The sequence below is a fragment of the Halobacillus sp. Marseille-Q1614 genome (assembly GCF_902809865.1).
Lineage (GTDB): Bacteria > Bacillota > Bacilli > Bacillales > Halobacillaceae > Halobacillus_A.
Genome location: NZ_CADDWH010000001.1, coordinates 1,378,963 through 1,494,305, shown reverse-complemented (window position 1 = coordinate 1,494,305; position 115,343 = coordinate 1,378,963). Strand labels below are relative to the sequence as shown.

Genomic DNA, 115,343 nt, shown 5'->3' with positions numbered 1-115,343 from the left:
ATCTTCGGGCTAAGTCCCTATTGTTCGCTCAGTTAGGAAATGGTTATAATATGGAGCGGGAGAAATTCGCAATTATTAATAAGGACTCACCGGTTGCTTCCACAATGATTCGTTCTACAGCAATGCCCGCTTTAACTTACGGCATCGAACAGCAGTCGGATATTATGGCAAAAGACATTTCCCTTCATGAAAAAGGCAGTTCCTTTACGTTGGTGACACCTGAAGGAGAAGTAAAGATTGACAGTCCATTAATGGGAATGTTCAGTGTTTATAACATGCTGGCTTCTGCTGGTGCTGCGATTGCTTCAGGTATTGAATTGTCCGTGATTCAAAAAGCCTTCAGCGAAACGAAAGGTGTCAAAGGCCGGTTCGAGCCGGTTAGTGAAGGACAGCCGTTCGGCGTAGTTGTGGATTATGCTCATACTCCCGACTCGCTGGAAAATGTTCTTAAAACGATGAAGGAATTCTGCAAAGGAAAAGTAAGGATCGTGGTTGGCTGCGGCGGTGACAGGGACCGCACGAAACGCCCGCTGATGGCAGATGTGGCCATGAAGTATTCGGACCATGTGGTATTTACATCTGACAATCCGAGAACGGAGGATCCAAATCTCATCCTTGAAGATATGACATCCCATCTAAACGGCGCATTTGATGTAGAAGCAGACAGGAAAAAAGCGATTGAAATAGCCTTATCCGCGGCACAAGCTGGAGATATGGTTCTCATCGCCGGAAAAGGCCATGAAACTTATCAGGAAATTCACGGAGTCCGTTACGACTTCGACGATTATGAAGTAGCGAAAGACATTTTACTGAAGGTTAAGGGGAGTCATTTATAATGTTTACAGTTCAAGAATTAGCGGCAATTTTCACCGATCATAGAGGAGCGGCGGATGCTGATATTCCTCTTCGTCAAGTGATGACAGATACGCGGAAAGAAAAAAAGCAGAGCTTATTCATTCCCCTGGCTGGTGAAAATTTTGATGCTCATTTGTTCTTAATGGATGCTATAAAAAACGGAGCGGTGGCAGCCCTGTGGCAGAAGGGCCGGGAGCTTCCTAAAGCTGTGCCGACCGAGTTCCCGGTTTTCTTTGTTGAGGATACTCTCCAGGCGTTACAGGAGACGTCCTCCTTTTATTTGAAAAAAGTAAACCCGGCGGTTATAGGGGTTACGGGGTCCAACGGGAAGACGACAACAAAAGATCTCGTTGCTTCGGTCCTACAAGTGAAATACCGCACACATAAAACAGCCGGCAATTTTAACAATCATATCGGACTGCCGTTAACAATTCTGGCTATGCCCGAGGATACCGAAGTCGCTGTATTGGAAATGGGAATGAGCCAGGCAGGAGAAATATCCCTGCTGTCCAACTTGGCTCGCCCTTCTTATGCGATCATTACGAATATTGGGGAATCCCATATTGAATACTTAGGCTCACGCGAAGGTATTGCGAAAGCAAAGCTTGAGATTCTCGACGGCTGGCAGGAAGGTGCTTTTATTTTTGATGGAGATGAAGAGCTTCTTAAAGAGTATCATCAAAAAACGAATGCCATCAGCTCAGGATTTAATTCAAGCTGCAGACAAGTGATTGAGAAAATCGATGAGCAGGATGATGACTGTTATTTCACAATTAACCAGATTCGTTATCATTTGCCGCTGTCTGGGAAGCATAACGTTAAGAATGCTTCTTATGCGATTGCTCTCGCTCTTAAGCTCGGCCTCACCACTGAAGAAATTCAGAAAGGCCTTAAGCAGCTTGAGCTCTCAGGCATGAGGTATGAAAAGCTTGAGGGAATGCATGGATCCCTTATTATTAATGACGCCTATAATGCATCACCTACCTCAATGAAAGCAGTTATTGAAGTGATTTTAAGGCTGAAGTCCAAGCAGCATAAAGTATTAGTCCTTGGAGATATGTTTGAGCTCGGCAGTTTTTCTGACCGGCTGCATGCCGGCGTAGCTTCTGCGATTACAGAGGATATTGATGCTGTCTATACGATAGGCGAACATGCCGCCAAAATTTCCGAAGCTGTACAAAAGTCACAGCCGGGAATTCAAAGCCGTCATTTTACCGATAAACAATCTTTAAGTGCTCAGGTGCAGTCTGATTTAACACCTGATACTGTCGTCTTAATTAAAGCTTCAAGAGGAATGAAGCTTGAAGAACTAATAAAAGATCTAATAGCTGATGATTAGGCGCTGACGACACATCGAAGGAGGAAGTTTCATTGAACGACTATATACTATTACTAACTATGGCGCTATCATTCGTACTAACCGTCATTCTCTCACCGATCATCATCCCTTTCTTGAGGAGGCTTAAATTTGGCCAAAGCATTAGAGATGAAGGTCCAAAATCACACCAGAAAAAATCAGGAACTCCTACAATGGGCGGTGTCATGATTTTAATCGCCATTACGGTCACCACTCTTGTCTCCAGTTTCTGGTTTATTCCAGAACCGAGCCAAGTACATATATTTTTAGTGTTATTTGTACTGATTGGATACGGTCTGCTCGGATTTTTAGATGATTACATTAAAGTAGCTTTAAAGCGGAACCTTGGCTTGACTTCGAAGCAGAAAATGCTCGGTCAGATTGTTATTGCCATTGTGGTGTATTTCATTCTCCGCCAAAACGGGTTCCCGACTTATATTGCAGTACCAGGGACTGACCTGCAGCTTGAGCTTGGCATTCTTTACCCGCTGTTAATCTTATTCATGCTCGTTGGTGGATCTAACGCGGTCAACTTAACAGATGGTCTCGATGGATTACTTGCGGGAACTGCAGCTATCGCTTTTGGAGCATTTGGTATATTGGCCTGGATTACAGGCGGACAAATCGAAGTGGCTGTCTTCTCACTAGCCGTTGTCGGGGCCCTGCTTGGTTTCCTCGTATTCAACGCCCACCCTGCCAAAGTCTTTATGGGAGATACCGGATCGCTTGCGCTCGGCGGAGCCATTGCTATTATAGCTATTCTTACAAAACTGGAACTTCTCCTGGTCATTATCGGCGGAGTGTTTGTTATTGAAACACTGTCTGTGATTATTCAGGTAATTTCCTTTAAGACAACAGGAAAAAGAGTTTTCAAAATGAGCCCGCTGCACCATCACTACGAATTAATAGGGTGGTCTGAGTGGCGTGTTGTAACAACCTTCTGGGCCGTTGGAATCGTATTTGCCATTTTAGGCATGTATATTGAGGTGATGTTCGGATGAAAAAGCTGACGACATTTCCTTACCATCGTGCATTAGTTCTAGGATTAGCAAAAAGCGGAAAAGCGGCTGCCGAACTTTTACTGGACAGCCAGATTGAGACAATCGTAAACGACTATAAAGCTGATGAAAATAGTCCGGAAGTTCAAGAACTGAAGCAAAAAGGCGCCAAAGTAGTAACAGGAAGCCATCCGCTGTCGCTTTTAGATGAAGCTGATGTGGTTGTGAAAAACCCAGGGATTCCTTATCACAATGCAATTGTTGATGAAGCAGTCAAGCGGGGCATTCCTGTGATCACAGAAGTTGAATTAGCCGGCTTTCTTCATGAAGGAAATCTGATTGGAATAACTGGATCTAATGGAAAAACGACGACTACAACGCTTCTGCATGCATTTATTGAAGCGGATCAGCAGCCTGTGTCCATTGCCGGAAATATTGGTGAAGTCGCTTCAGAAGTGGCCCGTACAACGGCTGAAGACGAAACGATGGTTGTTGAGCTGTCCTCTTTTCAGCTGATGGGCATTGAAACTTTCCGTCCTCATATTGCGGTATGGCTCAATTTATTTGAAGCCCACCTGGACTATCACGGAACGGCTCAAGAGTACTTTTCTGCTAAAGCCAACATTGCTAAAAACCAGACGAGTGATGATTATCTTGTCTATAACGCTGACGATAATGATATTACATCTTTCTTATCTGCATTTAAGTGTCAGCTCGTACCTTTTTCATCCAAGAAGCAGGTTGACGGCAGCTGGGCAGATGAAGAATGGATTTATTTTAAAGATGAAAAAGTAATGGCCAAAAAAGATATTGTCTTAGTTGGTGAGCACAACCTTTCAAATATTTTGGCTGCCTTGGCCGCAGCTAAGCTTTCCGGCGTATCTAATCAGGCCGTATACGATGTTTTGACAACCTTTGGAGGTGTCGAGCATCGTCTGGAATTTGTGACGAAGAAAGACGACATTTATTTTTATAATGATTCAAAAGCGACGAACATTTTAGCGACATCTTACGCTTTAAAAGCTTTTGATCAGCCTGTTGTTTTATTAGCTGGCGGTCTCGATCGTGGAAATGACTTTGACGGGCTTATCGAATATTTAAGCGGCGTTAAGTCGATGGTTGTTTTCGGCGAAACAGCTGACAAATTGACCGACGCCGGTGAAAAAGCCGGTGTAGAAAGTATCTACCAGGTTGAAACGATGGATGAGGCGGTCCGAAAAGCCCGTCAATCAGCAGTGAGCGGTGATGTAATCCTGCTGTCACCAGCGTGTGCAAGCTGGGATCAATACCGCACTTTTGAAGAAAGAGGTAATAAGTTTAAAGAGGCTGTGCATAAGCTGTAGTAAGGGCTTATGTACAAGCTTCAAGCCCTGTTTTCCAATTGGGAGGTAGGGTTTTTTTATGGGTGAAAATGAACAAAAACCTGATGTATGGCTTACCATATCGATCCTCTGTCTTCTAACGATCGGTGTGGTTATGGTCTATAGTTCTTCAAGTATCTGGTCGGAATACAAGTTTGATGATGGCTGGTATTTTGCCAAAAGGCAGACCTTATTTGCCGTCTTAGGCTTAATTGCGATGACCGTGCTGTCGAGGATCCCTTATTATGTGTGGTATAAGCATGCTCATATAATTGTCGCTGTCTGTCTGCTGTTTTTAATTTTAGTTTTAATCCCCGGTGTAGGGATGGTCAGGGGCGGAGCGAGAAGCTGGATTGGGATCGGCATGTTCAGTATCCAGCCTTCAGAATTTATGAAGCTCGGCCTGATCATTTTTCTGGCTAAATTTTTGTCCCAGCGGCAAAAAAGAATTGTTTCGTTTCAGGAAGGTTTTTTACCTGGACTTGCGATTATTCTCGTCCCATTTGCTTTGATCATGCTCCAGCCGGATTTAGGGACGGGTGTCGTAATGGTCGGTACTTGTTTAGTCATGATGTTTGTGGCCGGTGCGAGAATTGCTCACTTTATGTTAATTGTCGCCGGCGGAATCGGTGGACTGGTTGCATTAATTGCGTCAGCGCCGTATCGGATTAAAAGAATCACGGCCTTTCTGCATCCGTGGGAAGACCCTCTTGGCAGCGGCTTTCAAATTATCCAGTCACTTTATGCCATCGGTCCCGGAGGTCTGCTGGGCCTGGGCCTTGGGAAGAGCATGCAGAAGTTCTTTTATCTGCCGGAACCGCAGACGGATTTTATTTATTCCGTCCTCGCTGAAGAGCTCGGGTTTATCGGCGGTGTTATTGTACTGCTTCTATTTTTTATCCTGTTATGGCGCGGCGTGCGAACAAGCCTGCTTGCGTCCGATTTATTCGGTAGCCTCCTGGCGCTTGGAATTGTCGGGATGGTGTCGATACAGGTTATGATCAATGTTAGTGTTGTGACTGGCCTTATTCCCGTAACTGGCATTACCCTTCCGCTTATCAGCTATGGAGGTTCATCACTTACACTCACATTAGGGGCTCTCGGGCTGTTACTGAGCGTCAGCCGCTATTCGAAATAGTTTTTTTAGACAGGGATGAGATTTTTTATCCGATTTAATAGACTCAAACAGAACTGGCTGTCGAGATTGTCTCGACAGCTATTTTATTTGTCTTGTTTAGTTTCATTGCAAGAAATGGGGGGAGGTAAACTCGCTCGCTTTTGCGCGGGGAGCCGCCAAGCCTCCTCGCTTAGCTGCGGAAGCTTAAGTGCTTTGTTTTTATCCACTGCCGCCCATATATAAAAAAGATTGCAGGCTGTTTCTGAGAGTATTTCATGTTTAAGAGAAACTCATACAGGGGAACAATAATTTGGACGTTTCGAGTAAATTTCCTAGTTCGAAAGTCCTTTTGTGAAATAGTAATAAAAATTGAAAACAAATAAAATCTCGTACATTAAAGCGGCGTCAGATATGATATAATATGGGATATATAAAATGACAGACATTTTATAAGATTAAGTGGGAATGGCAACGAGGAGAAATGTCCATCATGGAAGAAAAAAAAGTTGTTTCCATAGAAGAACGAATTCCAAAGCTTAAACAAATCCGAAAGAAAAAAGCGAATAGGAGACTTGTTCAGTATTTATCGATACTGTTTGTCCTGATTGCTATTGTCGTATACTTACAGTCACCTTTAAGCCACGTCAATCACGTGGAAATTACAGGGAACAGATTTGTAGACGAAAGGGAAATTAGAGACTTGGCAGCGGTCGGGGACAATTCAAACATTTGGCAGCTCGATCCTGCAGCTATTTCCGAAGAAGTTTCCAAGCACGACCAGGTGCTTGAAGCTAAGGTTTCCAGAAGCCTGCCGAGCACGATTGTGATTGAAGTGACAGAAGCCGACCGGATTGGCTATCGGCAGACGGATGGCAATTTTCAGCCGATTCTTGAGAACGGAGCCTTCTTAGATTCAACGTCCGAGTTTCCAAGCGGAGATGCTCCAATACTTAAAGGGTTTTCAAAAGAGACCTATTTAGAAGAAATGGCTCAAGCTTTAAAAAAGGTACCGGACAGCATTACCGGCCTAATTTCTGAAATACATTACTCGCCAACCGATGACAATCCTTATTTAATTAAATTATATATGAATGACGGATATGAGGTTCAAGCTTCGATACGAACGTTTTCTGAGAAAATATTGGCTTACCCATCCATCGCTTCACAGATTGAAGAAGGACAGAAAGGGATCATCCATATTGATGTGGGAGCGTATTTCGAAGCTTATGAGGACGAAGATAGTGAATCAGAAGAAGACAGTGAAAATGTAGAGGATCCTACACAGGATCAAGCGGATGTGCTTGATGATAATGCTGTTGAATCCCCTGAGGAGGAGTAGGGGAGGGATACGGTTAACGTGGTTGATAAAAAATGAATCTATTGATCTAATTGAAGTTTTTTCAGCAAAAAATTTCAATTAATTAAGGATTAATAGAAGGTTTTTTTAGAAATTCATGGAATTCAATTAGTGAGATAGGCGTAAACGCAGGCACTTGCCAGGTTACGTCTATATCATTTCATTTACATTAACATTGCAAAGATTGTTTTTTAATCGTAAAAACGATATGATTTTAAGTACTTATATGGCTTGTAACAGGAGGTGCGTCACTGGTGAATGAAAATGAAATTTTAGTGAGTTTAGATATAGGAACGAGTAGGATAAAAGTAATAATTGGAGAGATTATGAATGACTCTCTTAATATAATCGGTGTCGGCTCTGCCAAATCAAATGGTATGAAAAAAGGAGCGATTATCGATATCGACCAAACCGTACAATCCATCAAATCTGCCGTAGAACAGGCGGAGCGAATGGTTGATATGAAAATTGAACGCGTCGTTGTCGGCGTCAATGGAAACCACATTCAGCTGCAGCCGTGTCATGGTGTCGTGGCTGTTTCTAGTGATACGAGAGAAATAGGCAATGAAGACATCGCCCGGGTGATCGATGCAGCTCAAGTAGTATCTGTCCCGCCGGAACGTGAAATCGTCGATGTTATTCCGCAGCAGTTTGTTGTAGATGGACAAGATGAAATTACCGATCCACGCGGTATGATCGGTGTCCGTTTAGAAATGGAAGGCACAATTATTACTTGCGCCAAAACCGTTTTACATAACACATTAAAATGTGTAGAGAGAGCCGGACTTGAAGTTCTTGATGTGTGTTTGCAGCCTTTAGCAGCGGGTACTGTATCGCTGTCCCATGATGAAACAAACTTGGGAGTAGCTTTAATCGATATTGGAGGCGGATCAACAACCGTATCTGTGTTCGAAGATGGACACTTAACGGGTACGAGCCTTCTTCCTTATGGCGGAGACAACATTACGAAAGATCTATCCATAGGGTTGAGAACTTCTACAGAAGAGGCAGAGAACATTAAAGTAGAATATGGCTATGCCTTTTTTGATGATGCGGACGAAAATGAAACATTTGAAGTGAAGATTATTGGAAGTAATCGAGAACAAACATTCAATCAGCTGCAAATCTCTGATATGATTGAAGCAAGACTAGAAGAAATCTTTGTTTTTGCGGCCAAAGAACTACAGCGAATGGGTGTTCGTGAGCTTCCAGGCGGGTTCGTATTAACAGGCGGAGCTATGAATATGCCTGGAGTCTTGGAGCTCGCACAGGATATTTTCCATTCGAATGTACGTATTGCTATACCTGACTATATCGGTGTTCGTGAGCCACAATTTACGAGCGGTGTTGGAATATTGCAATTTGCTTATCGTAATGCGAAAATACAAGGAAAAGAACTATTTCCTTCCGTCAAATATCAGACGGAACAACCAGCTCAGCCTAAGCAAAAACGGGTGAATAAGCAAAAGAATGAAACCGAAAGTAAATCGAAAGAGAAAAAGGAATCTGGTTTTTCCAATTTATTAAAGTATTTCTTTGATTAATACGTAAAAAAGACCGGAATAAAACCTATGAATCTTGTAATTTTGTAATTAGGAGGAACGGATGATGTTAGATTTTGATACAAGCATGGATCAGCTAGCAACAATTAAAGTAATAGGTGTCGGTGGCGGCGGAAGCAACGCAGTCAACCGTATGATTGAGCATGGAGTGCAAGGTGTGGAATTTATTGCTGTAAACACAGATGCTCAAGCACTAAACCTTTCAAAAGCAGAAGTGAAAATGCAAATCGGCGGTAAGCTTACACGCGGTTTAGGAGCCGGTGCTAATCCTGAAGTAGGACGTAAGGCTGCTGAAGAAAGTAAGGAACAAATCGAAGAAGCCCTGCAGGGAGCCGACATGGTCTTCGTTACAGCAGGAATGGGCGGAGGTACCGGAACTGGTGCCGCACCTGTTATCGCTAATGTAGCTAAAGAACTAGGTGCCTTAACTGTCGGTGTTGTGACACGACCATTCACTTTTGAAGGTAGAAAACGTGCAACACAGGCTGCTTCAGGTACAGACAGCTTAAAAGGCAGTGTCGATACATTAATCGTAATCCCGAACGACCGTCTATTAGAAATCGTTGATAAAAATACTCCAATGCTTGAAGCTTTCCGTGAAGCGGATAACGTGCTTCGTCAGGGTGTACAAGGTATCTCTGATTTAATTGCCGTACCTGGTCTTATCAACGTAGACTTCGCTGACGTGAAGACAATCATGGTGGATAAAGGTTCAGCCCTGATGGGTATTGGTATTGCTACAGGAGAAAACCGTGCAGCCGAAGCTGCGAAGAAAGCCATTTCTTCTCCACTGCTTGAAACCTCTATTGATGGAGCGCATGGTGTTCTTATGAACATCAGCGGTGGTACAAACTTAAGCCTGTATGAAGTACAGGAGGCAGCGGATATAGTGACATCAGCTGCTGACCAGGAAGTTAACGTAATCTTTGGTTCCGTAATTAACGAGAACTTAAAAGATGAAATTGTAGTAACTGTAATTGCTACTGGCTTTGATGAAGCCCAGCTAGCAGAAGGTAAAGCGAAGCCTCGTGTCAATAACGTCAATCAAATGAAAACGACGCATACCGAGCGTCCGCGTGAAGAACAGCCGGCCACACGCCGTGAAAGTCAGCCAGCTCCTTCGTCCAAAACTACTGGACAGCAGGAAGAAGATACGCTGGATATCCCGACTTTCCTTCGCAACAGAAATCGCCGCCGCTAATTTGCGGTTTCCATAAAAACCACTGCCTTTTTGAGGGCAGTGGTTTTTTGTATGGAAAGATAAGCCGCCTCAGAAGACATCTTGTAACAAAATATGCTCTGTCCACCATTCATGTTTTGACAGACTTTTCACCAGCTAAGACTTATACTTTCTTGTAAATACGAAGGAGAGGTGGGGGAAGGAGGATTTACTTAGACGCCGTATGGCTGCTTAATTTATTAATGGATGGAATGATTCTTTACTTAACTCAAGGCCTAACGAGAGCCAAAACGACGAATTTACGGATTCTTGCTGCGGCTTTTGTGGCCTCATGTATTGTTCCTATTAGCGTTCTCATGCCTGGGACCTGGCTGACGACCAGCTTAGGAAAGATCGCATTTTCACTATTAATTGTTACCGTTGCATTTGCTTATGTTTCATTCCGTACCGCATTTATCCAGTGGCTGACTTTTTATTTTGTAACCTTTGCGATTGGAGGAACTATGGTCGGCGTCCACTACTTCTTTAACAGCCAGGTTATGGTTCAAGGAGGCGAATGGATTACTTTTTCCACGGGTTATGGGCATCCCGTCAGTTGGTTGTTTGTCTGTATCGGATTTCCGGTTTCATGGATTTTTACAAAATGGAGGATGGAACAAATTCAAGCCCACCGGCTGAAGTCGGAAGATTTATATCAGGTTCGGGTGAATTTTATGGAAAGAAGCGCTCTATGTACAGGCCTGGTAGACAGCGGCAATCATTTAGTAGATCCTATAAGTAAAAAAATGGTTTTCTTAGCTGACTTGCATGTTTGGAAGCATTTCTTTTCACAGGAAGAATTAGAAAAGCTTCAAACAGACACGGTTCTTGATCAAATAGATGAAGTAACCGAAAAATATCATAAGTCTCTTCACTTAATTCCCTATCAGGGAGCTGGTTCTTCAGGAAATTTAATGGTGACGTTCATGGTGGATTCAATTACAGTTTATACGCCAGAAGGTAAATTAACAATTGACCAGCCGCTGCTTGGCATTCAGCATCATGATTTAGCACATGATCAAATGTATCAAATTATTATTCATCCCCACGCGGCGATTAAGGGGATATCGGCATAATAGGGGGCATTGATGGATGAAATGGAAGTTTAAACTTAAATTTTACTTATACAAATTAGCGCTTAAGCTCGGCATTAAGCAAAAAGAAATTTACTACATTGGAGGTAGTGAAGCACTTCCGCCGCCGCTCAGCCGGGAAGAGGAAAGAGATCTGCTTGAAAGGCTGCCTAAAGGTGATAAAGCAGCAAGAGCGATGCTTATTGAGCGGAACTTACGCCTCGTCGTCTATATTGCCCGCAAATTTGAGAACACAGGGTTAAATATTGAAGATTTAATCAGCATCGGAACGATTGGCTTAATTAAAGCGGTAAACACGTTTGATCCGGAGAAAAAGATTAAGCTGGCGACTTATGCATCACGCTGTATTGAGAACGAAATTCTTATGCACCTGCGAAAAAGCAATAAACTCAAGACTGAAGTTTCTTTCGATGAACCTCTTAACGTCGATTGGGATGGCAATGAGCTGCTGCTTTCGGATATTTTAGGCACAGAGGAGGATTTAATTACGAAGGGTATTGAAAAGAAGGTCGACAAAAAACTTCTAATATCAGCACTTGAGCAGCTCAGTGACCGTGAAAAAGAAATTATGGAACTGCGTTTCGGATTGATTGGCAAAAAAGAAAAGACACAAAAAGACGTGGCGGATATGCTTGGTATATCCCAGTCATATATCTCCAGGCTAGAAAAGAAAATCATTCGACGCTTGCAAAGAGAATTCGATAAGATGGTCTAAATTTCTCAAATAGACGATGCATAATTTTCCCTCCCAAGGAGATACTGAAAATGGAAATCAGCTTCTTGGGAGGGTCTTACTTTTGACACGACATAAAGTAGAAATATGCGGTGTAGACACATCTAAGCTTCCAGTACTTAAAAACAAAGAGATGAGGGCCCTGTTTGAGCGGTTGCAATCAGGAGATACAGAAGCAAGAGAGATTCTAGTGAATGGGAATTTGCGTCTCGTCTTATCGGTGATCCAGCGGTTTAATAACCGTGGAGAGTATGGTGACGACTTATTTCAAGTGGGCTGTATCGGCCTTATGAAATCCATTGATAATTTCGACTTAAGTCATAATGTGAAATTTTCCACCTATGCTGTCCCAATGATCATTGGTGAAATCCGAAGATATTTAAGGGATAATAATCCGATTCGTGTCTCCCGATCGCTAAGGGACACAGCTTACAAAGCCCTTCAAATGCGTGAAAAAATGATTAGTGAAACATCGAAAGACCCCGCTCCACATGAAATTGCCGAGAAAATGGGCATTCCGCATGAAGATGTTGTTTTCGCAATGGATGCGATTCAAGATCCTGTTTCTTTATTTGAACCCATTTACAATGATGGGGGAGATCCAATTTACGTCGTCGACCAGTTAAAAGATGACCGTGAAAAAGATTCGATCTGGCTAGATGAATTATCCTTGCGCGAAGGCATGAAAAAACTCAATGAGCGCGAAAAAATGATATTAACGAAGCGATTTTTCCAAGGAAAAACCCAAATGGAAGTGGCCGAAGAAATCGGCATTTCCCAAGCTCAGGTATCCCGTTTAGAGAAAGCAGCCATCAAAGAAATGAATTCATCTATGTTTCAATAATATGATGAGACACCACTGACTATTCAGTGGTGTTTTTTTGTGTAGAAATCGTTCGCGAACTCTTGCATATAATCTTATATGAGGGAGGAATAGCTATGAAAATCTCTGAGTTACAAGTAAAAGACGTCATCGCCATGGAAACAGGGGAAAGGCTTGGTTATATAACCGATTTGGATATTGATAGTCAGCGCGGCCAGCTGAAAGGACTCGTTTTGAAATTAAAGGGAAAAGCGATGGGGATGTTCGGAAAAGATGAAGAACTAGTGATTCCTTGGAGCCAGATCGTAAATATCGGAGCTGATGTGATCCTTGTTAAGAAATCAGGCTATAGCTCTAGGTCAGGGGACCAAAAGATCGAATAACGGGATTTAGTTAGGAAAAAGGATGAATAATGTGGTAAAATGAAGGGAAATTGAGGTGGTATTATGACCGAACCCTTCCAGCTAAAAACAGCCAGGCAGCTCACGTGTTTTACGAAGTACAAGGTGACAGCCGGGATAACAACAAGACAAGGCGGATACAGTGAAGTTCCGTACGACAGTTTAAATATGGGACTTCACGTATCAGATTTATCAGAGACAGTTATTAAAAACCGTCAGGCCTTAGCAGAGGAACTCAATCAGCCTCTGAGCCATTGGGTGATGGGCGAACAAGTTCACGGCACGGAAGTTAAAGTAGCAGACAATTCTCATAAAGGACAAGGAGCATTTGTCCACGATGAAGCGATCGCCGGGGTAGATGGACTTATTACAAATCAGAAGGACATTTTGCTGACGGCATTTTATGCTGATTGTGTACCCTTGCTGTTTATTGATTCAACCACAGGTTGGATTGGCATCGCTCATGCGGGATGGAAAGGCACCGTTGGAGGCATTTCGCGTGCCATGATTTCTAAGATGGCGGAGCAGGGAGCTGACCTAAACTCATTGTCTATGGTGATAGGACCATGCATCAGCCAGAAAAACTATGAAGTAGATCAGCGTGTAGTTGACCATATTCCTGAATCCTTTCGAGGTGAAGTTTTAAAACAAGGATCACAGGGTAAATTCAATCTTGACCTGAAAGAATTAAATCGAAGCCTAGCCATAGAAAGCGGCCTTGCGCCGAAAAATATTGCGATAAGCAGTTATTGCACCTATGAAGAGGAAAGTTTGTTTTTCTCCCACCGACGCGACCAGGGGCAGACGGGAAGAATGCTTGCTTTTATAGGCTGGACGAGTTGAGTAAGGAGGGTACATATGACCGTAGCAGACAACTTAGCAGAAATGAAGCAGATTATACAGCACGCTTGCAAAAACTGTGAGCGCAATCCTGATGATATTACAATTATTGGGGTTACTAAATATGTTTCGATCGAGCGGGCAAGAGAGGCTCTAAAAGCAGGTGTTAAGAACCTTGGAGAGAACCGCCGCGAAGGCTTCTTAGAAAAGTATGAAGCAATAGGCAGTGATGCCGCCTGGCACTTTATCGGCTCACTGCAGTCGCGAAAAGTAAAAGATATCATCAATGAAGTAGACTATATCCATTCTCTTGACAGGAAGTCACTGGCGAAGGAAATTCAAAAGAGGGCAGACAAGACTGTCCCGTGCTTCGTTCAGGTGAATGTCAGCGGAGAAGACTCAAAGCATGGACTGGACCCTGCAGAAGTTGAAGATTTCATCCACTCTCTTAAAGGCTACGATAAAATAAAAATCGTCGGTTTAATGACGATGGCGCCTCACATCGATAAGGAAGAAGAGCTTCGCGCCGTCTTCAGAAAACTGAGGGCTTTAAGGGATATTATCCGCGATCAGAAGTTAGACCATGCACCTTGTGAATGGCTGTCGATGGGAATGAGCAATGACTATAAGCTGGCTATTGAAGAAGGAGCCACTCATATTCGAGTGGGATCGAGCTTGGTTGGATAATCAAACTGAAGAGGTGAGGGAATTGAGTATGAAAAACAAATTAAAATCATTTTTTACGCTTGAAGATGAATACGAATACGTTGAAGAAGAAACAATGGAAGATACCAAACAACAGGAAGAAGTAACACCAATGCAGCGTAACAGGCAGCAGCAGCCATCTGAAACTCAAAATATCGTAAGCTTAAAAAGCGCCAAAAGCTCTTCCAAAATGGTGCTAAGTGAACCGAAAACCTATAATGAAGCTCAGGAAATAGCTGATCAGCTGGTAAACCGCAGAGCTGTCGTTATTAATCTGCAGCGTGTAGATCATACACAGGCAAAGAGAATTGTAGATTTTTTAAGCGGTACCGTTTATGCTATAGGTGGAGATATTCAGAAATTAGGCACACAGACATTTCTGTGTACACCTGATAACGTCGAAATTTCAGGATCAATTACTGAAATGATCGCGGCCGAAGAAGAAGATAGAAACAGAAGGTGGTAAAAGATGGGGGTATTGTTTCAACTACTATTCACAGCAATTAATATTTACAGCTGGATATTAATCATTTACATTTTATTGTCCTGGTTCCCAGGAGCGAGAGAGTCCAGTTTTGGCGAAGTTTTAGCTAAGCTTGCCGAGCCGTTTCTTGAGCCGTTCCGCAAGATTATTCCACCGCTTGGAATGATTGATATCTCACCAATCGTTGCTATTTTAGTGCTTCGATTTGCAGGTTCTGGCTTACAGGAACTCTATCGTATGATTGTTACGATGTAGATTTTGAAGAACAGATAAGTAGCGACAACAGCTCCTGTCTGTTCTTTTTTGTCATAGAGGAAGGATGAAAGGATGGAAATTTATCAGCATTTCAGGGAGGAGGAGCGTCCGTTTATCGATCAGATGTTATCTCTGCAGAGCGATGTAGAGATGAGGTTTGAGCGGAAAGAAACTGATTTTCTAAACCCCAGGGAACAGCAGATTTTAAAAAGCGTGATGGGCACGCATCCCGATCTAAAGTGGAGTTTATCAGGCGGTCCGCACAACGCTGAGAGAAAGAGGGCAATCATCGCTCCTGAATACGAAATGATTGAAGAAGAGGACTTTTCCTTAACATTGCTTGAAGCAGAATATGCTGAGAAATTTTTAACGATTGAGCACCGCGATGTGCTTGGGTCATTTATGGCACTCGGCATTAAGCGTGAAAAGCTTGGAGACCTTGTCGTTAAGGAAGGAAAGATACATATCGTTACAGCATCGGAAATCAGCGACTATATTCGAATGAATTTTACGTCGATCAAAAATGCGAATGTTCAGTTCTCAGAGAAGCCGCTTGATGAAATAATGGAAAGTGATGAGACATGGAAGTTTAAAGACAGTACGATTTCTTCGTTAAGGCTTGATGTCGTTGTAAAAGAGATCTACGGCGTTTCGAGAAAGAAAGCAGCGATGTTTATTGAAGCCCAGCATGTGAAGGTCAATTTCCGCACCGTGGACAACCCTGCATTTATCGTGGAAGAAGGGGACCTGATATCGGTAAGAGGAAAGGGACGGAGCCAGCTTTCGGTGATCCATGGCAGAACAAAGAAGGATAAATACAAGGTAACCACAGGACAATTAAATTAGTTGGAATCAAGCAGCAGGATTCTATTCTTTTATGTCGAAATTAGTTACATCAAGGACACGTATAAGATTTTAGGAGGTGGCCGGTGTGCCTTTAACACCATTAGATATCCATAATAAAGAGTTTACCCGCGGATTTAGAGGTTATGACGAAGATGAAGTCAACGAATTTCTTGATCAGGTAATCAAAGACTATGAAATTGTCATCCGTAAAAAGAAAGAGTTAGAGAGAGAAGTGGAGCAATTAAATGAGCGTGTAGGCCACTTTAATACTATTGAAACCACATTAAATAAGTCTATTCTCGTTGCCCAGGAGACAGCAGAAGAAGTAAAAACGAATGCTGCCAAGGAATCTAAGTTAATCATTAAAGAAGCTGAAAAGAACGCTGATCGAATTATAAATGAAGCACTGGCGAAATCGCGCCGGATTTCTCACGAAGTAGAAGAAATGAAGAAACAGGCCAAAGTTTTTAAAATGAGACTGCGTATGCTTGTAGAAGCACAGGTGCAGATGATTGAAAACGACGACTGGGACCATCTGCTGGATACTCAGTTTCCTCACGGTGAAGCAGCTGAGCCAAAAATATCCGAGGAACAAGAAGCTGAAAAAGAGTACGCAGAAAAATAATTCTTGACTTAAAGACAAAAATTACATATAATTCATTAACACATATGAATATTTGTATGCGAAGATAGGGCAAGTACGTAAAGTGCTTCTGCAGTTATAGCGATTCGGTGATGGTGAAAGTCCGAAGCGGGTCTTTGACGGAAAATCTCCCTTGAGCAGCTGTGCTGAATGTTTTAGTAAGTGCAGCCGGGTCATTCACGATACGAATAAGATAAGTGATTAGTTTATTATACTAATTAATTAGGGTGGTAACGCGAGGCTTTCTCGTCCCTTTTGGGGATGGGAAGGCCTTTTTTGATTGATTTTTAAAGGAGGAGCAGCAATGAATTATAAAGACACCTTATTAATGCCAAAAACAGATTTCCCCATGCGTGGAAATTTACCAAACCGCGAGCCTGAAATGCAAAAGGCATGGGAAGAAGCGGATATTTACAATCAGGTACAAGAGCGTACAGAGGGGCGTCCTTTGTTTGTTCTTCACGATGGGCCTCCTTATGCGAACGGCAGTCTTCACATGGGGCATGCTTTAAATAAAACATTAAAAGATTTTATTGTTCGTTATAAGTCTATGTCCGGCTATCACGCACCGTATGTGCCAGGCTGGGATACACACGGCCTTCCGATCGAGTCAGCTTTGGCGAAGAAGAAAGTGGACCGTAAAAAAATGCCGCTTGCGGAGTTTCGCCAGAAGTGTGCGGAATATGCACTTGGGCAGATCGATAACCAGCGTAATGAATTTAAACGCATGGGTGTCCGCGGGGATTGGGATAATCCTTATATTACATTGAACAAAGATTTTGAAGCCGAGCAGATCAAAGTGTTTGGCGAAATGGCGAAAAAAGGATACATTTATAAAGGGTTAAAACCTGTTTTTTGGTCTCCTTCCTCAGAATCTGCATTAGCGGAAGCAGAAATCGAGTATCAGGATAAGCGTTCACCGTCTATTTATGTGAGCTTTGAAGTAAAAGACGGAAAGGATTTACTTGAAGGCGGAGAGAAATTTATTATCTGGACGACAACTCCTTGGACGATTCCAGCCAACCTGGCTGTTGCGTTAAATCCTGGTACAGATTATGCCGTCGTTAAGGTAGATCAGGATAAATTTATTGTCGCAAACGACTTACTAGAAGAAGTAGCAGCTAAGCTTGAGTGGGAAAATCATGAAGTGGCTCAAGTTTTCAAAGGGAAAGAAGCTGACCGTATTACGGCACAGCACCCGATCTATGACCGTGAGTCCCTTGTCGTACTTGGAGACCACGTAACAACAGATGGGGGTACAGGATGTGTACACACCGCTCCCGGCCACGGGGAAGATGACTTCTGGGTAGGACAGCAGTACGGACTTGATGTACTTTGCCCTGTCGATAATAAAGGTGTATTTACCGAAGAGGCCCCAGGATATGAAGGGTTATTCTATGATAAAGCCAATAAGCCGATTACAGATAAGTTAAAAGAAGCAGGAGCTCTGCTTCAACTTGAGTTCATCACTCACTCTTATCCGCACGACTGGCGTACGAAGAAGCCGACGATTTTCCGTGCTACTGATCAGTGGTTTGCTTCCATTAAAGATTTCCGTAAAGAGCTGCTTGATGAAATTAATCAAGTGGAGTGGACGCCGAAATGGGGAGAGACCCGTCTTTATAATATGGTAAGAGACCGTCAAGACTGGTGTATTTCCCGTCAGCGTACATGGGGTGTGCCAATTCCAGTCTTTTATGGAGAAAATGGCGAGCCTGTTATCACGGATGAAACGATCGAGCATGTATCTGAGCTGTTCCGTGAGCACGGTTCAAACGTCTGGTTCGAACGCGAAGCAAAAGACCTTCTTCCTAAAGGATTTACTTCCGAGCACAGTCCAAACGGCGAATTCACAAAAGAAATGGACATTATGGACGTTTGGTTTGATTCCGGCTCTACTCACCAGGGCGTATTAGAGCATCGCGAAGACCTACAGCGTCCGGCCGATCTATATTTAGAAGGTTCTGACCAATATCGCGGCTGGTTTAACTCATCACTTTCTACAGCTGTTGCTGTTACTGGAAAAGCCCCATTCAAAGGCATTTTAAGCCACGGATTTGTTCTGGATGGCAAAGGTCATAAAATGAGTAAATCCCTCGGAAATGTTATCGTTCCGGACAAAGTGATGAAACAGCTTGGAGCAGACATTATCCGCTTGTGGGTATCGTCTTCTGATTATCAGGCCGATGTAAGAATTTCTGATGAAATCTTAAAGCAGGTGGCAGAAGTTTATCGTAAGATTCGCAACACGTTCCGTTTCTTACTCGGTAACCTTCATGACTTTGATCCGAAGACAGATGCTGTTTCAAAAGAGAACATGCAGGAAGTGGATCAATACATGCTTCACCGTTTAAATCAGCTTGTGGAGGACTCCCGTAAAGCGTATGAGGCGTATGAATTCTCTACTGTTTACAATAAAATTCATAACTTCTGTACGATCGATTTAAGCTCTTTCTATCTCGATTTTGCAAAAGATGTATTGTATATCGAAGCAGCAGATCATCTACACCGCCGCAGCATTCAAACGGTTTACTATGAAACGCTAACGGCGCTTGTTAAGCTGATGGCACCGATTATTCCGCATACGACCGATGAGGTTTGGAAGTACCTTCCTGGCGTTGAGGAACAGAGTGTCCAGCTGACAGATATGCCTAACGCCGGAAGCCCTGCCAATCAAGACTTAGTGGATAAGTGGGATCACTTCATGGAAATCCGTGATGATGTTCTTAAAGCGCTTGAGGAAGCTCGTAATGAAAAAGTAATTGGTAAGTCTCTCGAAGCTCACGTAACGATTGAGCCAAAAGATGACAAAACGAAACAGGTGCTAGCATCTATTGAAGATCTTCATCAGCTGCTGATTGTATCTGAAGCAGAAGTAAGCAGTGAAGCTTCTGATGCGAAAGAATATGACTGGGTGAAAGTAACTGTTACGAAGCATACAGGAGAGAAATGTGAACGCTGCTGGGTTTCTTCCCACGAAATCGGCAAGGATTCAAATCATCCGGAACTTTGTCCGCGTTGTGCAGCTGTTGTTGAAAAACATTATGTATCTTAATTTTGGAAGTCCCTCGGAGAAAAAAATTTCTTCGAGGGACTTTTTTCTCGTCGTTTTATGGCAGTCCCTATAAAAAGATACGGATTGGGGGAAACATAATGGGGCAGCGTTTGTTGGAGTAGGTTAAGTTTGAACGGCTTTACACCCTTTCCCAGCGAAAGGGGGCAGGGAGCTCGCTTTTTCGTGGGGAGCCGCCGAGCGTATGGAAGTGCCTTTTTAACAGGAACATTTTCAAAGCTTTAAAATAAAGCGGCTTTTAAAGAGATATGGTACAATAGCAAAGGAAACTAAAAGTTGGAGGCTTAGCCTATGTTCATCTATTACTTATTGGCTGGAGCTGTTATCCTGATTGATCAGCTGACAAAGTGGATCATCGTACAGCAAATGGAGTTAAGGGAATCCATTCCCATTATAGAAGGTTTCTTCTACATAACATCTCATCGCAATACAGGAGCGGCCTGGGGCATACTCGCAGGCCAAATGTGGTTCTTTTACATTATTACTGTAGTGGTAATTGGATTCCTTATTTATTATATGAAGCAATATGCGAAAGCCAGCAGGTTCGTCGGCGTTGCTCTTGCATTGATACTGGCAGGGGCTGTAGGAAATTTTATCGACCGGCTGTTTCGTAAAGAGGTCGTAGACTTTCTCGATTTTTATATTGGAAGTTACAATTATCCAATCTTTAATGTGGCAGATTCCTCGTTAGTCGTTGGAGTGATCTGTGTAATGATTGCCACATTTGTAGATGAGCGTCAAAAGAAAAGGGGAACATCGAAGTGAAGGAAATATATGAAGTAACTGAGGCTGATGAGTCGAAACGGATTGATAAATTATTAAGCGAAGTGATTGAAGACGCATCTCGTTCACAAATTCAGTCCTGGTTAAAAGACAAGCATGTCCAGGTGGATGAAGAGTTCGTAAAAAGCAACTATAAAGTACAGGCGGGCCAGACGATTACATGGCAGGTGCCAAAAGTCAAGCCGCTTGACCTGAAACCTGAAAATATCGATCTTGAAATCGTTTATGAAGATCAGGATGTGGTCGTCGTTAATAAACCGGCAGGCATGGTCGTTCATCCAGCGGCCGGACATGAGACAGGCACGCTTGTTCATGCACTTTTATACCACTGCTCGGATCTTTCGGGCATTAATGGTGTCGAGAGACCGGGAATCGTACACCGTATTGATAAAGACACTAGTGGTCTGCTGATGGTAGCGAAAAATGATAAAGCTCATGAATCACTCGTCCAGCAACTAATGGACAAAACTGTTGAGCGCAGATACGTGGCTATCGTTCATGGGATGATTACCCATGAATATGGTACGATTGAAGCTCCGATTGGACGCGATCTAAAAGACCGGCAGAGAATGGCTGTTGTCGATAACGGGAAAGAAGCGGTCACTCATTTTCAAGTGCTCGAGCATTTTAAAGACTTCTCCTATATTGAGTGTAAATTAGAAACGGGAAGAACCCATCAAATTCGCGTTCATATGCGTTATATTAATCATCCATTAGCAGGAGATCCAAAGTATGGCCCGAGAAAAACGCCTGATCTGCCGAAAGGACAGGCGCTCCATGCGAAATCAATCGGATTTACCCATCCGCGCACTGAAGAGTGGATGAAGTTTGAATGTGAGCCTCCAGAAGAATTTAATCAGACTCTGGAGGCTCTTCGCAGCAGAAGTTGACAAAAATCAATACGTCTGTCATACTCCTAATAAGAATAAAGCAAGTCCTTTAATAACAGTCCCGTGAGGCTGAAAAGGTAACGGAGCACACGATAAGTGTAATCAAAGCCCTTTTCTGCCTTCATGCGCGGAAAAGGGCTTTTTGGATGGAGGCCTTGATTATGGATAAAAAAGCTACAGTATTAGATGAAGCAGCTATCCGAAGAGCACTGACTCGAATCTCTCATGAAATCATCGAGAAAAACAAAGGCGTCGAAGATGTAGTCTTAGTGGGGATCAGAACCCGCGGGGTGCCGATCGCCGATCGCTTAAAGGAAAAAATCGAAAGCATTGAAAGCCAAAGCATTGCCGGCGGTGAGCTGGATATTACGCTTTACCGCGATGATTTGGAAAACAAAAGCTATGAAATCGACCCGGATGTAAAGGAAGCCAATATCTCTGTAGATATTACCCACAAGAAAGTGATTCTGGTTGATGATGTGTTATATACAGGACGAACGGTGCGTGCCGCAATGGACGCCCTTATGGATCATGGCCGTCCTTCCCAGATTCAGCTGGCTGTCCTCGTAGACAGGGGACACCGCGAGCTGCCGATTACAGCAAATTACGTCGGGAAAAATATTCCTACCTCCCAGAGTGAAGTGGTTACAGTCGGTTTGAAGGAAACAGATGGTGAGGATGAAGTCATCATTTATGAAAAATAAATAAGGTTACACCTTTAAAAGAAGTCCCGTGAGGCTTAAAAGGTCGTAAAAATGATAACGTATGGTGCCATACGTCTACCTCTTTGCGAGCTTTTAAGCAGCAAAGAGTTTTTTTATGGAAAAAAGGAGGAATACAACAATGAATCAAGCAGCTTTAGGAATCCATGAACGTCCAAATGCCAGTAAGTGGCTAATGCTTAGTATGCAGCATTTATTCGCGATGTTTGGTGCCACCATTTTAGTACCCTTTTTAACAGGACTGCCGCCAGCAGTCGCCCTTGTCTCAAGTGGGTTCGGTACACTCGCTTATATACTAATTACAAGAGGAAGAGTTCCGGCTTATCTCGGTTCAAGCTTTGCATTTATCTATCCCATTATGGAAGTATCGAATACTCACGGTATTGCCGGCGCAATGATCGGAAGTTTTCTTGCCGGACTTGTTTACGGAATCGTCGCTTTACTGATTACCATGTTCGGTTTCAACTGGCTGATCAACTTACTTCCGCCAGTTGTCGTAGGTCCGGTCATCATCGTCATCGGTCTTGGACTTGCTTCAACGGCAATTGATATGGCGATGTATCTTCCTGGGGAAGAACAGGTTTACAGTGCAACACACTTCACGGTAGCGCTCGTAACACTTGGAGTAACCATTTTAGCAACAGTATTCTTGAGAGGTTTCTTAAGTCTCCTGCCGATCTTGATCGGGATTGTATCAGGCTACGTGTTTGCTCTAACGCAAGGTATTGTGGATACGAGTGAAATAGCTGCCGAGTGGGCGGCGATCACTTCTGCCGAATCCATCGGAGGTTTTTTTCAGGCCGTGTTTACGATGCCTGAATTCCTGATTCCTTTTGTAGACTTTTCCCCTGCGAGTGTCTTCAGCTGGCAGATCGTCTTCTTAATGGTGCCTTTTGCCTTAGTAACGATGACTGAGCACATCGGTGACCAGATGGTACTGTCAAAAGTAGTAGGACGTAATTTCCTTAAAGACCCTGGGCTGAACCGCTCGATTCTCGGAGACGGTGTAGCAACAATGATCGCCTCAATGCTTGGCGGACCTCCTAACACAACGTATGGAGAAAACATTGGAGTACTCGCGATCACAAGAGTATTCAGCGTGTTCGTTATTGGGGGAGCGGCTATATTCGCCATTTTCTTTGGCTTCATCGGCATGAGTACAGCGGTCATTGGGTCGATTCCTTCAGCTGTCATGGGCGGAGTTTCCATCTTGCTCTTTGGTACAATCGCTTCAAGCGGACTGCGCATGCTGATCGATAACCAGGTGGACTTTGGAGAAAAAAGAAATCTTATCATCGCTTCTGTTATCTTAGTCATCGGATTAGGAGGAGCCTTTGTACAAGTGAGTGAAGGCCTGCAAATCCAAGGAATGGCTCTTGCAGCGATTATCGGTGTGATATTAAACTTAATCCTTCCTGGAAAAGAAAAAAGCCATGGCAATGGAAAAATGTTTAAAGAACCCGCTACTCAAGATCAATCAAATAGTGGAGCAGCATAACTAAACCAGCACACGTTTTAAACAAGTCCAGTGAGGCTTAAAAGGGTGTACTAGGGATTAGCTTCTTCGTTATACAACGAAAGCAGCACCCCCGGTACTTCCAGGGGTGTTTTTTTATATAGAAAGGGGAGCGCTAAGAATGCAGCACTTATTATCAATGAAAGATGTGACACCGCTGATGATCACGGAGCTTTTTCATAAAGCCGCCCAATTCAAAGAAGGCCGTAATGATTGGAAAGCTGACCGCACGTTTGCAGCAAATATTTTCTTAGAGCCGAGCACGCGGACAAAGAACAGCTTTTACATTGCCGAGAGAAGGCTGGGGATGGATGTTGTGGATGTTAACGGTGCTGATTCCAGTCTGACGAAAGGAGAAACTTTAAGAGATACGTTAAAGACCCTCGAATCGATCGGTGTTCAGCTTGTTGTATTGAGACAGTCCGAGGAAGGGATTTTGGAGGAACTGTCTAAGGGCCTGTCCATATCGATCATTAACGCCGGGGACGGAGCAGGAGAACATCCAACTCAGTGTCTGCTTGATTTATTTACAATCTCTGAAGAGTTTCCAAGCTTTGAAGGACTGAAGGTCACAATTGCCGGTGATATCAAGCATAGCCGGGTCGCCCGTTCAAATGCTGCCGCACTGCAAATGTTAGGAGCCGATGTATCATTTTCTGCTCCATCGGTCTGGCAGGATCCTGCGCTCTCCTGTGAGTACATATCCATGGATGAGGCTGCAGCAAAAAGCGACGTGCTCATGCTTCTTAGAGTCCAGCACGAACGTCATGACGAAAAGGCTTCGGCTGATAATTACCTGCAGAAATACGGATTAACGAAAGAAAGAGAAGCTTTGATGAAGAAGGGAAGTATCATTTTACACCCAGCGCCTGTTAATCGAGGTGTAGAAATAGATTCAACCTTAGTTGAATGTTCAAAATCACGTATTTTTAACCAAATGTCCAACGGTGTCAACATTCGAATGGCTATTATCCAAACATTACTAGAGGAGGCGGTTTTACATGTCCATTAAAATTAAAGGTGCCAAGCGATTATTAAGTGGTGAGTTAACACCGTGTGAAGTACTGATTCGTGAAGGGAAAATTGCAGAAATCGGGGAAAGTGTCCAGGCAGAAGCGGATGAAACGATAAACGCCGAAGGGCTGCTATTATCTCCAGGTCTCGTAGATGTTCATATCCACTTAAGAGAACCAGGCGGAGAAGCGAAGGAGACGATCGCTACCGGGACGAAGGCCGCAGCCAGAGGCGGATTTACGACAGTATGTGCGATGCCAAATACAAGACCGGTTCCAGATAAAGCAGAAACTCTGAATCAACTAAATGAAAAAATTAATTCTGACGCGTCAGTAAGAGTTCTCCCTTATGCGTCGATTACAACCCGCCAGCTCGGAGAAGAAATGGTTGATTTAGAAGCTTTAACAGAAGCGGGTGCCTTCGCTTTTACTGATGACGGGGTGGGCGTGCAAAGTGCCGGTATGATGTATGAAGCCATGCTTGAAGCCTCACGTTTAAATAAAGCGGTCGTGGCCCACTGTGAAGATAATACTCTCATCTATAACGGTGTTGTTCACGAAGGAGACGTAAGCCGGAGACTGAAAGTGCCGGGAATCCCGAATATCGCAGAATCTGTTCACATTGCTAGAGACGTTCTGTTAGCGGAAGCAGCCGACTGTCATTACCACGTCTGCCACGTATCAACGAAGGAATCTGTTCGTGTGATCCGTGATGCTAAAAAGGCAGGAATTAAAGTAACAGCTGAAGTGACTCCTCACCATCTGCTCTTGTGTGAAGACGACCTTGTGGAGGATGATGCCTTCTTTAAAATGAATCCCCCGCTTCGTTCTAAAGAAGATCGGGATGCACTCATTGAGGGGCTGCTCGATGGAACTATCGACTGCATAGCAACAGATCATGCGCCGCATACAGAAGAGGAAAAGCAGTCAGGTTTAATTAATTCTCCATTTGGAATCACAGGTCTTGAGATTGCCTTTCCACTGCTCTACACCCACTTTATAGAAAAAGGAGATTGGGAACTGGATCAGTTAGTCTACTGGCTGAGTGAAGCACCATGCCGTGTGTTCAACTTGCCGTATGGAACACTGGAAGTCGGAGCACCTGCGGATCTTACACTGATAGATTTAGAGAAAGAAAAACAAATTGACCGTTTTACGTTCGCGTCAAAAGGGAAAAATACGCCGTTTCACGGAGACAGCGTTAAAGGATGGCCAGAGGTTACAATCGTCGATGGAAAAATAGTCTGGGAGGGAAGCCATAATGAAACAACTCGTGCTTGAGGATGGAACAACATTTATTGGAAAAGGTTTTGGCAGTGAAAGAGACAGCTTCGGAGAAGTTGTTTTCAATACAGGAATGACTGGATATCAGGAGGTCATCTCGGACCCGTCTTACTGCGGGCAGATCGTAACTTTCACATATCCTTTGATTGGAAATTACGGCGTAAACCGCGATGACTTTGAAACCGTCAATCCAGCCATCTTAGGAGTGGTCGTAAAAGAACACTGTGAAGCACCTTCTAACTTTCGCAGTGAAGAAACCCTGGATGAATTTTTAAAAGCGAAAAATATCCCAGGAATCAGCGGGATTGATACGAGAAAACTAACGAAAATTATCCGGCAGCATGGAGCGATGAAAGCAGTGATCACTTCAGCTGACCGTCCTGTTCAGCAAGTGCTTGATATGATGCACGACACTCCGCTGCCGCGAGATCAAGTCAGACAGGTATCAACGATTAAGCCGTATGTTGTGCCTGGACGTGGATACCGAATTGTGCTCGTTGATTTCGGGATGAAACACGGGATCCTGAGAGAATTTACGAAGCGTAACTGTCACGTAACAGTAGTTCCTTACCATACCTCGGCCGAAGAGATTCTTCGCTTAAAGCCAGACGGGGTCATGCTCTCAAACGGTCCGGGAGATCCAAAAGACGTACCGGAAGCGATTCAGACGATTCGAAACCTGATGGGACAGGTTCCGATTTTCGGTATCTGCTTAGGACACCAGTTAATCGCTTTAGCCGGGGGTGCGGATACCCATAAGATGAAGTTCGGCCACCGCGGGGCTAATCAGCCGGTTAAAGACTTAAGAACGAACCGTACGAAAATTACGTCTCAGAACCATGGCTATGCGGTTGACGGTACTTCCGTTCAAGCGACGAAGCTGAGACTTACTCAAATTTCTCTAAATGACGGGACGGTAGAAGGCCTTGAGCACTCCACATGCAATGTCTTCAGCGTACAGTATCACCCGGAAAGCTCACCAGGCCCGGACGATACATCCTATCTATTTGATGAATTTTTAGAAAGAATTAAACAGGGGCAGACAAAGAAAAAGGAGGCTCATTATGTCTAAGCGAACAGATATTAAAAGAATTTTAGTCATCGGATCAGGTCCAATTGTTATCGGACAGGCGGCGGAGTTCGATTACTCCGGAACGCAGGCTTGTCAGGCATTAAAAGAAGAAGGGTATGAAGTCATACTGGCGAACTCTAACCCTGCGACAATAATGACCGACCATACGGTAGCTGATAAAGTCTATATGGAGCCTCTAACTGCTGAGTTTTTAATGAAAATCGTCCGTAAAGAGCGTCCGGATGCTATCCTTCCCACACTAGGGGGGCAGACGGGATTGAACTTAGCGGTTGAACTTAGTGAATCTGGTATTCTCGAACGCTATCAAGTTGATCTTTTAGGTACACCACTTGAGGCGATTCAAAAAGCAGAAGACCGTGAGAAGTTTCGTGCTCTCATGCATAAAATGGGCCAGCCGGTACCTGACAGTGAAATCGTAAGCACGGTTGAGCAAGCCGTGGAATTTGCAAATCGAATCGGCTATCCCGTTATCGTCCGCCCGGCATATACGATGGGCGGTGCCGGCGGGGGAATGTGCGACGATGAACAGCAGCTGCGGGAAATCGCACGAAGCGGAATATCTTTATCTCCAGTGAGCCAATGCCTCATCGAAAAAAATATCGCCGGATTTAAAGAAGTTGAATATGAAGTAATGCGTGATAGCAATGACCAGGCGATCGTTGTTTGTAACATGGAAAACTTTGACCCTGTAGGCATACACACGGGGGATTCAATCGTCTTTGCTCCATCCCAGACGCTTAGTGACCGCGAGTACCAAATGCTGAGAAACGCGTCCCTGGATATTATTAGAGCGCTTGAAATTGAAGGTGGATGTAATGTTCAGCTGGCTTTAGATCCACACAGCTTTCAGTACTATGTAATCGAAGTTAACCCTCGTGTCAGTCGTTCTTCTGCACTGGCTTCAAAAGCAACGGGTTATCCGATTGCGAAAATGGCAGCTAAGATTGCTGTAGGAATGACGCTGGATGAAATTCAAAACCCGATTACAGGAACGACTTATGCCTGCTTTGAACCAGCTCTCGACTATGTTGTAGCCAAGATTCCACGCTGGCCTTTTGATAAGTTTGCCAAAGGGAACCGAAAGCTTGGTACACAAATGAAGGCTACCGGTGAAGTAATGTCGATCGGCCGTACGATTGAAGAGGCGCTGTTAAAAGGTGTTCGCTCGCTTGAAGGGGAAAGAGAAGATTTATACGTAGACTCCGTTGCTCAGCTGGAAAATGAAGAATTGTTTACACGGATGAAGCAGGCGGATGATGAGCGTATTTATGTGATTGCGGAAGCGTTAAGAAGAAAAATCACTATGGAAGAGATTCACGAGGTAACTGGGATTGACCGCTTCTTTTTAACAAAGCTAGAGCAAATCATTGACTTAGAACGTGCACTTATAGAAAAGCCATGGGACGTTGAACTCCTTAAACAAGCGAAAGAAAAAGGGTTCTCCGACAGCCAGCTTGCAAGAATTCTTGCCACTGATGAGTTTGAAGTCATGGAATACCGCCGCCTTCATAATGTGCGGCCGGTTTATAAAATGGTAGATACATGTGCAGGCGAATTTGCATCAGAAACGCCTTATTTCTACAGCACTTATGAAGACGAAAATGAGTCCGAAGCCTCCGCAAATAAAAAAGTACTTGTTATCGGTTCAGGCCCGATTCGAATTGGACAGGGCGTCGAGTTTGATTACGCAACCGTTCACTCTGTACTCGCACTGAAAGAGATGGGCTATGACGCGATCATTATGAACAATAACCCGGAAACCGTATCCACCGACTTTAGTGTATCTGATAAGCTTTACTTCGAGCCATTAACTCTTGAAGACGTCATGCATGTGATTGATTTAGAACAGCCAGAAGGAGTCATCGTCCAGTTTGGCGGCCAGACGGCGATTAACTTAGTCGAAGGACTTGATCGCTGCGGAGTGCCAATCTTAGGAACAACGATGGACGCGATTAACACGACGGAAGACCGTGACCTTTTCGAAAAACTATTAAACCAGCTTGAAATTGCCAAGCCTGGCGGCGAAAGTGTAACAAGTGAAGAAGAAGCGATAGAAGCTGCCCGCTCAATTGGCTATCCCGTCGTCGTCCGTCCATCTTACGTACTCGGCGGAAGAGCAATGGAGATCGTGTATTCAGAGGAAGAACTGAATATCTACATGAAGGAAAATGTGAGGGTGCACAACGGTCACCCAATCTTAGTTGACAAGTACCTGACAGGAATGGAAATTGAAGTAGATGCCATATCTGATGGGGAAGACGTGTTAATTCCTGGAATTATGGAACATATCGAACGAGCAGGGGTCCACTCTGGAGACTCAATGGCGGTTTATCCGACCCAGCGGTTAACGGAAGAACTAGAGCAGCAGTGCATCGACGCAACGATAAAAATCGCCCGTTCATTAAAAATGAAAGGCTTAATTAATATTCAGTTTGTCATCCTAGATGGTACAGCCTACGTTCTTGAAGTAAATCCACGAGCCAGCCGTACCGTGCCATTCTTAAGTAAAATTACTGGAATTACGATGGCCCAGCTCGCAACAAAGGTTCTCATGGGTGCAACATTACAAGACTTAGGCTATAGCACTCAGGTAGCCGATAAGCCGGACGGCGTTTATGTGAAAGTGCCAGTTTTCTCTTTTGAAAAACTTCGCAGTGTTGACACAACATTAGGACCTGAAATGAAATCTACAGGAGAAGTCATCGGCTATGATCAGAGTCTTGAGAAGGCTCTATATAAAGGAATGACAGCGGCCGGCTTGAAGATCCCGACGGAAGGTTCTGTCCTCTTGACGGTCGCCAATAAAGATAAACAGGAAATGGTTCAAATCGCCGAAACGTTCCACCAGCTAGGTTTCCACCTGTTTGCGACAGAAGGAACTGCCAAAGTCATCCAGGAAGCAGATCTGCCGGTAGAAGCTGTAGGAAAACTGGGGTCTGAACAAAAAGATACGATCGATTTAATTAGGAATGGTGAAGTTCAGTTTGTCGTCAACACGATTAATAAAGGCCGCCGCTCCCGTTCTGATGGATTTCTCATCCGAAGAGAAGCAGTGGAGCACGGAATTGCATGCCTCACAAGCTTAGATACGGCGAAGACGATCGTTGAAGTCATCGATGCGATGACGTTTACTGCACGTACAATTGATAAAAAAGAGGCGGTGTTTGCTCCATGATTCGCGAATGGATGACGATTGTCAATCATCAGAACATCGCCCATAAAACCTACTTGATGGAACTGCAGGGCGATATTGCCGGCATGGTAAAAACTCCTGGCCAGTTTGTCCACATTCAAATTAGTGACAGTTTCTTTTTGCGCCGTCCAGTATCGATAGCCGATGTTAGTCACGTGAAAGGCACGATCACGCTTTTATATAAAGTAATGGGTGAAGGTACGGACGCTTTAACAAAAAAGTCACCAGGAGAGAAGATTGATATCGTCGGTCCTGGCGGGAAAGGGTTCCCTGTCGATGAGGTGGAAGCGGGTCACGCTCTCCTCATCGGTGGAGGAATCGGCATTCCGCCCCTCTACTATTTAGCGAAGCAGCTGACAGCGAAAGGAATCGATGTCACAAGTGTGCTTGGCTACAGGTCAAAAGAAGATCTCTTTTATGTGGAGGAATTTGAGGAACTTGGGTCTGTTCAAATCACAACGAACGATGGAAGTGTCGGTCAACAGGGGTTTGTAACCGATGCTCTGCCTGATCTAAATACGATTGACACGTATTTTACATGCGGTCCGACAGTGATGCTAAAAAGTGTAAAAGAAAAGCTTGCTGGCATACCTGGCTATATTTCTATTGAAGAACGAATGGGATGCGGTATTGGCGCCTGCTTCGCCTGTGTGATGGAAACTCCGTGTAATTCTGATAAAGGCTATGTAAAAGTATGCAGCGATGGGCCGGTTTTTCGCCCAGAGGAGGTCGTTTTATAATGGATGTACAAGTCAATTTACCTGGCCTTGCCTTGAAAAATCCTATCATGCCGGCTTCCGGCTGCTTCGGTTTTGGAAAAGAATTTGCTCAGTTTTACGACCTTTCTGTATTAGGAGCGGTCATTATTAAAGCAGCCACCGAAGAAAGCAGATTTGGTAATCCGACGCCGAGAGTAGCCGAAACCGCAAGTGGTATGCTCAACGCGATTGGACTTCAAAACCCGGGCGTCGATGGAATTATAGAGAAAGAGCTTCCATTTTTAGAACAGTTTGATACGCCTGTCGTTGCCAATGTTGCCGGAAAAACCGTGGAAGAATACGTAGCCGTTACGAAAAGGCTGTCTGAAAGCAGTGTTGACGCTCTTGAACTGAACATCTCCTGCCCGAATGTAAAAGAAGGCGGTGTTCAGTTTGGAACAGACCCCGGCCTTGCTTATGAAGTTACGAAACAAGTTAAAGAAGCAAGCAGCCTTCCGGTTTACGTGAAGCTATCACCGAACGTCACCGACATCGTCGCTTTAGCAAAAGCAGCTGAACGTGCAGGAGCTGATGGTCTGTCGATGATCAATACGCTGACAGGCATGAGAATTGATCCGAAGACGAGAAAGCCGATTATCAGCAATCAGACTGGAGGGTTATCAGGTCCGGCAATTAAACCTGTAACGATAAGAATGATTCATCAGGTCTACCAGGAAGTAAAAATTCCGATCATTGGAATGGGCGGTATCGAAACAACCGATGATATCGTGGAATTCCTGCTGGCCGGTGCGAGTGCTGTTGCAGTGGGAAGTGCCAATTTTAAGAACCCGAACATTTGTAAAGAGTTAATTCAGCAGTTCCCCGAAACACTTGAGAAGTATGGATTTTCCTCTGTAAAAGAAGCTATCGGAGGTGCTCACCTTGTCCATCAATAATCCGCTCTATGTAGCCCTTGATTTTCCAGGAAAACAGCAGGCGCTGGAATTTATAGAAGCCAATGATTTAAATGGAGTTCCCGTTAAAGTGGGAATGGAACTGTTTTACCGGGAAGGCCCAGCTATAATCGAAGAGTTAAAGAAACGCAATCACCCCGTGTTCGTCGATTTAAAACTGCACGATATCCCGGCTACCGTTAGACGGGCGATGACAAGCTTAGCTTCCCTTGAAGTAGATATCGTTAATCTTCACGCCCAGGGGGGAAGTGAAATGATGCAGGCTGCCGCGGAGGGGCTGGAGGTCGGGTCTGCCCATAAGAAGCCCTTGCTGCTTGCGGTGACACAGTTAACGTCTACGGATGACCATATGCTTGAAAATGAACTCCTCGTTAAAGATAAATCGATGGGAGAGGCCGTCGTCCACTATGCTAAGCTCGCGAAGAATAATCGTGTAGATGGTGTCGTCTGTTCGGTGAAAGAAGTGCCGGCCATACGCGCAGCCTGCGGGCCTGAGTTTGTCACATTAACCCCAGGCATCCGACAGGATGAATCCAACCGTCACGACCAAAAACGTGTAGCTACACCAAGAGCAGCAGGAGAGGCGGGAAGCGATTATATTGTAGTCGGCCGTAACATTACTCAGTCCTCAAATCCTTTAGCAGCCTATCAAAATATGAAGGAGGAATTTATTGATGGAGTCAAACAGCGTCGCACGCCAACTCCTTAATATCGGTGCTGTACAAATCAGGCCGAATGATTTATTTACTTGGACTTCAGGCATTCGCTCACCTATATACTGTGACAACCGTCTTGTCATGTCCTATCCTAAAGTACGCGAACAAATCATTGATGCTTTTGTCACACATATTAAGAGCTTAGAAGAGCGGGTTGATATGATCGCAGGCTGTGCAACTGCAGGAATCCCACACGCCGCCTGGGTTGCTGACCGCCTTGGACTTCCGATGGTATATGTAAGAGGAGAAGCCAAGAAGCACGGAAAAGGAAATCAAATTGAAGGTGATCTCACTCAGGGTGAATATATCGTTGTGATTGAAGATTTGATTTCAACAGGAAAGTCTTCCATTGCAGCAAGTGACGCCGTGATCAACAGCGGAAAGAGCGTCGTTGAAGTTTTATCCATATTTACTTATAACCTGGCAGAAGCGTCAGAAGCTTTTGCAGCAAAAGGTCTGCGCACTCATTCGTTAGCAGCGTATAATGAGTTGATTTCTATTATGAAACAGGCCGGTGAAATCAGTGATGAAGAATACAGCAAATTGCAGCAGTGGAGAGAAGAGCCGAAAATATTTACTGAAGCATAACTTAATAACATTAACAAAAAGGGACACATCATTGTGTTCCTTTCTTATTTGGCTCTGTTAAATGCTGTAGTTGAGTGGAAAGGACTTTGTAGTGCCAAGAGAAAGCATGACCATCAGTTACGATGACCGTGCTGGAACCTATAGAAGTTAAAATGTAACCTTCTGTTTAAAGAGAAAAGCACATTCTTTTTTTGTCACAGTTTAGAATCTTATATGAACCAAATGAACTTGTACTAGTTTGATTCATCTCGTCTAACAATTCGATAGCTTGTTCAACAAAAGGATAGGTGATTAGCGGGATATTTATTTTTATTTAATTTACATTTCTTAATAATTCATAACACCATGTAACTCCGAGGAAAGCGAGCAGGCTCCCCAATTTTTATAAAAAAAATATAAAATTAACATAACCTTCAATCAATAAACCAATGCTTATATACCTGGACTGTTTTTTTACATACTTTAGTGTGCTACATTATAAATAAAGTTCAGAATTTATGAATAGGTTAGTAACATTCATTAGTAAAAAGGGGGAGCGGATAGACCTCTTCTTTTCTATTAAACGTAAGGTGTTGGACTATGAACTCTAGAAAACATTCATTTTTTATCTTACTTAATGCCTCACTCGGGTTAGCTACTTGTGTCGTTTATTTGTATACATGGATGTCAATGACGTTCACCCCGACTTTTGGGTATCTGCAGCCTCTTATAAGCGTTATTATTTGTTTCGTTTTATTTTTTCTACTTAATTGTCTGTTCCTGCGAAGAGAAAAAAGAAGGTATTGGGCACAGGCGTCATTTTCGTATATCGCAGCTATGATTGTCTTTGCATATTTTTTAAGCCGTTAAAAGTTTCATCCTCTGGTGTCTTAGTTAGTGAATCGCTGTTTTCCTTTGTTCAGCAAGCTTTTTATGTAGCTTAGCTTTAATGACTTTTTCAAAACAAAAACCATCCGCTGACTCCAAGCGGATGGTTTTATTATTTAGTCTTTAACTTACGGACTTCTTCTTGATCCGGCGTGACATAGACCGTCTGCTGCTGATCATAAGTGACAAACCCCGGTTTGGCTCCAGAAGGCTTTTTCACATGACGAATCAGCGTATAGTCTACGGGTACCGAAGAAGACTGGCTGTACTTGCTATAGTAGGCTGCCAGGCGGGCGGCTTCAAAGATTGTCTCTTCAGAAGGATCATGATCTTTAATCACTACGTGTGATCCTGGAATATCCTTGGCGTGAAGCCACGTATCTCCTTTATGGGCAAGGCGGTTCGTTAAATATTCGTTCTGCTTGTTGTTTCTTCCCACATAAATCGTCGTGCCGTCACTGGCGGTGAAGCTTTCCGGAGAAGGAGTATCAGGCTTTTTCTTTTTCTTCTTCACGGAAGATTTTTTCTTTAAGTAGCCTTGTTCTCTTAATTCTTCTCGGATTTCTTCAATATCTTCTTCTCTCGCACTTTCCACCTGCTGCAGGAGCTGCGCAAAGTACTCGATCTCTTGTTCGGCTTTTCTTATTTCCGTACGGACCGCTTCTTTAGATTTTTTCAGCTTCTGATAAGTTTGAAAATAGCTTTGTGCATTTTCACTCGGAGTTTTGTTGGGGTTCAGCTCAATTTCGATTTCCGACTGCTCCGGGTCATAGTAATCCACGACCGTAACGGAAGCATCCCCAAGGCTCACGAGATGCAGATGGGCCGTCAAGAGTTCACCCATCTTTTGATGTTCTTCCGCTGCTTCTGATTTTTTTAAGGTGGTTTCGTGTTTTTTGATTTTACGCTTGTTTTTATCTCTTTCATTTTTTAAAAAGCGGTGGAGGTCTAAAGCCTGCTGTTTCACTCGATCACGTTCTGCCTTCCCGGAATAAAAACGGTCAAGCATTTCACTGACCGTGGAGAAAGTTTTCGTTTCCCCTTTCAAATGAGTCAGCGGCAATACATAAAACTGTTCACGTTCCCCTAGGAATAGAGAAGGAACGTAATTATTGTTCCTAACAGCGCTTTGTATTTCTTCATAGGCTTCCTGGTAATCTTTCCTGCTGCCCAGATTCGCCCGGTGAACAATTTCTCTCGTAGTCATCGGTGAGAAGCCCATGACTTTACTTAAGATCTGCTTATCAATTTTGCCTGAGTTAAAGTCGAGTTTTTTTACTAAATCCTCTCCGGACAACTGAAGCGGATTTGATTTGCCCTGCTCAGGCGGAAGCTTATAGGGCTGCCCCGGCATGACCGTTCTGTACGTATTTTGTGAAGGAGGCAAATGCTTGATACTGTCAAATATATGGCCTTCCTCCGGGTTAATTAAAATGATGTTCGAGTGTTTACCCATTACTTCAATAATTAACGTCTTGATTGTTTCATCCCCTATTTCGTTTCGTGAACGGATATGAAATTTGACGACCCTTTCCATTTCTACTTGTTCAATATCTTCTATAAAACCGCCGGCTAAGTGCTTTCGAAGCAGCATACACAGCATCGGAGGCTCTTTCGGGTTATGGTATCCATCTTTAGTTAAATGAAAGCGGGCATAACTTGGATGAGCAGAAAATAACAGAGTATGATTCTGCCGCTGCTTTCTTATTGTGAAAATTAATTCTGTTTCTGTTGGCTGATAAATTTTCAGTATGCGTCCGGTCTTAAGTTTCTCCTTGAGTTCCTGAGTAATTGCGCGGGTGACAATTCCGTCAAAAGACATAGTTACAACACCTCTCTAGTCTTGTAAGTATAGCAATGATTCGCATGGTTGTGAACTTATTTGATACACTGTAAGAGTAATGGAAAAATGAAAAAACGGACGTGATACTCTTGGTTAAAAGTATGACTGGATACGGTCGATATACCACTCAAATTGATCAGTCGAAATGGACAGTCGAAATTAAAAGCGTGAATCATCGCTTTTTGGACTTCTCTCCAAAAATCCCCCGGTCGCTCTTGTTTATGGAAGACGCTCTAAAGAAGACGTTAATGAAATATATGAAGCGGGGAAGAGTCGACTTATTTATATATCAGGAAAATGAGTCTCCGCAGGAAAAAAAGCTGCAGGTGGATCATCATTTAGTGAAGCAGTACATTGGCCAGCTGGAGGAACTGAAGGAAGAGCACCAGTTGACGGGAGATATCACTATTGATATGGTTACTAGGTTAGAAAATGTATTTACCGTAACTGAAACGAGCCAGGTAGACAGTGAACTGGAAGAGAAACTGCTCGATGCCGTCGACCGCGCCGCAGAAGAACTCGCATCTATGCGGAAGACAGAAGGCCGTCATCTAAAGAATGACGTTCTCAATCGATTGACCCGAGTGAAAACAATGGTAGACAAAATCGACGCTGCTAAAGAAGAACTGATCACCCTTCACCGCGAAAAAATCCTCACAAGGCTGAAAGACCATTTAAAAGACTATGTGCAGGAAGAAGACTCCCGTCTCATTCAAGAGGCGGCGATACTCGCTGAAAAGGGAAATATAACAGAGGAAGTTATCAGGCTTTACTCGCACATTGAGCAATTTAAGGCAGGCCTTTCAAAAGAAGATTCGATCGGCCGTCATTTAGATTTTATCGTTCAGGAATTTCACCGAGAGATTAATACGATCGGATCGAAATCAAATGATGCAGTTTTATCGAATCATGTCGTACAATTAAAGAGTGAAGTGGAGAAAATCAAAGAACAAGTACAAAATATTGAATAACGATTGAGATTTAGTCTATTTTTTTCATATAATAGTAATAGATTAGGGTTCCTAGAAGGAGGAAGTGTCGTTGAGTCTTAAGTTAATTAACATCGGATTTGGCAATGTTGTATCAGCCAACCGGATCATATCCATTGTTTCACCAGAATCTGCACCGATTAAACGTATTATTACGGTAGCAAGAGATAATAATAAATTAGTAGATGCTACATATGGTAGAAGAACCCGGGCCGTCATCATTACCGACAGTGATCATGTAGTATTGTCTGCCGTCCAGCCGGAGACAGTCGGCCAGCGGGTCTTAAGTCAAGATGAAATTTCTGATGATAATTAGGAGGCACCATTTGTGATAGAAGAGAAAGGTATTTTATTTATATTATCCGGCCCCTCAGGAGTGGGTAAAGGAACAGTCAGGAAGGCTTTGTTTGAGCAGTCTACTGATTTGAAGTACTCTATTTCCATGACGACTCGTAAGCCGCGTGAAGGGGAACAGGATGGAATCGATTATTTCTTTAAAACTAGAGAAGAATTTGAGAAATTAATTGAAGAAGGCCAGCTTATCGAGCATGCCGAATATGTCGGGAATTATTATGGCACACCAAAACAGTATGTGCAGCAGACTCTCGACGAAGGGAAAGACGTTTTCCTGGAAATTGAAGTACAGGGGGCATTAAAGGTGAGAGAAAACTTCCCGGAAGGAGTATTCATTTTTCTCATACCTCCTTCTTTAGAAGAATTAAAAGACCGTATCGTAAACCGCGGCACGGAAACTGAAGAGAAAGTAAAAAACCGTTTGTTAGCGGCAAAAGAAGAAATCGAAATGATGGATGCCTACGATTATGTAGTTGTTAACGATCAGGTAGATTCCGCCGTCAGCAAGGTACAGTCCATCGTATTAAGTGAGCATTGCAAGCGTGAGCGTGTCGCTCATCAGTATAAAAAAGCATTGGAGGCTGATCAATCATGATGTTAGAACCATCTATTGATTCACTGCAGGAAAAGATTAAATCAAAGTATACACTAGTTACTCTTTCAGCTAGACGCGCGAGAGAATTAAAGCAAGGAAGCGCTCCGATGGTCGACAATCCAACTTCCGCCCAGCAAGTGGGAGTAGCTTTGGAAGAGATTGATCAAGGGAAGCTGAAATACTCCCAGTCCGACGTCATTCAATCTAGAACAGAAACGCTATAATACTTTAGTAAAGCCGCGCTACCTGAATTTATAGGCGCGGCTTTTCCTTATCAACTGCTGATGAAAGGATATGGTCGCATGCTTACAAACAAAAAAATCGTCCTTGCGGTCTCAGGAGGCATCGCCGCTTACAAAGCAGCGGCTTTAACGAGCAAACTTGTACAGGCAGGAGCAGAAGTCAGAGTAATCATGACTGAAAGTGCGCTCCAATTCGTCGGTTCTACAACGTTTCAGGCACTGTCCCGCCAGCCTGTTTACACCGATACGTTTAAAGAGCAGGATCCACGATATATCCAGCATATAGATATAGCCGACTGGGCAGATATGTTTTTAATCGCCCCGGCCACAGCTAACAGTATTGGCAAACTGGCAAACGGCATAGCAGATGATATGCTGTCCACGACTTTATTGGCTACAGAAGCCCCTGTTTATATTGCCCCGGCTATGAACGTACATATGTACAGCCACCCGGCGGTCGTAGAGAATATGCAGAAACTTGATAAGTGGGGATTCCGCTTTATTGAGCCGGGAGAAGGATATTTGGCGTGCGGCTATGTTGGAAAAGGCCGTCTTGAAGATCCTGAAACCATCGTCGCCCTTTTAGATAAAGAGGCCGCACAGTCCCAAGTATTAAAAGGAAAAAAGGTGCTGATTACCGCAGGCCCGACCCGTGAAAAAATTGATCCTGTCAGATTTTTTACCAATCCATCGACAGGTAAGATGGGCTATGCGCTGGCACGTCAGGCACGTGCACTTGGAGCAGAGGTCACTTTAGTGAGCGGCCCTGTTTCTTTGGCTGCGCCTTCGGACGTAGAAAAAGTTGAGGTCGAAACGGCAGAAGATATGTATAAGGCCGTAACCGAAAGATATGCTGAGAGCAATATCGTTATCAAATCAGCAGCAGTGGCCGATTACCGTCCAAAACAGGTATTTGACCAAAAAATGAAAAAATCTCCGGGGGATTATTTTGTAGAGATGGAACGGACCAAAGATATTCTGCAGCACCTCGGTGATCATAAAACCGGCCAGTATTTAGTTGGATTTGCTGCTGAAACCAATGACGTCGAAGAGTATGGAAGGGAAAAGCTCCGCAAAAAAAATCTCGATGCGATCGTGATTAATAACGTCTCTGAAGAAGGTTCCGGATTTGGACACGATACGAACCAGTCGATTTATTTAACGAAAACAGGCAGACGGCTTGAGCTTCCGATGATGTCGAAGGATGAAATGGCGAGAAAAGTACTGCTGGAAATAGCGAGTGCGGTCGCTGGTGATTTTGTGTGAACATCGCGCGTGTAATCGTTGATGTCCCTTCACAGAACACCAACCGCCTGTTTGATTATGAAATCCCGGAAAAATTTAAAGAGATTGTTCAGCCGGGGGTCCGCGTTATAGTTCCTTTTGGTCCACGAAAGATTTTAGGGTATGTCATTACGCTGACCGATCAAAGCAGTTTTACGAAAATGAAAGAGATCCAGGATGTACTTGATATTACCCCGGCACTGACTCCTGAGCTTTTAAAACTTGGAAAGTGGCTGTCCAATCAGACGCTCAGCTTTTATGTATCCTGTCTGCAGGTGATGCTTCCGCAGGTGTTAAAAGCGAGATACCGTAAAGAGCTGTTGCGTTTATCAGAGGAAGAGGGACCGGAAGAGCTTGAAGACTTATTTCAAGGGAGGGGAGTCATTGAATACAGTGAATTTGAAGGCTCTTCTCTTACTTACCAGCAGCTTCGGCGCTTTGTCGATGAAGGCTTAATCGATATTCACTATGAAGTCAAAAGCCGTGAAACAAAAAAGACGACCACGGTGATCGAGCCGGCGGTCGAGGAATGGAAGCTTGAAGAAGCTTTTGTTGATTTGCCCAAACAGGCGATTAAGCAAAGGCTCTTAATGGAGCATTTTATTGAAACGAAAGAACCGATCCCGAAAAAACAGCTGCTTGAAGTGACGAATACATCGGCATCTTCGCTTAAGCCGCTGATTAAGCAGGGGCTTCTTAAAGAATATAAGCAGGAAGTGCTGCGCGATCCTTATGGACACCGTAACTTCGAGCGGACTCTTCCTTTTTCGTTAACAGAAGAGCAGCAGACCGCTATTACACCCGTCTTGGAAGCGATCCGCAGCAGAGTCCATGAAGTGTTTTTGCTGCACGGCGTTACTGGCAGCGGAAAAACGGAGATTTATCTTCAATCGATTCAAAAAGTGCTGGACAATGGGAAGGAAGCCATTATGCTCGTTCCTGAAATCGCACTGACACCGCAAATGGTGGAACGCTTTAAAGGAAGGTTTGGTTCAAAAGTTGCTGTGCTCCATAGTGGTTTATCAGCTGGTGAAAAATATGACGAGTGGCGAAAGATCCAGCGAAATGAAGTACAGGTAGTCGTCGGCGCCCGATCAGCCATTTTTGCACCGTTTACAAATGTCGGCATCATTATAATTGATGAAGAGCACGAATCGAGCTACAAGCAGGAAGACCGGACGAGATACCATGCCCGGGATGTAGCGATTGAGCGGGGAAAGACCCACGATTGTCCTGTGGTACTCGGCAGTGCCACTCCTGCTCTAGAAACATATGCACGTGCCGCTAAAGGGAACTATAAAATGCTGACACTGACGAAGCGGATGAATGATGCGATGATGCCTCAGGCAGAGCTTGTTGATATGCGTGATGAGCTGCACCAGGGGAATCGTTCGATGTTTTCACGGGTATTAATTGAAAAATTAAAAGATCGAATTGAAAAAGGCGAACAGGCCGTGCTTTTCCTAAACCGAAGAGGTTATGCCACGTTTGTTATGTGCCGGGACTGCGGCCATGTGAAAGAATGTCCCCACTGTGATATCGCGCTTACTTATCATAGAAGGCAGGAAAGGCTCAAGTGCCATTACTGTTCCTATGAAGAGCCGATGCCGAATCAGTGCCCTGAATGTGAAAGCAAAACGATCCGTTATTTTGGGACAGGAACACAGAAGGTAGAAGAAGCGATTTTAGAGTTAATTCCTGAAGCGCGGGTCATTCGAATGGACGTCGACACCACAAGACGTAAAGGGGCTCATGAACGTCTGCTTAATGATTTTGGTGATAAAAAGGCTGATATTCTGCTTGGAACCCAGATGATTGCAAAAGGGCTGGACTTTGGCAATGTCACTCTCGTTGGAATATTAGCTGCAGACTCGCTGTTAAATCTTCCGGATTTCCGCGCTGCTGAAAAAACATTTCAGCTTCTGACGCAGGTAAGCGGCAGGGCAGGAAGACACGAGCTTGCTGGAGAAGTTATCGTACAAACGTATTCCCCGGAACATTACAGCATCCGTCTGGCGAGTGAATATAACTATGAGAGCTTTTTCCATGAAGAAATGAGACTAAGAAAGGCGTTTCATTACCCACCTTATTACTATTTAACGTTGTTTACGGTCTCTCATCCAAACCAGCTGAAAGTGCAGGAAGTGACCCAGAAAATCGTCCAGTTTATGAGGCAGAAACTGTCAGATCATACGGATGTGCTGGGCCCGACACCATCAGCCTTAACCCGAATCAATAATAGATATCGCTATCAATGCATGATAAAATATAAAGAAGAACCTGAGCAGCGGAAACTGGTGCAGCGCATACTGCACTATTATGAAGATGAAATGAAAGAAGAGAACGGATTGCAGATTACGGTTGATTTCCAGCCGTATCAGCTCATGTAGGAAGGAGTCACACCATGACACGGATCGTATTTATGGGGACACCCGATTTTGCTGTCCCCGTTTTAGAACAATTAGTCGAAAACAACTATGAAGTCGTACTGGCCGTTACACAGCCCGATCGTCCCAAAGGGCGTAAGAAAACCTTAACACCGCCTCCGGTAAAGGAAGCTGCTGAGCGGCTGGGGATTCCAGCTTTTCAACCTGAAAAAATTAAAGATGAATATGAAAAGGTGCTGTCTTTTGAGCCTGACTTAATTGTTACAGCTGCATTTGGGCAGATTCTTCCCGAGCCGCTCCTTGAAAGCCCTAAGCACGGATGTATTAATGTTCATGCCTCTCTGCTGCCTGAGCTGCGCGGGGGAGCTCCTATTCATTATTCCATCATTCAAGGGAAAAAAGAAACAGGGGTTACCATCATGTATATGGTGAAGAAGCTTGACGCAGGAGATATTCTCACACAGGTTACCGTGCCAATTACGGATGAAGACCATGTTGGGACACTGCATGATAAGCTTTCCGAGGCAGGTTCCAAGCTGCTTCTTGATACATTGCCGAAGCTGCTAAACGGCGAAATAAAGCCTGTGAAGCAAAACGATGAGGAAGCAACCTTTGCTTCCAACATTAAGAGAGAGCAGGAGAAGATCAATTGGAACCGAAGCCAGCAGGAGATTTATGACCACATTCGCGGACTGCACCCATGGCCGGTTGCTTTTACATACTGGAAAGGTAAGCCGCTGAAAGTATGGTGGGGTGAAAAGCTGGATAAGACGTATAGTCAGCCGGCTGGGACCGTTGTTGATATAGAAAATGACGGCATCATCGTCGCAGCCGGAGACCAAAAAGCGATGAAGATTACTGATCTTCAGCCTTCAGGGAAAAAGCGGATGACCGGACAGGCCTTTGTCAATGGCGCCGGACAGGCGATGGAAAAAGGTGAAGTGCTGGGTGAGCAGAATGACTAAGTATGCACTTAGAGAAACAGCGCTGGATCTCTTAACACGAGTAGGAGAACAAGGCGGCTACAGCCACGTGCTTTTAGACCAGGCAATGAAAAGCACAAACCTGTCGTATAAAGATGGTGCATTATTAACGGAAATTGTTTATGGCACGCTTCAAAACAAGCTGAAAATCAATTATCAAATCCATCCTTATATCAGCAGACAGAAAAAGCTGAAGCCCTGGGTCAAGTGGCTGCTATACATGTCCGTCTATCAAATGCTTTATTTGGAAAGAGTTCCCGATCACGCAGTCATTCACGAAGCTGTTGAAATTTCAAAGAAGAAAGGCCATAAAGGCATTTCCGGTTTCGTCAACGGCGTTCTGAGAAACGTTCAGCGCCAGGGGGTAGAAGACCCGGATCAGATCAAAGATGAAGTTGAAAGACTTGCCGTAACCACGAGCCACCCCGAGTGGCTGGTTAAGCGGTGGATCTCTCAATACGGAATGGAAACCACAGAAGCGATGTGCCGTCAGAACTTAAAAACACTGCCGATGTCGATTCGCATCCAGCCGCTCCGTATAACAATGGAAGAAGCAGAAGCTGAGCTCACAGAGAGAGGCTTTGAAACGAAGCGGAGTATTTTTTCATCACAGGGCCTGCTGATTTTAAAAGGAAACATTTTAAAGGATCCTTTATTTAATGAAGGCAAAGTGACTGTGCAGGATCAGAGTTCCATGCTTGTCGCAGAGATGATGGATCTTAAGCCTGAGCAAGAAGTGTTAGATGCGTGCAGTGCACCAGGCGGAAAAACGACCCACATCGCTGAAAAGATGAACGATCAAGGAAAGGTTTACGCCTACGATCTTCACAAAAAGAAAGCCTTTCAAGTCAGTGAAAAAGCTCTTCACTTACAGCTGACGAGCATCGATGCAAACCAGGCAGATTCAAGAAATCTTCAGGAATTTCATGAACCAGGAACGTTTAACAGGATATTACTGGATGCTCCTTGTTCCGGACTTGGAGTCATGCGTGGTAAGCCGGACATTAAGTATCAGAAGAAAGAAGAAGATATTTTTGCGTTAAGGAAAATACAAACTGATTTACTACAAAGCGTGGCTCCCCTTTTAAAAAATGGCGGCAAGCTCGTTTACAGCACATGTACGGTTGATACACACGAAAACGAAAAGGCTGTTGAGCAGTTTTTAAAAGAGCATGAGGATTTTACGATTGACCCGGACTTTATTAAAGGACTGCCAGAGCAATTAAAAGAATCCTTTGGTGTAAGTGAATATGGACTGCAGATTTTTCCCCACCAGTGGGATACAGACGGTTTTTTCCTTGCGCGTCTGGTTAAGAAATAAACGTAAGAACTTGTATTATTTTTTAAAGAATATGGTTACTCTGTATAAGTAGCCATATTCTTGTATAATGATGGATCATCATATAGAACCGTTATATTCGTGAGCGGCAAAAGGTTTACGGACAGCTTCACGCGAAAAATCGCGTAAGGAAAAACGAGGTGAAGACCATGATAGGAAGATTTTTTACAGATACGGGGCAGGTTAGAAGCCATAATGAAGATGCAGGCGGCGCATATAAAAATGATAAGGGGCAGATTCTGGCGGTGGTCGCTGATGGAATGGGAGGTCACCGGGCAGGGGATGTGGCCAGCCAATTAGCTGTCACTATCTTACATAATCGTTGGAAAGAAACACTATCCGTTGAATCTCCGGATCAAGCGGAAACCTGGCTGAAAGAAGCGATTCATGAAGTCAATCAGAAAATTTTAGAGCACTCCCATGAAAATGAAGAATGCCGCGGCATGGGCACAACTGTCGTCGTCTCCATCTGCAGCGAATCTTTTGTTTCCGTCGGGCATATTGGGGACAGCCGTGTTTATTTAGCGGACAGCGATGGTTTCAGGCAGATTACTGAAGATCATTCCCTCGTGAATGAACTGGTACGTTCCGGCCAGATCTCAGAAGATGAAGCAGAACATCATCCGAGGAAAAATGTGCTGTTAAAGGCCTTAGGTACAGATGAACAAGTAACTGCTGACATCTTAACTGTGGAGTTTGAAGAGGATAACCGGCTATTGTTATGCTCAGATGGCCTTACCAATAAAGTATCCGGCGATGAATTAGCTGAAATTGCTGATTATGAAGGCGATTGGGAGAACTTTGGGCACAACCTGATTGATTTGGCGAATGACCGGGGCGGAGAAGATAATATCACTTTAGTCATTGTTCATAACACGCAGGCACCCGAGAAAGAGGGTGTTGAAGAATGTTAACCAATCGTCTCCTCAACGATCGTTATAAAGTAAAGGAAGCGGTCGGCGGAGGGGGAATGGCTAATGTTTACCTCGCCTACGATTTAATATTAAAACGTGAAGTCGCAATAAAAGTGCTGCGGCTTGAATATGGAAATGATGAAGAATTTATCGCAAGATTTCACCGGGAAGCTCAATCAGCCACAAGCCTTGCTCATTCAAATATTGTTAATATTTATGATGTAGGGGAAGAGGAAGACCTCTACTATATGGTCATGGAATATGTGGACGGCATGACACTGAAGCAGTATATTCAGCAGAACAGTCCGATCGATCCTGCAGAGGCGATCGATATTATGAAACAGGTGACTTCTGCTATAACCCATGCCCATGATAATGATATTGTCCACCGCGACATTAAGCCCCAGAATATTTTAATTGATCATTACGGACATGTAAAAGTGACTGACTTCGGAATTGCAATGGCCCTTAGTGCGACTGCCCTCACTCAGACGAATTCTGTGTTAGGCTCGGTTCACTACTTATCTCCCGAACAGGCACGAGGGGGAACGGCAACGAAGAAATCAGATATCTATTCACTTGGAATCGTATTCTTTGAATTATTAACAGGGAGACTCCCATTTTCTGGTCAATCTCCTGTGTCGATAGCCCTAAAACATCTTCAGCACGATACACCTTCTTTAAAGCGGTGGATCCCTGACTTGCCGCAAAGCGTAGAAAATGTCGTCTTTAAATCTACGGCGAAGGATCCTTTTCACCGCTATGATTCTGTAATGGAAATGGAACAGGATTTAGAAACATCTCTGAACCCTGAGAGGCTGAACGAACCGGCTTTTGTTCCTCCTGATGAGGAAGACGAAGAAAAAACAAAAGCTATCCCTGTCATAACAGATAATGACTTTGGGGATCAGGAGGAAGGGGAAACTATTGTTCATGAAGCCGGAGTTCCCGATGCGGTACCTGAAGAACCAACTAAAAAAGCTGCAGGTAAAAGTAAAAAGGGTAAAAAGAAAAAGTCAGAGAAACCAAAAAAGAAGCGAAGATGGTGGGTATGGCTTTTAACGATTTTCCTTGTTTTAATATTAGCCGGCGCGGCTATATTATTTGCCCTCCCAAACCTCTTGGAGCCTGATGATGTGGAGATGATTGACGTCACAGGAATGGAGTATGAGGAAGCCTATAGTCAATTAAGAGAGCTGAACCTTGATGTCCAGAGAGAGACGGTCTTTTCAGATGATGTGGAAGAAGGGAGCGTCGTCCGGACCGATCCGGAGGCTGGAACGATGATTAAAGAACAGTCACGAGTGACCGTTTATTCATCTAAAGGAAAAGAACGGATCACTTTTGAAGACTACGTCGGTCAAAGTTATGAACGTATTAAGGAAGAACTCGATGAACAAGGCTTTGCCAATGTTCTGGCAATCGAAGAGAATTCTGACCGGCCGCGAGGGGAAATTATTGAACAGATTCAGCCTCAAGCCGGAGACGAAGTAGTAGCGGAAGATACACGAGTCATCTTTCGTGTCAGTTTAGGTCCGCCGCTCATTACACTGCAGCCGCTTGAAGGCCAGACAGAAGATGAAGCGAGGCAATATTTATCGGATAATGGGCTCGAAGTTTCCGTGTCAGAAGAATATTCTAGCGACGTGCCTGAAGGAGAAATCATTAGACAGGAACCTGCTGCTTTAACAGAAGTTGAACGAGGTTCTACCGTCAGCATAGTCGTCTCTTTAGGTCCGGAACCAGTTGAGGAGGAAGAAACGGAAGAACCGCCGCCGGAAGAGGAATCTCCTGAAGAAGAAGCTCCGGAAGAAGCTCCGGAAGAAGAACCCGAAGAAGAAGAATCGGAAGAAGCCGTAAATGAAGAAGAACCTCGCGAGGAAACGGTGTCTGTCGAAGTTCCATTTAATGAAGAATTGGACAAGGAAGAGCAGACCGTGCTCATTTATGTAGAAGATGCCAATAATCAAATTTCTGAAGTTTATCAGGAAGAAACCATTACAGAAGATACGACCATTGAGTTTGAGATTACGATAGAACCAGGAGAAGAAGCATCTTATAAAGTCCAGCTGGAAGATGAAGTAATCGAACAAGCCAATGTATCATATTAAGTAGGTGAATGAATGGCAACAGGCAAGATTATAAAAGCACTGAGCGGCTTTTATTACGTATATCACGAAGGAACCGTCTACCAATGCCGGGGAAGAGGGGTATTTAGAAAAAGGAAAGTCACCCCTTTAGTTGGTGATATCGTCGAGTTTCAGGCTGAAACACAGACCGAAGGCTATATTCTGTCTATTGAAGGACGCAAAAATGAGTTCGTCCGTCCACCGATTGCTAATGTGGATCAGGCACTGGTAGTCACTTCCGCCGCAAATCCTGATTTTAATTCTGTTTTATTGGACCGCTTTTTAGTGCTTGTAGAAGCGAAAAGGCTCGAGCCGATTATCGTCATTTCCAAGATGGATCAAACTAGTGAAGCAGTTGCAGCAGAAATTGAGGAATATCAAAAAGTATATGAAAGGATCGGCTACACAGTCATCCTCTCATCCTTCCGCGACGCGGGGGGAATAGATCGAATCCAGTCCTATCTGGCTAAGAAAACGACAGTGATTGCCGGCCAGTCTGGAGTCGGGAAATCCTCACTGCTCAATACGATTGATCCAAGGCTGAATATTGATACAGATGAAATCTCCGAGAGTCTGGGCCGAGGCAAGCATACAACAAGGCATGTGGAATTATACGAAGTAGCCGGAGGATTGGTCGCCGATACACCGGGATTCAGTTCGCTGGAATTCGGAGATTTGGAAACCGACCAGCTGAGTGAATGCTTCCCTGAATTTGTAGAAGTCCAGGATCAGTGTAAGTTTCGCGGCTGCCTGCACGCAAAAGAGCCGAAATGCGCCGTGAAAGCTGAAGTCCTGGAAGGGAACATTTCAGAGAAAAGGTATGACCACTACCTGCAATTCTTAAATGAAATCCAAAATCGAAAGCCGAGGTATTAAGGTATGACAAAAATAGCTCCATCGATCCTTTCCGCTGATTTTTCCAAACTTGGAGAGGAGATTAAAGAAGTTGAAAACGGAGGGGCCGATTATATTCACGTGGATGTGATGGACGGTCATTTCGTTCCAAATATAACAATTGGTCCATTAATAGTAGAAAGCATCCGTCCCAAAACGGATCTTCCATTAGATGTCCATTTAATGATTGAACAGCCTGATCTGTATATTGAGCAGTTTGCCGAAGCCGGCGCTGATATTCTTACCGTTCATCAAGAGGCTTCTCCTCATTTACATCGTACGGTTCAGCTGATTAAATCACTCGGTGTGAAAGCAGGCGTAGTCATTAATCCTGCCACACCGGCGGAAGCCATTAAACCGATTCTAAGAGATGTTGATCTCGTCCTGCTTATGACGGTGAATCCTGGGTTTGGCGGTCAGTCTTTTATACCATCCGTACTTGATAAAATTCAGCAGATCAATGAGTGGCGTAGAGAAGAGGGCTATTCGTTTGAAATAGAAGTGGATGGCGGTGTAAATAAAGACACGGCAAAAATGTGCACAGAGGCTGGGGCTGATGTCCTCGTCGCTGGAAGCGCCGTTTTCAATGAAAAAGACCGTAAAGCGGCAATTGAAGCGATCAAACAATCAGTGTAGTACAAGGAAAGGGCTCAACTTCTCGTGAGCTCTTTTTCTATAGGGTTTAATAGTTCTGAAGCGGGAAGGAATCGACAAAAAAAGAAGGAAAGGAAACTTAACCTTTCTATAAAGAAGAGGTGAAAAGTATGAGCGGCATTTGTGCCATTGTCGGCGGAAGCCCGAAAAATTATATCCCCCGCCTTGCTGAGTACCATGAGGACTCCGTGTACTGGATCGGAGCAGATCAGGGCGCAGAATTCATAGTAGAAAATGGGCTTCCTCTGGATGCAGCCATTGGAGATTTTGATTCCGTAACAAATGAAGCAATGAAAGAGATTAAAAAGAAGGCGCGTACTCTTGAAACTTATCCTGCTGAGAAAGATGAAACGGATCTTGAACTTGCGATTCAACATGCATTAAAGAGGAATCCTGAAGAAATTATCCTATTCGGTGTTACGGGAGGAAGGTTTGACCATACGTTAATCAACATTCAAATGCTTCATCCACTATATGAAAAAAACGTTAAAGCGAAAGTGATTGACCACCAGAACCAGGTGGAATTATTTGCCGAAGGTGAGCATACAATGAAAAAGGACGAGAATTATCCCTATGTTTCTTTTATACCGGTGACACTCGAAGTCACTGATATAAATCTGCGAGGGTTTTACTATCCTTTAGTAGATAAGCGGCTGACCTACGGGTCCACTCTATGTATTTCCAATCACCTGATTGAAGATCAAGGTACTTTTTCATTTACGAGCGGCATACTGTTAGTAATAAGAAGTAAAGATAGTATTTAATAGAGGGATTCCAGCACTTATAGCTTTATATGTTGAGGAGGAAGCTCATGAAATTTTATACGATTAAACTTCCGCGCTTTCTTGGAGGAATGGTACGGGCTCTCATTAGCACATTTAAAAAGGACTAACAAAAAAAGCACCCATCAAAGGTGCTTTTTTTGTATGGTAATTATACGCGTTGTACTTTACCAGATTTTAGCTCGCGAGCCGATACATAAACTTTTTTAGGCTTGCCATCGACTAGAATACGTACTTTTTGTACGTTAGCTTTAAATTTTCGTTTATTAGCGTTCATCGCGTGAGAACGGTTGTTACCAGTGCTTGTACGACGACCTGATACTACACATTTACGTGACATATGAATCCCTCCTGTAACATACGTAAATCTTGAAATACTTATTTAATGTACCATATCAACATATCAAATGCAATAATCCATTAGTAATTATATCAAGAATTTTCTCTTGACAGATAAAACGAAATGTTACAAAGTATAATAGGAGTTGTCTGGATCTGTATCCGTTTGCATAGACGGCGCGAGTTGTGTGTTATAATATTCTCACGAAGATGATGTTTATAAGAGGAGGATTTTTTTATGTCCGTAGACCTTCAGACTGAATATGGTTTAATTACAATTAGCAATGATGTGATTTCCACTATTGCAGGAGGCGCTGCTGTAGAGTGTTATGGTATAGTAGGCATGGCGTCCAAAAATCAGCTTCGTGACGGCTTAGCTGAGATGCTTAGAAAAGATAACTTCTCTAAGGGTGTCGTCGTTCGTCAGGAAGATGAGCAGATTCATATTGATATGTATATAATAGTAAGTTATGGAACGAAAATATCCGAAGTAGCCCATAACGTACAATCACAAGTGAAATATGCATTAAATAAAAACGTTGGACTATCGGTCAACTCTGTTAACATCTTTATTCAAGGTGTTCGGGTGGCTAATGGATAGTTTTTTAGTGGGGTAAAAGGAGGAAAAGTTTGTGACTTTACGACAGTTAGACGGTAAAACTTTGGCAGGGATGGTACTTCAGGGGGCTCATCATTTGAAAGTGAACTCTCAAATGATTGATGCTTTGAACGTCTTTCCTGTGCCAGATGGAGATACCGGCACAAACATGAATTTATCGATGACTTCAGGTGCTGAAGAAGTTAAAAAAATAGATGAAAACCATGCAGGTGTAGTCGCTCAAGGGCTGGCTAAAGGTTTGCTTATGGGAGCCCGGGGAAATTCCGGGGTTATTCTATCCCAGCTTTTTCGTGGGTTTTCAAAAGCGGTTGAACATAAAGAAACGCTCACTACACAGGATTTAGCAGACGGCTTTAAAGGCGGAGTGGATACAGCCTATAAAGCAGTTATGAAGCCTGTGGAGGGAACGATCCTGACCGTTGCGCGTGAATCAGCAGAAGCAGCTGTGGAAATCGCTAAAAATGAAGAAGACATTACCGCTTTTATGGATCAAGTGACTAAAGCAGCTCATGAGTCGCTGCAAAGAACGCCTGACTTACTCCCTGTGCTTAAAGAAGTAGGAGTCGTGGACAGCGGCGGCCAAGGCCTGCTTACCATTTATGAAGGGTTCCTTGCTAACTTAAAAGGCGAAGAGTTTATTGAGCCAAGTTCCAATGTATCTATGGATGAGATGGTGAACGCAGAACACCATAAATCGGCTCAGGATTTTATGAATACCGAAGATATCGAATTTGGCTACTGTACGGAATTCATGGTCAAATTTGAACAGGATAAATTGGACAAACATCCATATGATGAAGAAGCTTTCCGTGAAGATTTAAGCAATCACGGGGATTCTCTGCTCGTCGTATCTGATGAAGAGCTGATTAAAGTGCATATTCACGCGGAACACCCTGGAGAAGCTTTAAACTTAGGCCAGCGTTACGGAAGCCTTATTAATATGAAGATTGAGAATATGCGTGAGCAGCATACTTCCATTGTCGGTGATAAAAAGAAACCAAAAGCTAAAGATAAAGCGGATTATGGCATCGTAACCGTTGCAATGGGGGATGGCCTTAAGAAATTATTTGAGAGCTTGGGCGCGAGTGTCGTCATTCAGGGCGGCCAGACAATGAACCCGAGTACTAAAGATATTTCAGATGCGATCGAACAAGCTCATGCGAAACGTGTCTTAATCCTTCCAAATAATAAAAACATTGTGATGGCTGCAGAGCAGGCTGCAGAGCTTGCGGAAATTGATGTGGAAGTCGTTGCCTCAAAAACAATTCCTCAAGGCATGAGCGCACTGCTTGGGTTCAACCCGGACGCAGATCTTGAAACAAATAAGCAGGAAATGACTAGTTCCATGCAGGAAGTCAAAAGCGGCCAAGTTACCTATGCAGTTCGTGATACGACGATTGATGGGATGACGATTGAAAAAGGCCACTTTATGGGACTTTTTGAAGGAGATATCATTTCTTCTGAAAACGATCAGCTGGAAACAGCTAAAGCCTTATTAAGTGAGATGATTGATGAAGACGAAGATGAAATTATTACCATTATCTATGGTGAAGAAGCAGATACTGAGGAAATCGAAGCTTTAGAAAGCTTTTTAGAAGAAGAGTTTGAGGACTTAGAAGTAGAAGTTCACGAAGGCGGTCAGCCTATTTACTCTTATCTGTTTGCTGTAGAATAAAAGGAACCCGCACGGACAATGGTCTGTGCGGGTTTTTAGTCTGCTGAAAAAAATTTCGGCTTCGGCGGAGAAAATCGTTTCGTTTTTTCGCGGACGAACGCCTTAGCCTTCCTCGAGCGAATACCGCTCTATGGGGTCTCGGATCGCCCGTTTTTTCCGCAGGGGTATTTTCTATCTTCTCTCCCTCTGCCTTGCCTGTAGATTCTTCTCCATTATAATTGCCCAAAATCATAATAATAAATAAGACTGTCGAGGTTTTCCTCGACAGCTTTTTACTAATGACCAATGGATCGGATGATAAGTTCAACGAGAAAGACCATAGCGATTAGTACAACGGGTGTTGTAAGTTCTCTTTGTTTCCCTAACGCGAATTTAACGACCGGGTAGGCGATAAAGCCAAAGGCCATTCCATCTGCAATCGAATAAGTGAATGGAATCATCACAATAATAAGGAAAGCGGGCATGGCTTCTGAAAGCTGATCGAGCGGGATTTCCTTAATGTTCTGCACCATCAGGGCGCCCACAATAATAAGGATCGGGCTGATAGCAGTGGAAGGAACCATGGAAATCCATGGAGTGAGGAAAATGGTCCCCAGGAATAAGACAGCCATTAGCAGGCTGGCTCTTCCGGTTTTTCCTTCAGACGCAATCACCGCTGCACTTTCAGCAGAAGAAACCGTAGGAGAGGTCCCGAAAAATCCACAGGATAGTGCTGAGAAAGCAGAAGCCTGGTAGGATTTCTTGTACTTGCTTTCTTGTTTAAGCATATCCAGCTGGCCGTGAATTAAGCCCATATTTTCAAAAATGAGCACGATAGCTAGTGGAAAAACAGCCATCCAGAAACCCAGCTCGCCGATTCCTGAAAATGATGGAACAAATACCCATTCCTGCTCGCTCAAAGTAATTCCCTTGCCTGGTCCTTCAAGAAGACCGGTAAAGTGAGCGATGATTGTTCCGATGATCATTGTGATCAGGAAGTTTCCAGGCACATTTTTCGCAAAAAGAAAAACGGCGGCAAATAAAGTGAGCAAGCTCGTAATGACGATCGCTGAGGATGGATTCCCTAACGTAATTAGAGAATGCTCTCCTCTGACAACAAGCCCGCCTTTTTCAAGCCCGATCAGTGTCAGAAACATCCCGAGACCTACGGTAATGGCATGTTTAAGCGAATCTGGAATAGCATGTTTCAGCCAGTCGCCAAGCTTCGTAAATGCTGTAATAAGAAAAAGAACAGCAGCGATTGTAACGACTCCTAAGCCTTCCTGAAAATCCATTCCTTTGCCTTCCACGATGGAGTAGGCAAAAAGCGCGTTAACCCCCATTCCTGGTATAAGTACCATAGGGGCGTTTGCATAAAGAGCCATGATCAAACAACCGACAGCACTGGCAAGGATCGTAGCAACCATCCCGTTCTCTAAGGGAAGCCCTGCATCCTTCAAGATCTGGCTGTTTACAGCGACGATATAAACGGTTGTAAAATAACCTATCAGTCCAGCAAGCAGATCCTTACTCAGGCTGTGTTGAGAATTGTGCTTAGTAAGCATCGTCTTCTCCTCTATGAAATTATCCCTCTCCCACCCGGTTAGACGTTCTAACCCACAAAGGTTTATTTTACTCGTAAAATCCCTTAGAATCAATATGGCTATAATAATTGAGGTATTTTTTGCGAAATGTGTTAGAATATATGAGGGAAATAACTAAGTGAAGAAAGCGTTTACTTTGCGATGACTACAAGCTTTCCTAGGATGGTGCAAAATATGAAATACAGATCAGTCTTCGATATAATAGGCCCGGTTATGATCGGACCTTCAAGTTCACATACGGCAGGAGCTGCCCGAATTGGACGAGCCGCACGCCACTTGTTTGGCAGGGAGCCTAAATATGCTCATATCCATTTATATGGTTCTTTTGCCCAGACCTATAAAGGACATGGCACTGACGTTGCAATTGTCGGCGGCTTATTGGATTATGATACAGATGATACGAGAATCAGTACTTCTTTAGAGCAGGCGAAAGCCAATGGCATGGAAATTTCTTTTTACGAAGAAGAGGCACAAACCGATCATCCGAACACAGCGCGAATCGTCATTGGCGATGATAAAGATAAATTAGAGCTTGTCGGTATTTCAATCGGCGGAGGAAAAGCGGAAATAACCGAGCTGAATGGTTTTGAGTTAAGACTTTCAGGAAGTCACCCGGCTATTTTATTAATTCATAACGACCGCTATGGCGCGATTGCTTCAGCCACAGCGATATTAGCCCGTCATCAAATTAATATCGGCCGTATGGAAGTGTCGAGAAAAGCACAGGGGGAACAGGCCTTAATGGTTATTGAAGTGGATCAAAATATAGATGACTCCGTATTGAATGAATTAGAGCTTGCTGATCATATCACCCAGGTAGCTCGAATTTCTGATTAACCAGCAGGAGGGAATTATATGTTTAAAAATGTTGCCGAATTAGTTGGCATTGCTGAAAAAGAAAATATTCCCATTTCAGAAGTGATGATACGTCAGGAAATGGAAGTTAAACAAGTAACTAGAGAACAAATATTTAAACAGATGGAACGTAACCTCGAGGTTATGGAAAGAGCCGTAGAGGATGGCTTAAAAGGTGTGAAATCGCACAGTGGATTAACAGGCGGTGATGCGGTATTAATCCAGCAGTATATGAAGGATCATGAACCGTTATCCGGCCAGCTTTTAATGGATGCGGTAAGTAAAGCTGTTGCCACAAATGAAGTGAACGCTGCGATGGGCACAATTTGTGCTACACCAACAGCGGGAAGTGCAGGCTGTGTACCCGGCACGTTATTTGCTGTCAAAAATCGCTTGAATCCTACACGTGAGCAGATGGTTCGCTATTTATTTACATCCGGTGCTTTTGGATTCGTAGTGGCGAACAATGCTTCGATTTCCGGAGCAGCAGGTGGCTGTCAGGCAGAGGTGGGATCCGCAGCAGGAATGGCTGCAGCAGCGATCGTAGAAATGGCAGGAGGTACCCCTGCTCAATCAGCGGAAGCGATGGCAATTACGCTTAAAAATATGCTCGGTCTTATCTGCGACCCGGTTGCTGGTTTAGTTGAAGTTCCTTGCGTAAAAAGAAATGCGATGGGAGCGTCCAACGCCGTAGTTGCTGCTGATATGGCGTTAGCAGGTGTAACAAGCCGTATTCCATGTGATGAAGTCATCGATGCGATGTTTAAAGTGGGGCAGCGAATGCCTTCAGCGTTTAGGGAGACTGCTCAAGGAGGGCTGGCGGCCACTCCTACAGGGAAAAAGCTTGAAGAGAAAATTTACGGAATTGCCGTGAAGAAATAATGGACAGCCGGTTACAACTCCCTATTACAGAAGTAAAAGGAATCGGCGAGAAACTGGCGGCCCACCTCAATGAGCTGGGCCTGTTCACGGTTGAAGACCTCTTGTTCTATTTTCCATATCGCTATGATTCTTATGAAGTAAAACCATTGACAGAGCTCGCTCATGATGAGAAAGCGACAATTGAAGGGCAGCTGATTGCCGATCCGGTCGTTCAGTTTTATGGGAAAAAGAAATCACGGTTAACGATGAACCTGCAGGTCGAAAATTTTGCCGTAAAAGCCGTTATGTTCAACCGTGCATTTGCGAAGAAGCAGCTGAACGCAGGCGAAACGGTAACGGTTACTGGGAAATGGGATCAGCACCGCCTGCAGATTACCGTCAGTCAATTTAAAAAAGGCTCGGCAAAAAGCCAGGAGCCGATCCAGCCGGTTTACACATTAAAGGAAAGTGTTACTCTAGTTACACTGAGAAAGGTCATTAAAGCAGCGATTGATGAATATTTAGAGGATATTAATGAAATTCTACCGGAGGATTATGTGCTTAGCTACAAGTTACCAGCCCGCAGGCAGGCACTACGTCAAATGCACTACCCGGAAAGCCGGGTGATGCTTAAGCATGCAAAACGCCGCTTTATCTACGAAGAGTTTCTTCTTTTCCAGCTGAAAATGCAGCTTTTGAGAAAGCTGCAAAGGGAAGCGACTTCAGGCAATGCGCAGCAATATAATAATGACACGCTGACAGACTTTGTCCAGTCGTTTCCGTTTGAGCTGACAGGCGCGCAGAAGCGCTCGCTTGCCGGAATTTTAAAAGATATGAAAAGCCCATACCGGATGAATCGTTTACTTCAAGGGGATGTAGGGTCTGGTAAAACGGCTGTCGCTGCGATCTCCCTATACGCTTCAATCACAGCTGGAAAGCAGGGTGCCTTAATGGTTCCGACTGAAATTTTAGCCGAACAGCATTATGAGTCATTGACCAGTTTATTTAAAGACAGGGCAAAAATTGTGCTATTAACAGGCTCGGTTAAAGGTAAAAAACGGAAAGAAATACTTGAGCAGATTAAGAATCATCACGTAGATATTATAATCGGTACACACGCTTTAATCCAGGATGACGTAGAGTTCAGTGACCTTGGCTTTGTCATCGTTGATGAGCAGCACCGATTTGGTGTGAATCAGCGCCGGTCTTTACGGGATAAAGGCCTTCATCCGGATGTATTATTTATGACAGCTACACCTATACCTAGGACACTAGCGATTACGGCTTTTGGCGACATGGATGTTTCGGTTATTGACGAGATGCCGGCAGGAAGAAAACCTGTGGAAACCTACTGGGTAAAAGGTGAATTGACAGATCGTGTCTTGTCTTTTATTCAGAAAGAAATACAAAAAGGTCACCAGGCTTATGTGATCTGCCCGCTGATCGAAGAATCCGAACAGCTGGAAGTCCAGGATGCGATTGACTTATATCATAAGCTGGCAGAAATCTATGAACCTCACATAACTGTCGGCCTCATGCATGGCAGGCTGGGAAACGAAGAAAAAGAAGAAGTGATGAAGCAGTTTGCTGCAAATGAAATTCAAATTCTCGTATCGACCACAGTTGTAGAAGTAGGGGTTAATGTTCCGAATGCTACGCTGATGGTTGTTCATGATGCAGAACGCTTCGGGCTCTCCCAGCTTCACCAGCTTCGGGGGCGGGTCGGACGTGGAGCTGAACAGAGCTACTGTGTTTTACTTGCTGATCCAAAAAATGAAGTAGGAAAAGAAAGAATGAGGATTATGACAGAGACGACAGATGGTTTTGAGCTTTCCGAACAGGACTTAAAACTTCGCGGTCCGGGAGACTTTTTTGGAAGAAAACAGAGCGGGATGCCTGAGTTTAAGGTTGGAGATATGGTGCATGACTACCGGGCACTTGAAACAGCGAGGCAGGATGCTGCTGAGATTATTTCAAATGATCTCCTCTACCAGGACGAAAGGTTCCGTGAAATTCTTCATCTTATTGAAGAAGATGAGAATATAGCAGGAAAAGTACTCGACTAGTCAGCCTGTAGAGAAACTTCATGTATTTTGCAGGCTGTGAACGATAAAGATAATTCTTTGGACGACCCGAGCATGGTTTTTCGCGCGGATGCTCGGACGTTCATCCGCTTATAAAAGCGAGTGGTCATCGCTCCTGGAGCCTTAGAAAGGTTACTGGCAGATTAAAAATAGCAGGTTATCCTGCTATTTTTTATTGAATAACAAGGCTGTCTGCCAGCGAGGTGTTCAACCGCAGATAAACAGAGAACCATACAAATACTATCGGTTATGCCTTCCTCTCTAAAAGTCATCTCTTGCGTTATAGAAAAAGGTATTATATATTACTATTAGTACCTAGTCATAATCCTTTAGGAATGACGGATGAACGGTGGGAAAATCATGAAGCTCACAAAGAAGCAGCGGCAAAGTGAATTGAAGGAAACGATTGAGTCTACTCCTTTTATTACAGATGAGGAGCTGGCGAAGCAGTTTGGGGTTAGTATTCAGACGATCCGTCTAGATCGAATGGAGCTGGCGATTCCTGAGCTGCGCGAACGAATTAAGTCAGTAGCGACTCACGAGTGGAATGAAACCGTGAAAGCTTTGCCTATTGAAGAAGTTATTGGAGAAGTCGTCGATTTAGAGCTCGATAAAAGAGCCATTTCCATTCTCGATATTAAGGCCGAGCATGTATTTTCGAGAAACAACATTGCGAGAGGCCATCATCTTTTTGCACAGGCGAATTCATTGGCAGTGGCCGTAATTGATGAAGATCTTGCATTGACTGCAGGATCAACGATTAAATTCACCCGCCCAGTTAAACGAGGAGAGCGGGTGGTTGCTAAAGCTGCTGTTAAAGGTGAAGATGATAAAGGGCGGACAATCGTGGACGTCCATAGTTATGTTGATAATGAAGAAGTATTTGCTGGATCATTTAAAATGTACCGTGAAAATGATCCAAAGGAGAGGAATAACTCATGAGAATAGCTATTGATGCTATGGGAGGAGATCATGCTCCTGAAGCTATTGTTAAGGGAGCAGTTCAGGCTGTTTCGTCGATAAATAAACTGGAAATTACGCTGATTGGTGATGAAAGTAAAATCACCCCCTTTTTACAGGGGCAGAACAATATTTCCGTCATACATACAACTGAAATGATCACGTCTGAAGACGAGCCGGTCAGAGCTGTACGCCGCAAGAAACAGGCTTCGATGGTTTTAATGGCGAAAGAAGTTAAGGAAGGCCGGGCTGATGGCTGTATTTCTGCAGGGAATACAGGTGCATTAATGAGTGTCGGGCTGTTTGGGGTCGGCCGATTAGAAGGTGTAGAACGTCCGGCGTTAAGTCCGACACTGCCAACGGAAGACGGCAGAGGCTTTTTAATGCTCGATGTTGGAGCTAATGTAGATGCGAAACCGCAGCACCTTCTTCAGTATGGGATCATCGGATCTATTTACTCTGAAAAAGTGCGAGACGTGAAAAATCCCCGCGTCGGGTTATTAAATGTTGGGACAGAGGATGGAAAGGGAAGTGAGCTAACGAAAAAAGCTTTCTCCTTATTATCTGATGCACCAATCAATTTCGTCGGCAATGTGGAGGCGCGCGATCTGCTTCAAGGTGTTGCTGATGTTGTAGTGACCGATGGATTTACAGGCAATGTCGCGTTGAAAACGCTCGAAGGCACAGCTTTGACGATGTTTTCCATGATCAAGCAGACGTTTTTGTCCAGCTTTAAGACAAAATTGGCTGCCGGCTTAGTAAAGAATGATCTAAGAGGCCTAAAGGATAAACTCGATTATTCTGAATACGGCGGCGCCGGCCTGTTTGGATTAGCCGCCCCTGTTATTAAAGCTCACGGGTCATCGAATGACCGTGCAGTATATAATGCCATCCGCCAGGCGTGCCACATGATTGAAAAAGATGTGACTCCAACTATAAAAACAGCTTTACAAGAGTTCGAACGTACAGGAGGAGAAGTATGAAAAAAGTAGCTTTTATCTATCCGGGTCAGGGTTCCCAGGAAGTAGGAATGGGACAGAAAATGCACGAGCATTATCCTGAAGTGCAGGAACTTTTTACAGAAGCAGACGAAGCGTTAGGTTATTCTTTAACCTCGCTTATGTTTGAAGGACCTTCGGAAAAATTAACAAAAACCGAAAATGCACAGCCAGCCCTGCTTTTAAACAGTGCTGCGATAACAGAAGTGCTTAATAAAGAAGGCATTGAGCCGCAAATGACTGCAGGCCACAGCCTTGGTGAGTACAGTGCTCTTGTAGCCGCTGGTTCTCTAAGTACTATTGACGCTGTTAAGCTTGTCCATGAACGTGGGAAATTAATGGAAGAAGCTTACCCGACAGGAAAAGGCGCAATGGCTGCCGTCTTAGGTATGAAGCAGGAAGACATTCAAGCCGTTTTAAACGATATAGGAGATGAAGAGCCGGTAGACTTGGCAAATATCAACTGCCCAGGGCAGATTGTCATCTCAGGAACAGCCCCTGGAGTTGAGAAAGCTTCTGAGCAGTTAAAAGAAGCTGGAGCCAAACGCGTGCTTCCCTTAAACGTCAGCGGTCCTTTTCACTCTCGTTTAATGGCTCCGGCAAGTGAGCAGTTCTCCTTTAAACTGGACAGTGTAGATATTGAGGATGCTTCTATTCCCGTTTACGCGAACGTAACAGCTGAACCAGTTCAGCAGGCAGAGAAAATTGAGAAACTGCTTGTGGAGCAGCTTTATTCCCCAGTAAGGTTCCACGAGATTCTTGATCGGTTTGCGGAAGCGGATTTAGATGCAATCGTCGAAGTGGGACAGGGAAAAGTCTTAAGCGGACTGGTTAAAAAGGTGAACCGCCGCTTAAAAACATTCTCGGTTCAAGACCCTGAATCTCTGCAAAGCTTTATAGAATGGTATAAGGAGGAAAAATAATGCTGAATGATCAAGTAGCTCTTGTTACAGGTGCTTCCCGCGGAATCGGACGGGCAATTGCGGTTGAGCTTGGAGCAAAAGGTGCAAAAGTCGCTGTCAATTACGCAGGAAGTGAAGATAAAGCAGAAGCTGTCGTGCAGGAAATTAAAGAAAACGGCGGCGAAGCGATTAAAATCCAGGCCAATGTTTCTAATGCCGATGACGTTAAGCGCATGGTAAAAGAAGTCGTTGACCAATTTGGCCGTCTCGACATTTTAGTAAATAATGCGGGGATTACGAGAGATAACCTCTTAATGAGAATGAAAGAAGAAGAATTTGATGATGTTATCGATACGAATCTAAAAGGGGTTTTCGTCTGCACAAAAGGCGTCACCCGCCAGATGATGAAACAGAAATATGGCCGCATTATCAACATTTCTTCTATCGTAGGCGTATCTGGAAATCCAGGACAGGCGAACTATGTCGCTGCTAAAGCGGGCGTCATCGGGCTGACCAAATCCAATGCGAAAGAATTGGCTTCCAGAAATATTACGGTTAATGCCGTCGCACCTGGGTATATTACGACAGACATGACCGATCAGCTTACCGATGAGCAGCGCGAGCAGATGCTTTCCATGATTCCGCTTGGAAGATTAGGAGAAGGAAAAGACATCGCCCGTGTTGTCCGTTTCTTGGCATCTGAGGATGCAGAATATATTACAGGGCAGACCATTCATGTCGATGGCGGCATGGTGATGTAAAAATAGTCTAGTTTTCCCTGTGGAAATTTACTATAATTATTGAAGGGAGGTGAAGTTCCTATGGCAGATACATTTGATCGCGTTAAACAAATCATTGTGGACCGTCTAGATGCAGACGAGTCTAAAGTAACAATGGAAGCTTCCTTCAAAGAAGACCTAGAAGCAGATTCTCTTGACGTTGTTGAACTAGTAATGGAGCTTGAGGACGAGTTTGATATGGAAATTTCTGATGAAGAAGCTGAAAACATTAATACAGTTGGCGACGCTGTTAATTACATAAACAGCCAGTCGTAAACTTGAAATGCTGTCTGTAATTTGCAGGCAGCCTTTCCTATATTTAAAGATTAAATCGAAAAGGACACGGTGAATTATGGAGGATTTTTCCAGTTTCCAAAACAAAGTAAATATAAAATTTAATGATGTTTCGTTGCTGGAGCAAGCTTTTACCCATTCATCCTATGTGAATGAGCATCGTAAGACCGATCGTGAAGACAACGAGCGGCTGGAGTTCCTAGGGGATGCCGTGCTTGAACTGGGAGTTTCTCAATTCCTTTATAGAGAATTTCCGGAAATGACAGAAGGGGAACTGACGAAGTACAGAGCTTCCATCGTTTGTGAAATCTCACTCGTCAAGTTTGCCAATGACCTGAATTTCCAGGATCTCATTCTATTAGGAAAAGGGGAAGAGATGACAGGCGGACGTAACCGCCCGGCTCTCTTGGCAGATGTCTTTGAAGCTTTCATTGGGGCTGTCTATTTAGACAAAGGCTTCGATGAAGTGGTCAAATTCCTACACAAGTACGTTTATCCTAAGATTAAGAGTGGTGCTTTTTCTCATGCGATGGATTTTAAAAGTCAGCTGCAGGAATTTATTCAAAGAGACCGCAACAGCAGAATTGAATACCAGATTGTGGAAGAAAGAGGGCCTGCTCACAGCCGTGAATTTATTGCCCACGTGATGGTACAAGAAGAAACGGTAGGAGTCGGAATCGGGCGGACGAAGAAAGAAGCTGAGCAGAAAGCAGCTCAACAGGCATTGCTCAATCAGGGAGCCATTTAAAAAGACCGTGCAGATGAAGGGCATCTGTACGGTCTTTTTAGTCAGGACTGTTTGCGATAGTTTCCTAATTCCTGAACGAAGGCTTGAATTTCAGAAACGCTCAATTGGCCTTTCATTTGAATGACTTCATGCAGAGATTTAATCTCATCGTATTTGTTCAAGTCATAATCTTCAGGGTCCATGATAGAGCGGTTAACGACTTGAAGGCGTTCAGCCATATCGTCAATGATATAGTTTAGGTTATCTTGGGTAGCTTCTTGAAGACTCACAGTTTTCCTCCTTCGTATTTCCCGTTATGTTTACATATGATAAATTATTTTTAATATTTTTGAAACCCCTTCTCCTGTCATTGCCTGATTTGTGATCACTTTCATAACTATCGGAGCAGGGGGAAATGTGGTAAAATAGACAAGTTAGAGCAGTAGATTTGTAATTTTAACAGGAGGATGAATATGTTCCTCAAACGACTAGAAACCGTAGGATTTAAATCATTTGCTGAACGAATTTCCGTTGATTTCGTTTCAGGAGTTACTTCAGTAGTAGGGCCAAACGGGAGCGGAAAAAGTAATATAACCGATGCGATTCGATGGGTATTAGGCGAACAGTCCGCCCGTTCCTTAAGAGGTGCGAAGATGGAAGATATCATTTTCGCAGGAAGTGAATCAAGAAAGCCTTTGAATATGGCAGAAGTTACGCTTACCTTAAACAACACTGATCAGATTCTTCCACTTGATTATGAAGAGGTAAGTGTGACGAGAAGAGTGTTTCGGTCCGGGGAAAGTGAATTCTACATAAACAACCAATCATGCCGATTAAAAGATATCGTAGATTTATTTATGGATTCCGGACTCGGCCGGGAAGCCTTCTCGATAATAAGCCAGGGGAAAGTAGAAGAGATTTTAAGCTCCAAAGCTGAAGAAAGACGTTCGATCTTTGAAGAGGCTGCAGGTGTCCTAAAATATAAGCAGCGAAAAAAGAAAGCAGAATCAAAGCTTTTTGAAACACAGGAAAACTTAAACCGTGTAGAAGATATCATTCACGAAATCAATGGCCAGCTTGAGCCTTTACGTGAACAGGCCTCAGTAGCTAAAGACTATTTAGAAAAGAAAGAAGATCTCAAACAAATCGAGATCTCTTTACTAATCACTCAAATTGAAGATGTGCATGATGAATGGCAGGACCTCTTACAGCAGCTGGAGTTAGTTAAAGAAAAAGAAGCCGAATTAAAATCGAACATTCGAACGAAAGAAACGGCTATTGAGCAAAAGCGTGATCATATGACTGCACTTGATGAATCGCTCGAAGACCTTCAGGAAACGTTATTATCACTCACTCAGGAACTTGAAAGCCTCGAAGGTAAAAAAGAGCTCATGAAAGAACGTCATAAGCATTTTGCCGAAAATAAAACAAAACTTGAAGCCGAATATGAAGTCTTAAGTGCTCAAGTCAAAAGCTTGGGAGAAACGGCTGCTGCAGAAAACGAGAAGCTGAAAGACCTTCTTCAAAAGCGTAAAGCTACGAAAAAAAGCATGAAGCAGACTAATGAAGCATTAAAGCAGGGGCCTGAAGACATTGAGGACCAAATCGAGGATTACAAAAGTGAATACATCGATCTGCTCAATGCTCAAGCCGCCAAGCGTAATGAAAAGCAGACGCTTGAGCAGCAGCTGATCCAGCTCAATAATAAAAAAGGGCTTCAGCAAGGCAAGTTCCAGGCTTTAGATGAAGAAAGAACGAAGCAGGAACAAGCCCTTACAACATTGACCGCCCAGCTTGAAAAAGAGTCGAGTCAGAGGCGTGAGCTTGAACAGCAGCTTGCTGCCCTTCAAGAGAGCAGTGAAGAAAATGAGCGTTCTTATGAGGAATGGCAGCAGAAGCTGTATCAAGGCTATCAGTATTTAGAAAAAATGAGATCGAAAAAAGAAATGCTGGAAGAGCTGAAGGAAGATTATTCAGGCTACTTCCACGGTGTAAGGGAAATTTTGAAAGCAAGAGAAAAATCGGCAGTTACCGGTGTCGAAGGTGCAGTGCTTGAGGTCATTGATATCCCGTCCAACTTGCTGACCGCAATCGAAACAGCGCTTGGAGCCCAGGCCCAGCACGTCATCGTTAAAGATGAGCAGGCCGGGCGTCAGGCCATTCACTGGCTGAAGAAGCATAACAAAGGGAGAGCCACTTTCCTCCCCCTTGCTACCATTCAGCCTCGCTCTATCCATGGACAGGCGCTGTCTTCCCTATATGGCGAAGCAGGATATATTGGTGTCGCAGCTGACCTAATTAATTATGACGAACCATTCTCAGCCGCAATTAAACACCTGCTCGGCCATATTGTGATTGCTGAGGATTTGGAGGCAGCCAATAAAATTGCCCGAATCTTAAACCGTAAATACCGCATCGTTACGTTAGAAGGCGACGTCGTGAACCCTGGCGGCTCGATGTCAGGCGGGGCCCAGAAAAAGTCCAATCAGTCGCTGTTTACCCGCGAGAAAGAACTGCAGGAACTGACTGATAAGATCAATGAGTTCGATAAGAAAGCCAAAGATGTTGAGGAAAAGGTGAAAGGTCTCAAAACAACGGTTTCTGATCAGGCGGTTGAGATCCAGCAGCTCCAGAACCGTGTCAATGAGTTGAAAAATACTGAATATGAAACACAATCCAACAAACGAGAACTGAAGGTAAAGATCGATCACTTAAACGATCAGCTCGTTATGTATGACCAGGATCAGTCTCAGTATGTCACGGATAAAGAACAGATTGACCATCGGCTGCAAAGCCTTGATAAGGAATTGAAGGAACTTACGATTGAGCTTGAGAAGGTACAGCAGAAGATCGATGAGCTTACGGCTGCCAAAGGGCGTCAGCAGAAGGATGAAGCTGATTTAAGAGATCAGCATCAAAAACTGCAGATTCAGTTTGCAGAACAGGAATCAGGGGTGGCGAATCAGCAGGAGAAAACCCAGCGTCTGCAAAGTGAACTTGCTCATGCGAAAGAACAGCTTGAGAATAATCAACATTCCTATCAGCAGCTCATCGAAGTCGCCGATTCCAATCAGACAGAGGAAGAAGTCGATGAACAAATTTCTTTAACAAGAAAACGGAAGGAAACAGCGGCAGGCCATATCAACGACCGCCGCACAGAAAGAAATGAACTTGCAGAAACGGTGCAGCAGGAAGAAAGAGAGCTTAAAGAACTAAGCCGGGTTCACCAAAATTATGTGACGGATATTCAGCAAAAAGAAGTGAAAACGAACCGTCTTGATGTAGAGCTTGAAAATATGCTTACTTACTTGCAAGAGGAATACGTGATTACTTTTGAAAAAGCAAAACATGATTATGAGCGTGTAGAGAACAAAGATCAGGCTTCCACTCAAGTTAAACTAATCAAGCGGGCCATTGAAGAGCTCGGAACGGTAAACCTTGGAGCGATTGAAGAGTATGACAGGATCGTCGAGCGCTACGACTTCTTAACAGGTCAGCAGTCTGATCTGCTTGAAGCGAAAGAAACGCTGCATTCTATTATTAATGAGATGGACCATGAAATGAAGCGGCGGTTTGAGGATACGTTTACGAAGATCCGCAATGAATTTGGCGACGTCTTTAAAGATCTGTTTGGTGGAGGAATTGCCGATCTTAAGTTAACCGATCCTGATAATCTTCTTGAAACGGGTGTTGATATTGTCGCACAGCCTCCTGGTAAGAAGCTGCAAAACTTAAGCCTGCTTTCCGGAGGAGAACGCGCCTTAACAGCGATTGCTCTTCTGTTTTCCATCCTGAGAGTCCGGCCTGTTCCATTCTGTGTGCTTGATGAGGTGGAAGCCGCACTCGACGAAGCAAACGTGGACCGGTTTGCCCGCTTCTTAAAGGAATTCAGTCAGCAAACCCAGTTTATTGTGATCACCCACCGCAAAGGAACAATGGAAGAGTCCGACGTCCTCTATGGAGTGACGATGCAGGAATCGGGAGTCTCTAAACTGGTGTCCGTACGTTTAGAAGAGACAGTAGATCTAATAGAAGCCTGAGGAAAGGAAGAGAGTATTGAGTTTCTTTAAAAAACTGAGAGATAAATTCGTGATAGATCCTGAAGAAATCATCGAAAAAGCGAGAGAAGAATCGCTCAAAGAGCAAGAGGAAAAGATGGCAGAAGATCCTTTTGATGATGATATCTATCAGGACCAGGAAGATGAAGTGACTGTACAGGAAGACGCTGCAGAACTTCCTGCAGAGGAAGAACTTCCTGAAGATGAAATAACATTTACAGAAGAAGAGACTGTACCTGAAGAAGAAGAAGTTTTTGAAGGGGAGACAGAAGCTGAGGTGGAAGAAGATCTTCTTCCTGTAGAAGAAGCTCCTCAAGAAGAAGAGGTAAGTATCGCTGCCAAGTTTAAAACCGGACTCGCTAAAACGAGAAACTCTTTTACGAGCAAGATTAATGACCTTGTCGCACGCTACCGCACAGTGGATGAGGATTTCTTTGAAGAGCTGGAAGAAGTCCTCATCTCCGCAGACGTCGGGGTTAATGCAGTTATGGAAATGATTGAGGAGCTTGAAATGGAAGTGAAGCGACGCAACATTCAAGATCCCCAGCAGGTGAAAGAAGTCATTTCGGAGAAACTCGTTGAGCTGTATTACGGTGATGAAGATGAAGTACAGATTGAAGAACTGAATACCAACCCTGACGGCTTAACGATTTATTTATTTGTTGGAGTTAACGGGGTAGGGAAGACAACTACAATCGGAAAACTAGCCCACCAGTTAAAAGCAGAAGGTAAGAAAGTAACACTTGCTGCAGGGGATACATTCCGTGCCGGAGCAATCGACCAGCTTAATGAATGGGGAAAACGTGCCGGAGTAAACGTCGTCAAGCACAGTGAAGGCAGCGACCCGGCCGCGGTTATTTTTGACGGTATTCAATCGGCAAAGTCGAGAAAATCTGATGTGCTTATCTGTGATACGGCCGGCAGACTGCAAAATAAAGTAAACCTAATGAATGAGCTGTCAAAAGTTAAGCGCGTTATCGAGAGAGAAGTACCAAATGCGCCTCATGAAGTACTCCTTGTCCTCGATGCAACAACAGGACAAAATGCCATGAGCCAGGCGAAAACTTTCTCGGAAGCTACTGATGTATCTGGTATTGTGCTTACTAAACTTGATGGTACAGCAAAAGGGGGAATCGTGCTTGCGATTCGCAAGGAGCTTCAGATTCCTGTAAAACTTGTAGGTTTAGGAGAAAAAGTAACTGACTTAGAACAGTTTGACGCCCACGCCTTCGTCTACGGATTATTCGCTGACATGATAGATGAGCAGGCGCAGGAGCAAGAGTAATTCTTGACATAAGACGCTAGACTCGGTTACTATTCATATGTAAAGGTATTTCACTTAACAAGGAGTGGAAGTCGTGCTTGAAAAGACAACGAGGATTAACTATTTATTAGATTTCTATCAATCTCTACTCACTCCCAAGCAGCGAAATTACATGGAACTTTACTATTTAGAAGATTATTCGCTGGGTGAGATATCAGAGAATTTTAATGTCTCGAGGCAGGCCGTTTATGATAATATTAGACGGACAGAAGCCATGCTTGAAGAATATGAGAACAAGCTGATGTTATATGAAAAATTTGAAAAAAGACAGCAGATCATTCAGCAGTTGAAAGAGGCTGCAGAAAAGACAGAAATAGAAAAAGATATTAATAAATGGCTTGATGAATTACAAGACTTAGAATAGGAGGGTTCCTTCGATGGCATTTGAAGGCTTATCCGACCGTTTACAGCAATCGATACAGAAGATTAAAGGTAAAGGGAAGGTTTCTGAACAAGATGTGAAGGAGATGAGCCGGGAAGTACGGCTTGCCCTTTTAGAAGCGGACGTAAACTTTAAAGTAGTAAAAGACTTTGTAAAACGAATCCGCGAACGCGCTGTTGGTGAGGAAGTAATGGGGAGCTTAACTCCAGGCCAGCAGGTTATCAAGATTGTACAAGATGAACTGACAGAATTAATGGGAGGGAACGAGAGTAAAATAGCTGTCGCTAAACGTCCTCCGACCGTGATCATGATGGTAGGTCTTCAAGGTGCCGGTAAAACGACCACGACTGGGAAGCTTGCCAACTTGTTAAGAAAAAATTATAACCGTAAGCCACTGTTAGCTGCCGCTGACGTCTATCGTCCGGCTGCCATTCAGCAGCTCGAGACGTTAGGCAAACAGCTGAGCATGCCTGTTCATTCTGAAGGTACAGAGGCTGATCCGGTGGACATTGCGAAAAATGCAGTAGCGAAAGCGAAAGAAGAGCATTATGATTATGTGATCGTCGATACGGCCGGACGCTTGCACGTTGATGGTGACTTAATGGAAGAGCTGCAGCGAATAAAAGAAGCTGTTAATCCGGATGAAGTTTTCCTAGTAGTAGATGCCATGACAGGACAGGATGCCGTGAACGTAGCGGAAAGCTTTGACGAACAGCTCGACGTAACTGGAGTGCTGTTGACGAAGCTTGACGGTGATACCCGCGGGGGTGCGGCACTCTCTATTAAAGCCGTAACTGGCAAGCCGATTAAATTTGCAGGTATGGGTGAGAAGCTTGATCAGCTCGAGCCGTTCCATCCAGAAAGAATGGCTTCCCGTATTTTAGGGATGGGAGACATGCTTACTTTAATTGAGAAAGCTCAGTCCCAGGTCGATGAGAAACAGGCAAAAGATCTTGAGTCTAAAATGCGTAATGCATCCTTTACGTTTGAAGATTTTCTTGAGCAGATGGAGCAGGTCAAAAACATGGGGCCGCTTGATGAACTCATTAACATGATTCCGGGTGCCAATAAAATGAAGGGGCTGCAAAATGCGTCCTTCGATGATAAGCAAATCGTTCATGTTGAAGCGATCATTCAGTCGATGACAAAAAAAGAGCGCATAGACCCATCGCTTATGAACGCGAGCCGCAAGAAACGGATTGCTAAAGGATCTGGACGTTCTGTATCAGAGGTAAACCGTCTTCTTAAGCAGTTTGAAGAAATGAAGAAAATGATGAAACAGATGAGTAATACTAAAGGGAAAAAGGGTAAAGGAATGAAATTTCCGTTCATGTAATGTAAAAACCCTTTACACACATCGAAGTATCTGCTAAAATCTATTCTTGTGTTGAACATTTAAAGAAATTAATGGAGGTTGTTAAATATGGCAGTTAAAATTCGCCTAAAGCGTATGGGTTCAAAGCGTAACCCATTTTACCGTGTAGTTGTTGCTGATTCACGTTCTCCTCGTGATGGACGTATTATTGAACAAATTGGAACTTATAATCCTGTAGCTAATCCAGTACATGTGGATATCGATGCTGATAAAGCTATGGATTGGATGTCTAACGGCGCGAAGCCAAGCGACACTGTTCGTAACTTGTTCTCTAAAGAAGGAATTATGAAGCAGTTCCACGATAAAAAAAACAATAAGTAAAGTAGTGATATCATGAAAGCCTTGATCGAAACGATCGTTACACCGCTTGTTGATCACCCAGAAGAGATCGAAATTAACGTTAAGGAAGAAGAACACAAAGTTGTTTACCACTTAACTGTTCACAGTGAAGATGTTGGTAAGGTGATTGGAAAGAACGGTCGAATTGCCAAGGCGATTCGGACGGTAGTTTACGCCGCAGGGTCAGATTTAAAGAAAAGAATCTATTTAGATATCATGTAAAAAGAGGGAGAGGGGCTATAGAACCTTTCCCTTTTTTAACATCTAATATCGGATAAGGCAGGAATATCATGCAAATCATTCAGCGGATCCCCGTAAAAGAAATCTTAACTGATGACAGCAGACAAGCGTTAAAGGATCGGTTAAATTCGAAGTATGAACGTTTGGATAAAGAATGCCAGCAGCTGAAATTTCAGCAGAAGAAGCTGGAGCGCAGCCATGATTATGAACAAAATGATGTCCGCCAGCGATTCGTTAGAGAGATATCACGACGACAGGACGCTATGAAGAGAATTCAGTTTCAGCTGAATCAGCTGGATGTACTTCCTGCGGGAGAAGAACTAAAGGTAGATGAGGTAGAGACGATCGTTGAGCTTGAAGAAGGCGATTCATACGAAGAAGTTGTTAATAAGCGTGAAATTGTAATTAAAGATGGAATTGTAATACGAGCGAGGTAGATCACATATGACGGAAAAACTTTTTAATGTAGGACAGATTATTAATACACATGGTATAAAAGGTGAAGTAAAAGTCCGCAGAATTACTGATTTTGAAGAACGGTTCAAACCAGGGCAGCTTTTGTATTGGGTAAATGATAAGAATAATGTAAAAGAACTAACCGTTAAAAGTCACAGAGTTCATAAAGGTTTTGATCTTCTGACATTTGAAGGTCACAGTTCAATTAATGATGTGGAGCAATACCGTGATGGATACTTAAAGGTGCCAAAGAGCGAGCAGGAAGAGCTCGGAGATCACGAATTTTACTTTCATGAAATTATCGGTTCAGAAGTCTTTTTAATGAATGATGAAAAGGTAGGGGAAGTGAAAGAAATCCTCACACCGGGAGCGAATGACGTGTGGGTGGTGCGCCGCCATAAGCAGAAGGATGTTCTCATTCCTTATATCGAGCAGGTAGTGAAGGAAGTAGACGTTGAAAACAAACGAGTTATCATTGATCCAATAGAAGGGCTGCTGGACTAATGCATATCGATATCCTAACCTTATTTCCGGAAATGTTTACTGGAGTGATGGATGCATCCATTATGAAACGGGCTAGAGATAAAGGAGCCTTTTCCTACGATACGGTTAATTTTAGAGAATATACGACGAATAAGCATAACAAAGTCGATGACTACCCATACGGCGGAGGTGCCGGGCTCGTCTTAACGCCTCAGCCGATATTCGATGCCGTGGAGGCAACGAAGGAAAGACGCAAGTCCAAGCCTAAAGTCGTCTTGATGTGCCCGCAGGGACAGCCTTATACGCAAAAAAAAGCAGAAGAATTGGCGGAGGAAGATCACTTGATCATTTTGTGCGGCCATTATGAAGGCTACGACGAGCGAGTTCGTGAAAAGCTCGTAGATGAAGAGATTTCGATCGGGGACTATGTTCTTACAGGTGGTGAACTCGGAGCCATGGTCGTCATCGATTCCGTTGTACGGCTTTTGCCTGACGTTTTAGGAAATGAACAATCGGCTCCAGAAGATTCTTTTTCCAACGGACTTCTTGAGCACCCTCATTATACAAGACCCAGCAGCTTTCGGGGTCATGATGTTCCAGAGGTTCTCCTTTCTGGAAACCATGCAAAAATAGAGGAATGGAGACACTATCAGTCACTGAAGCGGACCTATTTACGCCGTCCCGATCTTCTGAAAGAACGCAAGCTGACCGACCAGGAAAAAGCCTGGATAAACGAATGGGAATAAGCTAGAAAACCTTGCGAAACTTAATAGATTATGGTATATTATCTTTTGTGCTTAAATGTTCGGTTTAAGCTTAAAAACGATGTTCCGCTGTCTCGTAGAAGGTAAGAGCATTAGTTGAGAAGGAGTGAAGAAAATGCAACAATTAATTCATGACATTACGAAGGAACAGCTTCGTTCTGACCACCCAGACTTCCGCCCAGGTGATACTGTTAAGGTACACGTGAAAGTTGTCGAGGGTAACCGTGAGCGTATTCAGGTATTCGAAGGTGTTGTAATCAAGCGCCAAAACGGTGGAATCAGTGAAACATTTACTGTACGTAAAATCTCTTACGGCGTAGGTGTTGAACGTACATTCCCAGTACACTCACCACGAATTGCAAAGATTGAGCGTTCTCGCCGCGGTAAAGTACGTCGCGCGAAGCTATATTATCTGCGTAACCTTCGCGGTAAAGCTGCTCGTATTAAAGAAATTATCTAATAGTAAAAAGGGGCTTGCATTCGTCAAGCTCCTTTTTTCTAGATTTACATAAGGTTTTTAGTTTTATGGCAAAGATCGCTACTGAATGTTTTTGCTTAAGCGAGTCGTGTCTAAACGGGCCACTTCCGCATTTCTAATGTCTAGCTGCGAGGGGCAGGCCTTCGCTCATAAGCAATCCCATTACGTGGCATAAACCGCCACTGCATGGTTTTGCTTATGCGTGTCAGGCCTAAGCGGCCCCTCTCGCATTTCTTTTAAAGGAGAAGAGGTAATGAAGAAGCAATGGTTTGAGTGGGTGAAGGCGTTCGCGATTGCTGCGGTGCTCGCGGTAATTGTCCGTGTGTTTTTGTTTGCGCCTGTAATCGTTGAGGGACCGTCCATGATGCCCAATTTACATAATGGGGAACACTTAATTGTGAGTAAAATTAATTATACTCTGGGTGAGCCGGAACGGTTTGATGTAGCTGTCTTTCACGCTACTGATCAACAGGATTATATTAAAAGGATCATAGGCCTGCCTGGAGAAGAAGTCGCTGTACAGAACGATCAATTATATATAGATGGTGAAGTAGTAGAAGAGCCGTATTTGGATGAGCAGAAACAATCTATTCCGCCTGGACAGGACTTAACTGACGATTTTACTATTGAACAACTGCCGGGAGGTCATTTAACTGTTCCGGAAGGACATGTATTGGTGTTGGGGGATAACCGTGATAACTCGACAGACAGCCGCTCGATTGGAATGGTTTCTTATGAACAGCTGGTCGGTGAGTCCCTTTTTACTTATTGGCCGCTGGATAAAATTGGACTTATTGATTAGGACGCCTTATCATTTTTTGATGTCCAGCTGCAGTGGCCAGACACTCGCGTCATAAGCAATCCACCGCCGGGAAGAAAAAGCCCTTCCCTCTGGCGTTTTGCTTAAGCGAGTCGTGTCTAGCAGGCCACTTCCGCATTTCTAATGTCCAGCTCTGCGAGGGGCAGGCCTTCGCGTCATAAGCAATCCCATTACGTGGCATAAACCGCCACTGCATGGTTTTGCTTATGCGTGTCAGGCCTAAGCGGCCCCTCTCGCATTTCTTATAATGGAGGAATTTTTATGACGATACAATGGTATCCAGGGCATATGGCGAAAGCCAAACGGGAAGCTGAGGAAAAACTGAAGCTCGTTGACTTTGTAATTGAACTGGTGGATGCAAGAGCACCAGTTTCTTCAGAGAACCCTGTTTTACACCAGCTATTGCAAAGCAAGCCTAAAATGGTGGTCCTTATGAAGAAGGACTTAGCAGATCCTAAAGTTACTGAGAAATGGCTGGATTATTATAAAAAACGAGGTACCCATGCGATAGCTATTGAAGCGAATGATAAGAAAGATGTCCAGCGTGTCGTATCTCTCGCTAAAGATTTGGGGAAAAGCAAAATAGAAAAAATGAAGGCTAAAGGTCTTCGTCCACGAGCGTTGCGTGCGATGATCCTTGGAATTCCTAATGTAGGGAAATCAACACTGATTAACCGTCTGGCTAATAAAAAGACGGCTATTACAGGGGATCGTCCGGGTGTCACGAAGAAACAGCAATGGATTAAAGTGAAAAAAGACTTTGAACTGTTGGATACACCGGGGATTCTATGGCCTAAATTTGAAGAAGAAGAGATCGGATACCGTCTGGCAGCTATCGGGACAATCAAAGATACGATTCTGCCTAAAGAGGACGTTGCCGCCTATATTCTTGATTATATCACCCATCATTATCCAGAACTGCTTGAAAGCCGCTACGGATTTCAAGAGGTAAATGATATGATGGAGGCTTTTGAAGTGATAGGTAAGAAACGCGGCTGTCTGGAGAGCGGCGGAGTTGTTAATTTTGATAAGACGTCGGATGTCATTTTACAAGATCTGCGTTCAGGTAAAATTGGAACTATAAGCTTCGAGCAGCCTGAATAATCGAAAACGCAACGGGAGCTCCCGCTTGCGTTTTTTATTTGTCCCTACTAAACCATGCAAGGGGAGAGGGAATTGAAATGAGCAGGCGCTCAAAAATATTATACACCCAAATTTATAAACGCAGCATAAAGTCCGATATAATAGATAACGGGGGATTATTATGAGCTATACAATTAAAGAGATCAAGCTTTTATTGGACCGAGGCGATTTTAATGCAGACGAAATTAAACGGCTGAGAGATGACAAGCGAAAAGGTGTGCAGCAGTTACTCGCACAATATGATCAAAAAATTCAGCGTAAAGAAGAGCTGAAACAGCAGTTTAACGAGATGAAAAACTATGAAAATGCTGCTAAAGCTAGTGGGAAAACTATTATTGCCGGTATAGATGAAGCCGGCCGGGGGCCTTTAGCTGGGCCCGTTGTGGCAGCCGCCGCCGTTTTACCAGATCACTTTTATTTAGAAGGATTAATGGATTCTAAGCTTTTGTCCCAGCAAAAGAGAGAAGAATTTTATGAATACATAATAAATGAAGCGGAAGTTGGAGTAGGGGTAGTATCGAACGAAGACATTGACCGTGTAAACATATATCAGGCAGCTAAGCTGGCCATGCAAAAAGCGGTAGATCAGCTTTCGACCAAGCCTGATCACCTTCTGATTGATGCTATGATACTTGATGTCTCTTGTTCTCAGCAGTCAATTGTAAAAGGAGACCAGAAAAGTGTCTCTATCGCTGCTGCGAGCATTGTTGCTAAAGTTACCCGTGATCGAATGATGAGAGAGATAGGCGATGAATATCCACATTACGGTTTTAGCAGCAATCAGGGTTATGGGACGAAGCATCACCTTGACGCGCTCGAGAAGTATGGACCGACCCCGCACCATCGCAAATCGTTTTCACCTGTAAAGGTAAGAATCTTGCTTTAGTAGTAGAAAAGAACCCTGATGGTGTGTACTTCTAATAAGATTCAGCCATCCATTGTCCGGCGTGTTATTTACGATGACATCCGGGCAGCTGTTTTGGGGAGCAAGTTTACCATAATAAACCAGGGAATCCTGACTTAGGTTATTAAATTAAGTTTACATAATATAATTACAGTTAATTAGTTTGAATTTTTCGACAAGAATTATGGTTACTGTGGACAATTTGCTGGTTTTTTTTATACAATGGGATTGCAGTGAAATTTGATGGGAGGATGAAAGATGAACATTCATGAATACCAAGGTAAACAAATTATGAGCGATTTTGGCGTTCCTGTGCCAAAAGGCTATGTGGCATATTCGGTAGATGAGGCTGTTGAAGCAGCTAAAAAACTTGATAGCAGTGTCACAGTCGTGAAAGCACAAATCCATGCCGGCGGACGAGGCAAGGCTGGCGGGGTTAAGATTGCTAAAAATCTCGACGAAGTGCGTACATACGCGGACGAAATCCTGGGCAAAACACTTGTTACCCATCAGACCGGACCAGAAGGTAAAGAAGTAAAGCGCTTACTCATTGAAGAGGGCTGCGACATTAAGAGCGAGTACTATGTAGGTCTAGTGCTGGATCGTGCGACAAGCCGAGTAACAATGATGGCGTCTGAAGAAGGCGGAACGGAAATTGAAGAAGTAGCGGAGAAAACTCCGGAAAAAATCTTCAAAGAAGAGATCGATCCAGTGGTTGGTTTGACAGCATTCCAGGCTCGCCGTCTGGCATTCAATATCAACATTCCTAAAGAACAGGTTGGAAAAGCTGTTAAATTTATGCTTGGCCTTTATGACGTATTTGTACAGAAAGACTGCTCCATTGCTGAAATCAACCCGCTAGTTACAACAGGTGACGGGGACGTACTTGCATTGGATTCTAAGTTAAACTTTGATGATAACGCTTTATATCGTCAAAAGGATATCGCTGAGCTTCGTGATTTAGATGAGGAAGATCCAAAAGAAATCGAGGCATCTAAATATGACTTAAGCTATATTGCATTAGACGGCAACATCGGCTGCATGGTTAACGGTGCAGGTCTAGCTATGGCGACAATGGATACTATTAAGCACTATAGCGGTGACCCGGCTAACTTCCTTGATGTAGGGGGCGGCGCAACGACAGAGAAAGTTACAGAAGCTTTTAAAATTATTCTATCTGATGAAAATGTAAAAGGCATTTTCGTTAACATCTTCGGCGGTATTATGAAGTGTGACGTTATCGCTGAGGGAGTTGTTGAAGCAACGAAGCAAATCGGTTTAACCTTACCGCTTGTAGTACGTTTAGAAGGTACGAACGTAGAAGCTGGTAAGAAAATTCTTGACGAGTCTGGCCTCAACATTACATCTGCAGACTCTATGGCTAATGGCGCACAAAAAATCGTAGAACTAGTGAAGTAGAAAGGCGGGGAATCTAATGAGCGTATTTATTAATAAAGATACAAAAGTAATCGTACAAGGAATTACAGGTTCAACAGCTTTATTTCATACGAAACAAATGGTTGAATACGGTACTCAAATCGTCGGTGGTGTAACACCAGGTAAAGGCGGGACAGAAGTAGAAGGAATCCCTGTCTTTAACACAGTTTCTGAAGCCGTAGAAAAGACAGGAGCTACAGCTTCCGTTATTTACGTGCCTGCTCCATTTGCTGCTGATGCAATCTTGGAAGCAACAGATGCAGAACTTGAGCTTGCGATCTGTATTACAGAGCATATCCCTGTAATGGATATGGTAAAAGTGAAACGTTATATGGAAGGCAAAAAGACTCGTCTTGTCGGTCCGAACTGCCCTGGCGTTATCACACCTGAAGAATGTAAGATTGGAATCATGCCTGGATATATCCATAAGAAGGGTCATGTCGGCGTTGTGTCCCGGTCTGGTACATTAACGTATGAAGCAGTTCATCAGCTTTCTGAAGCAGGTCTTGGCCAGTCAACAGCTGTAGGTATCGGCGGTGACCCTGTCAATGGTACTGACTTTATTGATGTATTAAAAGCGTTTAATGAGGATGACGATACAGAAGCTGTAATTATGATTGGTGAGATTGGCGGAACAGCAGAAGAAGAAGCTGCTGAATGGGTGAAAGCCAACATGAAGAAACCTGTCGTAGGCTTTATCGGCGGCCGTACAGCCCCTCCAGGAAAACGTATGGGCCACGCGGGTGCCATTATTTCCGGCGGTAAGGGAACGGCGGATGAGAAGATCCGTGTTATGAACGAGTGCGGAATTGAAGTGGCAGAAACCCCTTCCGTTATGGGTGAAACACTTATTGACGTACTTAAGAAAGAAAACCTTTTTGATAAATGTAAAACTCACTAATAGAAAGGTTAAACCGTGTCTCTACAGGGACGCGGTTTTCCCTATTCCCAAAAAAGAAAGAGGCTGATCAATGATATCGAAACGAGAAGCATTAATTACATTAAACGACTGTCCTTACGTCACAAGACCAGTGCTAAGGCAGATGATGAAAGATGATAGTCTTCTTACTTCTCTTCCAGTGTTAACTCCTTCTAAGCTTTCTTCTAAACTCTCACTTCCCTTTAAGCGTTCCAAATCAATCCTTGATTATATAAGAAATGACAATATAATGAAGAAACTCGACAAAAACAGCCGGCAATTTCATGCACTTACCATCATGGATCCGGATTTTCCGCTGTCTTTGCGCCAGATTCCTGATCCTCCTTTAGTTCTTTATGCAAAAGGGAACCTGGAACTGCTCAGCCGCCTGTTATCCATCAGTGTGGTAGGTACGCGTACGCCATCTGATTATGCTTATTACACGATGGAAAAGCTCCTGCCGCCGCTTATTTCAGCAAATTTTTTAATTGTCAGCGGCATGGCAGCAGGTGTCGATCAGCAGGCCCATCAGCTCGCAATTGATCATGGCGGGGCAACGATTGCCGTCCTCGGTTCAGGTTTTAATTATCCATATCCTAAAAATAATCCCGCGCTTTTTCAACGCTTAGGAGAAACCCAGCTGCTCTTAAGTGAATACCCCCCGGACCGTCCACCGAAGAAATATCATTTTCCTGAAAGAAACCGAATTATTTCAGCGCTGACTGAATCAACTCTCGTGATCGAGGCTAGAATGAAAAGTGGATCGCTCATTACAGTTGATCAGGCTTTAGAACAAGGAAAAAATGTATATGCGGTTCCAGGACCTATTGGACTTGAGACGAGTGAAGGCTGTCACCATATTATCCAGCAAGGCGCTAAGCTCGTCCAAAGCTGTCATGATATCCTCCAGGATTATTGTTTGAAAAAATAAAAAATTCTGCAGAAGATAGTGATAAATCAGACTCTTCAGGCATACATTTTGATCAAAAATATCGAGCTCCGTTTGACAAACGGTTTCATTCTATTTAATAATAGGGAAGATTTGTGATATATATAAAAATACAGAAATACCTCTATGGGAGGAAACTACATGGCAGATTATCTCGTAATCGTTGAATCACCTGCTAAAGCAAAAACGATTGAACGATACCTTGGAAAGAAGTACAAAGTAAAAGCGTCATTAGGACACATCAGAGACTTACCTAGAAGTCAGATGGGTGTCGATGTTGATAATGAATTTGAACCTAAATATATTACAATACGAGGCAAAGGGCCCGTTTTAAAAGAATTAAAAGCAGCGGCAAAGAAAGCCAAACGCGTCTATCTCGCAGCCGACCCCGACCGCGAAGGGGAAGCGATTGCCTGGCATTTGGCCCACAGTCTTGAAATTGATGATAAGTCAGACTGCCGCGTTGTATTTAATGAGATTACAAAAGATGCAATTAAAAACTCCTTTAAACAGCCGAGATCGATTGATACAGATTTAGTTGATGCTCAGCAGGCACGAAGAGTATTGGACCGGCTTGTCGGTTATAATATCAGCCCGATTTTATGGAAGAAAGTTAAAAAGGGCCTCAGTGCCGGCAGAGTTCAGTCAGTCGCAGTTAAAATCATCGTCGACCGAGAAAATGAAATTAAGAACTTCAAACCGGAAGAATACTGGACGATTGATGCGGAATTCTTAAAAGATAAAGAGCCCTTCGAAGGTGCGTTTTACGGAATTGACGGGAAAAAGACAGAGCTTAAAACCGAAGATGATGTAAAAGCGATTCAAAATAAGTTAAAAGGTGATCAATTCACCATTGAGAAGGTTAACAAACGAGAAAGAAGACGTAATCCTTCCCAGCCGTTTACGACGTCTTCCCTGCAGCAGGAAGCGGCTCGTAAATTGAATTTCAGGGCAAAGAAAACGATGATGGTTGCCCAGCAGTTATATGAAGGAATTGACCTTAAAGGAAAACAGGGCATTACTGGTTTAATCACCTATATGCGTACCGATTCCACAAGGCTTTCCAACACAGCGAAGGAAGAAGCAAAAGACTATATTCAGGAAAACTTCGGAAAAGAGTATTTAGCTGCCGGTAAAGGTGGAGCAAAAGGAAAAAGCGGCGGAGCTCAAGATGCTCATGAAGCCATCCGTCCAACTTCAGCTAATAGAGATCCCAAGTCTATGAAGTCTGTTTTATCAAGAGACCAGTACCGTCTTTATAAACTGATCTGGGATCGTTTTATCGCGAGCCAGATGGCTCCGGCTGTATTAGATACGATGACGGTTCACTTGTATAATCAAGGTGTAGAGTTCCGAGCAACTGGTTCTAAAGTGAAATTCAAAGGTTTCATGAAGATCTACATTGAAGGTCGGGATGATCAGAAAAAAGAAACTGACAAGCTGCTTCCTAACCTGGAAGAGGGCATGAAGGTGAAAGCAGAAGAGATCAAGCCGAATCAGCATTTCACCCAGCCGCCTCCGCGTTATACAGAGGCCCGTCTCGTCCGTACGTTAGAAGAACTGGGGATTGGAAGACCGTCCACTTATGCACCGACGCTCGATACGATTCAGCGCCGTGGTTATGTGGCTCTTGATAATAAACGTTTTGTGCCGACCGAGCTGGGTGAAATCGTGCTTGACCAGTTAAAAGAATACTTCCCCGAAATCATCGATGTTGATTTTACAAAAGAAATGGAAGATGAACTCGATTCCATTGAAGAAGGCAAGCAGGACTGGGTTTCTATTATCTCTGAATTCTATCAAGGGTTTGAGCCCCGCTTGCAAAAAGCCGAGAAAGAAATGGAAAATGTGGAAATTAAAGATGAACCTGCCGGCATTGACTGCGAAAACTGCGGGCATGAAATGGTTTACAAAATGGGAAGATACGGCAAGTTTTTAGCGTGCTCCAACTTCCCGGAGTGCCGGAATACGAAACCGATTTTGAAAAAGATCGACGTGACTTGTCCGAAATGTAAAGAAGGAGAAGTTGTCGAAAGAAAGAGCAAGAAGAACCGCAAATTCTTTGGATGTGAACGTTTTCCAGAGTGTGACTTCATCTCCTGGGATAAGCCGATTACGCGCCCATGTCCAAAATGCAGCTCTCTGCTTGTTGAGAAGAAAAAGAAAAAGGGTACACAAATTGAGTGTACAGAATGTGATTATAAAGAAGCACAGCAATCTTAACGTCCTATGGTCGGCCCCCGGTCGATCATAGGATTTTTTTAAAAGGGAATTGATTGACACTGACCGGCCGGACCGCTATAATTACCGTTTGGTAAGGTAATATACTTGACAGTGAATTTCCATGTTTATATTTTACAGCTGTGGCCGTATACTATAAGGGTAGACTGAGAACAATTCAGAATTTTGTTACAATTTTATTAAATTCGTTGTTATAATAGGGGTTAGTGTGATAAAATTTAAACGCTTTGCGAGGTGACTTATGGAAGACCGACAAAAGTCAAAGCAGCTTTTTATGGAATACTTACAGATTGAAAAAAATGCATCACCCCTAACGGTAGAACAATATAGCGATGAAATTGAAAATTTATTTGAATTCATGAACAGAGAGGGCCTTGACGATATTAAGGAGATTGACGATTCAGTCATCAGGATTTACTTATCAGGCCTTTACGATCAGAACTTATCGAGAAGGTCAGTCTCTAAGAGGCTTTCATGTCTCAGAAGCTTTTACCGTTTCTTAGAACGGGAAAACATCGTAAAAAATAACCCATTTTTACGAATCCACTTACCAAAACAAACCCATCCGATTCCCCAGTTCTTTTATGAAGAAGAACTGAAAAAGTTATTTACCGTAAACGACCTTGCGACATCGCTTGGGCAGAGAAATCAAGCGATTTTAGAAATCCTTTACGCCACAGGCATGCGTGTAAGTGAATGTGTAGGCCTGAAGCTCTCAGATATTGATTTATCATTGACAACGGTACTCGTACGAGGAAAAGGACGAAAAGAGCGCTATGTCCCGTTCGGTGATTTTGCGAAGGATGCCCTCATCCGTTATTTAGAAGACGGCCGCAAGGTACTGCAGAAGAAAAGCGGACAGGAAACAGAAATAGTTTTTCTTAATGCTAGAGGAAACGGGATAACAGCAAGAGGCGTGCGGAATATTTTAAACAAAATGGTGGATGAAGCTGCCCTGACCGTAAATATTCATCCTCACAAGCTTAGACATACCTTTGCTACACATTTAATTAATGAGGGAGCAGATTTACGCTCTGTACAAGAATTATTAGGGCACGAACATTTAGCTTCGACTCAGATTTATACACATGTCACAAAGGATCGGCTCAGAAATGTCTATATGAGCAGCCATCCCCGTGCCAATAAAGAATGAGGTGCTTAAATGAACCAGCAATTTCATGCGACAACTATTTTCGCCGTTCAGCACAATGGCCTTTCCGCGATGAGTGGAGACGGGCAGGTGACACTCGGCAATCAGGTAGTGATGAAGCATAAAGCTGTAAAAGTACGCCGGTTATTTAACGATAAAGTGTTAGCGGGCTTTGCCGGTTCCGTGGCTGATGCTTTTACACTGTTTGAAAAGTTTGAAGCGAAGCTCGAAGCTTTTGATGGCAACCTGGCGAGAGCATCGGTTGAATTAGCTAAGGAATGGCGAAGTGATCAGGTTTTGAGGAAACTTGAAGCCATGCTGATCGTTATGAATCGAGATAAAATGTTTTTAGTCTCTGGAACTGGGGAAGTAATAGAACCGGATGATGGTATTTTATCTATCGGCTCTGGCGGAAATTATGCACTAAGTGCCGGCCGGGCGTTAAAGCGGTATTCTCCAGACAAAACAGCTCCTGAGATCGCTAAAGCAGCCCTGGAAATTGCCGGGGAGATCTGCGTGTTTACGAATAACCAAATAACTTTAGAGGTACTTGAATGAGGAGGATGCCATCGTGTCTATTGAATTAACGCCTAAGCAAATCGTTGAGCGTTTGGATCAATACATTATCGGTCAGACAGATGCGAAGCGGTCGGTGGCGGTGGCTTTGCGTAACCGATATCGGAGAATGCAGCTGTCAGATGACTTAAAAAACGAGGTTGTACCTAAAAATATTTTAATGATAGGACCTACCGGGGTTGGTAAGACAGAAGTTGCCCGCCGCCTGGCGAAGCTGGTCGGGGCTCCCTTTGTGAAAGTGGAAGCGACCAAATTTACGGAAGTGGGTTATGTAGGCCGTGACGTCGAATCGATGGTACGCGACCTTGTGGAAATGGCTGTCCGGATGGTTAAAGAAGAAAAGATGGAAGCCGTCAAGGAAAGAGCCGAAGAACAGGCGAATAAACGCCTAGTTAATTTGCTCGTGCCTTCTAGAAAGAAACAGTCAAATACGATGAAAAATCCATTTGAAATGCTGTTTCAGCAAAGTAATCCAACAGAATCTGCACCTGAGACAAATGAAGAAGATAAAGAAATTGAAACGAAGCGCAGCCGGATCCGTCATCAGCTCGATTTAGGAGAGCTTGAAGATCGTATGGTTACTGTTGAAGTAGAAGAAAATCAGTCTTCCATGTTTGACATGCTGCAGGGGTCAGGTATGGAACAAATGGGGATGAATATGCAGGATGCTTTCAGTCAGTTTATGCCTAAGAAAAAGAAAAAGCGAAAGCTGACCGTTAAAGACGCCCGAAAAGTTCTTACCCAGGAAGAAGCCCAAAAGCTGATTGATATGGATGAAATTGGTCAGGAAGCTGTGGAAAAAGTAGAACAGTCCGGAATGATTTTTATAGATGAAATCGATAAGATTGCCGCAAAAGGCGAAAATCAGGCCAATGTTTCAAGGGAAGGCGTTCAGCGAGATATCCTGCCGATTATTGAAGGATCAACAATCGTGACAAAGCATGGTCCGGTTTCCACAGATCATATTTTGTTTATCGCAGCCGGGGCCTTTCATATGGCAAAGCCTTCCGACCTTATTCCTGAACTGCAGGGACGCTTCCCGATTCGGGTGGAGCTTAACAAACTGACCGTTGAAGATTTCAGAAGTATTTTAGTCGAGCCTTCCAACGCGCTCTTAAAGCAGTACAAAGCTTTATTAGAAACAGAAGGTATAAAGGTTGAATTTTCTGACGAAGCTATTACAAGAATCGCAGAAATAGCTTTTGAGGTTAATCAGGAAACCGATAATATCGGAGCGAGAAGACTGCACACCATATTGGAGAAACTGCTCGAGGATCTGTCGTTTGAAGCTCCTGACATTAATATGGCAACCATTGATATAACGCCTCAGTATGTAGAAAGTAAATTATCCACTATTGTGAAAAACAAAGATTTAAGCAGATTTATACTGTAATAGTTTATAAATTGTTAGGAGGAAATGAACATGGAATTATTAAATCGTGCAAGAAGAATTAACGCTATGCTTCAGAAAACAACAGGAAAGTCGGTGGACTTTAACGACATGTCCGCGACATTACGCGATGTCATCGGTGCGAACACTTTCGTACTCAGCCGCCGGGGAAAGCTTTTAGGTTTTGCCATCAAACAGGAGATTGAAAATGAAAGAATGAAAGCAATGCTTTCTGAACGCCAGTTTCCACAGGAGTATACCCAGAACTTATTTAACATCCAAGAGACGACTCCAAACCTGGATATTGAAAGTGAGTATACAGCATTCCCTGTAGAAAACAAAGAGCTTTTTGAGGAAGGCTTAACGACGATCGTTCCGATTATCGGCGGAGGGCAGCGTTTAGGGACTCTTATCCTAAGCAGACTAAATGAAAGCTTTAACGAGGATGATTTACTGCTTGCTGAATACGGGGCCACTGTAGTAGGTATGGAAATCCTTCATGAGAAAACGGAAGAGATTGAGCAGGAAGCCCGCAGTAAAGCTGTTGTACAAATGGCGATCAGCTCACTGTCTTATAGTGAATTAGAAGCTATTGAGCATATCTTCGAAGAGCTTGAAGGAAACGAAGGCCTGCTTGTAGCAAGTAAAATTGCAGACCGTGTAGGAATCACGAGATCTGTTATTGTAAATGCGCTCCGTAAGCTTGAAAGTGCAGGAGTTATTGAATCCAGATCACTTGGTATGAAAGGAACATACATTAAAGTACTAAATAATAACTTCTTAGTTGAGCTTCAAAAGCTACGTTCGAACTAAGGAAAAGCAGCTCCACTCAAAGGAGCTGCTTTTTTGTTTGTTTAGGCCTAGTAAAATTCAATTATTAATCATTTTTACCCTTAATTATAACTAAAATTTATACCTTTCGTAGGGCTTTTTTGTTTAATAAATATAAAATAATGTTCTTATAGTAGGTTATTTCGACAAATAGTAAAAATTAACTCTATATGCCTACAAAAAGCGTAGGTGTAAAGTAGGTTGTTGCCGATAAAAAGAGAGTTATTATATAATTTACAGGTAAAAAGACTTCCTGTGTGATTGGCTGTATTGTAGGAATTTGTCAAATATGGGGAACTATGAAACTGTTTAGTGATACCTTTACCACACTGGAAAATTCTTTAAACCTATCTGCGAAAAAAACAAGGTCATCTCCGCCAACATTACTAACGTAGATACCATCGGGTATAAAGCAAAACAAGTGACCTTTAAAAATGTATTAAGTGGAGAACTCAACAGCCTGGAAGCAAAAAGAACCCATCCGAAACATTTCACCTTCGAAAATAGCTCCTCCCCCGTGATTCAAACTACTTCACGACAAGGGACCATTTACAATCACAACGGAAATAATGTGGACATTGATAAGGAATTGAATGAATTAGCTAAAAACCAGATCCAGTATCAGGCATTAGTCGAGCGGCTGAGCGGGAAGTTTAACAGTTTAAAAGAAGTGGTTAGGGGAGGAAACTAGTAATGAGTATCTTTCATTCAATGAATGTTAGTGCGAGTGGAATGACAGCGCAAAGGCTGAGGATGGATGTCGCGACTTCTAATATGGCCAATGCCAATACGACGAGAGCTGTTTTGAATGAAAAAGGAGAGTGGCAGCAGCCTTATCGCAGGAAAATGGTGGACCTTCAGCCGCAGGAGCCGGAGTTTCGTGCAATTTTCCAACAAGCTTTACAGACATATAGAGCAAGCGGTGTAAAAGCTGTGGAAATCGTCGATGATGAAACACCTTTTAAGCAAGTGTTTAATCCGAATCACCCGGACGCCAATGAAGCTGAGTATGTTCAAATGCCAAACGTTGACCCGTTGGAAGAAACGATCGATATGATGAGTGCGACAAGATCTTATGAAGCCAACATTACGTCATTAAATGCGTCTAAAGGAATGCTTATGAAAGCACTGGAAATCGGAAAACAATAAGGATGTTTCTGCAAGATGGTACATTGTTTCACCGCTGACTCACGTTCAGCCACAGCATGGCAAGTCAATTACTCCAAATGAAGCTCACTCTACTTTTGCAGCTGACTTTAAAGTGGCGATTGATAGGCTTTTTTTTGGGGCAATTATGAAAGAAAAAATAAATTTATACATAAATAAAGGAACAGTGTTCTGGAAAGAGCGGTCAATGAAGCAAAAAGGCGTAATGATCGGTGCTGCAGCCGGGTTTGTTTTTTTACTGGAAGCTGCCGGCTTATTCGCTTCCCAGACGAACATGGTTCCGCTTTATCAGGATTTATCACTTACTGAGGTCGGGCAGGTCAAAGAAGAACTGGATGCTCGGGGAGCAGCATACGAAATCGGTGATGGAGGGACAATAGCCGTCCCAGAGAAACAAGCGGATTCGCTGCCTCAGATGAAATTGCGGCTGAACTGCATATGAGCCGTGTTGGAGTAAAAGAAGTCATTAAAGATTCGTTATTTGCTAATGTCTTATCTATGGAAGAAAAAGCGAAGGACAAAGAACATAAGGAAGGCATTGGTTATTCGATCCCGGACCGGGAGGCAGAAAGCCCGTATGAGCATGTTGTGAAAAAGGAAAATATCAACGAGCTGGCCGATCATATAAAAAGGCTGAATGAAAAGGAACAGTTGGTCGTCGGCTTATTTTACAATGAAGAGCTGACTTTAACAGAAATAGGGGGAGTTTTGGAATTGACGACTTCAAGGATTTCACAGATTCACTCGAATGCTATTTTTAAGCTTCGAAAGTCATTATTAGAAGTCATTGGGGGTCCTGTAAGCGGCTTTAATAAATGAGGGATAAAATGGTATACTTTTTACTGGTTATTAGCTTTATCCTACATGGGGTGCTCATCCTTACGACCATTGCTTTATTTACAAGACTGAAGCAGTCAGAAGAGTTGGAACGCTCCCATCATCAGGCGATGAAGGATATGGCTGAACTGTTTGCTTAATATTTAAGTGAAATTAAAACAGAAAATCAGCGGCTCGATGCAGATCAGACAAGCGTGCCGCAAACGTCTGGCGAAGATCCGATAAACGATGAGCCGCCAATTTTTGAACAACAGCCTAACCCTCCCCTTCATTCACAGGTGCTCACTAGGCAAAGGAAGGGCGATTCAATAGAGAAGATTGCAAGGGATTTAGAAGCCGGGCGAACAGAAATAGAACTGATTGTAAAATTCGATGAAAAAAATTCTCACTAGAACTTGATTGACCTGGTCGATTATGGTATATTTACTGACGGTGTCAATACACACGTCTCTTAATCTTGTCTCAGGTTGCTCTTCGCATGAAGGGTTGGGGCGAAGAAATGATAGAGGCGGAGGATACTAATAAAAAACCAAACAGGAGGACTTTCAAATGTCTGTAATTTCTATGAAACAGCTGCTAGAAGCTGGTGTGCATTTCGGACACCAAACTCGCCGCTGGAACCCGAAGATGAAAAAATATATCTTCACAGAGCGTAACGGTATTTACATCATCGACCTTCAAAAAACTGTGAAAAAGGTTGATGAAGCTTTCAACTATGTACGTCAGGTTGCTGAGGAAGGCGGAAACATCCTTTTCGTCGGTACTAAGAAGCAAGCACAAGACACTGTACGTGAAGAGGCTACACGCTGTGGCATGTTCTACATCAATCAGCGCTGGTTAGGTGGTACTCTTACAAACTTCCAAACGATCCGCAAGCGTATCAACCGCTTAAAAGATATAGAGCGTATGGAAGAAGACGGTACTTTCGACGTACTTCCTAAGAAAGAAGTAGTAGACTTACTAAAAGAAAAAGATCGCCTGGTTAAGTTCCTTGGCGGTATTAAAGAAATGACTTCTATTCCTGATGCGATGTTCGTCATTGACCCTCGTAAAGAGCGCATCGCGATTGCCGAAGCTCATAAATTAAATATTCCAGTAGTTGGAATTGTCGATACAAACTGTGACCCAGATGAAATCGATTATGTAATCCCAGCTAACGATGATGCGATTCGTGCGGTTAAACTGCTTACAGCTAAAATGGCTGACGCTGTTCTTGAAGCTAAACAAGGTGAAGAGAACGAAGTAGCTGAAGAAGCTGAAGCTGAGACAGAAACAGAAGCCGTAGAAGAGTAATTAATGATTCAAGAGGTGATAAGGGGGTATACCTTTTATCACCTTTTTTAAAGGAAGAATATTTAAGGAGGATATAACATGGCTATTAATGCAAAGATGGTAAAAGAACTTCGTGAAAAAACCGGCGCAGGTATGATGGATTGTAAAAAAGCGCTGACTGAAACTGACGGTGACATGGAAAAAGCAATGGACTGGCTTCGTGAAAAAGGTATTTCCAAAGCACAGAAGAAAGCAGACCGTATTGCTGCTGAAGGATCTGCTTACATCGCGGTAGAAGGAAATACTGCTGCTTTACTTGAAGTAAACTGTGAAACAGACTTCGTAACGAAAAATGATCAGTTCCAGACTCTTCTTAAAGAAATCGGTAAGCACCTTATCGAACAGAAGACTGCTACTGTTGAAGAAGCACTAGACCAGGAGCTTCAAGGAGAAGGCCGTAAGCTTAACGACTACATCACTGATGTCGTTGCTAAAATCGGTGAGAAAATTTCTCTTCGCCGTTTTGTTATTAAAGAGAAAACAGATAACGATGCTTTCGGTGCATACACTCACATGGGTGGACGTATTGGTGTACTTACAGTTCTTGAAGGTTCTACTGATGAAGCCGTAGCTAAAGATGTAGCTATGCACGTTGCAGCTGTAAACCCTCGTTATGTCTCTCAAGATGAAATTCCTGAAGAAGAAGTTAACGCTGAGCGCGAAACTCTTAAGACTCAAGCTCTTAACGAAGGCAAGCCGGAAAACATTGTAGAAAAAATGGTAGAAGGCCGCCTAAATAAATTCTTCCAGGAAATCTGCCTGCTTGAACAGGACTTCGTTAAAGATCCAGATCAGAAAGTGAAGAAATATGTAGCTTCTGCTGGAGGCGAAATCAAAGGCTTTGTACGCTTTGAAGTTGGCGAAGGAATGCAAAAACGTGAAGAAAACTTTGCTGATGAAGTAATGAGCCAAGTTAAAAAATAACGAAAACACTGGGAAATAGGGGACACATTGTGTTCCCTATTTTACAACCCGGATGTGCAGGGCAAATTAAACGCAGCTACATAAACTATTAGAAAAGTAGCTTAAATAAGGGATAGATGGAGGTTTCTATGACTACAGCACGCTATCGACGAATCGTATTAAAATTGAGTGGGGAAGCTTTAAGCGGTGAAAATGGATTTGGAATTGAACCACGTGTTATCCAGTCGATCACTCGTCAGGTGAAAGAAGTAGCCGAATTAGGCGTAGAAGTAGCTGTCGTAGTAGGCGGCGGCAATATCTGGAGAGGTAAAGTAGGCAGTGAGATGGGGATGGACCGGGCCAATGCCGACTATATGGGCATGCTCGCGACGGTCATGAACTCATTGGCACTGCAGGACAGCTTAGAAAATATCGGAATTCCAACTCGTGTACAGACTTCAATTGAAATGAGACAGGTGGCCGAACCTTACATCAGAAGAAAAGCGATTCGCCACTTAGAGAAAAAGCGTGTCGTTATTTTTGCTGCCGGCACAGGAAACCCTTATTTTTCAACAGATACGACAGCTGCCCTTCGTGCGGCTGAAATCGAAGCTGACGTTATTTTAATGGCTAAAAATAACGTGGATGGCGTATACACAGATGATCCAAAGGTGAATGTGGATGCGAAGAAATACGATCAAGTCTCTTATCTGGAAGTACTTAACGAAGGTCTTGGCGTTATGGATTCCACAGCTTCTTCCTTATGTATGGACAATGATATAGATTTACTGGTATTCTCTATTACAGAAGAAGGTAATATTAAAAAAGCTGTAATGGGCGAAAATATTGGAACAATTGTAAGGGGGAAATAAGCATGTCCGATGCTGTTATTAACGAAACTAAACAACAAATGGAGCAGGCGGTGCAAGCTTTTACTCGCCAGTTGGCAACAGTAAGAGCCGGCCGCGCAAATCCATCTCTGCTGGACAATGTCTATGTAGATTATTATGGAGCCGCAACTCCACTAAACCAGTTAGCGCAAGTTTCTGCGCCTGAACCTCGCTTGTTAGTTATTACACCTTATGATAAATCAGCTATTGCTGAAGTCGAAAAAGCGATCCAAAAAGCCGATCTGGGACTTTCACCATCAAGTGATGGAAATATCGTAAGAATCAACATCCCGGCATTAACAGAAGAACGCCGTAAAGACCTCGTTAAAGTTGTTGGTAAATATGCGGAAGAAGCTAAAGTTCAAGTTAGAAATATCCGCCGTGATTCTAATGACCAACTGAAAAAGCTCCAGAAAGATGGAGAGCTCACTGAAGATGATCTTCGTTCTTTCCAGGATGATGTTCAAAAAGTAACCGATGAAAACATCGCGGAAATCGATAAGCTTGCCAAAGCTAAAGAAGCGGAAATGTTGGAAGTATAATAAGCCTTTAGGTGTTAAGTCGCACTGTTGCTATTTGGCAGTGCGGCTTTTATTTTGCTATACTTTATTCTTGGCAGCGGGCGGCCATATCGCTATTATATTGCTGATCGTACTCTTTAAGAGAAGGACGGCATGGTGTAGGATAATAGTATATAATAAGATAATGGAGCCATAGGACTGGAGGATTTTTTCATGCCAATCAAGTTTCCATTTACTAAAACTAAAAAGGAACCTATTCAACGAACACTTGGCTTAGACTATGAGCAGATCCCTAAGCATGTAGCGATCATTATGGACGGGAACGGCCGCTGGGCTAAGAACCGCGGAATGCCCCGAATCGCCGGACACAAAGAAGGAATGAGTGTAGTTAAGAAGATTGTCAGACATGCGTCAGATCTAGGAGTCAATGTACTGACGCTCTATGCGTTCTCTACAGAAAACTGGAAGAGGCCGAAGAACGAAGTCGATTTTCTTATGAAACTCCCGGTTGACTTTCTCAGTACATACTTGCCAGAATTGATTGAAAAAAATGTGCGAGTACAAACAATAGGAGAGATCAGCATCTTGCCGGCTCATACTCAGAAAGCGATTGGTGAAGCTGTAAAGCGAACCTCTGACAATACTGGACTTATACTAAATTTTGCTTTAAATTATGGAAGCCGTTATGAAATGGTGGATGCGGTTAAAGGAATCGCAGAGAAGGTAAAAGAAGGAGAGATTTCTCCCGAAGACATTAACGAGGAGATGTTTACTTCTCATTTATATACTTCAGGGCTGCTGGAGCCTGACCTTTTGATTCGCACGAGCGGCGAACAGAGGCTGAGCAACTTTTTATTATGGCAGCTGGCTTACGCGGAATTTTGGTTTACCGAAGTGTACTGGCCGGATTTCGATGAAGCCCTATTTGAAAAAGCCCTCTACGACTACCAAAACAGGAAGCGTCGATACGGCGGAATATAAGGTGTGGATGTATAATGAAACAAAGAACAATTACAGCAGTCGTTGCAGCATTAATATTCTTACCGATCGTCATCTTAGGAGGACTTCCTTTTCTATTATTCGTATACTTAATCGCAACTATTGGTATTTATGAATTGATGAGAATGAAAAAAATTGCGAAGTACTCCGTTTCTGCCATTATTACCTTTTTGTTCATGTGGTCTCTCATGTACAAAGGAGAAATGTTCGGCCAGTTTGAGCTGCCGATCACAAAAGCAGAGATTACGCTGCTCGCTGTACTGCTGCTGCTCAGCTATACTGTATTAGTTAAAAACCGTTTTACATTTGATGATGCCGGTTTCCTGCTAATATCAGCCGTTTATATAGGGATGGGTTTTTATTACCTGATGGAAACACGGCAAAACGGACTTGAATATATTTTCTATGCGCTGTTTGTCGTATGGGCAACAGACACAGGAGCTTACTTATTCGGCCGGGCTTTCGGAAAGCGGAAGCTATGGCCGCAAATCAGCCCTAAGAAAACCATTGAAGGTTCTGTTGGCGGCATCCTTTTAGCCTGTGTTGTCGCTTTTATTTTCCAAATCATCTATCCTATTCACAGCTCAATGACCATCGTCCTGCTCGTGACGATTATTATTTCCATGGCAGGGCAAGTGGGCGATCTTGTAGAGTCCGCATTCAAACGCCATTATGCAGTGAAAGACTCCGGAAAAATATTACCGGGTCATGGCGGAGTGCTCGATCGATTTGACAGTTTGATCTTCATGCTGCCGATCTTGCATCTAATTGGATTTATACAGGTCTAGGAGGAAAAAAATGAAACGAATTGCACTGCTTGGCGCGACTGGATCGATCGGGATTCAAACACTCGACGTACTGCGGCTCCACAAAGAGGAATTTTCTTTATATTCAATGGCTTTTGGAAGAAACATAGAAAAGGCCGTTCCGCTTATAAAGGAGTTTGAACCAAAGATTGTCGTCGTGCAGGATGAAGAAACAAAACAAAAGCTGGTTAGACAAATAGAGATCCCTTCTATTTTAGTTGGTTCCGGTGGTTTAATTGAAGCCAGCGTTGCCGATGCTGTAGATGTAGTAGTAAATGCGGTGATGGGAAGCGTCGGCCTCCCTGCAACACTTAAGGCCATAGAAGCGAAAAAAAAGATTGCGATTGCAAATAAAGAAACTCTAGTAACAGCCGGACATTTAGTTATGGATGCTGCGAAAACACACGGTGTAGATCTTCTGCCTGTGGACAGCGAGCATTCGGCAATTTATCAGGCATTACATGGAGAACAAATGAAAGATGTTCATAAACTGATTATTACGGCTTCAGGCGGAAGCTTTCGTGACAAAACGAGAGAGCAGCTTGAAGGGGTAACGGTGGAAGACGCCCTGAACCATCCGAACTGGAGTATGGGTGCGAAGATTACCATCGATTCTGCGTCTATGATGAACAAAGGACTTGAAGTGATTGAAGCCCATTGGCTCTTTGATGTACCATACGATAAAATTCATGTTATCCTTCATAGAGAAAGCGTCATTCATTCGATGGTTGAATATGTAGATCGAAGTGTAATTGCCCAGCTTGGAACTCCAGATATGAAAGTGCCGATTCAATATGCGCTTACTTATCCAAACCGGCTGGATCTGCCGATGACGAAGCAGCTGGATTTAGAAGAAATAGCTTCACTAAATTTTGAGAAAATGGATTTCGAAAGGTTTCCATGTCTGCGGATGGCCTACGAAGCTGGAAAAGCCGGCGGCAGTATGACAACCGTATTAAATGCGGCGAACGAAGAGGCGGTTCAATTATTTTTAGAAGGAAAAATATCGTTTCTTGATATTGAACGCCTGATTGAAAATGAGCTGTCAAAGCATGATAAAATTCATAGCTCGGACTTATCTGCCATACTATCTATAGATAAGACAACCAGAGAGCGTGTTCGTAGCCATTTAAATTAAAAGGAAGGTGCTTCATTTGACTACAGTAATTGCTTTTATACTCATGTTCGGCCTGCTGGTTTTTGTGCATGAGTGGGGGCATCTCATTTTTGCAAAGCGAGCAGGAATGCTTGCACGTGAATTTGCGATCGGTTTTGGACCGAAAATTTTTGCCTTTACGAGAAACGAAACCCTTTATACGATTCGCTTGCTGCCAATTGGCGGTTATGTAAGAGTTGCAGGTGAAGACCCTGAGATCATTGAGCTTAAAGCCGGTCATCATATTGGACTTGAGTTCAACCAAGAGGGAAAAGTCAATCGTATCATCGTCAATAATAAGTCGAAACATCCTCATGCACGAGTCATTGAGGTAGAGAGAGCAGATTTAGACCATCGTTTAATTATAGAAGGATATGAAATTGACGAAGAGGAAAAACTGTACTTTGAAGTAGATCCAAAAGCAATGTTCGTGATGGATGAGAAAGAGACTCAGATTGCTCCATATGATCGTCAATTCGCTTCTAAATCCGTGCCGCAGCGTGCGATGCAGCTGTTTGCCGGCCCGATGATGAACTTCGTCTTAGCGATTATTCTGTTTATGATCCTTGGCTTTATACAAGGAGTTCCGGCTGAACGGGCCTTAATTGGAGAAGTTCAGCAGGATTCACCGGCAGAGCAGGCCGGGATGCAGAATGGTGATGAAGTGGTCGCAGTTAACGGAGAGCCTGTAGACACGTGGGAAGAATTCACAATGATTGTCAGGGAACACCCTGAAGAGTCCGTAAGTCTGACTGTGGAACGTAATGGTTCAACTGAAGAGTTAACCGTTACTCCTAAGAAGCTGACAGAAGGAGATATGGAAATCGGACAGGTCGGTGTGGCCCGCGCCTTTGAAGATTCGTTTGGGAAGAAGCTGACGTTTGGCTTTACCCAGACCTATGAATGGGGAACATTGATCTTAACCAACCTTGGAAAACTCGTAACCGGTCAGTTTTCCCTTGATATGCTGTCTGGACCTGTAGGTATATACGATGCAACCGACCAGGTTGTCCAGACAGGATTTACGAATTTTGTGATGTGGACAGCCATTTTAAGTGTTAATCTTGGGATAATTAACCTGCTGCCGCTTCCGGCCCTTGATGGCGGACGTCTATTGTTCGTCGGGCTTGAAGGACTGCGCGGAAAACCGATTGACCCGCAAAAAGAGGGAGTTGTCCATTTTATTGGATTCGCCTTACTCATGCTCTTGATGCTTGTGGTCACTTGGAATGATATTCAACGATTATTCCTGTAAACTTAAAGCTGGAAGCCGGATGAGCTATCCTATCTGCTTCCAGCTTGCTTTTTATTTTCCTGGCGATATTAAGTGAAGCTTTTGATATGAAAAGCAAGTGAGCCGAACCCCCTTTTTACTAAAAAGCTAACACAACCTATAAATAATCAATCTGAGGTGAAAAAAATGAAACAAAGCCAGATGCTTGTTCCAACGTTAAAAGAAATTCCGGCCGATGCGGAAATTAAAAGTCATCAGTTACTTGTCCGTGCCGGATACATACGTCAAATTGCTTCCGGAATCTACAGTTACCTGCCGCTTGGACGCAGGGTCCTTAAGAAAGTAGAAGATATCGTCCGAGAGGAAATGGACAAAGCAGGGGCACATGAAATGCTGATGTCTGCCCTGCAGCCTGCTGAACTATGGGAAGAAAGCGGCCGCTGGCACACGTATGGCTCAGAACTTATGCGCCTGCATGACCGCCACGATCGTGAGTTTGCGCTCGGAGCTACACATGAAGAAGTGACGACCAGCCTGGTAAGGGATGCGGTGAAGAGCTATAAACGCCTGCCGCTGATGGTCTATCAGATTCAAAACAAATTCCGTGACGAAAAACGCCCTCGATTTGGACTGCTGCGAGGCCGGGAATTTTTAATGAAAGATGCCTATTCCTTTAATGAATCAGCGGAAAGTCTTGATCAAAGCTATGAAACGATGTTTAAGGCCTACTCAAATGTCTTCACCCGCTGCGGTCTTGATTTTAGAGCTGTTATAGCTGACTCCGGCCAAATGGGTGGAAAAGACACGCATGAGTTTATGGTGCTATCAGAAGTCGGAGAAGATGTAATTGCTTATTCCGATACTTCCGATTATGCCGCCAACATAGAAATGGCCCCTGTTGCTGCCGAGTATCAAGCATCCGGCGAAACGCCAAAAGAGCTTGAGAAGGTAGAGACTCCTGATCAGAAGACGATGCAGGAGGTTGCTGATTTCTTAGGCCATGAACTGTCTAAAGGCCTTAAGTCGATTATGTTTAAAGTGGACGAGCAGTATGTCATGGTGGTTACAAGAGGCGACCACGAGGTAAACGATGTAAAACTGAAAAACTTATATGACGCAAGAATGGTAGAGATGGCGTCTGAAGAAGATACACGCCGTCTGCTTGGCACAGGATTCGGATCACTTGGGCCGGTTAATGTGCCTGAAGAAGTAGAGGTCGTTGCTGACTATGCCGTAGAAAAAGTGGCGAACGTCTCCTGCGGCGCAAATGAATCCGGCTATCACTTTACTAATGTAAATCCTGGTCGTGATTTTAAAGTGAAAGATTATGCTGACCTTCGCTTTATTGAAGAAGGTGATCCTTCTCCTGATGGACAGGGTAAGATTAAATTCGCCCGCGGTATTGAAGTTGGCCATGTTTTTAAACTCGGCGAATTTTATGCAGAGAAGATGGGCGCTTCCTTCTTAGATGATCAAGGGAAGGCGAAGACGATGACCATGGGATCTTATGGAATCGGAGTTTCCCGGACGCTTGCAGCTATCGTCGAACAGTACAACGATGACAGAGGAATTACTTGGCCGAAGAATCTTGCTCCATACCAAGTTCATCTCCTGTCTCTTAACCCTAAAAAAGAAGAACAAAAAGAGCTGGCAGATGACCTGTATGAACAGCTTCAGGCGGCTGGTATTGAGGTGCTGTACGATGACCGTAAAGAGCGGGCCGGCGTTAAATTTGCCGACAGTGACCTGTTTGGGATTCCGCTCCGTATTACAGTCGGTAAACGTGCCGGAGAAAACATCGTCGAAGTAAAAGCACGTCAGACCGGCGAACAGGATGAAGTTGAATCAGCTTCCATTATAGAGTATGTAAAGAACTGGTATAAGTAACGCTTTTAGGACCAAGATCTATACCCTTGCTATCATTTTTAGGCAAGGGTATATTTATGAGTATAGTACCATCGGTAGGGAGGAATCACGTTTGAGTGTTAGCAGCCGAGAAAAAATGCACTATCTTTTGGAGCAAATTCAGTTCCCGCAAGAATTAATAGAACCCCATTTTTCGGACAGCTCCCTTGTGAAGCTGACCGTATTTAAGGCGGAGAAAAAGTGGCATTTTCACTTTCAAATGGAGAAACCGCTGCCTCCATCCGTCTATCAGCTGTTTACGACAAAGCTCCAATCGGCTTTTCAATCGTTAGCTGCCATTTCCTGGACGATTGATGCAAGAGATAAAACCTTAACTAAAGAAGAAATTAATGAATACTGGAAAGGCTTTGTGTCGTCTTTAACAGATCTTAATCCTGGGTATAAAGATTTAATATTAGATCAAAATCCAGAGATTAACGGGAATAAAATTATGTTAACCTGCAGGAATTTAGCAGAAAGCCATGCGGTTCAGAAGAAACTTGAATCCTCGCTGCAATTTTTCTGTGCATCTTGCGGTCTTCCTTCTCTTTATGTACAGACCCGGGTGAAAGAAGAACAGGAAGAGATTAAGAAGTTTCAAGAAGAACGCCAGAAAGAAGATCAGCTGCTCGTTCAGAAGGCTGTGAAGGATCAGGAAGAACGGGCGAAAGAGAAGGAAGTGGCCAAACCATCAGGACCGATTGAAATTGGATATAAAATTCAAGAAGAAGCGGAGCCTATGGAAAGTATTTTAGAAGAAGAACGGAGAAAAACTGTCCAGGGCTACGTATTTGATGCAGAAATTAAGGAGCTGCGTTCCGGACGCCATTTGCTGCTTCTTAAAGCGACGGATTATACCGATTCCTTTTCCATTAAAATGTTCTCCCGCGGAGAGGACCATGCCGATTTGTTTAAACAGGTGCAAAAAGGCATGTGGATCAAAGCCCGTGGAAGTATTCAAACAGATAACTTTACAAGTGAGCTGACAATGATGGCGAATGACATTAACGAAGTCACGCCGGCACTTCGTAAAGATGATGCCAAAGAAGGAGAGAAGCGGATTGAGCTTCACGCTCATACAACGATGAGCCAGATGGATGCTCCCGTTGCACCTTCAAGGCTGATTTCTCAGGCAGCCAAGTGGGGGCATGATGCGATTGCCATTACCGACCATGCGGTTGTACAGGCTTATCCGGAAGCCTACTCAGCCGGCGAGAAAAATAATATTAAAATCATTTACGGGATGGAAGCCAACCTTGTAGATGATGGTGTACCGATTGCTTATGAAGAACAGGATCGGGACTTGGCTTCAGATACGTACATTGTTTTTGACGTGGAAACGACAGGTCTGTCAGCTGTTTACGATAAAATTATTGAACTGGCCGCAGTAAAGGTGAGAGAAGGAGAAATCATCGACCGATTTGAGTCATTTGCCAACCCTCACCACCCGTTGTCTCAGACGACGGTTGATTTAACGGGCATTACGGATGATATGGTTAAAGATGCACCGGAAATTGAAGACGTGATTAAAGACTTCCATGAGTGGATGGGTGATGACATACTCGTTGCCCATAATGCGAGCTTCGATATGGGGTTTTTAAACGCCGGGTTTAAACTGGTAAACTATGAGAAATCTGCGAATCCCGTCATCGACACGCTTGAACTGGCCCGCTTTTTAGTACCGGAGCTAAAGAACCACCGATTAAACACACTGTGTAAGTATTTTGATATTGAGCTCACCCAGCACCACCGGGCGATTTACGATGCGGAAGCAACCGGCTATTTATTATGGAAGCTCGTAAAGAAAGCGATCGAACGCGGCATTACGAACCATAAGAATTTAAATGATTATATGGGAGAAGGAAAAGCCTACCAAAGGTCCCGTCCTTCCCACGTTACTTTACTTGCAGCGAATGCGACTGGCTTAAAAAATATATATCGGCTCGTTTCAGAGTCGCATATTAATTATTACTACCGGGTGCCGAGAATTCCTCGTTCCCGTTTAGCGAAGCTGAGAGAAGGGATTCTTGTCGGCTCAGGATGCGATAAGGGCGAACTGTTTGAAACGGCGATGCAGAAATCTGAAGAAGAAGCGGAAAAAGTGGCCGAATTCTATGATTTTATAGAAGTTCAGCCGCCCGGAAACTATTATCACCTGCTTGAAAAGGATCTCGTTCAAAGTGAAGCACAGATCTATGATATTTTGAAAAAGGTTGTTTCTATCGGCAAGAAAACACATAAAACGGTTGTTGCTACAGGGAATACTCACTACGTGGAGCCGCATGAGAAAATGTACCGGCAGATTTTAATTTCGTCACAAAGCGGTAACCCGCTCAATCGACAGACATTGCCGGAAGTTCATTTTAAAACAACGAATGAAATGCTTGAGGAGTTCTCATTTTTAGGTGAAGAAACAGCCCGAGAGATCGTTGTCACAAACACTCATGTAATAAATGATCAAATTGAGGGAGTGACACCGGTAAAAGAGGACTTGTATACTCCTAATATCGAAGGGGCTGATCAGGAAATCCGGGAAATGTCTTATAATAAAGCGAGAAGCATTTACGGTGAACCTATTCCAGAGTTAGTAGAAAAGCGGCTCGAAAAAGAACTGGACAGTATTATTGGTCATGGGTTTGCTGTTATTTATCTGATCTCCCAGAAGCTCGTAACAAAATCATTAGATGACGGCTATTTAGTAGGTTCTCGTGGGTCGGTCGGCTCTTCCTTTGTAGCGACGATGACGGAGATTACCGAGGTGAACCCACTTCCGCCACACTACGTCTGCCCAAACTGTAAGCACCATGAATTTTTCACAGATGGGTCGGTCGGAAGCGGATTTGACCTTCCGGAAAAAGACTGTCCTGAGTGCGGAACCGCCTATAAAAAAGATGGTCAGGATATTCCTTTTGAAACCTTCCTTGGTTTTAAAGGAGATAAAGTGCCCGATATCGATTTGAACTTTTCCGGGGAATACCAGCCGCAAGCGCATAACTATACGAAAATGCTCTTTGGCGAAGATAATGTCTATCGTGCAGGTACCATCGGCACGATTGCTGAGAAAACAGCTTATGGTTATGTGAAAGGCTATGCAGGCGACCATCAGCTGCAATATAAAAATGCGGAAATTGACCGCCTTGTCCAAGGGTGCACAGGTGTAAAACGAACAACCGGACAGCACCCTGGCGGTATCATTGTTGTTCCTGATGATATGGACATTTTCGACTTTTCACCGATACAGTTTCCAGCTGATGATACGAAGTCGGAGTGGAAGACGACTCACTTTGACTTCCATTCGATTCACGATAATCTGCTGAAGCTTGATATACTCGGACACGATGATCCGACCGTTATCCGCATGCTCCAGGATTTAAGCGGCATTGACCAGAAGGAAATCCCTGTCGATGACCCTGAAGTTATGAAGATCTTCAGTGGTCCTGAGGCGCTTGGAGTAACGGCAGAGCAAATTGGCTGTAAAACAGGTACACTCGGCGTTCCTGAATTCGGAACCCGATTTGTAAGGCAGATGCTTGAGGATACGAAGCCGAAAACATTCGCAGAGCTGGTAATCATATCTGGTCTTTCACACGGAACAGATGTATGGCTCGGCAATGCGGAACAGCTGATAAATGACGGCATTTGTACGCTGCCGGAAGTTATTGGGTGCCGTGACGACATCATGGTCTATCTCATGCATAAAGGACTGGATCCATCACTGGCCTTTAAAATTATGGAATTCGTTCGAAAAGGGCGGGGCCTGCAGGATGAATGGATCGAAGAAATGAAAAAACATGGGGTTCCTGACTGGTATATCGACTCCTGTAAAAAGATCAAGTATATGTTCCCGAAAGCCCACGCAGCTGCCTATGTTTTAATGGCTGTGCGTATTGCGTATTTTAAAGTTCATTACCCGATCTATTTCTATGCGGCCTACTTTACCGTAAGGGCAGGGGACTTTGAACTGGAGACGATGGTCAAAGGGTCAGATGCGATTAGAAAGAGACTTGAAGAAATCCAGTCCAAAGGGCTCGATGCCACGCCTAAAGAGAAGAACCTGATGGTAGTGCTTGAAATCTCTTTAGAAATGTGTGAACGCGGCTACAGCTTCAAACCGGTTGATCTATATGAATCTAGTGCTACGGACTTTCTTGTAGAAGGAGATTCATTGATTCCTCCATTTAACGCTGTGGACGGCTTAGGCACAAACGCGGCGATCAATATCGTAAACGCCAGGAAAGAAGGAGAATTCCTTTCCAAGCAGGACCTGCGTGAGAGAAGCCGTATTTCTAAGACTGTCCTTGAGTATTTAGATGATCAAGGCTGCCTTAAAGGAATGCCTGAAGAGAACCAGCTGTCGTTATTTTAGTGGTTTGTTGCATTAATACGGAAACTATGGTATATTTTTTATGGTGTCAAGAGCGATAAGAACGTCCGAAAGAGTGGGGAAACCCACTCTTTCGTTATATTTAAGGCTCAATTTTCGGGCTTTGAATGGAACGAACGCTTTAGAAGCCGCTATGAATAATCATAGCGGTTTCGTTTCGAGGTTTTTCAAACTAACTTACATCCATTAAAAATCTAACTATTTGCACAGGGAGGGATTCCATTGAGTAAAAACGTAACAGAATTAACTCAAGAGCTGGTTACTCCAATTTTAGATCAAATGAATCTTGAGCTGGTTGACCTTGAATTCAAAAAAGAGGGTAAGAACTGGTTCTTGCGTGTCTTTATCGATAAGCCAGGCGGAGTAGATATTGAAGAATGCGGACAAGTGTCTGAGCAGCTTAGTGAAAAGCTGGATGAAGCTGACCCGATTGAGCAGGCTTATTTTCTGGAGGTTTCCTCACCTGGAGCAGAACGGCCTCTGAAAACGCCAGCCGACTTTGAAAAATATACAGGCGAACACGTCTATATGAAGTTGTATGAACCTATTGAAGGGGAAAAAGAGTTCGAAGGTACACTTCTCCAGTTTAAAAATGATACAGCTGTGATTGAAATACAAATAAAAACCCGTAAAAAACAGCTGGAGGTACCTTACGAAAAAATAGCGAAGGCAAACTTAGCCGTTACTTTTAATTAAAGGGGGATATATGGTGAGTAGTGAACTATTTGATGCCATGAATTATTTAGAAAAGGAAAAAGGCATTGACAAAGGTCTGTTGTTAGAAGCGCTTGAAGCCGCTCTAATTTCCGCTTATAAGAAGAATTTTAACTCTGCGACGAACGTTCGTGTCGACATTAATGAAGAACAAGGCAGCATGAAAGTATTTGCCAGAAAAGTCATTGTTGATGAAGTGATGGATCCTCAGCAGGAAGTATCTATTGAGCAGGCGAAAGAAAAAGATCCTAATTATGAAGTCGACGATGTTATCGAAGTAGAGGTTACGCCAATGGACTTCGGCCGTATTGCAGCCCAGGCGGCTAAGCAGGTTGTAACTCAGCGTGTACGTGAAGCAGAGCGCGGCATTATCTACGGAGAGTATGTCGATCGTGAAGAAGACGTAATGACAGGAATCATTCAGCGTAAGGATCCGCGTTTCGTCTATGTGAATTTAGGCAAAATAGAAGCGAGGCTTCCTGAAGGCGAACAGATGCCGACAGAAAAGTATGAAGTTCATGACCGCTTGAAAGTATATGTAACGAAAGTGGAGAACAGCAATAAAGGACCCCATATTTATGTTTCCCGTACTCACCCAGGCCTTCTAAAGCGTCTATTTGAAATGGAAGTGCCGGAAATTTATGATGGTACAGTAGAAGTAAGATCTGTTGCCCGTGAAGCAGGAGACCGTTCGAAAATCTCTGTATTTGCGGAAGATCCGGAAGTGGATCCGGTTGGTTCTTGTGTTGGACAGCGTGGACAGCGTGTTCAAGCAATCGTGAATGAACTAAAAGGTGAAAAGATCGACATTGTACAGTGGTCTGAAGACCCTGTGGAATACGTCTCCAATGCCTTAAGCCCTTCAAAGGTTGTAGAAGTTCTTGTCAATGAAGAAGAAAAAGCAACTACAGTGATCGTACCTGATTACCAGCTGTCCTTAGCGATTGGTAAACGCGGACAAAATGCGCGTTTAGCTGCTAAATTAACAGGCTGGAAAATTGACATAAAGAGTGAAAGTGAAGCATTAGAAGAAGGGGTCATCTCGGAATCATCTGATGATAAAGAGATCGAATCCGAAGAATCAGCTGAATAGGAGGGGGAAGCGATGGCCCAAGCCAAAAAACCACCATTAAGAAAATGCGTCGTCACCCAGGAAATGAAACCAAAAAAAGAACTCATCCGGGTGGTCCGCAATAAAGAAGGTGAAGTTTTCGTTGATCAAACGGGAAAGAAAAACGGCCGGGGGGCTTACGTTTCTAAAAGTCTTGAGGTCATAGATAAGGCAGAACAGCAGCAGGCGTTAAATCGTCATTTAAATGCAAAGGTCAATGCTTCTGTCTATGAAGACCTGAGAAACCTGATAGAAGGTAAAGACTCATGAGTGGATCTTATTTAAATCTGTTAGGTATCGCTAATAGAGCAGGTAAGTTAACCTTGGGAGAAGAGCAAATTACAAAAGATATTCAAAAAAACAAGGCGAAACTGGTCCTTATCGCCGGGGATACCGGTAAACAAACAAAGAAAAAGCTGACAGATAAGTGCAGCTTTTATGAAATACCCTGCTACATGGTGGATGATCGTGATACTCTTTCACAAGCCATAGGAAAGTCAGGGAGAGTCGCGATCGCAGTTCTGGATCAAGGATTTGCGAAAAAGTTGCAATCGCTGCTCGATGAATCTATTCGGGGGTGAAAGAATGAGTAAAATGCGTGTATATGAATATGCAAAAAAGAATGATGTGTCTAGTAAACAAGTGATCGAAAAATTAAAAGGTTTAAACGTGGAAGTTTCCAACCATATGTCTATGATTGAAGACGGAATAAAAGGAAAGCTTGATCAGGCTTTTGGCAAAGGTCCGGCTAAAGACCAGCAGAAAAAGCCGGCGAACAATAACCAGAAGCAGAATTCCAAGCCTAAAGGAAAGAATAAAAACCAGAAAAACAACCGTAACAACAACCAGCCAAAAGGCGGCCATCGTAATCAGCAGGCCCAAAAGCCTCAAAAACAAACACCAGAAAAGATTACTTACTCTGGGTCTCTTACAGTAGGCGAACTGGCTGAGAAATTAAACAAAGAATCATCAGAGTTAATTAAAAAGCTGATGCTTCTAGGCGTTATGGCTACGAAGAACCAGGACTTAGATGGGGATACCATCGAATTAATCTGTGCAGAATATGACGTGGAAGTCGAAGAAGAAGTCGTTGTAGATGAAACAGATATCGAAAACATGACGTTTGAAGACGACCCTGCTGACTTGCAAGAGCGTCCGGCTGTTGTAACGATCATGGGACACGTTGACCATGGGAAAACAACGCTTCTGGACTCTATCCGTCATACGAAAGTGACAGAAGGAGAAGCTGGAGGAATTACTCAGCACATCGGAGCTTATCAAGTAGAAGCTGCTGATAAGAAAATCACATTCCTTGATACACCGGGACACGCTGCATTTACAAGCATGCGTTCACGTGGTGCTCAGGTTACAGACATCGCAATTTTAGTGGTTGCTGCAGATGACGGCGTTATGCCTCAGACAAAAGAAGCGATCAGTCACGCGAAAGCAGCAAATGTTCCAATTATTGTTGCGGTTAATAAAATGGATAAAGAAGGGGCTAACCCGGACCGTGTCATGCAGGAGCTTATGGAATATGAGCTTATTTCTGAAGACTTTGGCGGAGATACCATCTTTGTTAAAATGTCTGCAGTAAAAGGCGAAGGTATTGATGAGCTTCTTGAAATGATCGTGCTCGTATCAGAAATGGAAGAGTTCAAAGCTAATCCTAACCGTCCAGCTTACGGAACAGTTATCGAAGCTGAGCTGGATAAAGGACGCGGCCCTGTTGCAACTTTACTTGTTCAAAACGGTACACTTAAAGTCAGTGACCCTGTCGTAGTAGGGAACACCTTCGGCCGTGTGCGTGCGATGGTCAACGACCTTGGACGCCGTGTGAAAGAGGCAGGACCTTCTACCCCAGTAGAAATCACAGGTTTAAATAACGTGCCGCAGGCTGGTGACCGCTTCCTCGCTTTTGAAGATGAGAAAAAAGCAAAAGCGATCGGGGAACAACGCCAGCAGAGACAGATCGAAGAAGATAGAAGCTCAACGGCTAAAGTAAGCTTAGATGACCTGTTTGAACAAATTAAACAAGGGGATATTAAAGATATCAACTTAATTTTAAAAGCAGATGTTCAAGGGTCTCTTGAAGCCTTAGCCGGTTCCCTGCAAAAAATCGAAGTTGAAGGCGTTAAAGTGAAGATTATTCACACAGGCGTAGGTGCGATTACGGAATCAGACGTAACGCTTGCTTCAGCTTCCAATGCGATTATCATCGGTTTTAACGTCCGTCCTGACGGGAATGCAAGAAAAGCAGCGGAATCAGAGAATGTGGAAATTCGTCTGCACAACATCATTTACAAAGTAATTGAGGAAATTGAAGCAGCCATGAAAGGTATGCTCGATCCTGAGTACGAAGAGAAGATTATCGGCCAAGTCGAAGTCCGTGAAATCTTTAAGGTTTCTAAAGTTGGAACAATCGCCGGTTCTTATGTAACAGACGGAAAAGTTACTCGTCATTCAGGAGTACGCGTTATCCGCGACGGAGTAGTTATCTTTGAAGGTGAAGTCGATGCGCTGAAGCGTTATAAAGATGATGCGAAAGAAGTTGCTCAAGGTTATGAGTGCGGTATTACAGTGAAGAACTTTAATGATATTAAAGTAGGCGACATCATCGAACCTTACGAAATGCAGGAGATCGAACGTACATGATTTTAAGTGCTGAGGTGGAATGTTTCATATATGACGCCCAGTCCTTAAAGCAAAAACGTTCAGTTATTAAAAGAATTCAATCGAGACTCAGCAATGAATACAACGTGGCTGTCAGCGAGCTGGATTACCAGGATCTCTGGCAGCGCACTTGTATCGGAATCGTTACGGTTGCCAGCAGTAAAGTTATCTGTGAGCAGACGATCCAGCAGGCTTTATCATTAATGGATTCTTTTCCTGAAATTGAGCGGGCAGATACGACTTTAGAATGGCTGTAGTGCTTTATTGTTGAAGAGGTGATAGGAAATGAATGATCTACGCGCAAATCGTGTCGGAGAACAGATGAAAAAAGAACTGACTGATATTATCAGCAAAAAAATTAAAGATCCGAGAGTAGGCTTCGTTACAGTAACAGAAGTCAAAGTTACGGGTGACCTGCAGCAGGCAAAAGTGTTTATTTCTGTTCTCGGGGATGAAAAGCAGAAGCACGATACGTTAGTCGGCCTTGCCAAAGCGAAAGGATTTATCCGCTCTGAAATTGGCCAGCGTATACGCCTGAGAAAAACCCCGGAAATTATGTTCGAGTTCGATGAAGCGATCGAACGGGGAAATCGTATCGAAACGATCTTAAAAGATTTAAACGATACGGATTAATAAGTGACAGGCTTACAAAAAGAAATCCGTGCTTAACGTAGCGCGGATTTTCTTATGAAAAGACTTTTTAAATAAGCTCGGTTGGATAAGCTGCGGCATTAAGTCCGGTACGCCCTGCACTGGTGGGTTTTATCGAGGAGACCCGGGCGTTCTTCCGTGAAAAGGGAGCGAATTTCCCCCGGTCAACTGAGTGTATGAAAAAAGGAGGGGGTGTATGGATGAACGGGATACTCCCATTATGGAAAGAAAAAGGCTTTACTTCACACGACTGTGTCAGTAAAGCACGGGGGATGCTGAAAACGAAAAAAATAGGCCATACCGGCACTCTTGACCCTGAAGTAGAAGGAGTTCTTCCATTATGTATCGGCAGAGCAACGAAAATTGTCCCCTTTTTAACCGATACGAAAAAGGTTTACGAAGCGACCGTTACGTTAGGCTTTGCAACAGAAACGGAAGACCAGACAGGAGAAGAAGTCGAACGGGCATCCGTCGATCCTGTGCCTTCAAATCAAGACATAGACAATGTTCTCTCTCAATTTAAAGGTGAAATCACTCAAATTCCGCCGATGTATTCCGCTGTAAAAGTAAACGGCAAGCGGCTCTATCAATATGCACGTGAAGGCAAAGAAGTTGAGAGGCCGAAGAGGAAGGTTACCATTCACGAAATTGGACGGTTGAGTGATATAGAGAAGTCAGGTGACACCTGTTCTTTTTCAATAAAAGCCTCCTGCTCCAAAGGCACATATATTCGCACACTATGTGTTGATATCGGGAAAGCGCTAGGTTTTCCCGCTCACATGTCATCCCTTGAGCGTCTGCAGACAGGGGACATAAAAAGGGAAGACTGTTTTACTTTTGAGGAGGTTCAACTCCGCGTTGACCAAGGGGATGTAAAAGAGCTGATCCTGCCTTTAGACAGAGGGCTGAATCATTTAGAAACGTTAATCATGGGGGAAGATAAACGATTTTCTGTCGAGAACGGCCAGGTACTCCCCCGGCCAAAAAGCATGGAGTCAGACATCGTTGTTGTAAAATTAAACGGGGAGGCGCTGGCTATCTATCAGCAGCATCCAACGAAGCATGATAAAATAAAGCCGATACGAGTATTTTAAAAATGGAGCAGGTGAAACAAAATTGAGAACGATTCATTTAAGTGTCGAAGAAAGTCTTCCAGCTGGCTCTATTGCCCCTTCAGCGGCTGCCGTCGGTTTTTTCGATGGCATCCATAAAGGTCATCAGAAAGTCATTCAGACGGCCCGGCAGAAAGCTGAGGAGCTAGGGGTATCGAGTGCTGTCATGACGTTCGACCCTCATCCATCTGTAGTATTAAATCATAAAGTAAAACATGCTTCCTATATTACTCCGCTTGAAGATAAACAAGAAATTCTTTCTGAGATGGGCGTCGACATTTTATATGTGATCCGCTTTAATAAAAAGCTGGCCTCTCTATCACCGCAGGAGTTTGTGGAACAATTCTTTATTCAGTTAAACATACAGCATGTAGCCGCCGGCTTTGACTTCAGTTTTGGCTTCAAAGGGCAGGGCTCTATGGATACCCTGCCCGAGCTGGCTCAAGGGCGATTTACGACTTCTACCGTCTCCCGTGTCGAGGAAGAAGAGGAAAAAGTTAGTTCCACCCGCATTCGTTCTTTCCTGGATAATGGAGAAATGGAGGAAGTGAGGAGACTTCTCGGGCGTCCGTTTGTTGTCAGCGGTCAAATTAATGATCCGAAGCGGTCTGACAGATTAACCGTACAGCTGAAGCGCCCGTATTATCTGCCGAAGTCCGGCCTCTATGCTGTCCGCCTGAAAGCAGGCAGAGAGTCGTATGAAGGGGCGGCGATTATTTATAATAATTCCGCGGTGGAAATCTATTCTATAGAATCTTATAATTTAGAAGATGAAGATACGGTTTCGATAGAATTTTACGGCTATATCCGCGAAATAAAAAAGAATGGAAATTTTCCTGACAGCGTGCAGAAATCAATCCCAAGCAAACAGGAAGTGCGTCAATTTTTACAGTGATAATGCGGTTTTCTCTTGCATTTTAGCTGAAAAAAAGTTAATCTGTACTATGGAACCTTCGCTTGGCGGCACGTAACTCCGGCGTCCGCTCGGGGAAAGGGAATTCAAATCTATTTAGGAGGTGTAGCTATAATGGCTATCACACAAGAACGTAAACAAGAACTAATCAATGAGTACAAAACTCATGAAAATGACACAGGATCTGCGGAAGTACAAATCGCAGTTCTTACAGAGCAAATTACGAACTTGAACGAGCACTTGCGTACACACAAGCAAGACCACCATTCTCGTCGTGGATTGCTTAAAATGGTAGGTAGACGCCGTAACTTACTAAACTACCTGCGTAATAAAGACATTACACGTTACCGTGAGTTAATCAAGAGCCTTGGTCTACGTCGCTAATGCAGGAGAAAAAGCGGGAGTTAATCCCGCTTTTTCTGTATGTTTACATAATTTTTAGTGTAAACTATGAGTTAGATAATTACTTTGTCTGATTGAGAGGAGTCAAATATTTTATGTCAGCAGAAAATCAAGTCTTTTCAATCGATGTAGCAGGAAGAAACTTCTCCGTCGAAGTTGGAGAACTGGCTAAGCAGGCCAGCGGTGCCGCCATGATTAAATATGGCGATACTTCCGTGCTTTCAGCTGCAACGGGTTCAAAAGAGCCAAAAGACCTTCCCTTTTTTCCATTAACCGTTAATTACGAAGAACGTTTATATGCGGTAGGGAAGATTCCGGGAGGATTCATTAAAAGAGAGGGCCGTCCAAGTGATAAGGCCGTCCTTGCTTCCCGTTTAATCGACCGCCCGATCCGTCCGCTTTTCCCAGATGGCTTTAGAAATGATGTACAAGTGATCAGCACGGTAATGAGTGTGGATCAGGACTGCTCCACCGAAATGGCCGCGATGCTTGGTTCATCAATTGCTTTAGGAATCTCAGACATTCCATTTGGAGGTCCTATTGCCGGTGTTGTTGTCGGACGTGTAGACGGCGAATTTATCATTAATCCTACAATAGAAGAACAGGAGAAAAGTGATATCGATTTAACGGTTGCCGGAACGAAAGATGCGATTAACATGGTAGAAGCAGGAGCTAACGAAGCATCCGAAGAGGATATGCTTGAGGCGATAATGTTCGGCCATGAAGAAATTAAGCGCCTTGTCGAGTTCCAGGAGCAGATTATCGCAGCTGTCGGTAAAGAAAAAATGGAAGTACAGCTTTTTGATTTAGACGCAGAGCTAAAATCAAAAGTAGAAGCTGAAGCAACTGAATCACTAGTTGCTGCCATTCAAACAGAAGAAAAGAAAGCTCGTGAAGAAGCAATCGATAATGCTAAAAAGGCGGTTGTCGAGTCTTATGAAGAGCTCGAAGCAGATGAAGATACGCTTAAACAAGTGAAATCTATTTTAGATAACATTGTCAAAGAAGAAGTACGCCGCTTGATCACGAAAGAAAAGGTTCGTCCGGATGGAAGAGGAATTGATGAAATCCGTGCCTTATCTTCAAGAGTAGGCATCCTTCCGCGTACACATGGTTCCGGCCTATTCACTCGTGGCCAAACTCAAGCCTTAAGCATTTGTACTTTAGGAGCTCTAGGTGATGTGCAGATTCTTGACGGACTTGACCTTGAAGAGTCCAAGCGTTTTATGCACCACTACAATTTCCCTCACTATTCTGTAGGTGAAACTGGGCCGATCCGCGGACCTGGACGTCGTGAAATCGGACACGGGGCTTTAGGTGAACGTGCACTAGAAGTAGTCGTACCTTCAGAAACGGAATTTCCTTATACGATCCGCTTAGTATCAGAAGTTCTTGAATCCAATGGATCCACTTCACAGGCTAGTATCTGTGCGAGTACATTGGCCATGATGGACGCAGGGGTTCCAATTAAAGCGCCTGTAGCCGGAATTGCAATGGGACTTGTTAAATCAGGAGAAGATTACTCTATTCTGACAGATATTCAAGGCATGGAAGATTTCCTTGGAGATATGGACTTTAAAGTAGCAGGAACAGCTAAAGGAATCACAGCACTCCAAATGGATATTAAGATTGAAGGCCTATCCAGAGAGATTTTAGAAGAAGCATTGGCTCAAGCGAAGAAGGGCCGCCTGCAAATTCTTGACTCTATGCTGGCTACGCTTCCTGAATCCAGAACAGAGCTTTCCCGTTATGCGCCTAAGATTATGACTATGAAAATTAATCCGGATAAAATTCGTGATGTTATCGGGCCAAGCGGTAAACAAATTAACAAGATCATCGAAGATACCGGCGTAAAAATCGACATTGAACAAGATGGTACCGTATTTATTTCTTCCACAGAATCTGAAATGAACAGTGTCGCTAAGAAAATCATTGAAGACATTGTCCGCGAAGTTGAAGCTGGAGAAGTTTATCAGGGAACCGTTAAACGTGTTGAAAAATTCGGCGCCTTTGTTGAGCTATTTAAAGGAAAAGAAGGCCTTGTTCATATTTCTGAACTTGCGGAAGAACGCATCGGAAAAGTTGAAGATGTAGTATCCGTTGGAGATTCTATTAAAGTAAAAGTAAAAGAAATTGACAGGCAGGGAAGAATCAACCTTTCCAGAAAAGCGATTCTTATCGATGAGAAAAAGGAAAAAGAAGCAAAAGAAACTACAGAGTAAAAAAACAGAGACTGGTTAGCCAGTTTCTTTTTTTATGTTTAAAATTCTAGTCCTCACCCGTTTTGCATATACATTTGCCAAGGGGCTGATGGATGTGCACGGGATCATAAAAATTATAGCGGCTATTTTACTTGTGACAATTATCGTTACGGTACAGCAGGATCAGCGTCGGGCGGTGCCCGCAGCTAATACCTCTTCTTTGTATGAGGAAATTAAAGAGAAGCAGAAAGGGTACGAGTTTCCACCGGAAAATGCCCGCATCGACAAAGTGTGGAAAAAGATTCCCGGCTTAAATGGCCGAAAAGTGAATCTTGAGAAATCATACGAGAATATGAAAAAGTCCAACACTTTTGATGAGAAAAAATTAGTATATGACCAGGTGGAACCGGAAGTGAAGCTTGAGGACCTTCCCGCCGCTCCGATTTATAAAGGAAATGAGCAAAAGAATATGGTCACTTTTTTGATCAACGTTTCGTGGGGAGCCGAGTATATTCCATCTATGCTCGAAACATTGGATAAGCACCAGGTAAAGGCGAATTTTTTCATTGACGGAGCATTTGCAAGAGACAATCCATCACACGTACAGATGATCGAAGAAAAAAACCATCTGATTGGAAGTCATGGGTTTGGGCATCCTGACTTTTATACATTAAGGGAATCGTCGGCCAAAGAAAACCTTGTGAAAACAAATGAACTGCTGGCTTCCTTTTCAGATGAGCCGATTCGGTGGTTTGGTCCGCCTTCAGGAAGCTTTTCCAATGAGACGGTGACTGCTGCGGAGTCTCTCGACATGCTGACGATCTTATGGACAGTTGATACGATCGACTGGAAGAAGCCGACTCGTGAAGTATTGCTTGAGCGGGTCCAAAACAATGTCCATAATGGGGCTACGATTTTAATGCATCCTACAAAGGTGACGAGCGAGAGCTTAGATCCGCTGATTACACAATTAAAGAAAAATTATCAGATCGTTACGCTGGACGTATTAATGAGTGAAAAAAGATAAGAAGGGTGGCTTTTTTGTGAGAATGAAAAAGCTTGCTTTAAAGGAAGTTATTGATTTAAAAGAGGGGAAAAAGCTCGGAGTTCTCGGTCAGGCTGATATTAACTTTGACCCGGAAAGCGGCCAGATCATTTCATTAGTCATTTTCAACCGCAGCCTGTTTCAGACGAAGTCGGAACTCGTGATCGACTGGTCCCAGGTTCAAGCGATAGGTGAAGACACGATTTTAATTAACCATTGAGCCGGGCGTGGAATCCCGGCTCTCTTTTTCTGTAGGATTTGTTAAATGTATAGGAACCAGAATAAGTTAATTCCGTTGCGAAAAATGAAAAAATAACGGATGGAAACAACTCGATATCCCTGCCCCTTTTTCGCTGATAAAAGGGGCGAGGTGTTTTATGGATCAGCCCTGAAGTTTGTGGAAACTGTAAAAAGAAATGAACTGCCTCTCAGAAGGTGATAACTGAACCAGCTTGGGAGAAAGGGAGAAGCCTATTTTTGTCAGGGCAGAGCAGTCTTCCTCTTTGGATCAGCATATATTCATAAACTGGGCTGTGACTCTATGTCACAGCTTTTTTTTGTTGTCATAAACTGCGAGGGAGTTCTAAGAATAGAACACACTTACAGATGAAATCTGCATACGATACAAGGAGATGAAACCTATTAAGAAGGAGACTCTGGGCATGTTAACAGGATATCACGTAGCGGTCATGGGGGGCGATGCCCGACAAATAGAAATCATAAGGAAATTGCATGAGTGGGATGCCCATGTCTATTTAGCCGGATTTGACCAGCTGAATGGAAGTTTCACCGAGTGCACTGATTTAGATTTCAGCGGCTCCCACGTCGAGAAACTGGATGCAATTATCTTACCGATCGCCGGAACGGATGATCAGGGTATGATTGATGGAATTTTTACAAACCGTACGATTTCTTTACAGACTGACTGGCTAAAAAAGACCCCCGCCCACTGCCAAATCTACTCTGGAATTGCTAATGATGCATTAAAGAAAATTGTGAAAAAAGCGGGCCGGGATCTCATCCCGCTCATGGACCGTGATGATGTGGCTATTTATAACTCCATTCCTACCGTGGAAGGGACGATTATGATGGCTATTCAGCATACGGATTACACGATCCACGGATCGAAAGTATTGATACTTGGCCTGGGACGCGTAGGCATGAGCCTGGCCAGAACTTTTCATCAACTGGGGGCCAAAATCAGCGTCGGCGTCCGCTCTGATGCCGGGAAGGCGCGCGTCTATGAGATGGGATTGACTCCAATTGATATGCGCGATATAGACAAATATGAGATGGAGTTTGATTATGTATTAAACACTGTTCCCGCACCTGTCGTCAATGCTTCGATTATTAAAAAACTGCCTTCACATGCGTTGATTTTGGATCTGGCTTCTAAACCAGGAGGTACAGATTTTCGATATGCGGAGAAACGGGGCATTAAGGCGATTTTAGTTCCCGGTCTGCCTGGTCTTGTCGCGCCGAAAACAGCAGGAAACATTGTGGCGAACGTAATTTGCGGAGAGCTGCAAAAGAGTAAACGAAAGGTGGAAGAATAATGGCAAGTTTAAAAGGAAAGACCATTGGATTTGGCCTTACTGGATCTCACTGTACCTATCACGAAGTATTTCCTATCCTTCAGCAGCTGAAGGATGAAGGAGCGACCGTCATTCCCGTTCTTTCAAGTACTGTACAAAAAACAGATACAAGATTTGGCGAAGCGGCAGAACATATGAAAACGATCGAAAAAATAACACAGGAACCGCTGATTACGACAATCCCGCAGGCAGAGCCTTTAGGGCCTAAGAGGCCGCTCGACTGCATGGTTATTGCACCTATGACCGGTAACTCTACAAGCAAGTTCGCTAACGCCTTGACCGACTCCCCTGTTTTAATGGCGGCTAAAGCGACTTTGCGAAATGAAAAACCGGTTGTACTTGCGATTTCAACAAATGATGCGTTAGGATTAAACGGAGTGAACGTGATGAGACTGATGGCAGCTAAAAACATTTACTTCGTACCTTTCGGACAGGATCATCCTTTTATGAAACCGAATTCACTTGTCGCAGATATGACACTGATTCCTGAGACCATTGAAGCAGCGCTCGAAGGCAGACAAAAACAGCCCGTTTTAATCGAAAGGTACAAGGCGTAATTCTTATTTCTTTACCAGTTTCGTCACTAATATGGTAAAATAACAAGATAGTGACTTCAAACGACAACACAGACCATCAATTTTTGAAAGGGGATATCATGATGACACAATCCAAATTATATAACATAGCCGTAGTTGGAGCTACAGGAGCTGTAGGACAAAAGATGCTGGAGACTTTAGAAGACCGCGATTTTCCGGTCAATGAGCTGAAGCTGCTTTCTTCAAGCCGCTCCGCAGGCAAGAAACAAATGTTCAAGGGTACGGAATATACATTGGAAGAAGCAACCCCTGAAAGCTTTGAAAATATTGATATAGCACTTTTCTCCGCAGGAGGCTCTGTATCTAAGAAACTAGCACCGGAAGCTGTAAAACGCGGCGCTTTAGTTATCGATAACACAAGTGCATACCGTATGGATGAAAAGGTTCCGCTTGTCGTTCCTGAGGTAAATGAAGAAGACATACAAAATCATAATGGCATCATTGCCAATCCAAACTGCTCCACGATTCAAATGGTGGCAGCACTGGAGCCTATTAAAACGCATCTTGGCTTAAACCGTGTGATCGTTTCTACGTACCAAGCGGTTTCCGGCGCTGGAAATGAAGCGGCTGATGAGCTGAGAGATCAGTCACAGGCTTTCTTAAACGGTGAAGAGATGCAGGCGAATATCCTGCCTGTAGGCGGAGATAAAAAGCATTATCCGATTGCTTTTAACGCGCTGCCGCAAATCGATGTGTTCCAGGAAAATGGTTATACTTTCGAAGAAATGAAAATGATTAATGAAACGAAAAAGATTATGCATGCCCCAAGTCTGCAGGTTTCCGCTACTTGTGTACGTCTGCCTTTCTTTACGTCCCATGCAGAGAGCGTCTATGTGGAAGTCGATAAAGCGGGTGTGACTGTAGAAGAGCTTAAATCCTTAATTGGAGAAGCAGACGGTGTCGTTCTTGAAGATGATCCATCCACTCAGACTTACCCTACACCTTTAAGTTCAGCTGGTAAGCGGGAAGTATTTGTCGGACGTATTCGCAAAGATTTGGATCAGGAAAACGGCTTTCACCTATGGGTGGTTTCCGATAATTTATTAAAGGGAGCTGCTTGGAACTCCGTTCAAATCGCAGAACGCGTAATCGCCCGCCAATGGCTGTAAGTTAAAAATTGTAGAGGTGTGAACATGAAAATATTAGTTCAGAAATTTGGAGGCACGTCCGTAAGGGATAAAGAAAGCCGTGCACGTGCCATTTCACATATTGAAAAAGCTTTACAGGAAGGGTATAAAGTCGTCGTTACGGTTTCCGCTATGGGCCGTAAAGGCGATCCTTATGCAACAGATTCTCTGCTTGATTTAGTGCAGTTTCCTTCTTCTGATATTTCTGACCGGGAGCAGGATATGCTCATGTCCTGCGGGGAAACGATCTCTTCTGTCGTTTTTGCCCACGAATTATTGCAATCCGGCTTACGTGCTGCAAGCTTTTCAGGAGCAGCCGCTGGATTTTTAACCAATGATGATTTTACAAGGGCAAAAATTCTCAGAATGGATCCCAGCCGCATCCTTCAGGAATTAGAAACCCATGATGTCATTGTAGTCGCCGGCTTCCAGGGTAAGACGGAACTTGGTGATATTACGACGATCGGCCGGGGCGGCAGCGATACGAGTGCTGCTGCACTTGGTGCTGCCTTAAAAGCCGAATATATCGATATTTTTACAGACGTTGAAGGCATTATGACGGCTGACCCTCGTCTTGTGGAATCAGCGCGCGCTCTTCATGCTGTAACTTATAATGAAATCTGCAATTTAGCTTATCAGGGTGCGAAAGTGATCCACCCGAGAGCTGTTGAAATTGCAATGCATGCTA

General features: G+C 43.6%; 113 protein-coding genes and 1 other annotated feature (2 of these 114 only partly in view). Of the genes, 109 read left to right on the top strand and 4 right to left on the bottom strand.

Annotation, left to right across the window (positions count from 1 at the left end; translation table 11 throughout):
- The 31 genes from HUS26_RS07490 to pyrE form a co-directional block, all read left to right on the top strand.
- A protein-coding gene (locus HUS26_RS07490) for a UDP-N-acetylmuramoyl-L-alanyl-D-glutamate--2,6-diaminopimelate ligase (protein WP_173916563.1) crosses the window boundary here: on the top strand, positions 1–836 show its 3' portion. Its footprint begins 640 nt before the window's first position; only the last 836 of its 1,476 coding nucleotides appear in the window; its start codon lies off the left edge, out of view; the stop codon is at positions 834–836.
- Positions 836–2,194, top strand: a complete 1,359-nt coding sequence (murF, locus tag HUS26_RS07485) for a UDP-N-acetylmuramoyl-tripeptide--D-alanyl-D-alanine ligase (protein WP_371809563.1) — start codon at positions 836–838, stop codon at positions 2,192–2,194. The genes HUS26_RS07490 and murF overlap by 1 nt, the downstream gene beginning before the upstream one ends.
- A gap of 59 nt (positions 2,195–2,253) precedes the next feature.
- Positions 2,254–3,213: a phospho-N-acetylmuramoyl-pentapeptide-transferase gene (mraY, locus tag HUS26_RS07480; protein ID WP_371809619.1), complete on the top strand. Its 960-nt coding sequence runs from the start codon at positions 2,254–2,256 to the stop codon at positions 3,211–3,213.
- Positions 3,210–4,553: a UDP-N-acetylmuramoyl-L-alanine--D-glutamate ligase gene (murD, locus tag HUS26_RS07475; protein ID WP_173916561.1), complete on the top strand. Its 1,344-nt coding sequence runs from the start codon at positions 3,210–3,212 to the stop codon at positions 4,551–4,553. Before mraY ends, murD begins: the two co-directional genes overlap by 4 nt.
- 58 nt (positions 4,554–4,611) lie before the next feature.
- Positions 4,612–5,709: a stage V sporulation protein E gene (gene spoVE, locus HUS26_RS07470; RefSeq protein WP_173916560.1), complete on the top strand. Its 1,098-nt coding sequence runs from the start codon at positions 4,612–4,614 to the stop codon at positions 5,707–5,709.
- A 469-nt stretch (positions 5,710–6,178) separates the two neighbouring features.
- On the top strand, positions 6,179–7,027 hold the full coding sequence (locus tag HUS26_RS07465) for a cell division protein FtsQ/DivIB (RefSeq protein WP_173916559.1): 849 nt from the start codon (positions 6,179–6,181) through the stop codon (positions 7,025–7,027).
- Between the two features lie 272 nt (positions 7,028–7,299).
- Entirely contained in the window at positions 7,300–8,589 is a 1,290-nt protein-coding gene (gene ftsA, locus HUS26_RS07460; protein WP_173916558.1) for a cell division protein FtsA, read from the top strand.
- Positions 8,590–8,653: 64 nt separating this feature from the next.
- The gene (ftsZ, locus tag HUS26_RS07455; protein WP_173916557.1) at positions 8,654–9,808 is read left to right on the top strand and encodes a cell division protein FtsZ; all 1,155 of its coding nucleotides are present in this window, start codon (positions 8,654–8,656) and stop codon (positions 9,806–9,808) included.
- Positions 9,809–9,966: 158 nt separating this feature from the next.
- Complete coding sequence (gene spoIIGA / locus HUS26_RS07450) at positions 9,967–10,902, top strand: sigma-E processing peptidase SpoIIGA (protein ID WP_256371076.1); 936 nt, start codon at positions 9,967–9,969, stop codon at positions 10,900–10,902.
- Between the two features lie 16 nt (positions 10,903–10,918).
- The gene (gene sigE, locus HUS26_RS07445) at positions 10,919–11,635 is read left to right on the top strand and encodes an RNA polymerase sporulation sigma factor SigE (protein ID WP_173916555.1); all 717 of its coding nucleotides are present in this window, start codon (positions 10,919–10,921) and stop codon (positions 11,633–11,635) included.
- Positions 11,636–11,717: 82 nt separating this feature from the next.
- Positions 11,718–12,497 carry an RNA polymerase sporulation sigma factor SigG gene (gene sigG / locus HUS26_RS07440; protein ID WP_173916554.1) on the top strand — a complete coding sequence of 260 codons (780 nt, stop codon included), beginning with the start codon at positions 11,718–11,720 and terminating at the stop codon, positions 12,495–12,497.
- Between the two features lie 95 nt (positions 12,498–12,592).
- Positions 12,593–12,859 (top strand): YlmC/YmxH family sporulation protein, encoded by a 267-nt coding sequence (locus HUS26_RS07435; RefSeq protein WP_173916553.1) that lies wholly within the window; start codon positions 12,593–12,595, stop codon positions 12,857–12,859.
- 63 nt (positions 12,860–12,922) lie between these two features.
- Positions 12,923–13,720, top strand: a complete 798-nt coding sequence (gene pgeF / locus HUS26_RS07430) for a peptidoglycan editing factor PgeF (protein ID WP_173916552.1) — start codon at positions 12,923–12,925, stop codon at positions 13,718–13,720.
- Between the two features lie 15 nt (positions 13,721–13,735).
- Complete coding sequence (locus tag HUS26_RS07425) at positions 13,736–14,404, top strand: YggS family pyridoxal phosphate-dependent enzyme (protein ID WP_173916551.1); 669 nt, start codon at positions 13,736–13,738, stop codon at positions 14,402–14,404.
- Positions 14,405–14,426: 22 nt separating this feature from the next.
- On the top strand, positions 14,427–14,888 hold the full coding sequence (locus HUS26_RS07420) for a cell division protein SepF (protein WP_217424728.1): 462 nt from the start codon (positions 14,427–14,429) through the stop codon (positions 14,886–14,888).
- 3 nt (positions 14,889–14,891) lie between these two features.
- The gene (locus HUS26_RS07415; protein ID WP_173916549.1) at positions 14,892–15,161 is read left to right on the top strand and encodes a YggT family protein; all 270 of its coding nucleotides are present in this window, start codon (positions 14,892–14,894) and stop codon (positions 15,159–15,161) included.
- 72 nt (positions 15,162–15,233) lie between these two features.
- Positions 15,234–16,007, top strand: a complete 774-nt coding sequence (locus HUS26_RS07410) for an RNA-binding protein (RefSeq protein ID WP_173916548.1) — start codon at positions 15,234–15,236, stop codon at positions 16,005–16,007.
- 85 nt (positions 16,008–16,092) lie between these two features.
- Positions 16,093–16,632 (top strand): DivIVA domain-containing protein, encoded by a 540-nt coding sequence (locus HUS26_RS07405; RefSeq protein ID WP_173916547.1) that lies wholly within the window; start codon positions 16,093–16,095, stop codon positions 16,630–16,632.
- Between the two features lie 52 nt (positions 16,633–16,684).
- Positions 16,685–16,907 (top strand) — a binding site (T-box leader).
- 47 nt (positions 16,908–16,954) lie between these two features.
- On the top strand, positions 16,955–19,705 hold the full coding sequence (gene ileS / locus HUS26_RS07400; RefSeq protein ID WP_173916546.1) for an isoleucine--tRNA ligase: 2,751 nt from the start codon (positions 16,955–16,957) through the stop codon (positions 19,703–19,705).
- Positions 19,706–20,014: 309 nt separating this feature from the next.
- Positions 20,015–20,488, top strand: coding sequence for a signal peptidase II (gene lspA, locus HUS26_RS07395; RefSeq protein ID WP_173916545.1), 474 nt, complete (start codon positions 20,015–20,017; stop codon positions 20,486–20,488).
- Positions 20,485–21,396, top strand: a complete 912-nt coding sequence (locus HUS26_RS07390) for an RluA family pseudouridine synthase (protein ID WP_173916544.1) — start codon at positions 20,485–20,487, stop codon at positions 21,394–21,396. The genes lspA and HUS26_RS07390 overlap by 4 nt, the downstream gene beginning before the upstream one ends.
- Positions 21,397–21,557: 161 nt before the next feature.
- Entirely contained in the window at positions 21,558–22,100 is a 543-nt protein-coding gene (gene pyrR / locus HUS26_RS07385) for a bifunctional pyr operon transcriptional regulator/uracil phosphoribosyltransferase PyrR (RefSeq protein ID WP_173916543.1), read from the top strand.
- 139 nt (positions 22,101–22,239) lie between these two features.
- The gene (locus HUS26_RS07380) at positions 22,240–23,616 is read left to right on the top strand and encodes a solute carrier family 23 protein (protein WP_173916542.1); all 1,377 of its coding nucleotides are present in this window, start codon (positions 22,240–22,242) and stop codon (positions 23,614–23,616) included.
- A 139-nt stretch (positions 23,617–23,755) separates the two neighbouring features.
- The gene (locus tag HUS26_RS07375; protein WP_173916541.1) at positions 23,756–24,646 is read left to right on the top strand and encodes an aspartate carbamoyltransferase catalytic subunit; all 891 of its coding nucleotides are present in this window, start codon (positions 23,756–23,758) and stop codon (positions 24,644–24,646) included.
- Complete coding sequence (locus HUS26_RS07370) at positions 24,636–25,928, top strand: dihydroorotase (protein WP_173916540.1); 1,293 nt, start codon at positions 24,636–24,638, stop codon at positions 25,926–25,928. The genes HUS26_RS07375 and HUS26_RS07370 overlap by 11 nt, the downstream gene beginning before the upstream one ends.
- Positions 25,909–27,003, top strand: a complete 1,095-nt coding sequence (locus tag HUS26_RS07365) for a carbamoyl phosphate synthase small subunit (RefSeq protein WP_173916539.1) — start codon at positions 25,909–25,911, stop codon at positions 27,001–27,003. Before HUS26_RS07370 ends, HUS26_RS07365 begins: the two co-directional genes overlap by 20 nt.
- Entirely contained in the window at positions 26,996–30,199 is a 3,204-nt protein-coding gene (gene carB / locus HUS26_RS07360; protein WP_173916538.1) for a carbamoyl-phosphate synthase large subunit, read from the top strand. The genes HUS26_RS07365 and carB overlap by 8 nt, the downstream gene beginning before the upstream one ends.
- Entirely contained in the window at positions 30,196–30,957 is a 762-nt protein-coding gene (locus tag HUS26_RS07355; RefSeq protein WP_173916537.1) for a dihydroorotate dehydrogenase electron transfer subunit, read from the top strand. The genes carB and HUS26_RS07355 overlap by 4 nt, the downstream gene beginning before the upstream one ends.
- The gene (locus HUS26_RS07350; RefSeq protein ID WP_305792000.1) at positions 30,957–31,871 is read left to right on the top strand and encodes a dihydroorotate dehydrogenase; all 915 of its coding nucleotides are present in this window, start codon (positions 30,957–30,959) and stop codon (positions 31,869–31,871) included. Before HUS26_RS07355 ends, HUS26_RS07350 begins: the two co-directional genes overlap by 1 nt.
- On the top strand, positions 31,864–32,598 hold the full coding sequence (gene pyrF, locus HUS26_RS07345) for an orotidine-5'-phosphate decarboxylase (RefSeq protein ID WP_173918773.1): 735 nt from the start codon (positions 31,864–31,866) through the stop codon (positions 32,596–32,598). The genes HUS26_RS07350 and pyrF overlap by 8 nt, the downstream gene beginning before the upstream one ends.
- Positions 32,564–33,193 carry an orotate phosphoribosyltransferase gene (gene pyrE / locus HUS26_RS07340; RefSeq protein WP_173916536.1) on the top strand — a complete coding sequence of 210 codons (630 nt, stop codon included), beginning with the start codon at positions 32,564–32,566 and terminating at the stop codon, positions 33,191–33,193. The genes pyrF and pyrE overlap by 35 nt, the downstream gene beginning before the upstream one ends.
- 979 nt (positions 33,194–34,172) lie before the next feature.
- Here the strand turns inward: pyrE and HUS26_RS07335 are convergent.
- A complete protein-coding gene (locus tag HUS26_RS07335) occupies positions 34,173–35,882 on the bottom strand; it encodes an NFACT family protein (protein ID WP_173916535.1) in 1,710 nt (569 codons plus the stop codon).
- A gap of 110 nt (positions 35,883–35,992) precedes the next feature.
- Between HUS26_RS07335 and HUS26_RS07330 the strand changes: the two genes are divergently transcribed.
- The 14 genes from HUS26_RS07330 to spoVM all read left to right on the top strand — a co-directional run bounded on the left by HUS26_RS07330 (position 35,993) and on the right by spoVM (position 49,559).
- Positions 35,993–36,874, top strand: coding sequence for a YicC/YloC family endoribonuclease (locus HUS26_RS07330; RefSeq protein WP_173916534.1), 882 nt, complete (start codon positions 35,993–35,995; stop codon positions 36,872–36,874).
- 70 nt (positions 36,875–36,944) lie between these two features.
- The gene (gene remA, locus HUS26_RS07325; protein ID WP_082234228.1) at positions 36,945–37,208 is read left to right on the top strand and encodes an extracellular matrix/biofilm regulator RemA; all 264 of its coding nucleotides are present in this window, start codon (positions 36,945–36,947) and stop codon (positions 37,206–37,208) included.
- 12 nt (positions 37,209–37,220) lie between these two features.
- Positions 37,221–37,841: a guanylate kinase gene (gene gmk, locus HUS26_RS07320; protein ID WP_173916533.1), complete on the top strand. Its 621-nt coding sequence runs from the start codon at positions 37,221–37,223 to the stop codon at positions 37,839–37,841.
- Complete coding sequence (gene rpoZ, locus HUS26_RS07315; RefSeq protein ID WP_173916532.1) at positions 37,838–38,065, top strand: DNA-directed RNA polymerase subunit omega; 228 nt, start codon at positions 37,838–37,840, stop codon at positions 38,063–38,065. The genes gmk and rpoZ overlap by 4 nt, the downstream gene beginning before the upstream one ends.
- 78 nt (positions 38,066–38,143) lie before the next feature.
- Positions 38,144–39,349: a bifunctional phosphopantothenoylcysteine decarboxylase/phosphopantothenate--cysteine ligase CoaBC gene (gene coaBC / locus HUS26_RS07310; RefSeq protein ID WP_173916531.1), complete on the top strand. Its 1,206-nt coding sequence runs from the start codon at positions 38,144–38,146 to the stop codon at positions 39,347–39,349.
- A complete protein-coding gene (priA, locus tag HUS26_RS07305) occupies positions 39,346–41,757 on the top strand; it encodes a primosomal protein N' (protein WP_173916530.1) in 2,412 nt (803 codons plus the stop codon). Before coaBC ends, priA begins: the two co-directional genes overlap by 4 nt.
- Before the next feature lie 14 nt (positions 41,758–41,771).
- Positions 41,772–42,719, top strand: a complete 948-nt coding sequence (gene fmt / locus HUS26_RS07300) for a methionyl-tRNA formyltransferase (protein WP_173916529.1) — start codon at positions 41,772–41,774, stop codon at positions 42,717–42,719.
- The gene (gene rsmB, locus HUS26_RS07295; protein WP_173918772.1) at positions 42,712–44,058 is read left to right on the top strand and encodes a 16S rRNA (cytosine(967)-C(5))-methyltransferase RsmB; all 1,347 of its coding nucleotides are present in this window, start codon (positions 42,712–42,714) and stop codon (positions 44,056–44,058) included. The genes fmt and rsmB overlap by 8 nt, the downstream gene beginning before the upstream one ends.
- A gap of 167 nt (positions 44,059–44,225) precedes the next feature.
- Positions 44,226–44,990: a Stp1/IreP family PP2C-type Ser/Thr phosphatase gene (locus HUS26_RS07290; RefSeq protein ID WP_173916528.1), complete on the top strand. Its 765-nt coding sequence runs from the start codon at positions 44,226–44,228 to the stop codon at positions 44,988–44,990.
- Positions 44,984–47,101: a Stk1 family PASTA domain-containing Ser/Thr kinase gene (pknB, locus tag HUS26_RS07285; protein ID WP_173916527.1), complete on the top strand. Its 2,118-nt coding sequence runs from the start codon at positions 44,984–44,986 to the stop codon at positions 47,099–47,101. Before HUS26_RS07290 ends, pknB begins: the two co-directional genes overlap by 7 nt.
- Before the next feature lie 12 nt (positions 47,102–47,113).
- Positions 47,114–47,995 carry a ribosome small subunit-dependent GTPase A gene (gene rsgA, locus HUS26_RS07280; protein ID WP_173916526.1) on the top strand — a complete coding sequence of 294 codons (882 nt, stop codon included), beginning with the start codon at positions 47,114–47,116 and terminating at the stop codon, positions 47,993–47,995.
- A 3-nt stretch (positions 47,996–47,998) separates the two neighbouring features.
- Positions 47,999–48,649 (top strand): ribulose-phosphate 3-epimerase, encoded by a 651-nt coding sequence (gene rpe / locus HUS26_RS07275; protein ID WP_173916525.1) that lies wholly within the window; start codon positions 47,999–48,001, stop codon positions 48,647–48,649.
- 128 nt (positions 48,650–48,777) lie between these two features.
- A complete protein-coding gene (locus tag HUS26_RS07270; RefSeq protein ID WP_173916524.1) occupies positions 48,778–49,431 on the top strand; it encodes a thiamine diphosphokinase in 654 nt (217 codons plus the stop codon).
- A 29-nt stretch (positions 49,432–49,460) separates the two neighbouring features.
- A complete protein-coding gene (gene spoVM, locus HUS26_RS07265) occupies positions 49,461–49,559 on the top strand; it encodes a stage V sporulation protein SpoVM (RefSeq protein ID WP_371809561.1) in 99 nt (32 codons plus the stop codon).
- A 41-nt stretch (positions 49,560–49,600) separates the two neighbouring features.
- Here the strand turns inward: spoVM and rpmB are convergent, their stop codons facing one another.
- The gene (gene rpmB / locus HUS26_RS07260) at positions 49,601–49,789 is read right to left on the bottom strand and encodes a 50S ribosomal protein L28 (protein ID WP_173916523.1); all 189 of its coding nucleotides are present in this window, start codon (positions 49,787–49,789) and stop codon (positions 49,601–49,603) included.
- Positions 49,790–50,026: 237 nt separating this feature from the next.
- Between rpmB and HUS26_RS07255 the strand changes: the two genes are divergently transcribed.
- Together HUS26_RS07255 and HUS26_RS07250 are read left to right on the top strand one after the other, a co-directional pair.
- Positions 50,027–50,389 carry an Asp23/Gls24 family envelope stress response protein gene (locus tag HUS26_RS07255; protein WP_173916522.1) on the top strand — a complete coding sequence of 121 codons (363 nt, stop codon included), beginning with the start codon at positions 50,027–50,029 and terminating at the stop codon, positions 50,387–50,389.
- 31 nt (positions 50,390–50,420) lie between these two features.
- Positions 50,421–52,082: a DAK2 domain-containing protein gene (locus tag HUS26_RS07250; RefSeq protein ID WP_173916521.1), complete on the top strand. Its 1,662-nt coding sequence runs from the start codon at positions 50,421–50,423 to the stop codon at positions 52,080–52,082.
- Positions 52,083–52,357: 275 nt separating this feature from the next.
- Here HUS26_RS07250 and HUS26_RS07245 read toward each other — a convergent pair whose 3' ends face one another.
- Positions 52,358–53,626 (bottom strand): NCS2 family permease, encoded by a 1,269-nt coding sequence (locus HUS26_RS07245; RefSeq protein WP_173916520.1) that lies wholly within the window; start codon positions 53,624–53,626, stop codon positions 52,358–52,360.
- 213 nt (positions 53,627–53,839) lie between these two features.
- Between HUS26_RS07245 and sdaAB the strand changes: the two genes are divergently transcribed.
- The 9 genes from sdaAB to rnc all read left to right on the top strand — a co-directional run bounded on the left by sdaAB (position 53,840) and on the right by rnc (position 62,146).
- Positions 53,840–54,502: an L-serine ammonia-lyase, iron-sulfur-dependent subunit beta gene (gene sdaAB / locus HUS26_RS07240; protein WP_173916519.1), complete on the top strand. Its 663-nt coding sequence runs from the start codon at positions 53,840–53,842 to the stop codon at positions 54,500–54,502.
- 18 nt (positions 54,503–54,520) lie between these two features.
- Positions 54,521–55,402, top strand: a complete 882-nt coding sequence (gene sdaAA, locus HUS26_RS07235) for an L-serine ammonia-lyase, iron-sulfur-dependent, subunit alpha (RefSeq protein WP_173916518.1) — start codon at positions 54,521–54,523, stop codon at positions 55,400–55,402.
- Positions 55,402–57,447 carry an ATP-dependent DNA helicase RecG gene (gene recG, locus HUS26_RS07230; protein ID WP_173916517.1) on the top strand — a complete coding sequence of 682 codons (2,046 nt, stop codon included), beginning with the start codon at positions 55,402–55,404 and terminating at the stop codon, positions 57,445–57,447. The genes sdaAA and recG overlap by 1 nt, the downstream gene beginning before the upstream one ends.
- Before the next feature lie 378 nt (positions 57,448–57,825).
- Complete coding sequence (gene fapR, locus HUS26_RS07225) at positions 57,826–58,407, top strand: transcription factor FapR (protein WP_173916516.1); 582 nt, start codon at positions 57,826–57,828, stop codon at positions 58,405–58,407.
- Positions 58,404–59,408: a phosphate acyltransferase PlsX gene (gene plsX / locus HUS26_RS07220; RefSeq protein WP_173916515.1), complete on the top strand. Its 1,005-nt coding sequence runs from the start codon at positions 58,404–58,406 to the stop codon at positions 59,406–59,408. The genes fapR and plsX overlap by 4 nt, the downstream gene beginning before the upstream one ends.
- Complete coding sequence (fabD, locus tag HUS26_RS07215) at positions 59,405–60,346, top strand: ACP S-malonyltransferase (RefSeq protein WP_173916514.1); 942 nt, start codon at positions 59,405–59,407, stop codon at positions 60,344–60,346. The genes plsX and fabD overlap by 4 nt, the downstream gene beginning before the upstream one ends.
- The gene (fabG, locus tag HUS26_RS07210; protein ID WP_173916513.1) at positions 60,346–61,086 is read left to right on the top strand and encodes a 3-oxoacyl-[acyl-carrier-protein] reductase; all 741 of its coding nucleotides are present in this window, start codon (positions 60,346–60,348) and stop codon (positions 61,084–61,086) included. The genes fabD and fabG overlap by 1 nt, the downstream gene beginning before the upstream one ends.
- Before the next feature lie 60 nt (positions 61,087–61,146).
- Positions 61,147–61,380, top strand: a complete 234-nt coding sequence (gene acpP, locus HUS26_RS07205; RefSeq protein WP_173916512.1) for an acyl carrier protein — start codon at positions 61,147–61,149, stop codon at positions 61,378–61,380.
- A 76-nt stretch (positions 61,381–61,456) separates the two neighbouring features.
- Positions 61,457–62,146, top strand: coding sequence for a ribonuclease III (rnc, locus tag HUS26_RS07200; protein WP_173916511.1), 690 nt, complete (start codon positions 61,457–61,459; stop codon positions 62,144–62,146).
- 41 nt (positions 62,147–62,187) lie between these two features.
- On the opposite strand, the gene HUS26_RS07195 is transcribed toward rnc, so the two are convergent.
- Entirely contained in the window at positions 62,188–62,415 is a 228-nt protein-coding gene (locus tag HUS26_RS07195) for a DUF1128 domain-containing protein (protein ID WP_173916510.1), read from the bottom strand.
- Between the two features lie 183 nt (positions 62,416–62,598).
- On the opposite strand from HUS26_RS07195, the gene smc reads away from it, so the two are divergent.
- The 53 genes from smc to dapG all read left to right on the top strand — a co-directional run.
- The gene (smc, locus tag HUS26_RS07190) at positions 62,599–66,165 is read left to right on the top strand and encodes a chromosome segregation protein SMC (protein WP_173916509.1); all 3,567 of its coding nucleotides are present in this window, start codon (positions 62,599–62,601) and stop codon (positions 66,163–66,165) included.
- Between the two features lie 16 nt (positions 66,166–66,181).
- On the top strand, positions 66,182–67,468 hold the full coding sequence (gene ftsY, locus HUS26_RS07185; RefSeq protein WP_173916508.1) for a signal recognition particle-docking protein FtsY: 1,287 nt from the start codon (positions 66,182–66,184) through the stop codon (positions 67,466–67,468).
- Positions 67,469–67,541: 73 nt separating this feature from the next.
- Positions 67,542–67,871: a putative DNA-binding protein gene (locus HUS26_RS07180; RefSeq protein WP_173916507.1), complete on the top strand. Its 330-nt coding sequence runs from the start codon at positions 67,542–67,544 to the stop codon at positions 67,869–67,871.
- Positions 67,872–67,884: 13 nt separating this feature from the next.
- Positions 67,885–69,225 (top strand): signal recognition particle protein, encoded by a 1,341-nt coding sequence (gene ffh / locus HUS26_RS07175; RefSeq protein ID WP_173916506.1) that lies wholly within the window; start codon positions 67,885–67,887, stop codon positions 69,223–69,225.
- Between the two features lie 87 nt (positions 69,226–69,312).
- Positions 69,313–69,585 carry a 30S ribosomal protein S16 gene (gene rpsP / locus HUS26_RS07170; protein ID WP_082234194.1) on the top strand — a complete coding sequence of 91 codons (273 nt, stop codon included), beginning with the start codon at positions 69,313–69,315 and terminating at the stop codon, positions 69,583–69,585.
- Between the two features lie 12 nt (positions 69,586–69,597).
- The gene (locus tag HUS26_RS07165; RefSeq protein WP_173916505.1) at positions 69,598–69,825 is read left to right on the top strand and encodes a KH domain-containing protein; all 228 of its coding nucleotides are present in this window, start codon (positions 69,598–69,600) and stop codon (positions 69,823–69,825) included.
- 68 nt (positions 69,826–69,893) lie between these two features.
- Positions 69,894–70,280, top strand: coding sequence for a YlqD family protein (locus tag HUS26_RS07160; protein ID WP_173916504.1), 387 nt, complete (start codon positions 69,894–69,896; stop codon positions 70,278–70,280).
- Between the two features lie 7 nt (positions 70,281–70,287).
- Complete coding sequence (rimM, locus tag HUS26_RS07155) at positions 70,288–70,803, top strand: ribosome maturation factor RimM (protein ID WP_173916503.1); 516 nt, start codon at positions 70,288–70,290, stop codon at positions 70,801–70,803.
- Positions 70,803–71,528 carry a tRNA (guanosine(37)-N1)-methyltransferase TrmD gene (trmD, locus tag HUS26_RS07150; RefSeq protein WP_173916502.1) on the top strand — a complete coding sequence of 242 codons (726 nt, stop codon included), beginning with the start codon at positions 70,803–70,805 and terminating at the stop codon, positions 71,526–71,528. Before rimM ends, trmD begins: the two co-directional genes overlap by 1 nt.
- A gap of 133 nt (positions 71,529–71,661) precedes the next feature.
- On the top strand, positions 71,662–72,006 hold the full coding sequence (gene rplS, locus HUS26_RS07145) for a 50S ribosomal protein L19 (RefSeq protein WP_173916501.1): 345 nt from the start codon (positions 71,662–71,664) through the stop codon (positions 72,004–72,006).
- A 271-nt stretch (positions 72,007–72,277) separates the two neighbouring features.
- Positions 72,278–72,826 carry a signal peptidase I gene (gene lepB, locus HUS26_RS07140; protein ID WP_173916500.1) on the top strand — a complete coding sequence of 183 codons (549 nt, stop codon included), beginning with the start codon at positions 72,278–72,280 and terminating at the stop codon, positions 72,824–72,826.
- Positions 72,827–73,105: 279 nt separating this feature from the next.
- Positions 73,106–73,948, top strand: coding sequence for a ribosome biogenesis GTPase YlqF (gene ylqF / locus HUS26_RS07135; RefSeq protein ID WP_173916499.1), 843 nt, complete (start codon positions 73,106–73,108; stop codon positions 73,946–73,948).
- 157 nt (positions 73,949–74,105) lie between these two features.
- Positions 74,106–74,873 (top strand): ribonuclease HII, encoded by a 768-nt coding sequence (locus HUS26_RS07130; RefSeq protein ID WP_371809618.1) that lies wholly within the window; start codon positions 74,106–74,108, stop codon positions 74,871–74,873.
- Between the two features lie 276 nt (positions 74,874–75,149).
- Complete coding sequence (sucC, locus tag HUS26_RS07125) at positions 75,150–76,310, top strand: ADP-forming succinate--CoA ligase subunit beta (RefSeq protein ID WP_173916497.1); 1,161 nt, start codon at positions 75,150–75,152, stop codon at positions 76,308–76,310.
- A gap of 16 nt (positions 76,311–76,326) precedes the next feature.
- Positions 76,327–77,229 carry a succinate--CoA ligase subunit alpha gene (gene sucD, locus HUS26_RS07120; RefSeq protein ID WP_173916496.1) on the top strand — a complete coding sequence of 301 codons (903 nt, stop codon included), beginning with the start codon at positions 76,327–76,329 and terminating at the stop codon, positions 77,227–77,229.
- Between the two features lie 70 nt (positions 77,230–77,299).
- Positions 77,300–78,178 (top strand): DNA-processing protein DprA, encoded by an 879-nt coding sequence (gene dprA, locus HUS26_RS07115; protein WP_173916495.1) that lies wholly within the window; start codon positions 77,300–77,302, stop codon positions 78,176–78,178.
- 159 nt (positions 78,179–78,337) lie between these two features.
- Positions 78,338–80,419 (top strand): type I DNA topoisomerase, encoded by a 2,082-nt coding sequence (topA, locus tag HUS26_RS07110; protein WP_173916494.1) that lies wholly within the window; start codon positions 78,338–78,340, stop codon positions 80,417–80,419.
- Between the two features lie 259 nt (positions 80,420–80,678).
- Complete coding sequence (gene xerC, locus HUS26_RS07105; protein ID WP_173916493.1) at positions 80,679–81,590, top strand: tyrosine recombinase XerC; 912 nt, start codon at positions 80,679–80,681, stop codon at positions 81,588–81,590.
- Positions 81,591–81,599: 9 nt separating this feature from the next.
- A complete protein-coding gene (gene hslV, locus HUS26_RS07100) occupies positions 81,600–82,145 on the top strand; it encodes an ATP-dependent protease subunit HslV (protein WP_173916492.1) in 546 nt (181 codons plus the stop codon).
- A gap of 13 nt (positions 82,146–82,158) precedes the next feature.
- A complete protein-coding gene (hslU, locus tag HUS26_RS07095) occupies positions 82,159–83,556 on the top strand; it encodes an HslU--HslV peptidase ATPase subunit (RefSeq protein ID WP_173916491.1) in 1,398 nt (465 codons plus the stop codon).
- 30 nt (positions 83,557–83,586) lie between these two features.
- Positions 83,587–84,366, top strand: coding sequence for a GTP-sensing pleiotropic transcriptional regulator CodY (codY, locus tag HUS26_RS07090; protein WP_173916490.1), 780 nt, complete (start codon positions 83,587–83,589; stop codon positions 84,364–84,366).
- A gap of 367 nt (positions 84,367–84,733) precedes the next feature.
- Positions 84,734–85,075 carry a flagellar basal body rod protein FlgB gene (gene flgB / locus HUS26_RS07085; RefSeq protein WP_371809617.1) on the top strand — a complete coding sequence of 114 codons (342 nt, stop codon included), beginning with the start codon at positions 84,734–84,736 and terminating at the stop codon, positions 85,073–85,075.
- Positions 85,076–85,077: 2 nt separating this feature from the next.
- Positions 85,078–85,533 (top strand): flagellar basal body rod protein FlgC, encoded by a 456-nt coding sequence (flgC, locus tag HUS26_RS07080; protein WP_173916489.1) that lies wholly within the window; start codon positions 85,078–85,080, stop codon positions 85,531–85,533.
- Positions 85,534–85,678: 145 nt separating this feature from the next.
- Positions 85,679–85,993, top strand: coding sequence for a hypothetical protein (locus tag HUS26_RS07075; RefSeq protein WP_173916488.1), 315 nt, complete (start codon positions 85,679–85,681; stop codon positions 85,991–85,993).
- The gene (locus HUS26_RS07070) at positions 85,990–86,370 is read left to right on the top strand and encodes a sigma-70 family RNA polymerase sigma factor (RefSeq protein WP_173916487.1); all 381 of its coding nucleotides are present in this window, start codon (positions 85,990–85,992) and stop codon (positions 86,368–86,370) included. Before HUS26_RS07075 ends, HUS26_RS07070 begins: the two co-directional genes overlap by 4 nt.
- 8 nt (positions 86,371–86,378) lie before the next feature.
- Positions 86,379–86,528, top strand: coding sequence for a hypothetical protein (locus HUS26_RS07065; RefSeq protein ID WP_173916486.1), 150 nt, complete (start codon positions 86,379–86,381; stop codon positions 86,526–86,528).
- A gap of 409 nt (positions 86,529–86,937) precedes the next feature.
- Positions 86,938–87,681, top strand: a complete 744-nt coding sequence (gene rpsB / locus HUS26_RS07060) for a 30S ribosomal protein S2 (RefSeq protein ID WP_173916485.1) — start codon at positions 86,938–86,940, stop codon at positions 87,679–87,681.
- Positions 87,682–87,759: 78 nt separating this feature from the next.
- The gene (gene tsf / locus HUS26_RS07055) at positions 87,760–88,644 is read left to right on the top strand and encodes a translation elongation factor Ts (protein WP_173916484.1); all 885 of its coding nucleotides are present in this window, start codon (positions 87,760–87,762) and stop codon (positions 88,642–88,644) included.
- A 128-nt stretch (positions 88,645–88,772) separates the two neighbouring features.
- Positions 88,773–89,495 (top strand): UMP kinase, encoded by a 723-nt coding sequence (gene pyrH / locus HUS26_RS07050; RefSeq protein WP_173916483.1) that lies wholly within the window; start codon positions 88,773–88,775, stop codon positions 89,493–89,495.
- 2 nt (positions 89,496–89,497) lie between these two features.
- A complete protein-coding gene (gene frr / locus HUS26_RS07045) occupies positions 89,498–90,055 on the top strand; it encodes a ribosome recycling factor (RefSeq protein WP_173916482.1) in 558 nt (185 codons plus the stop codon).
- Positions 90,056–90,247: 192 nt separating this feature from the next.
- Positions 90,248–91,015, top strand: coding sequence for an isoprenyl transferase (locus HUS26_RS07040; protein WP_173916481.1), 768 nt, complete (start codon positions 90,248–90,250; stop codon positions 91,013–91,015).
- A gap of 14 nt (positions 91,016–91,029) precedes the next feature.
- Positions 91,030–91,821, top strand: coding sequence for a phosphatidate cytidylyltransferase (locus HUS26_RS07035; protein WP_173916480.1), 792 nt, complete (start codon positions 91,030–91,032; stop codon positions 91,819–91,821).
- A 10-nt stretch (positions 91,822–91,831) separates the two neighbouring features.
- Positions 91,832–92,977 (top strand): 1-deoxy-D-xylulose-5-phosphate reductoisomerase, encoded by a 1,146-nt coding sequence (gene dxr, locus HUS26_RS07030; RefSeq protein ID WP_173916479.1) that lies wholly within the window; start codon positions 91,832–91,834, stop codon positions 92,975–92,977.
- A 16-nt stretch (positions 92,978–92,993) separates the two neighbouring features.
- A complete protein-coding gene (gene rseP / locus HUS26_RS07025; RefSeq protein WP_173916478.1) occupies positions 92,994–94,250 on the top strand; it encodes an RIP metalloprotease RseP in 1,257 nt (418 codons plus the stop codon).
- A 165-nt stretch (positions 94,251–94,415) separates the two neighbouring features.
- Entirely contained in the window at positions 94,416–96,116 is a 1,701-nt protein-coding gene (locus tag HUS26_RS07020; RefSeq protein ID WP_173916477.1) for a proline--tRNA ligase, read from the top strand.
- 91 nt (positions 96,117–96,207) lie between these two features.
- Positions 96,208–100,500, top strand: a complete 4,293-nt coding sequence (locus HUS26_RS07015) for a PolC-type DNA polymerase III (protein ID WP_173916476.1) — start codon at positions 96,208–96,210, stop codon at positions 100,498–100,500.
- Positions 100,501–100,740: 240 nt separating this feature from the next.
- Positions 100,741–101,214, top strand: a complete 474-nt coding sequence (gene rimP, locus HUS26_RS07010; protein ID WP_173916475.1) for a ribosome maturation factor RimP — start codon at positions 100,741–100,743, stop codon at positions 101,212–101,214.
- Between the two features lie 13 nt (positions 101,215–101,227).
- On the top strand, positions 101,228–102,325 hold the full coding sequence (gene nusA / locus HUS26_RS07005) for a transcription termination factor NusA (RefSeq protein ID WP_173916474.1): 1,098 nt from the start codon (positions 101,228–101,230) through the stop codon (positions 102,323–102,325).
- Between the two features lie 12 nt (positions 102,326–102,337).
- On the top strand, positions 102,338–102,613 hold the full coding sequence (rnpM, locus tag HUS26_RS07000; RefSeq protein ID WP_173916473.1) for an RNase P modulator RnpM: 276 nt from the start codon (positions 102,338–102,340) through the stop codon (positions 102,611–102,613).
- Positions 102,610–102,924, top strand: coding sequence for a YlxQ family RNA-binding protein (locus HUS26_RS06995; RefSeq protein ID WP_173916472.1), 315 nt, complete (start codon positions 102,610–102,612; stop codon positions 102,922–102,924). The genes rnpM and HUS26_RS06995 overlap by 4 nt, the downstream gene beginning before the upstream one ends.
- Positions 102,925–102,928: 4 nt before the next feature.
- Entirely contained in the window at positions 102,929–104,995 is a 2,067-nt protein-coding gene (infB, locus tag HUS26_RS06990; RefSeq protein WP_173916471.1) for a translation initiation factor IF-2, read from the top strand.
- Positions 104,992–105,270 (top strand): DUF503 domain-containing protein, encoded by a 279-nt coding sequence (locus tag HUS26_RS06985; protein WP_173916470.1) that lies wholly within the window; start codon positions 104,992–104,994, stop codon positions 105,268–105,270. Before infB ends, HUS26_RS06985 begins: the two co-directional genes overlap by 4 nt.
- Positions 105,271–105,298: 28 nt before the next feature.
- Positions 105,299–105,646, top strand: a complete 348-nt coding sequence (gene rbfA / locus HUS26_RS06980) for a 30S ribosome-binding factor RbfA (RefSeq protein ID WP_173916469.1) — start codon at positions 105,299–105,301, stop codon at positions 105,644–105,646.
- 218 nt (positions 105,647–105,864) lie between these two features.
- A complete protein-coding gene (gene truB, locus HUS26_RS06975; RefSeq protein ID WP_173916468.1) occupies positions 105,865–106,758 on the top strand; it encodes a tRNA pseudouridine(55) synthase TruB in 894 nt (297 codons plus the stop codon).
- Positions 106,759–106,780: 22 nt separating this feature from the next.
- A complete protein-coding gene (locus tag HUS26_RS06970; RefSeq protein WP_173916467.1) occupies positions 106,781–107,671 on the top strand; it encodes an adenylyltransferase/cytidyltransferase family protein in 891 nt (296 codons plus the stop codon).
- A 132-nt stretch (positions 107,672–107,803) separates the two neighbouring features.
- On the top strand, positions 107,804–108,073 hold the full coding sequence (rpsO, locus tag HUS26_RS06965) for a 30S ribosomal protein S15 (protein ID WP_082234152.1): 270 nt from the start codon (positions 107,804–107,806) through the stop codon (positions 108,071–108,073).
- A gap of 113 nt (positions 108,074–108,186) precedes the next feature.
- Complete coding sequence (gene pnp / locus HUS26_RS06960; protein WP_173916466.1) at positions 108,187–110,313, top strand: polyribonucleotide nucleotidyltransferase; 2,127 nt, start codon at positions 108,187–108,189, stop codon at positions 110,311–110,313.
- Between the two features lie 94 nt (positions 110,314–110,407).
- Positions 110,408–111,319: a polysaccharide deacetylase family protein gene (locus tag HUS26_RS06955; protein WP_173916465.1), complete on the top strand. Its 912-nt coding sequence runs from the start codon at positions 110,408–110,410 to the stop codon at positions 111,317–111,319.
- Between the two features lie 22 nt (positions 111,320–111,341).
- Positions 111,342–111,557, top strand: a complete 216-nt coding sequence (locus tag HUS26_RS06950) for a YlmC/YmxH family sporulation protein (RefSeq protein WP_254434270.1) — start codon at positions 111,342–111,344, stop codon at positions 111,555–111,557.
- Positions 111,558–111,999: 442 nt separating this feature from the next.
- On the top strand, positions 112,000–112,893 hold the full coding sequence (gene dpaA / locus HUS26_RS06945) for a dipicolinic acid synthetase subunit A (protein ID WP_173916463.1): 894 nt from the start codon (positions 112,000–112,002) through the stop codon (positions 112,891–112,893).
- Positions 112,893–113,489, top strand: a complete 597-nt coding sequence (locus HUS26_RS06940; protein WP_173916462.1) for a dipicolinate synthase subunit B — start codon at positions 112,893–112,895, stop codon at positions 113,487–113,489. The genes dpaA and HUS26_RS06940 overlap by 1 nt, the downstream gene beginning before the upstream one ends.
- 101 nt (positions 113,490–113,590) lie before the next feature.
- Positions 113,591–114,637, top strand: coding sequence for an aspartate-semialdehyde dehydrogenase (gene asd / locus HUS26_RS06935; protein ID WP_173916461.1), 1,047 nt, complete (start codon positions 113,591–113,593; stop codon positions 114,635–114,637).
- 24 nt (positions 114,638–114,661) lie between these two features.
- Positions 114,662–115,343, top strand: partial view of an aspartate kinase gene (gene dapG / locus HUS26_RS06930; RefSeq protein WP_173916460.1) — the 5' portion only. It continues 536 nt past the right edge of the window; the window shows 682 of its 1,218 coding nt (coding positions 1–682); its start codon is at positions 114,662–114,664; its stop codon lies beyond the right edge, outside the window.

Coding starts and splice junctions, on each gene's coding strand:
- murF (WP_371809563.1), top strand. CDS start 836: ATGTTTACAGTTCAAGAATTAGCGGCAATTTTCACCGATCATAGAGGA.
- mraY (WP_371809619.1), top strand. CDS start 2,254: ATGGCGCTATCATTCGTACTAACCGTCATTCTCTCACCGATCATCATC.
- murD (WP_173916561.1), top strand. CDS start 3,210: ATGAAAAAGCTGACGACATTTCCTTACCATCGTGCATTAGTTCTAGGA.
- spoVE (WP_173916560.1), top strand. CDS start 4,612: ATGGGTGAAAATGAACAAAAACCTGATGTATGGCTTACCATATCGATC.
- HUS26_RS07465 (WP_173916559.1), top strand. CDS start 6,179: ATGGAAGAAAAAAAAGTTGTTTCCATAGAAGAACGAATTCCAAAGCTT.
- ftsZ (WP_173916557.1), top strand. CDS start 8,654: ATGTTAGATTTTGATACAAGCATGGATCAGCTAGCAACAATTAAAGTA.
- sigE (WP_173916555.1), top strand. CDS start 10,919: ATGAAATGGAAGTTTAAACTTAAATTTTACTTATACAAATTAGCGCTT.
- HUS26_RS07435 (WP_173916553.1), top strand. CDS start 12,593: ATGAAAATCTCTGAGTTACAAGTAAAAGACGTCATCGCCATGGAAACA.
- pgeF (WP_173916552.1), top strand. CDS start 12,923: ATGACCGAACCCTTCCAGCTAAAAACAGCCAGGCAGCTCACGTGTTTT.
- HUS26_RS07425 (WP_173916551.1), top strand. CDS start 13,736: ATGACCGTAGCAGACAACTTAGCAGAAATGAAGCAGATTATACAGCAC.
- HUS26_RS07415 (WP_173916549.1), top strand. CDS start 14,892: ATGGGGGTATTGTTTCAACTACTATTCACAGCAATTAATATTTACAGC.
- HUS26_RS07410 (WP_173916548.1), top strand. CDS start 15,234: ATGGAAATTTATCAGCATTTCAGGGAGGAGGAGCGTCCGTTTATCGAT.
- ileS (WP_173916546.1), top strand. CDS start 16,955: ATGAATTATAAAGACACCTTATTAATGCCAAAAACAGATTTCCCCATG.
- lspA (WP_173916545.1), top strand. CDS start 20,015: ATGTTCATCTATTACTTATTGGCTGGAGCTGTTATCCTGATTGATCAG.
- pyrR (WP_173916543.1), top strand. CDS start 21,558: ATGGATAAAAAAGCTACAGTATTAGATGAAGCAGCTATCCGAAGAGCA.
- HUS26_RS07380 (WP_173916542.1), top strand. CDS start 22,240: ATGAATCAAGCAGCTTTAGGAATCCATGAACGTCCAAATGCCAGTAAG.
- HUS26_RS07375 (WP_173916541.1), top strand. CDS start 23,756: ATGCAGCACTTATTATCAATGAAAGATGTGACACCGCTGATGATCACG.
- HUS26_RS07370 (WP_173916540.1), top strand. CDS start 24,636: ATGTCCATTAAAATTAAAGGTGCCAAGCGATTATTAAGTGGTGAGTTA.
- HUS26_RS07365 (WP_173916539.1), top strand. CDS start 25,909: ATGAAACAACTCGTGCTTGAGGATGGAACAACATTTATTGGAAAAGGT.
- carB (WP_173916538.1), top strand. CDS start 26,996: ATGTCTAAGCGAACAGATATTAAAAGAATTTTAGTCATCGGATCAGGT.
- HUS26_RS07355 (WP_173916537.1), top strand. CDS start 30,196: ATGATTCGCGAATGGATGACGATTGTCAATCATCAGAACATCGCCCAT.
- HUS26_RS07350 (WP_305792000.1), top strand. CDS start 30,957: ATGGATGTACAAGTCAATTTACCTGGCCTTGCCTTGAAAAATCCTATC.
- pyrE (WP_173916536.1), top strand. CDS start 32,564: ATGGAGTCAAACAGCGTCGCACGCCAACTCCTTAATATCGGTGCTGTA.
- HUS26_RS07335 (WP_173916535.1), bottom strand. CDS start 35,882: ATGTCTTTTGACGGAATTGTCACCCGCGCAATTACTCAGGAACTCAAG.
- rpoZ (WP_173916532.1), top strand. CDS start 37,838: ATGATGTTAGAACCATCTATTGATTCACTGCAGGAAAAGATTAAATCA.
- coaBC (WP_173916531.1), top strand. CDS start 38,144: ATGCTTACAAACAAAAAAATCGTCCTTGCGGTCTCAGGAGGCATCGCC.
- fmt (WP_173916529.1), top strand. CDS start 41,772: ATGACACGGATCGTATTTATGGGGACACCCGATTTTGCTGTCCCCGTT.
- rsmB (WP_173918772.1), top strand. CDS start 42,712: ATGACTAAGTATGCACTTAGAGAAACAGCGCTGGATCTCTTAACACGA.
- HUS26_RS07290 (WP_173916528.1), top strand. CDS start 44,226: ATGATAGGAAGATTTTTTACAGATACGGGGCAGGTTAGAAGCCATAAT.
- pknB (WP_173916527.1), top strand. CDS start 44,984: ATGTTAACCAATCGTCTCCTCAACGATCGTTATAAAGTAAAGGAAGCG.
- rsgA (WP_173916526.1), top strand. CDS start 47,114: ATGGCAACAGGCAAGATTATAAAAGCACTGAGCGGCTTTTATTACGTA.
- rpe (WP_173916525.1), top strand. CDS start 47,999: ATGACAAAAATAGCTCCATCGATCCTTTCCGCTGATTTTTCCAAACTT.
- HUS26_RS07270 (WP_173916524.1), top strand. CDS start 48,778: ATGAGCGGCATTTGTGCCATTGTCGGCGGAAGCCCGAAAAATTATATC.
- spoVM (WP_371809561.1), top strand. CDS start 49,461: ATGTTGAGGAGGAAGCTCATGAAATTTTATACGATTAAACTTCCGCGC.
- rpmB (WP_173916523.1), bottom strand. CDS start 49,789: ATGTCACGTAAATGTGTAGTATCAGGTCGTCGTACAAGCACTGGTAAC.
- HUS26_RS07255 (WP_173916522.1), top strand. CDS start 50,027: ATGTCCGTAGACCTTCAGACTGAATATGGTTTAATTACAATTAGCAAT.
- HUS26_RS07245 (WP_173916520.1), bottom strand. CDS start 53,626: ATGCTTACTAAGCACAATTCTCAACACAGCCTGAGTAAGGATCTGCTT.
- sdaAB (WP_173916519.1), top strand. CDS start 53,840: ATGAAATACAGATCAGTCTTCGATATAATAGGCCCGGTTATGATCGGA.
- sdaAA (WP_173916518.1), top strand. CDS start 54,521: ATGTTTAAAAATGTTGCCGAATTAGTTGGCATTGCTGAAAAAGAAAAT.
- recG (WP_173916517.1), top strand. CDS start 55,402: ATGGACAGCCGGTTACAACTCCCTATTACAGAAGTAAAAGGAATCGGC.
- fapR (WP_173916516.1), top strand. CDS start 57,826: ATGAAGCTCACAAAGAAGCAGCGGCAAAGTGAATTGAAGGAAACGATT.
- plsX (WP_173916515.1), top strand. CDS start 58,404: ATGAGAATAGCTATTGATGCTATGGGAGGAGATCATGCTCCTGAAGCT.
- fabD (WP_173916514.1), top strand. CDS start 59,405: ATGAAAAAAGTAGCTTTTATCTATCCGGGTCAGGGTTCCCAGGAAGTA.
- fabG (WP_173916513.1), top strand. CDS start 60,346: ATGCTGAATGATCAAGTAGCTCTTGTTACAGGTGCTTCCCGCGGAATC.
- acpP (WP_173916512.1), top strand. CDS start 61,147: ATGGCAGATACATTTGATCGCGTTAAACAAATCATTGTGGACCGTCTA.
- rnc (WP_173916511.1), top strand. CDS start 61,457: ATGGAGGATTTTTCCAGTTTCCAAAACAAAGTAAATATAAAATTTAAT.
- smc (WP_173916509.1), top strand. CDS start 62,599: ATGTTCCTCAAACGACTAGAAACCGTAGGATTTAAATCATTTGCTGAA.
- ffh (WP_173916506.1), top strand. CDS start 67,885: ATGGCATTTGAAGGCTTATCCGACCGTTTACAGCAATCGATACAGAAG.
- rpsP (WP_082234194.1), top strand. CDS start 69,313: ATGGCAGTTAAAATTCGCCTAAAGCGTATGGGTTCAAAGCGTAACCCA.
- HUS26_RS07165 (WP_173916505.1), top strand. CDS start 69,598: ATGAAAGCCTTGATCGAAACGATCGTTACACCGCTTGTTGATCACCCA.
- HUS26_RS07160 (WP_173916504.1), top strand. CDS start 69,894: ATGCAAATCATTCAGCGGATCCCCGTAAAAGAAATCTTAACTGATGAC.
- rimM (WP_173916503.1), top strand. CDS start 70,288: ATGACGGAAAAACTTTTTAATGTAGGACAGATTATTAATACACATGGT.
- trmD (WP_173916502.1), top strand. CDS start 70,803: ATGCATATCGATATCCTAACCTTATTTCCGGAAATGTTTACTGGAGTG.
- rplS (WP_173916501.1), top strand. CDS start 71,662: ATGCAACAATTAATTCATGACATTACGAAGGAACAGCTTCGTTCTGAC.
- lepB (WP_173916500.1), top strand. CDS start 72,278: ATGAAGAAGCAATGGTTTGAGTGGGTGAAGGCGTTCGCGATTGCTGCG.
- ylqF (WP_173916499.1), top strand. CDS start 73,106: ATGACGATACAATGGTATCCAGGGCATATGGCGAAAGCCAAACGGGAA.
- sucC (WP_173916497.1), top strand. CDS start 75,150: ATGAACATTCATGAATACCAAGGTAAACAAATTATGAGCGATTTTGGC.
- sucD (WP_173916496.1), top strand. CDS start 76,327: ATGAGCGTATTTATTAATAAAGATACAAAAGTAATCGTACAAGGAATT.
- dprA (WP_173916495.1), top strand. CDS start 77,300: ATGATATCGAAACGAGAAGCATTAATTACATTAAACGACTGTCCTTAC.
- topA (WP_173916494.1), top strand. CDS start 78,338: ATGGCAGATTATCTCGTAATCGTTGAATCACCTGCTAAAGCAAAAACG.
- xerC (WP_173916493.1), top strand. CDS start 80,679: ATGGAAGACCGACAAAAGTCAAAGCAGCTTTTTATGGAATACTTACAG.
- hslV (WP_173916492.1), top strand. CDS start 81,600: ATGAACCAGCAATTTCATGCGACAACTATTTTCGCCGTTCAGCACAAT.
- codY (WP_173916490.1), top strand. CDS start 83,587: ATGGAATTATTAAATCGTGCAAGAAGAATTAACGCTATGCTTCAGAAA.
- flgC (WP_173916489.1), top strand. CDS start 85,078: ATGAGTATCTTTCATTCAATGAATGTTAGTGCGAGTGGAATGACAGCG.
- HUS26_RS07075 (WP_173916488.1), top strand. CDS start 85,679: ATGAAAGAAAAAATAAATTTATACATAAATAAAGGAACAGTGTTCTGG.
- HUS26_RS07070 (WP_173916487.1), top strand. CDS start 85,990: ATGAGCCGTGTTGGAGTAAAAGAAGTCATTAAAGATTCGTTATTTGCT.
- HUS26_RS07065 (WP_173916486.1), top strand. CDS start 86,379: ATGGTATACTTTTTACTGGTTATTAGCTTTATCCTACATGGGGTGCTC.
- rpsB (WP_173916485.1), top strand. CDS start 86,938: ATGTCTGTAATTTCTATGAAACAGCTGCTAGAAGCTGGTGTGCATTTC.
- tsf (WP_173916484.1), top strand. CDS start 87,760: ATGGCTATTAATGCAAAGATGGTAAAAGAACTTCGTGAAAAAACCGGC.
- pyrH (WP_173916483.1), top strand. CDS start 88,773: ATGACTACAGCACGCTATCGACGAATCGTATTAAAATTGAGTGGGGAA.
- frr (WP_173916482.1), top strand. CDS start 89,498: ATGTCCGATGCTGTTATTAACGAAACTAAACAACAAATGGAGCAGGCG.
- HUS26_RS07040 (WP_173916481.1), top strand. CDS start 90,248: ATGCCAATCAAGTTTCCATTTACTAAAACTAAAAAGGAACCTATTCAA.
- HUS26_RS07035 (WP_173916480.1), top strand. CDS start 91,030: ATGAAACAAAGAACAATTACAGCAGTCGTTGCAGCATTAATATTCTTA.
- dxr (WP_173916479.1), top strand. CDS start 91,832: ATGAAACGAATTGCACTGCTTGGCGCGACTGGATCGATCGGGATTCAA.
- HUS26_RS07020 (WP_173916477.1), top strand. CDS start 94,416: ATGAAACAAAGCCAGATGCTTGTTCCAACGTTAAAAGAAATTCCGGCC.
- rnpM (WP_173916473.1), top strand. CDS start 102,338: ATGGCCCAAGCCAAAAAACCACCATTAAGAAAATGCGTCGTCACCCAG.
- HUS26_RS06995 (WP_173916472.1), top strand. CDS start 102,610: ATGAGTGGATCTTATTTAAATCTGTTAGGTATCGCTAATAGAGCAGGT.
- infB (WP_173916471.1), top strand. CDS start 102,929: ATGAGTAAAATGCGTGTATATGAATATGCAAAAAAGAATGATGTGTCT.
- HUS26_RS06985 (WP_173916470.1), top strand. CDS start 104,992: ATGATTTTAAGTGCTGAGGTGGAATGTTTCATATATGACGCCCAGTCC.
- rbfA (WP_173916469.1), top strand. CDS start 105,299: ATGAATGATCTACGCGCAAATCGTGTCGGAGAACAGATGAAAAAAGAA.
- truB (WP_173916468.1), top strand. CDS start 105,865: ATGAACGGGATACTCCCATTATGGAAAGAAAAAGGCTTTACTTCACAC.
- rpsO (WP_082234152.1), top strand. CDS start 107,804: ATGGCTATCACACAAGAACGTAAACAAGAACTAATCAATGAGTACAAA.
- pnp (WP_173916466.1), top strand. CDS start 108,187: ATGTCAGCAGAAAATCAAGTCTTTTCAATCGATGTAGCAGGAAGAAAC.
- HUS26_RS06950 (WP_254434270.1), top strand. CDS start 111,342: ATGAAAAAGCTTGCTTTAAAGGAAGTTATTGATTTAAAAGAGGGGAAA.
- dpaA (WP_173916463.1), top strand. CDS start 112,000: ATGTTAACAGGATATCACGTAGCGGTCATGGGGGGCGATGCCCGACAA.
- HUS26_RS06940 (WP_173916462.1), top strand. CDS start 112,893: ATGGCAAGTTTAAAAGGAAAGACCATTGGATTTGGCCTTACTGGATCT.
- asd (WP_173916461.1), top strand. CDS start 113,591: ATGACACAATCCAAATTATATAACATAGCCGTAGTTGGAGCTACAGGA.